General features: G+C 62.8%; 101 protein-coding genes and 1 tRNA gene (1 of these 102 cut by a window edge). 50 read left to right on the forward strand and 52 right to left on the reverse strand.

All coding sequences use genetic code 11. The features are described from left to right. Both GWL_RS13235 and GWL_RS13240 read right to left on the reverse strand, forming a co-directional pair. Positions 1-174, reverse strand: partial view of a tripartite tricarboxylate transporter TctB family protein gene (locus GWL_RS13235; protein ID WP_008330966.1) — the start only. Its footprint begins 360 nt before the window's first position; only the first 174 of its 534 coding nucleotides appear in the window; the start codon lies at positions 172-174; its stop codon lies off the left edge, out of view. A gap of 98 nt (positions 175-272) precedes the next feature. Beyond that, a complete protein-coding gene (locus GWL_RS13240) occupies positions 273-1,256 on the reverse strand; it encodes a tripartite tricarboxylate transporter substrate binding protein (protein ID WP_008330968.1) in 984 nt (327 codons plus the stop codon). A gap of 677 nt (positions 1,257-1,933) precedes the next feature. Here GWL_RS13240 and GWL_RS13245 point away from each other — a divergent pair. The 7 genes from GWL_RS13245 to GWL_RS13275 all read left to right on the forward strand — a co-directional run bounded on the left by GWL_RS13245 (position 1,934) and on the right by GWL_RS13275 (position 9,990). Continuing rightward, positions 1,934-2,152 carry a hypothetical protein gene (locus GWL_RS13245; RefSeq protein WP_157174243.1) on the forward strand — a complete coding sequence of 73 codons (219 nt, stop codon included), beginning with the start codon at positions 1,934-1,936 and terminating at the stop codon, positions 2,150-2,152. Positions 2,153-2,294: 142 nt separating this feature from the next. After that, positions 2,295-4,034 carry an IlvD/Edd family dehydratase gene (locus GWL_RS13250; RefSeq protein ID WP_034351156.1) on the forward strand — a complete coding sequence of 580 codons (1,740 nt, stop codon included), beginning with the start codon at positions 2,295-2,297 and terminating at the stop codon, positions 4,032-4,034. Between the two features lie 273 nt (positions 4,035-4,307). Then, positions 4,308-5,267, forward strand: a complete 960-nt coding sequence (locus GWL_RS13255) for a C-terminal binding protein (protein ID WP_008330973.1) — start codon at positions 4,308-4,310, stop codon at positions 5,265-5,267. A 213-nt stretch (positions 5,268-5,480) separates the two neighbouring features. Then, on the forward strand, positions 5,481-6,566 hold the full coding sequence (locus tag GWL_RS13260; protein WP_008330975.1) for an ABC transporter ATP-binding protein: 1,086 nt from the start codon (positions 5,481-5,483) through the stop codon (positions 6,564-6,566). 128 nt (positions 6,567-6,694) lie between these two features. Continuing rightward, the gene (locus tag GWL_RS13265) at positions 6,695-8,026 is read left to right on the forward strand and encodes an ABC transporter substrate-binding protein (protein ID WP_008330977.1); all 1,332 of its coding nucleotides are present in this window, start codon (positions 6,695-6,697) and stop codon (positions 8,024-8,026) included. Positions 8,027-8,209: 183 nt separating this feature from the next. Beyond that, positions 8,210-9,109 (forward strand): carbohydrate ABC transporter permease, encoded by a 900-nt coding sequence (locus GWL_RS13270; protein WP_008330979.1) that lies wholly within the window; start codon positions 8,210-8,212, stop codon positions 9,107-9,109. After that, positions 9,109-9,990, forward strand: coding sequence for a carbohydrate ABC transporter permease (locus GWL_RS13275; protein WP_008330981.1), 882 nt, complete (start codon positions 9,109-9,111; stop codon positions 9,988-9,990). Before GWL_RS13270 ends, GWL_RS13275 begins: the two co-directional genes overlap by 1 nt. Positions 9,991-10,193: 203 nt before the next feature. On the opposite strand, the gene GWL_RS13280 is transcribed toward GWL_RS13275, so the two are convergent. The 4 genes from GWL_RS13280 to GWL_RS13295 form a co-directional block, all read right to left on the reverse strand. Continuing rightward, a complete protein-coding gene (locus GWL_RS13280; protein ID WP_008330982.1) occupies positions 10,194-11,516 on the reverse strand; it encodes a cytochrome c in 1,323 nt (440 codons plus the stop codon). Between the two features lie 11 nt (positions 11,517-11,527). Next, positions 11,528-13,309 (reverse strand): GMC family oxidoreductase, encoded by a 1,782-nt coding sequence (locus tag GWL_RS13285; RefSeq protein ID WP_034350806.1) that lies wholly within the window; start codon positions 13,307-13,309, stop codon positions 11,528-11,530. A 2-nt stretch (positions 13,310-13,311) separates the two neighbouring features. Then, entirely contained in the window at positions 13,312-14,034 is a 723-nt protein-coding gene (locus GWL_RS13290) for a gluconate 2-dehydrogenase subunit 3 family protein (RefSeq protein WP_008330986.1), read from the reverse strand. A gap of 199 nt (positions 14,035-14,233) precedes the next feature. Continuing rightward, positions 14,234-15,001 carry a dienelactone hydrolase family protein gene (locus GWL_RS13295; protein ID WP_008330987.1) on the reverse strand — a complete coding sequence of 256 codons (768 nt, stop codon included), beginning with the start codon at positions 14,999-15,001 and terminating at the stop codon, positions 14,234-14,236. Between the two features lie 350 nt (positions 15,002-15,351). Here GWL_RS13295 and GWL_RS13300 point away from each other — a divergent pair, with 350 nt between their 5' ends. Next, complete coding sequence (locus tag GWL_RS13300) at positions 15,352-16,473, forward strand: YjgN family protein (protein WP_008330988.1); 1,122 nt, start codon at positions 15,352-15,354, stop codon at positions 16,471-16,473. Positions 16,474-16,476: 3 nt separating this feature from the next. After that, positions 16,477-17,466: a M48 family metallopeptidase gene (locus GWL_RS13305; RefSeq protein WP_008330990.1), complete on the forward strand. Its 990-nt coding sequence runs from the start codon at positions 16,477-16,479 to the stop codon at positions 17,464-17,466. A gap of 53 nt (positions 17,467-17,519) precedes the next feature. Here the strand turns inward: GWL_RS13305 and GWL_RS13310 are convergent, their stop codons facing one another. The 3 genes from GWL_RS13310 to GWL_RS13315 form a co-directional block, all read right to left on the reverse strand. After that, positions 17,520-18,749 carry an HD-GYP domain-containing protein gene (locus tag GWL_RS13310; protein ID WP_034351158.1) on the reverse strand — a complete coding sequence of 410 codons (1,230 nt, stop codon included), beginning with the start codon at positions 18,747-18,749 and terminating at the stop codon, positions 17,520-17,522. A 258-nt stretch (positions 18,750-19,007) separates the two neighbouring features. Next, positions 19,008-19,157, reverse strand: coding sequence for a hypothetical protein (locus GWL_RS23660; protein ID WP_008330992.1), 150 nt, complete (start codon positions 19,155-19,157; stop codon positions 19,008-19,010). A gap of 207 nt (positions 19,158-19,364) precedes the next feature. After that, entirely contained in the window at positions 19,365-20,228 is an 864-nt protein-coding gene (locus GWL_RS13315; protein ID WP_008330993.1) for a LysR family transcriptional regulator, read from the reverse strand. A 114-nt stretch (positions 20,229-20,342) separates the two neighbouring features. On the opposite strand from GWL_RS13315, the gene bla reads away from it, so the two are divergent. After that, entirely contained in the window at positions 20,343-21,242 is a 900-nt protein-coding gene (gene bla, locus GWL_RS13320) for a class A beta-lactamase (protein ID WP_008330994.1), read from the forward strand. Between the two features lie 15 nt (positions 21,243-21,257). On the opposite strand, the gene GWL_RS13325 is transcribed toward bla, so the two are convergent. Beyond that, the gene (locus tag GWL_RS13325) at positions 21,258-22,001 is read right to left on the reverse strand and encodes a fumarylacetoacetate hydrolase family protein (RefSeq protein WP_008330995.1); all 744 of its coding nucleotides are present in this window, start codon (positions 21,999-22,001) and stop codon (positions 21,258-21,260) included. Between the two features lie 129 nt (positions 22,002-22,130). Between GWL_RS13325 and GWL_RS13330 the strand changes: the two genes are divergently transcribed. Next, a complete protein-coding gene (locus tag GWL_RS13330; RefSeq protein ID WP_008330996.1) occupies positions 22,131-22,574 on the forward strand; it encodes a MerR family transcriptional regulator in 444 nt (147 codons plus the stop codon). Further along, a complete protein-coding gene (locus GWL_RS13335; protein WP_008330997.1) occupies positions 22,571-23,602 on the forward strand; it encodes an aldo/keto reductase in 1,032 nt (343 codons plus the stop codon). The genes GWL_RS13330 and GWL_RS13335 overlap by 4 nt, the downstream gene beginning before the upstream one ends. A 31-nt stretch (positions 23,603-23,633) precedes the next feature. On the opposite strand, the gene GWL_RS13340 is transcribed toward GWL_RS13335, so the two are convergent. Beyond that, positions 23,634-24,272, reverse strand: a complete 639-nt coding sequence (locus GWL_RS13340) for a carbonic anhydrase (RefSeq protein WP_008330998.1) — start codon at positions 24,270-24,272, stop codon at positions 23,634-23,636. 290 nt (positions 24,273-24,562) lie between these two features. Here GWL_RS13340 and GWL_RS13345 point away from each other — a divergent pair, with 290 nt between their 5' ends. From GWL_RS13345 to GWL_RS13355, 3 genes are read left to right on the forward strand one after another with little or no spacing between them, the layout of a single operon-like run. Continuing rightward, positions 24,563-25,231, forward strand: a complete 669-nt coding sequence (locus GWL_RS13345; RefSeq protein ID WP_008331000.1) for a CsgG/HfaB family protein — start codon at positions 24,563-24,565, stop codon at positions 25,229-25,231. Between the two features lie 29 nt (positions 25,232-25,260). Beyond that, complete coding sequence (locus GWL_RS13350) at positions 25,261-25,632, forward strand: DUF4810 domain-containing protein (protein ID WP_008331002.1); 372 nt, start codon at positions 25,261-25,263, stop codon at positions 25,630-25,632. Next, positions 25,629-26,294: a DUF799 domain-containing protein gene (locus tag GWL_RS13355; protein WP_034350810.1), complete on the forward strand. Its 666-nt coding sequence runs from the start codon at positions 25,629-25,631 to the stop codon at positions 26,292-26,294. The genes GWL_RS13350 and GWL_RS13355 overlap by 4 nt, the downstream gene beginning before the upstream one ends. Before the next feature lie 102 nt (positions 26,295-26,396). On the opposite strand, the gene GWL_RS13360 is transcribed toward GWL_RS13355, so the two are convergent. From GWL_RS13360 to GWL_RS13375, 4 genes are all read right to left on the reverse strand, one after another. After that, positions 26,397-27,728, reverse strand: coding sequence for a sigma-54 dependent transcriptional regulator (locus GWL_RS13360; protein ID WP_008331006.1), 1,332 nt, complete (start codon positions 27,726-27,728; stop codon positions 26,397-26,399). Beyond that, the gene (locus GWL_RS13365; RefSeq protein WP_008331008.1) at positions 27,721-29,541 is read right to left on the reverse strand and encodes an ATP-binding protein; all 1,821 of its coding nucleotides are present in this window, start codon (positions 29,539-29,541) and stop codon (positions 27,721-27,723) included. The genes GWL_RS13360 and GWL_RS13365 overlap by 8 nt, the downstream gene beginning before the upstream one ends. A gap of 107 nt (positions 29,542-29,648) precedes the next feature. Further along, the gene (locus tag GWL_RS13370; RefSeq protein WP_008331010.1) at positions 29,649-31,031 is read right to left on the reverse strand and encodes an MFS family transporter; all 1,383 of its coding nucleotides are present in this window, start codon (positions 31,029-31,031) and stop codon (positions 29,649-29,651) included. Positions 31,032-31,479: 448 nt separating this feature from the next. Then, positions 31,480-33,792, reverse strand: a complete 2,313-nt coding sequence (locus tag GWL_RS13375; protein WP_034350812.1) for an NADP-dependent malic enzyme — start codon at positions 33,790-33,792, stop codon at positions 31,480-31,482. Positions 33,793-34,194: 402 nt separating this feature from the next. On the opposite strand from GWL_RS13375, the gene thiL reads away from it, so the two are divergent. The 3 genes from thiL to GWL_RS13390 all read left to right on the forward strand — a co-directional run bounded on the left by thiL (position 34,195) and on the right by GWL_RS13390 (position 36,333). After that, complete coding sequence (gene thiL, locus GWL_RS13380) at positions 34,195-35,160, forward strand: thiamine-phosphate kinase (RefSeq protein ID WP_008331025.1); 966 nt, start codon at positions 34,195-34,197, stop codon at positions 35,158-35,160. Next, entirely contained in the window at positions 35,157-35,699 is a 543-nt protein-coding gene (locus tag GWL_RS13385) for a phosphatidylglycerophosphatase A (RefSeq protein WP_034350814.1), read from the forward strand. Before thiL ends, GWL_RS13385 begins: the two co-directional genes overlap by 4 nt. A 151-nt stretch (positions 35,700-35,850) precedes the next feature. After that, a complete protein-coding gene (locus GWL_RS13390; protein ID WP_008331030.1) occupies positions 35,851-36,333 on the forward strand; it encodes a CinA family protein in 483 nt (160 codons plus the stop codon). Positions 36,334-36,406: 73 nt separating this feature from the next. Here GWL_RS13390 and pyrF read toward each other — a convergent pair whose 3' ends face one another. Continuing rightward, positions 36,407-37,225 (reverse strand): orotidine-5'-phosphate decarboxylase, encoded by an 819-nt coding sequence (gene pyrF / locus GWL_RS13395; RefSeq protein WP_008331031.1) that lies wholly within the window; start codon positions 37,223-37,225, stop codon positions 36,407-36,409. Between the two features lie 163 nt (positions 37,226-37,388). Here pyrF and GWL_RS13400 point away from each other — a divergent pair, with 163 nt between their 5' ends. From GWL_RS13400 to GWL_RS13410, 3 genes are read left to right on the forward strand one after another with little or no spacing between them, the layout of a single operon-like run. Further along, on the forward strand, positions 37,389-37,982 hold the full coding sequence (locus tag GWL_RS13400; RefSeq protein WP_008331032.1) for a LemA family protein: 594 nt from the start codon (positions 37,389-37,391) through the stop codon (positions 37,980-37,982). Positions 37,983-38,003: 21 nt separating this feature from the next. After that, positions 38,004-38,891: a YgcG family protein gene (locus tag GWL_RS13405; protein ID WP_192811577.1), complete on the forward strand. Its 888-nt coding sequence runs from the start codon at positions 38,004-38,006 to the stop codon at positions 38,889-38,891. Between the two features lies 1 nt (position 38,892). After that, positions 38,893-39,426, forward strand: coding sequence for a TPM domain-containing protein (locus GWL_RS13410; protein ID WP_008331034.1), 534 nt, complete (start codon positions 38,893-38,895; stop codon positions 39,424-39,426). Positions 39,427-39,543: 117 nt separating this feature from the next. Here the strand turns inward: GWL_RS13410 and dacB are convergent, their stop codons facing one another. Next, entirely contained in the window at positions 39,544-40,998 is a 1,455-nt protein-coding gene (gene dacB / locus GWL_RS13415; RefSeq protein ID WP_008331035.1) for a D-alanyl-D-alanine carboxypeptidase/D-alanyl-D-alanine-endopeptidase, read from the reverse strand. 337 nt (positions 40,999-41,335) lie between these two features. After that, positions 41,336-41,518 carry a hypothetical protein gene (locus GWL_RS13420; RefSeq protein ID WP_008331036.1) on the reverse strand — a complete coding sequence of 61 codons (183 nt, stop codon included), beginning with the start codon at positions 41,516-41,518 and terminating at the stop codon, positions 41,336-41,338. Between the two features lie 885 nt (positions 41,519-42,403). On the opposite strand from GWL_RS13420, the gene mgtA reads away from it, so the two are divergent. Further along, positions 42,404-45,166 carry a magnesium-translocating P-type ATPase gene (gene mgtA, locus GWL_RS13425; protein WP_008331038.1) on the forward strand — a complete coding sequence of 921 codons (2,763 nt, stop codon included), beginning with the start codon at positions 42,404-42,406 and terminating at the stop codon, positions 45,164-45,166. 74 nt (positions 45,167-45,240) lie between these two features. On the opposite strand, the gene GWL_RS13430 is transcribed toward mgtA, so the two are convergent. Further along, positions 45,241-46,134: a LysR family transcriptional regulator gene (locus GWL_RS13430; RefSeq protein WP_034351163.1), complete on the reverse strand. Its 894-nt coding sequence runs from the start codon at positions 46,132-46,134 to the stop codon at positions 45,241-45,243. Positions 46,135-46,242: 108 nt separating this feature from the next. On the opposite strand from GWL_RS13430, the gene GWL_RS13435 reads away from it, so the two are divergent. Further along, positions 46,243-47,193: an SDR family oxidoreductase gene (locus GWL_RS13435; RefSeq protein ID WP_008331040.1), complete on the forward strand. Its 951-nt coding sequence runs from the start codon at positions 46,243-46,245 to the stop codon at positions 47,191-47,193. Between the two features lie 228 nt (positions 47,194-47,421). Here the strand turns inward: GWL_RS13435 and GWL_RS13440 are convergent, their stop codons facing one another. The 12 genes from GWL_RS13440 to GWL_RS13495 form a co-directional block, all read right to left on the reverse strand. Continuing rightward, positions 47,422-48,408 carry a malate dehydrogenase gene (locus tag GWL_RS13440; protein WP_034351166.1) on the reverse strand — a complete coding sequence of 329 codons (987 nt, stop codon included), beginning with the start codon at positions 48,406-48,408 and terminating at the stop codon, positions 47,422-47,424. A 372-nt stretch (positions 48,409-48,780) separates the two neighbouring features. After that, entirely contained in the window at positions 48,781-49,281 is a 501-nt protein-coding gene (locus tag GWL_RS13445; protein ID WP_034351168.1) for a cupin domain-containing protein, read from the reverse strand. A gap of 38 nt (positions 49,282-49,319) precedes the next feature. After that, the gene (locus GWL_RS13450; protein ID WP_008331043.1) at positions 49,320-49,877 is read right to left on the reverse strand and encodes a TetR/AcrR family transcriptional regulator; all 558 of its coding nucleotides are present in this window, start codon (positions 49,875-49,877) and stop codon (positions 49,320-49,322) included. A gap of 9 nt (positions 49,878-49,886) precedes the next feature. Continuing rightward, positions 49,887-50,357 carry a nuclear transport factor 2 family protein gene (locus GWL_RS13455; RefSeq protein WP_008331044.1) on the reverse strand — a complete coding sequence of 157 codons (471 nt, stop codon included), beginning with the start codon at positions 50,355-50,357 and terminating at the stop codon, positions 49,887-49,889. Positions 50,358-50,603: 246 nt separating this feature from the next. After that, positions 50,604-51,722 carry a HAMP domain-containing sensor histidine kinase gene (locus GWL_RS13460; protein WP_008331048.1) on the reverse strand — a complete coding sequence of 373 codons (1,119 nt, stop codon included), beginning with the start codon at positions 51,720-51,722 and terminating at the stop codon, positions 50,604-50,606. Continuing rightward, entirely contained in the window at positions 51,719-52,354 is a 636-nt protein-coding gene (locus tag GWL_RS13465; RefSeq protein WP_008331050.1) for a chemotaxis protein CheB, read from the reverse strand. The genes GWL_RS13460 and GWL_RS13465 overlap by 4 nt, the downstream gene beginning before the upstream one ends. Then, a complete protein-coding gene (locus GWL_RS13470; RefSeq protein ID WP_008331052.1) occupies positions 52,351-53,202 on the reverse strand; it encodes a protein-glutamate O-methyltransferase CheR in 852 nt (283 codons plus the stop codon). The genes GWL_RS13465 and GWL_RS13470 overlap by 4 nt, the downstream gene beginning before the upstream one ends. Next, positions 53,187-56,675, reverse strand: a complete 3,489-nt coding sequence (locus GWL_RS13475; protein WP_034350819.1) for a response regulator — start codon at positions 56,673-56,675, stop codon at positions 53,187-53,189. Before GWL_RS13475 ends, GWL_RS13470 begins: the two co-directional genes overlap by 16 nt. Positions 56,676-56,907: 232 nt before the next feature. After that, the gene (locus GWL_RS13480) at positions 56,908-57,567 is read right to left on the reverse strand and encodes a DUF1345 domain-containing protein (protein ID WP_008331058.1); all 660 of its coding nucleotides are present in this window, start codon (positions 57,565-57,567) and stop codon (positions 56,908-56,910) included. Positions 57,568-57,678: 111 nt separating this feature from the next. Further along, positions 57,679-57,897, reverse strand: a complete 219-nt coding sequence (locus GWL_RS13485) for a hypothetical protein (RefSeq protein WP_008331060.1) — start codon at positions 57,895-57,897, stop codon at positions 57,679-57,681. A gap of 106 nt (positions 57,898-58,003) precedes the next feature. After that, positions 58,004-59,425, reverse strand: a complete 1,422-nt coding sequence (locus tag GWL_RS13490; RefSeq protein WP_008331062.1) for a sensor histidine kinase — start codon at positions 59,423-59,425, stop codon at positions 58,004-58,006. 16 nt (positions 59,426-59,441) lie between these two features. Continuing rightward, entirely contained in the window at positions 59,442-60,104 is a 663-nt protein-coding gene (locus tag GWL_RS13495; RefSeq protein WP_008331064.1) for a response regulator transcription factor, read from the reverse strand. Positions 60,105-60,461: 357 nt separating this feature from the next. Here GWL_RS13495 and GWL_RS13500 point away from each other — a divergent pair, with 357 nt between their 5' ends. Both GWL_RS13500 and GWL_RS13505 read left to right on the forward strand, forming a co-directional pair. After that, positions 60,462-62,690 carry a TonB-dependent siderophore receptor gene (locus GWL_RS13500; protein ID WP_192811580.1) on the forward strand — a complete coding sequence of 743 codons (2,229 nt, stop codon included), beginning with the start codon at positions 60,462-60,464 and terminating at the stop codon, positions 62,688-62,690. A gap of 16 nt (positions 62,691-62,706) precedes the next feature. Further along, positions 62,707-63,393 carry a Fe2+-dependent dioxygenase gene (locus GWL_RS13505; RefSeq protein WP_008331069.1) on the forward strand — a complete coding sequence of 229 codons (687 nt, stop codon included), beginning with the start codon at positions 62,707-62,709 and terminating at the stop codon, positions 63,391-63,393. A gap of 33 nt (positions 63,394-63,426) precedes the next feature. Here GWL_RS13505 and GWL_RS13510 read toward each other — a convergent pair whose 3' ends face one another. The 5 genes from GWL_RS13510 to GWL_RS13530 all read right to left on the reverse strand — a co-directional run bounded on the left by GWL_RS13510 (position 63,427) and on the right by GWL_RS13530 (position 68,968). Next, positions 63,427-64,842: a DHA2 family efflux MFS transporter permease subunit gene (locus GWL_RS13510; RefSeq protein WP_157174244.1), complete on the reverse strand. Its 1,416-nt coding sequence runs from the start codon at positions 64,840-64,842 to the stop codon at positions 63,427-63,429. A gap of 112 nt (positions 64,843-64,954) precedes the next feature. Then, positions 64,955-65,809 (reverse strand): ABC transporter permease, encoded by an 855-nt coding sequence (locus GWL_RS13515; RefSeq protein ID WP_008331071.1) that lies wholly within the window; start codon positions 65,807-65,809, stop codon positions 64,955-64,957. A gap of 58 nt (positions 65,810-65,867) precedes the next feature. After that, positions 65,868-66,695, reverse strand: coding sequence for an ABC transporter ATP-binding protein (locus GWL_RS13520; RefSeq protein ID WP_008331072.1), 828 nt, complete (start codon positions 66,693-66,695; stop codon positions 65,868-65,870). A 137-nt stretch (positions 66,696-66,832) separates the two neighbouring features. Then, positions 66,833-67,846, reverse strand: coding sequence for an ABC transporter substrate-binding protein (locus GWL_RS13525; RefSeq protein WP_008331073.1), 1,014 nt, complete (start codon positions 67,844-67,846; stop codon positions 66,833-66,835). 66 nt (positions 67,847-67,912) lie between these two features. Beyond that, entirely contained in the window at positions 67,913-68,968 is a 1,056-nt protein-coding gene (locus GWL_RS13530) for an ABC transporter substrate-binding protein (RefSeq protein WP_008331074.1), read from the reverse strand. Between the two features lie 167 nt (positions 68,969-69,135). Between GWL_RS13530 and GWL_RS13535 the strand changes: the two genes are divergently transcribed. From GWL_RS13535 to GWL_RS13595, 13 genes are all read left to right on the forward strand, one after another. Beyond that, positions 69,136-69,807, forward strand: coding sequence for a response regulator (locus GWL_RS13535; RefSeq protein WP_008331081.1), 672 nt, complete (start codon positions 69,136-69,138; stop codon positions 69,805-69,807). Continuing rightward, positions 69,800-71,179 carry a sensor histidine kinase gene (locus tag GWL_RS13540; protein ID WP_008331083.1) on the forward strand — a complete coding sequence of 460 codons (1,380 nt, stop codon included), beginning with the start codon at positions 69,800-69,802 and terminating at the stop codon, positions 71,177-71,179. The genes GWL_RS13535 and GWL_RS13540 overlap by 8 nt, the downstream gene beginning before the upstream one ends. 201 nt (positions 71,180-71,380) lie before the next feature. Beyond that, positions 71,381-72,652, forward strand: a complete 1,272-nt coding sequence (locus GWL_RS13545; RefSeq protein ID WP_008331084.1) for a sugar ABC transporter substrate-binding protein — start codon at positions 71,381-71,383, stop codon at positions 72,650-72,652. A 77-nt stretch (positions 72,653-72,729) separates the two neighbouring features. Next, complete coding sequence (locus GWL_RS13550; protein ID WP_008331085.1) at positions 72,730-73,608, forward strand: carbohydrate ABC transporter permease; 879 nt, start codon at positions 72,730-72,732, stop codon at positions 73,606-73,608. Beyond that, positions 73,596-74,408, forward strand: coding sequence for a carbohydrate ABC transporter permease (locus GWL_RS13555; protein ID WP_008331086.1), 813 nt, complete (start codon positions 73,596-73,598; stop codon positions 74,406-74,408). Before GWL_RS13550 ends, GWL_RS13555 begins: the two co-directional genes overlap by 13 nt. 9 nt (positions 74,409-74,417) lie before the next feature. Next, entirely contained in the window at positions 74,418-75,455 is a 1,038-nt protein-coding gene (locus GWL_RS13560; RefSeq protein WP_008331087.1) for an NAD(P)-dependent alcohol dehydrogenase, read from the forward strand. Between the two features lie 2 nt (positions 75,456-75,457). Next, a complete protein-coding gene (locus GWL_RS13565) occupies positions 75,458-76,678 on the forward strand; it encodes an ABC transporter ATP-binding protein (protein ID WP_008331088.1) in 1,221 nt (406 codons plus the stop codon). Next, positions 76,614-77,495 carry an AraC family transcriptional regulator gene (locus tag GWL_RS13570; RefSeq protein ID WP_034350823.1) on the forward strand — a complete coding sequence of 294 codons (882 nt, stop codon included), beginning with the start codon at positions 76,614-76,616 and terminating at the stop codon, positions 77,493-77,495. The genes GWL_RS13565 and GWL_RS13570 overlap by 65 nt, the downstream gene beginning before the upstream one ends. Before the next feature lie 32 nt (positions 77,496-77,527). After that, a complete protein-coding gene (xylB, locus tag GWL_RS13575; protein WP_008331091.1) occupies positions 77,528-79,009 on the forward strand; it encodes a xylulokinase in 1,482 nt (493 codons plus the stop codon). Positions 79,010-79,188: 179 nt separating this feature from the next. Continuing rightward, positions 79,189-79,524, forward strand: coding sequence for a hypothetical protein (locus GWL_RS23665; RefSeq protein ID WP_008331093.1), 336 nt, complete (start codon positions 79,189-79,191; stop codon positions 79,522-79,524). A gap of 29 nt (positions 79,525-79,553) precedes the next feature. After that, the gene (locus GWL_RS13585; protein WP_157174245.1) at positions 79,554-80,408 is read left to right on the forward strand and encodes a hypothetical protein; all 855 of its coding nucleotides are present in this window, start codon (positions 79,554-79,556) and stop codon (positions 80,406-80,408) included. A gap of 2 nt (positions 80,409-80,410) precedes the next feature. Next, on the forward strand, positions 80,411-81,490 hold the full coding sequence (locus tag GWL_RS13590; RefSeq protein ID WP_008331095.1) for a DUF6708 domain-containing protein: 1,080 nt from the start codon (positions 80,411-80,413) through the stop codon (positions 81,488-81,490). 11 nt (positions 81,491-81,501) lie between these two features. Beyond that, the gene (locus GWL_RS13595) at positions 81,502-81,765 is read left to right on the forward strand and encodes a PAAR domain-containing protein (RefSeq protein ID WP_008331097.1); all 264 of its coding nucleotides are present in this window, start codon (positions 81,502-81,504) and stop codon (positions 81,763-81,765) included. A gap of 31 nt (positions 81,766-81,796) precedes the next feature. Here GWL_RS13595 and GWL_RS13600 read toward each other — a convergent pair whose 3' ends face one another. The 5 genes from GWL_RS13600 to GWL_RS13620 all read right to left on the reverse strand — a co-directional run bounded on the left by GWL_RS13600 (position 81,797) and on the right by GWL_RS13620 (position 85,684). After that, on the reverse strand, positions 81,797-83,206 hold the full coding sequence (locus tag GWL_RS13600; RefSeq protein WP_008331100.1) for a DUF2130 domain-containing protein: 1,410 nt from the start codon (positions 83,204-83,206) through the stop codon (positions 81,797-81,799). 141 nt (positions 83,207-83,347) lie between these two features. Further along, positions 83,348-83,422 (reverse strand) — tRNA-Val (locus tag GWL_RS13605). Between the two features lie 147 nt (positions 83,423-83,569). Next, a complete protein-coding gene (dnaQ, locus tag GWL_RS13610) occupies positions 83,570-84,304 on the reverse strand; it encodes a DNA polymerase III subunit epsilon (protein ID WP_008331101.1) in 735 nt (244 codons plus the stop codon). A 61-nt stretch (positions 84,305-84,365) separates the two neighbouring features. Further along, entirely contained in the window at positions 84,366-84,800 is a 435-nt protein-coding gene (rnhA, locus tag GWL_RS13615) for a ribonuclease HI (RefSeq protein ID WP_034350828.1), read from the reverse strand. An 89-nt stretch (positions 84,801-84,889) separates the two neighbouring features. After that, positions 84,890-85,684 (reverse strand): class I SAM-dependent methyltransferase, encoded by a 795-nt coding sequence (locus tag GWL_RS13620; protein WP_008331105.1) that lies wholly within the window; start codon positions 85,682-85,684, stop codon positions 84,890-84,892. 62 nt (positions 85,685-85,746) lie between these two features. Here GWL_RS13620 and gloB point away from each other — a divergent pair, with 62 nt between their 5' ends. Both gloB and GWL_RS13630 read left to right on the forward strand, forming a co-directional pair. Further along, positions 85,747-86,541: a hydroxyacylglutathione hydrolase gene (gloB, locus tag GWL_RS13625; protein ID WP_008331106.1), complete on the forward strand. Its 795-nt coding sequence runs from the start codon at positions 85,747-85,749 to the stop codon at positions 86,539-86,541. A gap of 340 nt (positions 86,542-86,881) precedes the next feature. Next, positions 86,882-88,408, forward strand: a complete 1,527-nt coding sequence (locus tag GWL_RS13630; protein ID WP_008331107.1) for a transglycosylase SLT domain-containing protein — start codon at positions 86,882-86,884, stop codon at positions 88,406-88,408. Between the two features lie 150 nt (positions 88,409-88,558). Here the strand turns inward: GWL_RS13630 and GWL_RS13635 are convergent, their stop codons facing one another. From GWL_RS13635 to GWL_RS13650, 4 genes are all read right to left on the reverse strand, one after another. Continuing rightward, on the reverse strand, positions 88,559-90,148 hold the full coding sequence (locus GWL_RS13635) for an ABC transporter ATP-binding protein (protein ID WP_008331108.1): 1,590 nt from the start codon (positions 90,146-90,148) through the stop codon (positions 88,559-88,561). Continuing rightward, complete coding sequence (locus GWL_RS13640; RefSeq protein WP_008331109.1) at positions 90,145-91,191, reverse strand: ABC transporter permease; 1,047 nt, start codon at positions 91,189-91,191, stop codon at positions 90,145-90,147. The genes GWL_RS13635 and GWL_RS13640 overlap by 4 nt, the downstream gene beginning before the upstream one ends. Continuing rightward, positions 91,188-92,258: a microcin C ABC transporter permease YejB gene (locus tag GWL_RS13645; protein WP_034351175.1), complete on the reverse strand. Its 1,071-nt coding sequence runs from the start codon at positions 92,256-92,258 to the stop codon at positions 91,188-91,190. Before GWL_RS13645 ends, GWL_RS13640 begins: the two co-directional genes overlap by 4 nt. Positions 92,259-92,328: 70 nt before the next feature. After that, positions 92,329-94,155, reverse strand: coding sequence for an extracellular solute-binding protein (locus GWL_RS13650; RefSeq protein WP_008331111.1), 1,827 nt, complete (start codon positions 94,153-94,155; stop codon positions 92,329-92,331). A gap of 372 nt (positions 94,156-94,527) precedes the next feature. Here GWL_RS13650 and fabI point away from each other — a divergent pair, with 372 nt between their 5' ends. Both fabI and GWL_RS13660 read left to right on the forward strand, forming a co-directional pair. Beyond that, entirely contained in the window at positions 94,528-95,310 is a 783-nt protein-coding gene (gene fabI, locus GWL_RS13655) for an enoyl-ACP reductase FabI (protein ID WP_008331118.1), read from the forward strand. Between the two features lie 389 nt (positions 95,311-95,699). Beyond that, positions 95,700-97,226: a DEAD/DEAH box helicase gene (locus GWL_RS13660; RefSeq protein WP_008331120.1), complete on the forward strand. Its 1,527-nt coding sequence runs from the start codon at positions 95,700-95,702 to the stop codon at positions 97,224-97,226. A gap of 78 nt (positions 97,227-97,304) precedes the next feature. Here GWL_RS13660 and GWL_RS13665 read toward each other — a convergent pair whose 3' ends face one another. The 4 genes from GWL_RS13665 to GWL_RS13680 are packed head-to-tail and all read right to left on the reverse strand — an operon-like array spanning position 97,305 to position 100,964. Continuing rightward, positions 97,305-97,943, reverse strand: a complete 639-nt coding sequence (locus GWL_RS13665) for a membrane integrity-associated transporter subunit PqiC (RefSeq protein ID WP_034350830.1) — start codon at positions 97,941-97,943, stop codon at positions 97,305-97,307. Further along, positions 97,940-99,568, reverse strand: a complete 1,629-nt coding sequence (locus GWL_RS13670) for an intermembrane transport protein PqiB (RefSeq protein WP_008331135.1) — start codon at positions 99,566-99,568, stop codon at positions 97,940-97,942. Before GWL_RS13670 ends, GWL_RS13665 begins: the two co-directional genes overlap by 4 nt. After that, positions 99,565-100,326, reverse strand: a complete 762-nt coding sequence (locus GWL_RS13675) for a paraquat-inducible protein A (protein WP_008331136.1) — start codon at positions 100,324-100,326, stop codon at positions 99,565-99,567. The genes GWL_RS13670 and GWL_RS13675 overlap by 4 nt, the downstream gene beginning before the upstream one ends. Further along, a complete protein-coding gene (locus GWL_RS13680; protein ID WP_008331138.1) occupies positions 100,323-100,964 on the reverse strand; it encodes a paraquat-inducible protein A in 642 nt (213 codons plus the stop codon). The genes GWL_RS13675 and GWL_RS13680 overlap by 4 nt, the downstream gene beginning before the upstream one ends. A 535-nt stretch (positions 100,965-101,499) precedes the next feature. Here GWL_RS13680 and GWL_RS24040 point away from each other — a divergent pair. From GWL_RS24040 to GWL_RS13690, 3 genes are all read left to right on the forward strand, one after another. Then, entirely contained in the window at positions 101,500-101,631 is a 132-nt protein-coding gene (locus GWL_RS24040; RefSeq protein WP_008331140.1) for a hypothetical protein, read from the forward strand. Positions 101,632-101,755: 124 nt separating this feature from the next. Further along, positions 101,756-103,459 (forward strand): 2-isopropylmalate synthase, encoded by a 1,704-nt coding sequence (gene leuA, locus GWL_RS13685; protein ID WP_008331142.1) that lies wholly within the window; start codon positions 101,756-101,758, stop codon positions 103,457-103,459. Positions 103,460-103,776: 317 nt separating this feature from the next. Further along, on the forward strand, positions 103,777-105,522 hold the full coding sequence (locus tag GWL_RS13690) for a methyl-accepting chemotaxis protein (protein WP_008331144.1): 1,746 nt from the start codon (positions 103,777-103,779) through the stop codon (positions 105,520-105,522). Positions 105,523-105,594: 72 nt separating this feature from the next. On the opposite strand, the gene egtB is transcribed toward GWL_RS13690, so the two are convergent. Together egtB and egtD are read right to left on the reverse strand one after the other, a co-directional pair. Then, the gene (egtB, locus tag GWL_RS13695) at positions 105,595-106,947 is read right to left on the reverse strand and encodes an ergothioneine biosynthesis protein EgtB (RefSeq protein WP_008331146.1); all 1,353 of its coding nucleotides are present in this window, start codon (positions 106,945-106,947) and stop codon (positions 105,595-105,597) included. A 45-nt stretch (positions 106,948-106,992) separates the two neighbouring features. Continuing rightward, positions 106,993-107,967, reverse strand: a complete 975-nt coding sequence (egtD, locus tag GWL_RS13700) for an L-histidine N(alpha)-methyltransferase (RefSeq protein WP_008331148.1) — start codon at positions 107,965-107,967, stop codon at positions 106,993-106,995. Positions 107,968-108,281: 314 nt separating this feature from the next. On the opposite strand from egtD, the gene GWL_RS13705 reads away from it, so the two are divergent. Together GWL_RS13705 and GWL_RS13710 are read left to right on the forward strand one after the other, a co-directional pair. After that, complete coding sequence (locus GWL_RS13705; protein ID WP_008331150.1) at positions 108,282-110,123, forward strand: ABC transporter transmembrane domain-containing protein; 1,842 nt, start codon at positions 108,282-108,284, stop codon at positions 110,121-110,123. A gap of 96 nt (positions 110,124-110,219) precedes the next feature. Further along, entirely contained in the window at positions 110,220-111,359 is a 1,140-nt protein-coding gene (locus GWL_RS13710; protein ID WP_008331152.1) for an NADH:flavin oxidoreductase/NADH oxidase, read from the forward strand. A gap of 67 nt (positions 111,360-111,426) precedes the next feature. Here GWL_RS13710 and GWL_RS13715 read toward each other — a convergent pair whose 3' ends face one another. Next, positions 111,427-112,068: a DedA family protein gene (locus tag GWL_RS13715; RefSeq protein ID WP_008331155.1), complete on the reverse strand. Its 642-nt coding sequence runs from the start codon at positions 112,066-112,068 to the stop codon at positions 111,427-111,429. Positions 112,069-112,441: 373 nt separating this feature from the next. Between GWL_RS13715 and GWL_RS13720 the strand changes: the two genes are divergently transcribed. The 3 genes from GWL_RS13720 (at position 112,442) to GWL_RS13730 (ending at position 115,335) form a co-directional block, all read left to right on the forward strand. Further along, on the forward strand, positions 112,442-113,227 hold the full coding sequence (locus tag GWL_RS13720; protein ID WP_008331156.1) for an SDR family oxidoreductase: 786 nt from the start codon (positions 112,442-112,444) through the stop codon (positions 113,225-113,227). Between the two features lie 41 nt (positions 113,228-113,268). After that, positions 113,269-114,201: a 3-keto-5-aminohexanoate cleavage protein gene (locus tag GWL_RS13725; RefSeq protein ID WP_008331158.1), complete on the forward strand. Its 933-nt coding sequence runs from the start codon at positions 113,269-113,271 to the stop codon at positions 114,199-114,201. A gap of 162 nt (positions 114,202-114,363) precedes the next feature. Further along, positions 114,364-115,335 carry a thymidylate synthase gene (locus GWL_RS13730; RefSeq protein WP_008331160.1) on the forward strand — a complete coding sequence of 324 codons (972 nt, stop codon included), beginning with the start codon at positions 114,364-114,366 and terminating at the stop codon, positions 115,333-115,335. The last annotated feature ends 8 nt before the right edge of the window (positions 115,336-115,343 follow it).

Below are 115,343 nucleotides of genomic sequence, written 5' to 3' on the forward strand. Positions count from 1 at the left end.
CAGTCCACGCAGCACCAGCAACACGGCGCAGATCATCAGGCCACCGGCCAGCGCCTGCGGAAAGACATTGGGCCCGATGTCCTGACCCATGGCGGGCAGGCGGGCAGAAGCGATCCAGAGCACGACCGCAAAGAAGGCGATCAGCAGCCCGGACAAGGCATCATTGATTTTCATGGAACGATCCCGAAGCGGAGAGCAGAGAGCAAAGAGCACGATGGGGCAACGCCAGACGGGCACCCCGGCCGCCAGGCCGCGGACCCGCCCCTGGCCGCTTACCTGGCCATGCCCAGGGTCTTGAGGATGGCGCCCATGTCCTCGTCGCTCTTGTCCATGAACTTGCCGAACTCGGCCGAATCGGCATACTGCGTTCCGAAACCGCGACCGCTCATGAAGTCCTTGTACTCCTTGCTGTCGTAGATCTTCTTGAGGCTGGCCGAGAGCCGGCTCTGGACATCGGCGGGCAGACCCTTGGGCCCGACGATGCCGCGCCAGGCGCCATTGGTCCAGGTGCTGCCCGTGAGGCTCTTCAAGGTCGGCACCTTGGGATAGAGCGCCGCCGGTTCATTGGACATGATCACCAGTGGTGTGGCCTTGCCGGCATCGATGAGCGAACGCGCCTCCGGCAGCGAGGCCGCGACGATATCCACACCACCGGCCGCCAGATCCACCATGGCCGGGGCAGCCCCGTTGGAGGGCACGAAGCGCACGGCATTGGGTGCCACCTTGAGGTCATTCAACATGCCCGCCAGCCCCAGGTGCCAGATGCCGCCCTGGCCGGTACCGGAGGCCTTGAGCTTGCCGGGATTGGCTTTGATGGCCTTGAACAGTTCGTCAAAGGTCTTGTAGGGCGAATCATGGCTCACGGTCAGCGCGGCCGGGTCGAAGTTCATCAGCGCCAGCGGCGTGAAGTCGCGCGGCGTCAGCTTGGTCAGGCCCTGATGGTGCATCATCGAGATTTCCACCGTGGCGATACCGATGGTGTAGCCATCCGGCGTGGCACTGGCGATGGCCTGGTGACCCACTGCACCGTTACCGCCGGTGCGGTTGACCACATTGACCGGCTGGCCGAGATCTTTTTCGAGCAGCGCGCCGATGATGCGCGCCGTGGCGTCGGTGCCGCCGCCCGCGCCCCAGGGCACGATCAGCGTGACCGGACGTTCCGGCCAGGCGGCAAAGGCGGCCGGGGCGGCCAGCATGGTGCAGGCCGCACTGGCGGCCAGGATGGTCTTGAACAGGGTTCTGCGGGTCAACTGCATGGTCTCCTCCGTTGTCGTGTGCGGCTCATCGCGCGCAATTGGGGTGCGGCCATCGCTTTGGCAAAGGACTTGCGTGACCGCCTCGTTGACCTGCGGGAGCGCCGGAGTGATCGGCCATGAGAAAAGAAATTTCCCCGATGGTCTCCTGTGTTGTCTCTGTAGCGCAGGTCTCGTGCCGTGCTGCTTTTTCTTGTAATCCGGACCAGGCCGGTTGAGCTGCATGGTATTGCTGCTGGCCACGACCGCTGCATGGGATGAGTCGCGCAGAGGTCATGTGGTCTGACCAGCGGAGGCTAGAATTTCACATCACTCCGGCAGTGTCAAGGATGAATCGAATGGATCAAAAAAATTCATCCTTGGTGCCATGCAACATTAATAGCCCGTCGCAAACCCTTACCAGCTCTGGCTTTCAGGCTGGCAGTGTGTTTTACTGCATGTTGCAGCGGCGACGCAAAAAGCCAGCCGCACAATGCTGACAAAAAGCTTTCTCGCGATCTGGTATTACCACTTGACCAAACAAATCCGGCTGCAATAGACTCGCAGCCAATTACACAAGTCACGTCGCATCAGCGTGCCATGCCACCGTCGGGGACGGGGCAGGCCGCAGGGCAGAACGGACGGCACAGACCCAGCCGCCATGGCACCTGCCGGCGGCTCCAGGCAACGGAGACATCCCATTGGCTTATCCAGGCACAGCATCGCATGTGAACCGCAGGACGCCGGCCGGCTGGGCGCAGGCGCGCTGCGCCGCCACCGCCTCCAGCGTGCGTGCGCGCCGTGCCTTGCATCGCTGCTCTGCGTTCGGGTCCCTGCTGGCCTTCCTGCTGATTGATTTTTCCCGCTATTTCTTTGACCAGGGCGACAGTCATCCCGTCGCCGCGCGCGCTCTCGCCTGAGTTTGACAAAGACCAGGTTCGCGCAGGCAGCAAGCATTGAACGGCACTGCTGGCCACATCCGGCCGGCAGCCCATGGATCGCATGAAGCAGGGCAAGGAACGCAGTGCGCGCTTGCGCACGCACCTTGCCAGGGAAACGACAATGACCGACGACACCAAGAAAAAACCCACCCGCCGCAGCCAGGCCTGGTTTGGCCGCCAGGACCGCGATGGGTTCATCTACCGCTCCTGGGTGAAGAACCGCGGCATCCCGCACGACCAGTTCGATGGCCGTCCGGTGATCGGCATCTGCAATACCTATTCCGAACTGACCCCCTGCAATTCGCACTTCCGCGCCTTGGCCGAACAGGTCAAGATCGGCATCTGGGAAGCCGGTGGCTTCCCGCTGGAATTCCCCGTGATGTCGCTGGGCGAGACCCTGCTGCGGCCCACCGCCATGCTCTATCGCAACCTGGCCAGCATGGATGTGGAAGAGTCAATCCGCGCCAATCCACTCGATGGCGTGGTGCTGTTGATGGGCTGCGACAAGACCACGCCGGCCCTGCTGATGGGCGCGGCTTCAGTGGATGTGCCGACCATCGGCGTGTCGGGCGGCCCCATGCTCTCAGGCAAATACCGTGGCCGTGAACTGGGTTCCGGCACGGGCGTGTGGCAGATGTCGGAAGACGTGCGCGCCGGCAAGATGACGCAGGAAGAATTCTTTGAAGCCGAGAGCTGCATGCACCGCTCGCACGGTCACTGCATGACCATGGGCACCGCCTCCACCATGGCCAGCATGGTCGAGGCACTGGGCGTGGGCCTGCCGCACAATGCTGCCATTCCCGCCGTGGATGCGCGCCGCAACGTGCTGGCCCGCAACGCCGGTCGCCGCATCGTGCAGATGGTGGAAGAAGACCTGGTGCTCTCCAAGATCCTCACCCGCCAGGCGTTCGAGAACGCCATTCGCGTCAACGCCGCCATCGGTGGTTCCACCAATGCAGTGATCCACCTGCTGGCCATTGCCGGTCGCATCGGCATCCAGCTCGATCTGAAGGATTGGGACGACATCGGCCAGCAACTGCCCTGCCTGCTGGACCTGCAGCCCTCGGGCAAATTCCTGATGGAAGATTTCTACTATGCGGGCGGCCTGCCGGCCGTGATCCGCCAGCTCGAAAGCGTGATCGACAAGACCGCCCTGACCGCCAACGGCAAGACCCTGTGGGAGAACTGCCAGGATGCGCCGAACTGGAATCCGGAAGTCATCCGCAGCTTCGACCAGCCCTTCAAGGAAGCAGCCGGCATCGCCATCCTCAAGGGCAACCTGGCCCCGGACGGTGCCGTCATCAAGCCATCGGCCGCCACCCCTGCCCTGCTCAAGCATCGCGGCCGTGCCGTGGTGTTCGAGAACAGCGACGACCTGCACAAGCGCATCGATGACGAGAACCTGGACGTCGATGAAACCTGTGTGCTGGTGCTCAAGAATTGCGGTCCCAAGGGTTACCCCGGCATGGCCGAAGCAGGCAACATGCCGCTGCCGCCCAAGATTCTGCGCAAGGGCATCACGGACATGGTGCGCGTCTCGGATGCCCGCATGAGCGGTACCGCCTATGGCACCGTGGTGCTGCACGTCTCGCCGGAAGCGGCCGCCGGCGGGCCGCTGACGCTGGTGCAGAACGGCGACTTCATCGAACTCGATGTGGAGGCGCGCAAGCTGCACCTGGATGTGTCGGACGAAGAACTGGCGCGCCGCCGTGCGCAGTGGAGCAAGCCCGAGCTGCCGCCGCAGATGCAGCGCGGCTGGGTCAAGCTCTACGTGGATCACGTGCAGCAGGCCAACCAGGGCGCGGACCTTGATTTCCTGGTCGGCAAGAGCGGACCTTACGTGCCCAAGGACAATCACTGAACGGATCTGCCCTCGCCGCTGTGAGCGGCGGCAGGGGCAGTCAGATTTTGCAAACAAACCGGTTGCACCGAATTCCACCTGCAGCAACAAGCATCAAAGCATCAAAGCAGCAGCATTAAGCAAAAGTTAAGGGTCATTCAAACAGCATTAAAGTCATCTTAATACCAGCATCCGTCGTACCCCGGGATCACGGTACAGCCACAACAAGCGGCGGCCGTGTTCCAGGAAGTAGTTGCATCAGGTGGACCAAGACAACCATCACGGAGACGAGCAATGAAAGTACTGATTACGGACTACGATTTTCCCGACGTCGACCTGGAGCTTGCGCTCTACAAGGAAGCCGGTGTGGAAGTCGTAACCGCGCAATGCCGCACCGAAGAGGAGGTGATCGCCGCCTCCGCAGGATGCCAGGGCCTGCTGGTGCAATACGCACCGGTGAACGCCAAGGTCTTTGCAGCCCGGCCTGAAATCCGCATCGCCAGCCGCTATGGCGCCGGCTTCGACACCATCAACACGGCCGACGCCGCCGCGCACGGCGTGTGGGTCGCCAACTCGCCCGATTATGGCGTGGGCGAAGTGGCCACCCATGCGCTGGCCATGGCCCTGGACCTGATCCGCAACATTACCGTCTACGACCGAGCCGTGAAGGCCGGTGAATGGCACTACACCACGGCCGGCATCATCCCGCGCGCCTCCGACCTGACCATCGGCATCATCGGTCTGGGCCGCATCGGCAAGCGCATGGCACACATCTCGCGCAATCTGTTCAAGCGCGTCATTGCCTACGATCCCTACATCATCGATGGCGATTTCCCCGCCTACGTGGAACGCGTGAGCCGCGAGGAACTGTTCCGCCAAGCGCATGTGGTGTCGCTGCATACGCCCTTGAACGACGAGACGCGCAACATGATCGATGCCTCGCTGCTGGGCCTGCTGCAACCGCAGAGCTATCTGGTCAACTCCGCGCGCGGTGGCCTGGTCAAGATCGACGACCTGCTGGCGGCGCTGGAGAATGGCAAGCTCAAGGGTGCGGCGCTGGATGTGTTGCCGGTTGAGCCGCCCGAGACGGCTTCGGCTATCGTCCAGCATCCACGTGTGCTATTGTCGCCGCACGCGGCCTTCTTCTCGGATGTCGCAGCACGCGAACTGCGGCGCAAGGCGGCCCAGAACCTGATCGACTGGGACCGCAACGGACGGCCCTCCTACGTGGTCGTCCAGGGCAAGAACCAATAAGACCAAACAATGACCCCGGCAACGGGGCGCCAACGCAGCACCGCGCCGGCCGCCAGCCGGCGCTGCATCACCGTAGATGACAGAAGAAGGAAGACCACCAGGATCTTCCGTACGTCCCTCCACAGGACGTGCCTGAACAAAGTGCGCTGTGAACGGCTCCGCCTGGAACCGGTTCCGCAGCGTCGATACGAGGATAGACACGAGGAGCATTTGATGGCATCAGTACAGATCCGCGCAGTCAAGAAGCAGTTCGGCAGCACCCAGATCATCCGGGGCGTCGACATCGATATCGCCGATGGCGAATTCACCGTCCTGGTCGGTCCTTCCGGCTGCGGCAAGTCCACGCTGCTGCGCATGCTGGCGGGGCTGGAAGAAATCACCGGCGGCGAGATCCTCATCGGCGGCACCGTGGTCAACAACGTCCAGCCCAAGGACCGTGACATCGCCATGGTGTTCCAGAACTATGCGCTCTACCCGCACATGACGGTGCGCGACAACATGGCCTTCTCGCTCACGCTGGCCAAGAAGGACAAGTCCTTCGTGGAAGAACGCGTCAAGAAGGCCGCCGACATCCTCGGTCTGAACCAGCTGCTGGATCGCTACCCGCGCCAGCTCTCGGGCGGCCAGCGCCAGCGCGTGGCGATGGGACGCGCCATCGTGCGTGATCCGCAGGTGTTCCTCTTCGACGAACCGCTCTCCAACCTCGATGCCAAGCTGCGCGTACAGATGCGCACCGAGATCAAGGAACTGCACCAGCGCTTGAAGACCACCTCCATCTACGTCACCCACGACCAGATCGAAGCCATGACCATGGCCGATCAGATCGTGGTCATGCGCGATGGCCTGGTGGAACAGCGCGGCCGTCCGCTGGATCTGTACGATCATCCGGCCAACTTGTTCGTGGCCGGCTTCATCGGCTCGCCGGCGATGAACTTCATTCCCGCCACCCTGCGCCGCAACGGCGCGGCTGCCGAAGTCGAATTCGCCGACGGCACCCGCCTGCCGGCACCCTATGGCAGCGCCTTGCAGGGCAATGACGGCCAGAAGGTCACCTACGGCGTGCGTCCCGAGCACCTCTCCATCGGTCCTGCCGGAGCAGGTATCGCCACCAAGGTCATCGTGGTGGAGCCGACCGGTGCCGATACCGAAGTGTTCTCGCGCTTCGGCGAGAGCAGCCTCACGTCGATCTTCCGCGAGCGCCATGATTTCGGCGCCGGCGATGTGGTTCACCTGGTCCCCGACCACAGCCGTACGCACCTGTTCGATACCGAATCGGGCAAGTCGCTGGCGGCGCGCTGATCGGGCGTACCGTCATTGCAGTAACCCAGGCAACACCAGTAGCGCAGCATCACAAGAAAAAGAGTCCATCCGCAAGAACGTTGTTCGAGAGCGGTCCAATTCGACTTTCAACCGAAGGAGTAGGAGACATGAGCAAGCTGACACGACGCGAATTCCTGGTCACCAGTGCTGCCGCCGCAGCCGCATCCGGCATGGGCGCCAATGCCTTTGCCGCAGGCGCCGGTGCGGCCGGTGCCGACAGCATCAAGTACCCCATCGAACAGGGCGCAACCCTGCGCATCCTGCGCTGGAAACGTTTCGTCCAGGGCGATGAAGACCTGTGGAACGCCAACGTCAAGAAATTTACCGAGCTGACCGGCATCCCGGTACGCACCGACAGCGAAGGCTGGGAAGACGTGCGTCCGAAAGCGGCCGTGGCGGCCAACGTGGGCAGCGGTCCGGACATCGTGCTGGGCTGGTTCGACGATCCGCAACAATATCCGACCAAGCTCATCGACATGACCGATCTGGCTGATTCGCTGGGCAAGCGTTATGGCGGCTGGTACGACGTCTGCCGCAAGTACGGCACCAAGGATGGCAAGTGGATCGCCCTGCCGCTGGGCGTGATCGGCAATGCCCTGGTCTACCGCGAAAGCCAGATCAAGGCCGCCGGCTTCGACACCATGCCCAAGGACACGGCCGGCTTCCTCAAGCTGTGCCAGGCCTTGAAGGCCAAGGACACGCCGGTCGGCTTCGCCCTGGGCAAGGCCGTCGGTGACGCCAACAACTGGGCGCACTGGCTGCTGTGGTCGCACGGCGGAAAGCTGGTCGACAAGAGCGGCAAGGTCGCCATCAATTCGCCGGAGACCCGCGCCGCGCTGGAATACGCCAAGCAGCTGTATGCCACCTTCGTACCCGGCACCCTGTCGTGGCAGGACCCCTCCAACAACAAGGCTTACCTGGATGGCCAGATCAGCATGACCGCCAACGGCATCTCGGTGTACTACGCCGCCAAGAACTCGGCCGAGCCCAAGATGCAGGAGATCGCCAAGGATACCCAGCATGCGCACTTCCCCATCGGCCCGGCAGGCAAGCCCACCGAGCTGATGCAGATCACGCAGATGATGGTATTCAAGCACACCAAGTATCCCAATGCGGCCAAGGCCTTCGTGCAGTTCATGTTCGAGCCGGACCAGTACAACCCGTGGATGAAGGCTTCCATCGGCTACGTCAGCCAGTCGCTGAAGGCCTACGAGAAGAACCCGGTCTGGACCGACGACCCCAAGGCCACGGTCTACCGCGACTCTGCCTCGCTGATGCTGGACCATGGTCACGAAGGCCCGCTGGGCCAGGCCTCGGCGGCCTGCATGGCGGACTACGTGGTGGTGGACATGGTGGCCGAGGCGGCCTCGGGCGCCAAGACCGTGCAGCAAGCCATCGACCGCGCGGCCGAACGCGCCAAGCGCTACTACAAGGCTTGATACCATCGGCCTGAAGGGCAGCGACGCAGCCGCACCGGGTTCCCTCGGGACAGCGGGCAAAGGGGCAGGTTGTCAGGGCCTGCCGGCCCGATGCGGCATCGCTGGCGCATCGCCAGGCGTGGCTGCGCATCACTACAGTACTGGCCGCGGACTCGTTCTGCGGCCCTTTCATCGAGGCACATCATGCTATCCCGATTCCTGAACAACCGTAACGTCCTGGGCATGCTGTTCATGGCCCCGGCCGTGATCCTGCTGGTGGTGTTCCTGACCTACCCGCTGGGCCTGGGCATCTGGCTGGGCTTCACCGATACCAAGATCGGCGGCGAAGGCAGCTTCATCGGCCTGGACAACTTCACCTATCTGGCCGGCGATTCGCTGGCGCAGCTGTCGCTGTTCAATACCGTGTTCTACACGGTCAGCGCCAGCATCCTGAAATTTGCACTCGGCCTGTGGCTGGCCATCCTGCTCAACAAGAACGTACCGCTGAAGACCTTCTTCCGCGCCATCGTGCTGCTGCCCTGGATCGTGCCAACCGCGCTGTCGGCGCTGGCCTTCTGGTGGCTGTATGACGCGCAGTTTTCCGTCATCAGCTGGGCCTTGCACAAGATGGGGCTGATCGATCACTACATCGACTTCCTGGGCGACCCGTGGAATGCGCGCTGGTCGACGGTCTTCGCCAACGTCTGGCGCGGCATCCCCTTCGTGGCCATTTCGCTGCTGGCGGGCCTGCAGACGATCTCGCCCTCGCTGTATGAGGCCGCAGCCATCGACGGTGCCACGCCATGGCAGCAGTTCCGCCACGTGACGCTGCCGCTGTTGACGCCGATCATCGCGGTGGTGATGACCTTCTCGGTGCTGTTCACCTTCACCGACTTCCAGCTGATCTATGTGCTCACCCGTGGTGGTCCGTTGAACGCCACCCACCTGATGGCCACGCTCTCGTTCCAGCGCGCCATTCCGGGCGGTGCCCTGGGCGAAGGCGCGGCGCTGGCAACCTACATGATTCCCTTCCTGCTGGCAGCGATCATGTTCTCGTATTTCGGCCTGCAACGTCGCGGCTGGCAACAAGGAGGTGACAAATAATGGCCAAGAAAAAAGACGACCAGCAGGAAACCCAGGGCATGGATTTCCTGCAATCGACGCCGCGCAAGTGGGTGACGATCTACATTCCGCTACTGATCTTCCTGTTCGTGCTGCTGTTCCCGTTCTACTGGATGGTGATCACCGCCTTCAAGCCGGATAATGAATTGCTCTCGCAGACCGGCAACCCGTTCTGGGTGGTTGCCCCGACGCTGGCGCACTTCAAGAAGCTGCTGTTCGAAACCCAGTATCCGGCCTGGCTGTTGAACACGGTGATCGTCTCGGTGGTATCGACCTTCGCCTCGCTGGCGGCCAGCGTCTTTGCCGCCTATGCGATCGAACGACTGCGCTTCCAGGGTTCCAAGCAGGTCGGTCTGGGCATTTTCCTGGCCTACCTGATCCCGCCATCGATCCTGTTCATTCCGCTGGCGGCGATCGTGTTCAAGCTGGGGCTGTTCGACACGCGCTGGGCGCTGATCCTGACCTATCCGACCTTCCTGATCCCGTTCTGCACCTGGCTGCTGATGGGTTACTTCCGCTCGATTCCCTATGAGCTGGAAGAGTGTGCACTGATCGATGGTGCCACCCGCTGGGAGATCCTGGTCAAGATCATCCTGCCCCTGGCGGTGCCGGGCCTGATCTCGGCAGGCATCTTTGCCTTCACGCTGTCATGGAATGAATTCATCTATGCGCTGACCTTCATTTCTTCTTCCGAGGTCAAGACGGTACCGGTGGGGATCGTCACCGAGCTGGTGGATGGCGACGTCTATCACTGGGGAGCGCTGATGGCCGGTGCGCTGCTGGGTTCGCTACCGGTGGCGGTGGTGTATTCGTTCTTTGTGGAGTATTACGTATCGGGCATGACGGGGGCGGTGAAGGAGTAACTTGGAAAATGCTAATACCGTTGAGCCTATCGCCCCACGGTATTAGCTACCATTCTGTTGAATTGCATATCCGGTAGGCAGCCGACTCAATTACGAAATAAAAAGAGCCCAAATCGATGAAGATTTGGGCTCCTTTTTTGTAATTGACCTTCAACTAAACTCTCGAAGAGCTATTCAAAAAGCCTGGCGACATATTCAAAGGCTTAACGCGTGGTCACTGCTGCATTCGCCTCCACCGTCTTCTTCTCCGGCAGTTGCTTGCGCACCTTGGCGACCTCGGAGGCACTCACCGATCCGGCCTGGTTACCCCAGCTGCTGCGGATGAAGGTGACCACGTCGGCCACTTCCTGATCCGACAGGCGACTGCCGAAGGCCGGCATGGCGAATTGCGTCGGGGCCTTGTGGGTCCAGGGCATTTCGGCGCCTTCCAGCACGATGCGGATCAGCGAAGCCGGGTTCTCGGCATTGACCGTGGGTGACAAGGCCAGGCTCGGGAAGGTTTCGTCATAGCCCTTGCCGCTGCTGCGGTGGCAGGCCGCGCAGTTGTTCAGGAACGCCATCGCCCCGGGGCTCTGGTCGCTGCCGCGGCGCAGGGCCTGGTGGGTCTTGTCGTCATAGGCCAGCGCAGCCGTACTGTCCTTCACCGGCTTCAAGGACTTCAGGTACTTGGCCATGGCCGAGAGATCTTCCTCGGTCATGTACTGGGTACTGTTGGCGACCACGTCGGCCATGCCGCCAAAAGCAGCGGAATGGCTGTTGCGGCCGGTCTTGAGGAAGGCCACGATATCGGCCTCGCTCCAGTTGCCCAGACCATCACGGGCATCCCCGCGCAGGTTGTTGGCCAGGTAGCCATCGACGACACCACCGGAGAGGAACTGGCTGCTGTCATTGGACAGCGCCTTCTCCTGCATGCCCACGCCACGCGGGGTATGGCAGGCGCCACAGTGTCCCAGGCCCTCGACCAGGTATTGGCCACGGACCAGGGGACTATTGTCCTCGGGACCATCGACCGCTACGGCCGGTGCAAAGACCTTGCGCCACACCGACAGCGGCCAGCGCATCGACAACGGCCAGGTGATGTCCACACCGCGATTGGGTGCGGGATCGGCCTGCACACCCTTCATGAAATAGGCATACAGTGCCTTCACGTCAGCCGGCTTGACCTTGGCGTAGGAGGGATACGGCATGGCCGGATAGAGCGACGCACCATCCTTGCGGATGCCGTGACGCAGGGCTTGGTCGAAATCCTCTTCGCTGTAGTTGCCGATACCGTGTTCCTTGTCCGGCGTGATGTTGGAGGAATACACCGTGCCGATGGGCGTGGCAATGGGCAAGCCGCCCGCAAAAGGCTTGCCGCCCTTGGCGGTGTGGCAGGCCACGCAGTCCCCGGCCTTGGCCAGGTACTCGCCGCGCTGCACCAGCTGCTGATCAGCCGAGGGCGCTGCCGGATTGATTTGCGCCGCTGCGGACAACGCGGACAGCGACATGACTGCCGCGCAGGCGGCGATGAAATAATGCTTGATCATGGTCGTCATCCTTATGCCTGCACCAGCGGGCCGGGGTTTTTCAGATACTGCTCACGAATGGCCCTGGCGGAGTGATACGCCAGCGCCGTGACCAGCCCGGTCGGGTTGTAACCCATGTTCTGCGGGAAGGCACAGGCCCCGTAGACGAACACGTTGGGCACGTCCCAGCTTTGCAGATACTTGTTGACCACGCTGTTCTTGGGCGTCGTTCCCATGATCGCGCCGCCGGTCAGGTGAGTCGACTGATAGACCCGGGTATCCCAGGACGAACCGGTCTTGCGTACGGCCTTGATGACCTTTTCCGGATTCATGGCCTGGCCGACCTTCTCCATCTGGCCTGCGATGTAGGTCAGCATCTTGCCTTCGTTTTCCTTCCAGTTCAGGGTCAGGCGCAGCAGCGGCTGGCCGTTGGCATCCTTGTAGGTCGGATCCAGCGACAGGTAGCAGTCGCGATAAGCCATCACCGAACCGGACATGCCGATGGTGAGCGTGCGCTGATAGCTGTCCTGCACGCTGGCCTTCCATTCCGAACCCCAGCTGGGGACCTTCTCGCCGGGCATGGTGCCGGCCTGCTTGATGGGCCGACCACCGGTGCGCACGTGACGGATCGAGGCGCCGCCGATGAAGCCCAGCGGACCGTGATCGAACTGGTCGCCGTTGAGGTCGTCCATGCCCACGCCACCGGCACCGGTGCCGATGAAGGGATTGAACTGGGTCCCCTTGGGCATGACCACGTTGATGCCCCCGTTGTACTGGTAGGCGAAGTTCTTGCCGACCACGCCTTCACCAGTGACCGGGTCATACGGCTTGCCAATGCCCGAGAGCAGCAGCAGGCGCACGTTGTGGGTCTGGAACGCGGTCAGCAGCACCAGATCGGCCGGCTGCTCGACCTCGCGGCCCTGGGCATCGATGTAGGTGACGCCGGTGGCGCGCTTGCCGGAGGCATCCAGGTTGACCTTGATGACCTGCGCCTTGGTACGCACTTCGAAGTTCTTGCGCTTCAACAGCACCGGCAGGATGGTGGTCTGTGGCGAAGCCTTCGAATACATGTAGCAACCGTAGTTCTCGCAGAAGCCGCAGTAGTTGCAGGGGCCGATGCGTACGCCGTACGGATTGGTGAAGGGCTGCGAGGCATTGGCCGCCGGCGCGGGATAGGGGTGGTAGCCGACATCGCGCATGGCCTTCTCCACCAGCGAAGCAGCGTACTGGTATTGCAGCGGCGGGGTCGGGAATTCATCGCTGCGCTCGGCTTCCAGCGGATTGCCACCGGGCACGATCTTCCCCTTCAGATTGCCGGCCTTGCCGGAGACGGCCATGACCTTTTCCGAGAAATCGTAGAACGGCTCCAGTTCCTTGTAGGTCACGCCATGGTCCTGGATGGTCATGTCCTCGGGGATGAATTTCTTGCCGTACTTCTGCTCGTAGTGGGAGCGCATTTCCAGTTCTTCAGGCAGGTTGCGGTACATCATGCCGTTCCAGTGGAAACCGGCACCGCCCACGCCATCACCCAAGAGGAAGGAGCCATGCTGACGATACGGCACCGCCACATCGGAGAGCGCATGGCGGATCGTCACGGTCTCGCGCGAGAGGTCCTGGAACAACGCGCCACGCACCGAGTATTTCAGTTCATCGACCGCCTTCGGATACGGCGTGTCGGTGTTGGTGTCACGCATGTCGCCACGCTCCAGCGCCAGCACGTTCAGGCCGGCTTCGGTGAGCTCCATGCCCATGATGGAGCCGGTCCAGCCCAGGCCCACCATCACTACATCCACTTTGTCTTTTTTGATAGCCATGATCAGCCCTTCTCTCCCAGAATCGACACGGGGCCGTATGGATACTTGACGTTGTATTGGTCCACCCAGTCGGCGTAATCGGCACGCGCACCGGGGAAGCCGACCATCTTCCAGCCGCCCATCTTCTGGTTGCCGCCGTACATCGGGTCGGCGAAATAACCTTCCTTGGTATTGCCCAGCATGAAGCTGAAGAAGGTCTTGGCCGGCACCGTATCGAAGCTGATCTTGCCGCCTTCCATCATCTTGAGTACTTCCAGCTGCTTGGCCTTGTCGAGTTCGGCGAAGACCTTGCCGTGGTTCTTGCTGCACCAGTCATTGCAGGCGGCAATGCCCTGGCGATAGATGTCGCGCGGTACCAGCGAGAGCTGGTAGCCCAGTTCAGGCGCGCTGTCCGGGTGAAAAGGACCCTGCATGTACCACAGCTTGCCGGCGCCATAGGGCGTTTCCATCTGGCGGTCGATGAACTCGGGCACGCCGGTCTCCAGTGCACCGGCACCGTACTGGTCCGAGGGGATGAGATGATCGACGGCGGCGTTGAGGAAGGCCCATTCGGGCGCGGTGAAGTAGCTGGGAGTGTAGGCGCGGGCCTTGCCCGGCTCGCTGCTGTCGGCCATTGCCGGTTGGCTGACTGCTGCGGTGGTGGCGCCGCCTAGCGTGGTCGCGGCTGGGACGATGGCCAACACCTGGCGCAGGAAGCGCCGCCTGGGCTCTTTATCTTGTGACATGAGTATCCTTTGGACGTGGGATTTGACGAGGGTATGCGGGACGCTGGCAACACGCCATGCAAGGATGAAGCTCCCCTGCGTGCCGAATGGACGCGTTCTCTTCTTGTTATGGTGTAGCCCCTGTGCGGTGTCGTCGGGCGCAGCCGCACAGGGTGAGACTCAGACCGGCAGGACTCCGCCCTGCGGTGCCTGATTTACATCAGGCCAGCACTTCGCCGAAGAAATCCTGCAAGGCAACAGCGGCGCGCTCGGCGGTCTGGCGGTGGTAGAAGAAGCCGGGATGGTTGGCATCCGGATCGGTGAAGGAATGGCCTGCCTGACCATAGTTGACCAGTTGCCAGTCGATCTTCAGGGCGCTCATCTCGTCGATGAAGCCATTGACCTGATCGCGTGGCACCGACGGATCCTGCACGCCGTGCAGCACCAGTACTGCGCCCTTGATCTTGCTCTCGGCCGGGGCCGGGGTATCGAGCGCACCATGCAGCGAGACCGTGCCGCGCAGCTCAGCGCCATCACGCGCCAGCTCCAGCGCCGCCGTGCCACCGAAACAGAAACCGCAGGCGCCCAGCCTGGACGCATCGAGCTTGACGAAGGACTGCTCGCGCAAGACCTTGAGCGCGCCGTGCATGCGCTTGCGCAGTTCGGCGCGATCCTTCTTGAGCGGGATGATGGCCGCCAGAGCTTCGTCCGGATTGCCCGGACGCAGGGTCTTGCCGAACACATCGGCCACCAGGATGGCATGGCCCGCACCGATGGTGGTGGCGGCGATTTCCAGCGCCTGCTGGCGCAGCCCGAAGTAATTGGGAACGCTCAGCACACCGGAGACCGGGGCTTGCGCCTTGTTGTAGAGGAGCACGCTTTCGTAATCGATGCCATCGGCGCTGTGGGCGATGGTCTCGATGCCGAGGTCGGTGACAGGAATGCCGAGCTTCTCGGCGATGGCGGCGGTGTTCCAGGACGTGGACATGGATGGAGGCTCCTTTGGTTGGCAAACGTCGCCGGGCGTGGAGACCAGGCGACGCTCAGGAAACTTTTGTTTGGCGCGAATGCGGACAATCATTGCTGCGAGGCCGCGCTGTTGACGCCGCCGCCATGCCCTTGCCTTGACCGCATGTGGGCAGCAATGTTCGCACAAACAGTGCATTTCTGCAGAAGGCCAGACCAATGAGGCTCGAAAAAATGCGAGGTGCGCCCCTACAAAATCCATACAAGTCACATGGAGATGCCCGCCAACTTGACTTTTACTTGCGAGCAATGGATTCTTGCCCGACCCCATCGGCAGACCTCTTCCATACAACGACCAACACAAGAGTTTCCATGAACGACCATTCCGATTTGCCTGACGCCACCGTCCCTCCTCCGTCTGCATCCAATGAGCCGGGCACCTTTGCCACCGCCCTGCGCGATTCTGCCGATCACCGTGCACCACAGGCATTTTCCTTCAGCGGGCGCGGTTCCGAATATTTCCGTATCTGGATCGTCAACCTGCTGCTGTCCGTGGTGACGCTGGGCATCTATTCCGCCTGGGCCAAGGTGCGCCGACTGCGCTATTTCTACGACAACACTTCGGTGGCCGGGGCCAGCTTCGACTATCACGGCAATCCCGTGGCCATCCTCAAGGGACGCATCCTGGCCGTGGTACTGCTGGTGGCTTACCAGCTCGCCGGCTACATCAACATCCTGCTTGGCCTGATCGCCGCGCTGATCCTCATGTTGGCCAGCCCCTGGCTGATCTGGCGCAGCCTGCAATTCAAGCTCTACAACACCAGCTATCGCGGCATCCGCTTCGGTTTTCGCGGCAGCTTCGGCGGTGCCTTCAAGAACTTCCTGTTGTGGCCGATGATCGGCGTCTTCAGCGTGGGCCTGCTCATGCCGATGGCGGCACAGCGCTTCAAGCGCTTCCAGCACAATGAGACGCGCTTCGGCTCCACCCACTTCTCCTTCCATGGTTCGGTCGGCGCGTTCTACCTGGCCTACCTGGCCGGCATCGGTGGCTGGATCGCCGGCTCGGCGCTCATCGTCATCAGCTTTGGCGGCATGGCCTTGTTCCGAGCGATCGAGTCGGGCGCAGGTTCGATCCTGGCCTTCGCGCTCATGCTGCTGGCCCTCTACGTCTGGTCCTTCCTGATCATTCCGCTGTGGCTGACGCTGCTGCAGAACCTGGTCTGGAACAATACCCGCCTGGGTGAACATCGCTTCCAGAGCCGCATGCGCTGGGGCCGCACGGCCTTCATCCTGCTGACCAACGTGCTGGGCATCGCCGTGACGCTGGGCCTGTTCACGCCCTTCGCGCAGGTACGCATGATGCGCTATCGCATCGAGTCGCTTACCTTGCTGCCGGCAGGCAGCCTGGACGACTTCATCGCTTCCAGCGAATCGCCCGGCTCGGCGACCGGCGAGGGCCTGGGCGATCTGCTCGACTTCGACCTGTCGATGTAAGCCATGACAGTCTCGGCTTCCTATTACGATGGCAAGACCTCGAGACGCTACCTGGTCACGCTCACCGTCAGCGGCGGCGTGGCCCAGGTACGCGGGGAGGTGGAGCGGGATTGCCCGATTGCCGGGTTGCACGTTTCCGAGCGCCTGAACCGCGCGGCGCGCAAGGTCAGCTTCCCCGATGGCGCCTATCTGGAGATCATCGATGGCGCGGCCTTCAGCGCCTTGCTGCGCGGGATCGGCCAGCGCGATTCACTGGTAGTGCGGCTGCAGCAGAGCTGGTTCCACGCACTGACGGCCTGCGCGGTCCTGGTGGCGGTGGTGGTCCTGAGCTACCTCTATCTGCTGCCGCTGGCGGCCCAGGGCATCACCGCCATGCTGCCGGTGTCGGTGGATCGCCAGGTCGGACAGGACACGCTGGACTTCCTCGATACGAGGGTGCTGTCACCCAGCCAGCTCGATGCGCATCGTGCGCGGGCCATCACGGCGCGCTTTCGCGCCATGACGACGCCGCTGCCGGATGCCCCCGATTACGAGATCGTGTTTCGCAAGAGCCGCATCGGGCCCAATGCCTTCGCCCTGCCCTCCGGGCAGATCGTGGTCACTGACGAGATCGTGCAGTTGCTGGACGATGATGATGCCCTCATGGGGGTATTGGCCCACGAACTGGGCCATGTGCACCGCCGCCACCTGATGCGGCGACTGATCCAGAGTTCGGCCATTGCCGCCATGGCCACCGCTCTGTTTGGCGATGTCTCGGCGGTGCTGGCCAACATCCCCACGGTGTTGCTGGATCTGAAGTATTCGCGCGACATCGAACGCGAGGCCGATGATTACGCCATTGCCATGTTCAAGGCCAATGGCCTGCCGTGTCAGAAGCTGGCGCTGGTGTTCGAGAAGCTGGGAGAGATGGACAAGGATGGCCCGGCCGCGCGTTATCTCTCCAGCCATCCGGCCAATGAGGAACGCATCGCACATATCCTCGGCTCGCGCTGAGGACCAAGGCCTGTTCCCATGAAATCTACGAGTAGATTCAACGTGACCAGGCCCTAAGGCCTGGCCTCTCCCGGGCTCTCGCCGCCCTCCACCAGTGCCTTGAGTGAGTCCAGCACCAGCCCGTTGCTGCGGATCCAGTCCTGCCCGCTGCGCTCACTGATGGCATCCTCCTGGTCCGGTGCGGACAGGTCGATGATCTCGCTCTCCAGGGCCTCGATCGACACGGCCGTTGCAAACGCCTTGACCACAGGCCGGGTGAGATCCTTCTGGTTCTGGCGAATGACCAGCGCAGTACGGCCAGAGCGCAGCTTGACGATGGACCCGACGGGATAGATGCCCAGCGTCTTGACGAAGGTCAGGAAGATGGGACGATCGAAGTGCCCCTGCCAGGTCGCCATGCGGGCCAGTGACTCGGCCGGATCCCAGGCGGACTTGTAGGTGCGATCGGAGGTGACGGCGTCGTACACGTCGCACACGGCGGCCATGCGCGAATACAGGCCGATCTGGTTGCCCTGCTGGCGCCCCGGGTAACCGGTGCCATCGACCTTTTCGTGATGATGCAGGCACACGTCGAGGACATAGTCCGGTACGCCGGCGAAGCCGCTCAGGTATTCATAACCCAGCGTGGGGTGGCGCTGGATGATACGAAATTCCTGGTCGGTCAGTTTGCCCGGCTTGTTCAGTACCTCCAGCGGAATAAAGGCCTTGCCTACGTCATGCAGGTAGCCGGACAGTCCGGCTTCCTTGCAGGCCGTGCTGTCCATGCCCAGGGTGCGCGCCAGCGCCACCATCATGGTACAGACGGCGATGGAGTGCAGGTAGGTGTATTCATCGGCGCGCTTGAGGCGGATGATGCTGAGCAGGGCGTTCGAATTGCGCGTGACCGAGGCGGCGATTTCCTCCACCAGGTCCTGGCATTTCTCGACATCCAGGGTCTTGCCCAGACGGGCCTGCCGGAACATCTGCCGGGTCGATTCCTTGGCACTCTCGTAGAGCCGCAAGGCTTCGTTGAGTTCATTGCGATACTCCTCCTCCGCAGTGACCGGCGCAGGTGGCACAACGGCCACGTCCTCGATGGGCTGGTGAGCAATGACATCGCGCCCCAGTGACAGATCGATCCAGCAGAATTCGAAGCCGGCACTGCGCGCCCGGCTTACGTCGGCTGCGTGCTCGATCTTGAACTTGCTGCGCCAGAAGGGATGCTCGATCCATGAGCCATCGAAGCCGGCGAAATACATCCCCACGGCCAAGTCGTTGATGCTGATTTTTTTGAGTTGTGCCATCTGCATTTGAGAAAAGGTGCATTGCCGCGATGCTGCCTCGGGCTGTTGCGCGACTGTATTACATCTTCAGCGGCTTGATTAGCAGGAATTTTCTGACGACACTTATTAAAGAAAACACCTAATCTCAAACGATGCCGCGACGGCACAGGGTGTCGGCTGCCACGGCAACAGGCAAGGGATGGCCCGACAGAAAAACAAAAACCCGGGGCGCTGGCGCGGCCCGGGTTGGCAGATGAAGCTGGCGCAGTGAGTGCGAACTCAGTGGCGCTGCTCGTCCTGCGACATGCTCGACAAACCCGAATAGAGGCTGCAGCAATGCGGCGCACCACGGTGCGATCCGGTGTCGAGCTCGCTGGAGTCGTTGAGAAAATCAACCAGCTTGCGATAGAGTTGTGCGAAGTAACGCATGACTTACCCCCTTTCACTAATGACTGATGGCAGGTCCCGAAGGTTTTTCCGCCAGTGCCGGTCTGTCCATGGTCCTGATTCATACGGCCGGCACGAACCGTATAAATTGTTTATATTATTTATTCTATGTGCATGACGGCCGGACGTCCATCAGGATTTCTCTGACATCGCTGTGGTTGTTGCGCGTAGTCATCACTTCAGCATCACCTACATGCCCTCCGCATGTGTCTGCAACCATCCCCGGAAAGCCGCCATGGCAGCGGTTTGCGGCCGTGACTTCAGGCGCGTGAGCCAGTAGGCACCCAATACGATGCGCTGCCCGAAGGGACAGAGCAGGCGCCCCTGCCGCAGTTCGCGCTCGAACATCAGTACCGGCAGCAAGGCCACTCCCGCCTCTTGCGCAGCGGCCTCGGCCAGCGCCAGCGAGGAATCAAATACGAAGCCGCGCAAGGGCGGGCAAGGCACACCGGCTGCCGCAAACCAGCGGCGCCACTCATCGCTGCGATAGGAGCGCAGCAAGGTCTCGGCCGCCAGGTCGGAGGGCGCGCGCAAGCGCGCGGCGATCTCGGGGGCACACATCGGGGCCAGCGGCGCTTCGAACAAACGTTCAGCCTCGGTGCCGTGCCACGCACCATCGCCAAAACGGATCGCGTAATCGAGCCCCTCCCCGGCCAGGTCCACACGATTGTTGTTGGTGAGCAGGCGCAGATCCACGAAGGGATGCTGCTGCTGGAATTCACGCAGGCGCGGCATCAGCCAGCCCACGGCGAAAGTACCCACCACACCGACGGTGAGGACCTCGCGGCGGCGGCCATCTTCGAACTGGGCCAGCACGTCGGCAATGCGCCCGAAGGATTGCGCCACCACCGGTAGCAGCGCCAGCCCCTCATCGGTCAACGCCAATCCGCGCGGCAGACGACGAAACAGCGCCACGCCCAGACGCTGTTCCAGGTTCTTGACCTGCATGCTCACGGCGGTCTGGGTCACGCTCAATTCCTCGGCGGCGCGGGTGAAGGAGAGGTGGCGGGCCGAGACTTCGAAGGCACGCAGCGCATTGAGGGGCAGGTACATGGGATTTCCTGGCATCAGTTTTTCTTGGGCTTGCACCCAATTATCGTGAATTGTGAGCGCCACGACTACTGCCTATGATGCAGCCCTGTTGCCATCATTCATCGAGGAGAATCCATGTCTGGACGACGCCACTTCCTGTCCGTTGCCGCCCTGACCACGGCCGGCCTGATCAGCCGCAGCTGGGCGGCCGCACCACAAGTTGCAAGTAAAACTGTGGACTCATCCACACTCACCGATACCCTGTCGCGGCTGGAAGCCGACATCGGCGGCCGCCTGGGCGTTTCGCTGGTGGATACTGCCGGTGCTCGCCACTGGGGCTATCGTGCCGATGAGCGCTTCCCCATGTGCAGTACCTTCAAGTTCCTTGCGGCAGCCGCCGTGTTGCACCGCGTGGATCAGGGCAAGGAGCAGTTGAGCCGGCGCATCGTTTATCACCAGAAAGACCTGGTCCCCTACTCGCCCACGACGGGCAAGCACACCGGCGGCGCCGGCCTGTCGATGGCGCAGTTGTGCGAAGCGGCCATGACCCTCTCGGACAATACCGCCGCCAACCTCATGCTGGCCAGCATGAACGGTCCGGCCGGCCTGACGCGATTCGTGCGCACGTTGGGCGATGATCTCACCCGGCTGGATCGCAATGAACCCACGCTCAACGAAGCCGTCCCTGGCGACCCTCGCGATACCACGACCCCGGCCGCGATGACCGCCGACCTGCGCCGGCTGCTGCTGGACGATGCGCTTGCTCCGGCCTCGCGCCAGCAGCTCACGCAGTGGCTGGTGGCCAACCGGACCGGCGACCAGCGTGTGCGCGCCGGCCTGCCGGCGGGCTGGAAGGTCGGCGACAAGACCGGTACCGGGCGCCTGGGCACGGCCAACGATGTGGGGGTGGTGTGGACCGACAAGGGCGCACCGCTGCTGTTTGCCGTCTACCTGACCGAAAACGCCGCCACCGATGCGCGGCGCGATGCGGTGCATGCGGAAGTGGGTCGCCTGATCGGCCAACTCATGCGCTGAGAAACGGCCAGCCCTTCAAGCGGCGAAGCTCAACGAGACCGCGCCGATGCCCTCGAGCGCCGCCGCCACCAGCCGCCCTCCCCGCGCCAGCTGCAGGCCGGTGCAGGAGCCGGTGGTGATGATCTGCCCGCCACGCCAGGGCTGGCCACGGCGCGCGCAATGCAGCGCCAGCCAGCCCAGCATGGTCCACAGCTCGGCCGGATTGCCGCCGGTGGTACGGATGATTTCCTGGCCGTCGATGTGCAGGCCGGCCACGATCTGGCGCAACGAAAGCGTGGCAGGCAGCGGCTGGGCGGCACCGATGATGAGTGCACCGTGGCTTTGCAGGTCGGCCATGCCGGCCCAGGGATTGGTACAGGGCGGATGTCCCAGGCGCGTCTCCACCACTTCGATGGCCGGCAGGATGGCATCGAAGACGGTGCGCAGCTCGGCTTCATCCGGCTCTTGCTCGCCGGGATCGTAATCGCGCCCGACCCGCAGGGCCAACTCCACTTCCAGCCCGCGCATGCGCCATTGCGGCCCGCGCAGTTCGCTTCCCGATGCCACGATGCCCGAAGCCGGCAGCGCTGCACAGCCGGGCAGGCTGCCATCGCCCTTGCTGCCGACCTTCCAGCCGCCCACCGGCCCCAGGCGCAGCAATTGCGCGTCCTGCACGGCATAGGCGGTCTCGGCATCACCCACGGCCAGGCGGCGCCAGTCCAGGGCCAGGCCACTGTGGCGGGCGTCGAGCAGAAGTTGGGTGGCGGCAGCGATGTGCATGCGGAAAAGCTCCGGAACAGAAGGGAAGGCAGCGCGCATTGTACTGGCTGCCAGCGCACTCCGACCAGGATGCCGATAATGGCGGGAGCGCTTGACTTGGAGCGCACTCCAACTTCTAGACTGGCTGCCATGACAACTTCTCTCACCATTGCCCAGGCGTCCGAGGCCACTGGCCTGTCGGTGCATACCCTGCGCTACTACGAACGCATCGGCCTGCTCGACCCGGTGGAGCGGCGCGACAACCGCCATCGCCGCTACACCCAGGAAGACCTGAACTGGATCGCCTTCTTGAAAAAGCTCAAGGCCACCGGCCTGCCGGTACGCGCCATGCTGCGCTATGCCGAGCTACGCCGCATCGGCAATACGGTGGAAAGTGTCAGCCAGCGCCGTGCCATGCTGCAGGCGCATACGCTGTGCGTACAAGATACCCTGGCCGAATTGCAGGAGAACCTGGCGGTCCTGCAGCACAAGCTGGCCCTGTATGACGAACTGGAGCAGCAAGTACGCGCTGCACTGCCCGCCTCTGCTGGCGACAAGGCCGCCGCTCCCCAACCCGAAAGGATGACACCATGACGCAACCCCACACCTCGCACCTGCCAGCGCAATCACCCGTCGGCACCCGCCGCCTGGGCAGCAACGGCCCGCTGGTCTCGGCCATCGGCCTGGGCTGCATGGGCATGAGCGATTTCTATGCGCAGCGCGACGACGCCGAATCCCTGGCCACCCTCGACCGCGCCCTCGAACTGGGCATCAACCTGCTCGACACGGCCGACATGTATGGCCCCTACACCAACGAAGAACTGATCGGCCGCGCCCTCCAAGGCCGCCGCGACAAGTTCTTCATCGCCACCAAGTTCGGCATCCGGCGCGATCCGGCCCATCCATCTGCACGCGGCGTGGATGGCAGCCCGGCCTATATCCGCCAGGCCGTGGAGGGCAGCCTCAAGCGCCTGGGCATCGAGACCATCGACCTCTACTACCAGCATCGCATCGATCCGAACACGCCCATCGAGACCACCATGGGTGCGCTGGCGGACCTGGTGCAGGCCGGCAAGATCCGCTACATCGGCTTGTCCGAAGCCTCCTCGGCCACTCTGGAGCGCGCCCACCGGGTACACCCGGTGACGGCCCTGCAGAGCGAATATTCCTTGTGGACGCGCGATCCTGAAACGGATGTGCTGGCCACCTGCCGCGCGCTGGGCATCGGCTTCGTGGCCTACAGTCCGCTGGGACGGGGCTTCCTGACCGGTGCGTTGCAGCGCTTCGAGGATCTGGCCGAGGATGATTTCCGCCGCACCAATCCGCGCTTCCAGGGCGAGAATTTCGCCCGCAACCTGCGGCTGGTGGCACAAGTGAAGGAAATGGCAACGCAGCACGGCTGCACACCGAGCCAGCTGGCACTGGCCTGGGTGATGGCGCAGGACCCGCACGTCGTGCCCATTCCCGGCACCAAGCGCCGCCGCTATCTGGAAGAAAACGCGGGCGCGTTTTCGGTGAAGCTTTCTTCCGAAGATCTGCAGGCGCTGGAGGCGGTCTTCCCGCGCGGCGCGGCCGCCGGCGAGCGTTACACCGCAGCCAGCATGCAGATGCTCAACCTCTGAGGGCTGAGGCGAGCGCCGCCCGCCGCCAGTCTCAGTGGTCGCTGCTGGCCGCCGGATGCAGAGCCAGCGGCACGAAGGTATTGGTGGCGGTATCGTGCGCCAGGATGGAGCCGGTCTCGATGTCGTAGACCCAGCCATGCAGTCCCAGCCGGCCCTGTGCCAGCGCCACCGCCACCGAAGGATGGGTGCGGATGTTGTTGAGCTGGGCGATCACGTTCTCGCGCACCATGCCATCGATGCGATCCTTCTCGGTCTCGTGGTGACGCGATTCATTGATCATCCGCGCGGCATCGGTATGGTGCAGCCAGTTGCGTACCGCCGGCATGTGGTCCAGGCAGGCACAGGTGGCCACCGCCGTCATGGCGCCACAATCGGAGTGACCGCAGATGACGATGTCCGACACCTTCAGCTGTGCCACCGCATACTCCACGGTCGCACTGACGCCGCCCGGCTCGGGGCCGAAGGAGGGCACGATGTTGCCGGCATTGCGGATGACGAACAGGTCGCCCGGTTCGCGCTGGGTCACCAGTTCGGGCACCATGCGGCTGTCCGAGCAGGAGATGAACAGCGCCTTGGGGGTCTGCCCGGTCGCCAGGCTCTTGAACAACTCTTTACGGGAAGGAAAGACATCCTGCTGGAAACGCAGGAAGCCATTGATGATGTCGCGCATGAGGGAATGGCCTTGATTCTCGATGAAGATGGACGCCCGGCGTCCGCGTGAGCCGGATCATATCATCGGCGCTTGCAGCGGCCGCGACGCACAATGATGAACGTCATCAGGAATAACGCCGTCTTGTTAAATTTGATCAAGATATCGCCAAATTACTACAGATTTTGCTCCTGTCCGCTGATAAAATTGCCGGCTCGAAACTCGCCAGTGTGCAAGGCACGGGCGCTTTCGAGGTGTTTGAAGGGCAGTTGGGCTGCCCTTGTCGATATCAACAATTCGGGGAAACAACTATGTTCAGCAGGTATGTCACGACCGTGGCGGCAGTCGCCATGGCAACGGCGCTCGGGGGTTGCGCCACAGAGAATTCACGCAGTCTGCCGGTGGCCCAGGTGGCCAGCGCCAAGCAGGTGTACCAGGGGGCGCGCAGCCCGATCGCCGTCGGCAAGTTCGATAACCGCTCCAGCTATCTGCGCGGCATCTTCTCGGATGGCGTGGACCGTCTGGGCGGACAGGCCAAAACCATCCTGATCACCCATCTGCAGCAGAGCAACCGCTTCTCCGTGATGGACCGCGACAACATGGGCGAACTGGCCCAGGAAGCCAAGCTGAACAAGCAGACCCAGTCCCTCAAGGGCGCCAACTACGTGGTCACCGGTGATGTCACCGAGTTCGGCCGCAAGGAAACCGGCGATCGCCAGCTGTTTGGCATCCTCGGTCGTGGCAAGTCACAGGTGGCCTATGCCAAGGTCAACCTCAACATCGTGGACGTGAACACCTCGCAGGTGGTGTACTCGTCGCAGGGCGCAGGCGAATACAGCCTGGACAACCGCGAGATCATCGGCTTCGGCGGCACCGCCAGCTATGACTCCACGCTCAATGGCAAGGTACTCGACCTGGCCATCCGCGAAGCGGTGCAGAACCTGGTCACCGGCATCGATTCCGGCGCATGGAAGCCCTGACTCCCCAACACGAACGCAAGAGACCGACCATGATGAACAAGAAGCTCGCTGCCGGGTTCGCCCTCGGCCTGGCGCTGGCCCTCTCCGGCTGTGCCAAACACCAGCAGAAGTCCCTCTACGGCTGGGGCAATTATCAGGACCAGCTGTACGAACACTTCAAGACGGAAGGCAACGGCAATGAAGCCGAGATCGCCGCGCTGGAAGAAAACCTGCAGAAGATGCGCGCCAACAACGAGGCCGTGCCGCCGGGCTACCACGCCCACCTGGGCATGCTGTATGCCTCCATCGGCAAGGAAGACCAACTGGTCCAGGAACTGCAGACCGAAAAGGCGCTGTTCCCGGAATCGGCACCGTATATGGACTTCCTGATGCGCAACTACAAGAAGGGACTGAGCAAATGATGATCAACAAATTCAAGGCACTGGGCGCCCTGCTGCTGGTCCTGCTGGCCTCGGGCTGCGCCACCCACAAACAGCAACCGTATGACTACGCCGAGTTCAAGGCGGCGCGTCCGGCCTCGATCCTGGTGCTGCCACCGATGAACAGCTCTTCCGAAGTCATCGCTCCCTACGGCATGCTCGCGCAGGCCACGCTACCCCTGGCGGAATCGGGTTACTACGTGATCCCGGTCTCCCTGGCGGCGGAGACCTTCAAGCAGAACGGCCTGGCCAACGCCGCCGACATCCACGAGGTGCCGGTCAAGAAGCTGCATGACATCTTCGGTGCCGACGCTGCGCTGTACATCAACATCACCGACTACGGCACCTCCTACAAGGTGGTGCAGAGCGATACGGTGGTGGCCGCCGATGCCAAGCTGGTCGACCTGCGTTCGGGCAAGACGCTGTGGCAGGGTTCGGCCAGCGCCTCCAGCGCGGAGCAGCGCCAGAACCAGAACAATGGCCTGTTGGGCATGCTGATCTCGGCCGTGGTCAACCAGATCATCAGCACCACCACCGATGCCAGCTACAAGATGGCCAGCGTCACCAGCAACCGCCTGCTGCGCGCGGGCAGCACCAACGGACTGTTGTATGGTCCGCGTTCACCGCAGTACCAGAAGGACTGAGTCCAAAGCCCCTCGCAGCGCTTGCGCAAGCAAGTCCTGCAGAGGGCAATGACGCCGCAGCGCAGCATCACCGCAGCGGCGTTTTTTACGTACGTAGCAGTCTCAAGCGGACGCCAGCTGATATTTGCGGATCTTGTCGTAAAGCGTCTTCTTCGGGATGCCCAGCCGCTCGGCGGCCTGCGCGACACTGCCCTCGCTCTCCCTGAGCGCCGTGGCGATCATCCCGGCCTCGAATTGCTCCACCTGTTCCGGCAGGGACAGCGTCAAGGATGCCGAGCCCCCCACGGCAGCGATCTGTTCCACTCCCAATACCCAGCGGTCGGCAAAGTTGCGCAGTTCGCGCACATTGCCCGGCCATTCGCGCTGCTGCCATTGCTGCATCTGCGCCGCCGTCCAGGCCGGTATCTCTCGCCGGTAGCGCATCGCGGCCGCCTGGCAGAAATGCGCCAGCAACAGCGGGATATCACTGCCACGCTGGTTCAAGGCCGGCAGGTCGATGGAAACCACGCCGATACGGTAATACAGGTCTTCACGGAACTGTCCCTCGGCGGAGAGCTTGAGCAGATCGACCTTGCTGGCCGCCACCACCCGGCAATCAATGGCCACGGACTCGTTGCCGCCCAAGCGTTCCAGGCGCCGCTCCTGCAGCACGCGCAAGAGCTTGACCTGCAACGCCAGCGGCATGCTCTCGATTTCATCGAGGAAGAGCGTGCCGCCATGCGCATATTCCAGCTTGCCGATGCGGCGCTTCTGGGCACCGGTGAAGGCCCCGGCCTCATGACCGAAGATCTCGCTCTCGAACACCGTTTCCGGCAAGGCCCCGCAGTTCAGCGCCACGAAGGGGCCCTTGCGGGCACTGGCGGCATGCAGCTGGCGCGCCACCACTTCCTTGCCGCTGCCGGTCTGGCCATTGATGAGCACATCCACATCGGCCGGACCGAGGCTGCGGATGAGCGTACGCACCCGCTCGATGGCAGGTGACTGGCCCACCAGCGGCGGCAGCTCCGGGTCGTGCGCCCAGGCCTCGCGCAGGCGGCGGTTTTCCAGGACCAGACTGCGCTTCTCCTGGGCGCGCAGGGCGATCTCGAGCAGACTGTCCGAACCGAAGGGCTTCTCCACGAAGTCATAGGCCCCGGCACGCATGGCCTCCACCGCCATGCTGACATCGCCATGACCGGTCACGACGATCACCGGCAGGTCCGGATCGATCTGCATGATATGGGCCAGCACCTGCAAGCCGGACCAGCCAGGCAGGCGTACATCGGTCACCAGCACGCCCGGGAAATCGCGGGTCAGCAGCGGCAGGGCCTCTTCGGCGCTGGCGCAGGCGCTCACCGTAAAGCCCTCCAGCTCCAGTGCCTGGGCCGTGGCACGGCGCACCGCCTGTTCATCTTCGATCAGCAGGGCGCTGGGGGCAGCGGCGTGTTTATCCATCAGATCCATTCTCCGTCTTCAGCAGGGGCAGGCGCACCACGAATTCCGCGCCGCCTTGTTCATGATTATGCGCACTCAGTTGACCGTTCATGGCCTGCACGATGGAGGACGAAATCGCCAGTCCCAAGCCCAGCCCCTTGCTCGACGACTTGGTCGTGAAGAAGGGCTCGAACAGATGCGGCACGACCTCGTCGGCAATGCCCGCGCCGGAATCGCGAATGCGCAGCACTGCCTGCTGGCGTGCCGTATCGACCTCCAGTATCACGCAGACACACTTGCGGGGCGCCTCCTCGACCGCATCGAGGGCATTGCGCAAGAGATTGACGATGACCTGCTCGGTGCGCACTGCGTCTCCGGTCACCTGCACGGTCAGCGGCATGTCGATGCGGGTTTCCACTTCCTGCTTCTGGAAGTCGCTGGAAAGCAGCCGTACCGAGGTCTCCACGGCCTGGCGCAGGTCGACCACCGCCACGGCCTGGCCGCTCTTGCGCGCAAACCCCTTCAACTGGCCGATGATCTTGCCCATGCTGGCACTGGCATGGCTGATGTGTTCCAGGTTCTCGGCCACCTGGGCGGTCTGGCCCCGCGCCAGGAATTTCACCGAGTTGTCGGCAAAGGCACGGATGGCCGCCAAAGGCTGGTTCAGTTCATGCGTCATGCCCGCCGCCATCTGGCCCAGCATGGCCAGCTTGCCGGCCTGCACCAGCTCGTCCTGGGTAGTGCGCAACAGGCTCTCGGTCTGCTGCAGCTTGGCGTACTTGGCCGCGATGGCCTGGTTGGCCGCGGTCAGTTCCCCGGTACGCTGGGCGATCTTCTGGTCCAGTTCCTCGGCAGCACGGCGCAGGGCGTTGCGCGAGGCCAGTCGTTCCTGCAAGCGGCGCCGGTGCTGGTACCAGGCCAAGAGCGAGATGGCCAGCGCCAGCATCAACAGTGCCGCCGCCATGGTCGACTGCATCGCGGACCGCTGCATGCGTGCCTTTGACGGAAACAACATCAACTTCCATCCCAGCCGCCCCACCGGGCGCGACACGTGCATGCCGAATCCGCGCTGCAAGGCCGGCGGCAGCGTCGTCACGGGCGTGATGGGCAGGTCTGCATACTGGTGGGTGCCCTCCAGCTCGCGCTGTACCGGCGCGCTCAGGGCTTGCAGGCTGTGATACTTCCATTCAGGACGATTGCTCAGAAACACCACACCACCGGCATCAGTGAGCGTGATCGGATCATTGCTGCTGCGCCAGGTATGCTCGAACTCCGCCAGGTCCACCTTGACCACCATCACCCCAATGGGCAGGTCGCCCTCGGCCTGGTCCTGGCGCCGATAGACGGGCTGGGCGATGAAGTAGCCCGGCTCGCTGGAAATGTTGCCGATACCATAGAAGCGCCCTGCCCGCCCCTGGATGGCTTCGCGGAAGTAGGGGCGGAAACCGAAGTCGCGCCCGACATAACTGAATTCCTCATCCCAGTTGCTGGAGGCCAGCGTCACGCCGTGACGGTTGAGCATGAAGATATTGACCGCACGCGACTGTTGCTGGATGGTCTTGAAGGCACGATTGAGGCGGTCCACCGAGAACGCATCCTCGGGATGCTGCAAGACCTGGCGCACATCGGACTGGAAGCCCAGCGCAAAGGGCAAGGCTTCATATTTCTGCAGGATCGACTCCAGATCCAGCGCGGCGATCTGCAACTGCGCGGCGGCCAGGGCCTGCTGGTCGCTCTCGGCCCGGCCCAGCGCCACGCGATAGGTCAACCCGCAGACCAGCAGGGTGGCCGCCAGGAACAGGGTCAGGATCAGCAGGTTTCGTCGTGCGCGCATGAAGAGAACGGAAGAAAACAGCGCGGCGCCCCGCAGGGCGCCGCGTTGAAGGCATCATCATAACGCGCCGCGCGCCACCGCAGGCAGTGGCGCAACGGCGGGCACGATCAGGCCGGCTTGTGCAGCTTGCCGGCAGCGGCAGCGGCGTCGCCGTGCTCGTCGTCCGGGTTCATGGAGACATCGCCCTTGAGGTGACCGTCACGTTGCGGATCCGGCATGCGCAGGCTGATGATCAGCGCCACCAGGCACAGTGCACTGACGTACCAGTAGAAGGCCGATTCCACCCCCGCCGACTTCAGCGACAGCGCCACGAATTCGGCCGAACCGCCGAAGATGGCGTTACCGACCGCATACGACAGGCCCACACCCAGCGCACGCACTTCAGGCGGGAACATCTCGGCCTTGATCAGGCCGCTGATGGAGGTATAGAAGCTGACGATGGTCAGCGCCAGGATGGCCAGCGCCATGGCCACGCCGGGGCTGCTGACGTCTTTCAGGAAGTGCAGGATGGGGAAGGTACCGATCATGCCGAAGAAGGCGAAGCACAGCATGGAGTTGCGGCGGCCGATCTTGTCGGAGAGGGCACCGAAGATCGGTTGCAGGATCATGTAGACGAACAGCGCGCCGGTCATGACACCATTGGCCATCTTCGGGTCCATGCCGGCGGTGTTGACCAGATACTTCTGCATGTAGGTGGTGAAGGTGTAGAACATCAGCGAGCCGCCGGCGGTGAAGCCCACCACGTTCAGGAAGGCGCGCTTGTGCTGCAGCAAGCCCTTGAGGGTACCGGCTTCCTTCTTCTTGCGGGCACCGGCCGAAGAGGTCTCGGCCAGCGAGCTGCGCAGATACATCGCCACCAGCGCACCGACCGCGCCCAGCACGAAGGGAATGCGCCAGCCCCAGGCCATCAGCTCGGCCTTGGTCAGCCACTGCTGCATGGCGAACAGCACCAGCACGGCCAGCAGCTGGCCACCGATGAGCGTCACGTACTGGAAGGAGGCGAAAAAGCCACGGCGGCCATTGGGCGCCACTTCACTCATGTAGGTCGCCGAGGTGCCATATTCACCGCCCACCGACAGGCCCTGGAACAGGCGCGCCAAGAGCAGCAGCGCCGGCGCCCAGGCACCGATGGTGGCATAGGTCGGCAGGACGGCCACGGCCAGCGAGCCGCCGCACATCATCAGCACCGAGATCAGCATGGAGGTCTTGCGGCCATGCTTGTCGGCGATGCGACCGAACAGCCAGCCGCCGATGGGACGCATCAGGAAACCGGCCGCGAACACGCCGGCGGTATTGAGCAACTGGGTGGTCGGATCGCCCTTGGGGAAGAAGGCCGGTGCGAAATAGATCGCACAGAAGGAATAGACGTAGAAGTCGAACCATTCCACCAGGTTGCCGGAAGAGGCGCCGAGGATGGCGAAGATGCGCTTGCGGTATTCAGCAGCGCTCAAGGGCGTGGTTTGCGCATGGCTTTGCGGGGTGACACTCATGGATATCTCCTGTGATGGCCACAGTCCGGTCCGGCGGACAGGACCTGCGGCGGGTCATCTTGCTTTGATGGAACCGGAACAAGGCATAACGCAGAGGCCAGCAGGACCAGGCGCGTGAAGACGATGCAGAGAGCGCATCAGGTGTCTGTCTCCGTGTTTGCTTTTTTGTTTTGAGCTTCATATTGCAGGCTTCGTGCCAGCATGAAAAACACGGCAAAAAAATCGCAAGCCATTGATTTCAAAAGATTTTATTTAATCCAACCCAAACAGCAACGCAAACCCGGTGCGGATTCCCGGAATGCTGCTGCGCGACATGTGCGGAAATCCATCCAAACCATCGACTGGTGCCACGCTCGCCCGGGCGCAATGAAAAGCGGCGCATGTCTTTCGACATGCGCCGCTTTCACGGTCTTGCTGAGCCGGCTTGAGCCGTGGACTGACGCTGCGATCAGCGCTCCGACAGGGCATCCATGACGCACAGGGCGGTCATGTTGATGATGCGGCGCACCGTCGCCGACGCGGTCAGGATGTGGACCGGCTTGGCGCAACCCAGCAGGATGGGGCCAATGGCCACGCCGTTGCCCGATGCCGTCTTGAGCAGGTTGTAGGCGATGTTGGCGGCGTCGATGTTGGGCATGACCAGCAGGTTGGCGTCGCCCTTCAGGGGCGAGTCCGGAATCACGGCGTTGAGCAGCTTGGAATCGAGCGCGGTATCGCCGTGCATTTCGCCATCGACTTCCAGGTCCGGCGCGATTTCGCGCAGGATGGCCAGAGCATCGCGCATCTTGCGGGCCGATTCGCTGTTGCTGGAACCGAAGTTCGAATGCGACAGCAGCGCCGCACGCGGATGCAGGCCGAAGCGACGCATTTCCTCGGCGGCCAGCATGGTGATTTCGGCCAGCTCGCGGGCGTTGGGGTTCTCGTTGACGTGGGTATCGACCATCACCAGCTGGCGATTGGGCAGGATCACCGCATTCATCGCCGCATAGACGTTGACGCCTTCACGCTTGCCCAGCACCTGATCGATGTAGTGCAGGTGCAGTTGGGTGGTGCCGTAGGTACCGCAGATGAGACCGTCGGCATCGCCCTTGTGAATGGCCATGGAACCGATCAGGGTGTGACGGCGGCGCATTTCCAGCTTGGCGTATTGCTCGGTGACGCCCTTGCGGCGCGACATTTCCAGGAAGGTCTGCCAGTAGTCGCGGTAGCGGTTGTCGAAATTGGGGTTGATGACCTCGAAGTCGGTACCGGCACGCAGGCGCAGGCCGAACTTCTTGATGCGCTGTTCCAGCACTTCCGGACGGCCCACCAGGATGGGCTTGGCCAGGTTTTCATCGACGATCACCTGCACCGCGCGCAGCACGCGCTCTTCTTCGCCTTCGGCGTAGACGATGCGCTTCTTGGCCTCGGCGGCCTTCTTGGCGACCTGGAAGATCGGACGCATGAAGGTACCGCTGTGGTAGACGAACTGTTCCAGCTTTTCGATGTAGGCGTCCATGTCCTGAATCGGACGGGCGGCCACGCCCGAGCTCTCGGCGGCACGGGCCACAGCCGGCGCGATCTTGATCATCAGGCGCGGGTCGAAAGGCTTGGGAATGATGTATTCCGGGCCGAAGGACAGGTTGGCGATGCCATAGGTCGAGGCCACGATATCGGACTGCTCGGCCTGGGCCAGCTCGGCGATGGCGTGGACGGTGGCGATCTCCATCTCGCGGGTGATGGTGGTGGCGCCGGAGTCAAGCGCACCACGGAAGATGTAGGGGAAGCACAGCACGTTGTTGACCTGGTTCGGATAATCCGAACGGCCGGTAGCGATGATGGCGTCGTCACGCACGGCCATCACTTCTTCGGGCAGGATTTCCGGGGTCGGGTTGGCCAGGGCCAGCACCAGCGGACGGGCGGCCATCTGCTTGACCATCTCCGGCTTCAACACGCCGGCGGCGGACAGGCCCAGGAAGATGTCGGCATCCGGAATCACTTCGGCCAGGGTGCGGGCGTCGGTTTCACGGGCGAAACGTTCCTTGTCCGGGTCCATCAGTTCCTTGCGGCCCTTGTAGACCACGCCGGCCAGGTCGGTGACGAAGATGTTCTCGATCGGGAAGCCGAGGTCGACGATCAGGTCCAGGCAGGCCAGCGCGGCCGCACCGGCGCCGGAGACCACCAGCTTGACGTCCTTGATGTCCTTGCCAACGACCTTCAGGCCGTTGAGGATGGCGGCGCCGACGATGATGGCGGTGCCGTGCTGGTCATCGTGGAAGACCGGGATCTTCATCTTCTCGCGCAGCTTGCGCTCGATGTAGAAGCATTCAGGGGCCTTGATGTCTTCCAGGTTGATGCCGCCAAAAGTCGGCTCCAGGGCCGCGATCACGTCGATCAGCTTGTCCGGGTCGGTTTCGTTGATTTCGATGTCGAAGACGTCGATGCCGGCGAACTTCTTGAACAGCACGCCCTTGCCTTCCATCACCGGCTTGGACGCCAGCGCCCCGATGTTGCCCAGGCCCAGCACGGCGGTACCGTTGGTGATGACGGCCACCAGATTGCCACGCGCGGTGTAGCGGAAGGCGTTGAGCGGGTCGGCGACGATTTCTTCGCAGGCCGCAGCCACGCCCGGAGAATACGCGAGGGAGAGATCACGCTGGTTGGTCAGCAGCTTGGTGGGCGTGACCGCGATCTTGCCCGGGGTCGGAAACTCGTGGTAATCGAGCGCTGCCTGACGAAGTTGCTGACGCACTTCTTCTTTCTTACTGATCATCGAATCCATACTCTGTATTCTCTAGTTGACTTGCGAAGGGGGTCGATTCTAGCAGAGGTCGGCCCTCAATCATAGGCCGACCGCCCCATGCTGCCCCGCGCAAAGCCTTTTCCGGACTGGCTTTGCGGCAGGTCGACCGAAACCCGTGATGACCGCGAACATGGTCTTTCCGGGGCCAGATGACGACCGTTTGTCGCCTGATGTGCGCAGTTGCACGCAGCTTGATTTGCTGCACGAGAGGCTGCCACCGCCCCTGTCTGTCTGGTATTGGGGAAAACCCCTAGGCTTTGCGGCGCTGCGCGCTGACGCAACTGCAGCAAGACGCGAGGCCAAGTTGCGCTGCATCGCAACATCCCCTGTCGCGCCGATATTGTGCGACTGAAGCCGTGACGGATTGGTTACAATCGCGCCATGCTTTCCGAATTCGAACTCATTGCGCGCTATTTCAGCCGCCCACCCGCCCCCGACAGCCGCACGGCGCTCGGCGTGGGGGACGACTGCGCGCTGATGACACCGGCGCCGGGGATGCAGCTGGCCATTTCCAGCGACATGCTGGTAGAGGGCCGCCACTTCTTCCCCGATGCCGATCCCTTGCTGCTGGGCCACAAGTGCCTGGCCGTCAATCTGTCCGACCTGGCCGCCATGGGCGCGCAGCCGATCGCCTTCACGCTGGCCCTGGCCTTGCCGCAAGCGCGCGCCGAATGGCTGGCACCGTTCTCGCGGGGCATGCTGGCGCTGGCCGATGAACATGGCTGCGAGCTCATCGGCGGCGACACCACCAAGGGGCCGCTGACCATCAGCATCACCGTCTTCGGGGAAGTCCCGCCGCAACAGGCGCTGCGTCGCGACGCCGCGCGCGCGGGCGATGACATCTGGGTCTCCGGCACGCTGGGCGATGCCCGGCTGGCCCTGGCCGGATACCGCCAGGAATTGGACATCAACAGCGAGGCGCTGCAGCAGGCCGCCCCACGCATGCACGCACCAAGCCCGCGGGTGGCGCTGGGCCTGGCCTTGCGTGGCATTGCCCACGCCGCCATCGATATTTCCGATGGGCTGGCTGGCGACCTCGGCCACATCCTCGACCGTTCGCACGTAGGCGCCACGCTGGATGTGGATGCTCTGCCGCCCGGACCGGCCCTGCAACAGCGCGACCTGCATCTGCGCCGCCGCTTCTGCCTGTCGGGTGGCGACGATTATGAACTCTGCTTCACTGCCCCGGTGCGCCAGCGCGAGGCCGTTCTCCATGCCGCCCAGTCGGTCGGCACCGCCGTCACCCGCATCGGCCACATCGATGCGCAGGCCGGTCTGCGCCTGCTGGACGCGGCCGGTGAGCCGCTGCAAGACACACCGGATTCCTTCGATCATTTCCGTTCATGAACCAAGCTTCTTCGCCCTTCCCGCCGCCTCCGGCGTCACCGCGCAAACGCAAGGCGACTCCCCACTTCATGCTGGCCCATCCGGCGCACTGGATCGCGCAGGGCTTCGGCAGCGGCCTCTCACCCATCATGCCGGGTACCGCCGGTACCCTCTTCGCGTGGCTGTCGTATGCGGTACTGTCGACGCGCTGGCCGCATGTCTTCACGGCGGCAAACTGGCTGGCGATCATTGCGGCCGGTTTCATCATCGGCATCTGGGCATGCCATCGCACCGGCCAGGCACTGAACTCGCCTGATGACGGCAGCATGGTGTGGGATGAGATCATCGCCTTCTGGCTGGTCATGGTGCTGGTCATGCCGGCCAATTTGAAGACGCAGTTTGCGGCCTTCCTGGTGTTCCGCTTCTTCGACATGGTCAAGCCGCCGCCGATCGCCTGGTTCGACCGCCGCTTCAAGGGCGGCTTCGGCGTGATGTGGGATGACATCGTGGCAGCCTTCTATACGCTGCTGGTGTTTGCGTTCTGGCGCACTTATTGGTGAGGGAATTGGTAACGGGAAGTGAACAATCAGACCTTGTCTGATACAACACTTCCTGACATCGGAGTATGCTAGTTCGCGCACGTCGTTGATCAACCGACCGCAGTGCGCCCGCCACCCGGCGCAGACTGCGGCACAGCCGAGGATGACACTCATGGACAGTACCCTGGACCTGGCCACCCGCGTAGGCCACACCCTCAAAGCCCGTGGCCTGCTCCTGGCCACTGCCGAATCCTGTACCGGCGGCGGCATTGCCCACGCCATCACCGAAATCGCCGGATCCTCGGAATGGTTCGATTGCGGTTTCGTCACCTATTCGAATGCTTCCAAGAATGAGTTGCTGGACATCTCCGAAGCCCTGATCGCCCAGCATGGTGCGGTCAGCGAGGAAATCGCCGGTGCCATGGCCGAAGGGGCCGTGGCCAACAGCAGCTCGGATGTAGCCGTCTCCACCACCGGCATCGCCGGCCCGGGTGGCGCCGTGCCCGGCAAACCGGTCGGCACCGTCTGCTTCGGCTGGCGAGTAGGCGACAAGACCTATACCGAGCGCCTGGTCTTCAAGGGCGACCGCCAGCAGGTGCGGGCGCAGACCGTGGAACATTCGCTCAAGGGCTTGCTGAAGCTTCTGGCAGACTGAAGCAGCGCACATGAAGAAAAAGGCGGCGCTCCCCTGGGAACGCCGCCTTTTTCTTCACATCTGCTTGCGTGAATCAGCGGAATCGATTGATGGCGTCACGCGTCTCGATGGCCACGCGGCGGGCCGCAGCGGCGAAATCCTCGTCGGCTTGCGGCTTGGCGTAGAGGATGGCACGTGAAGAATTGATCATCATGCCCGTTCCCGAGGCCGTCTTCCCGGATTTCACCGTGGCTTCGACATCGCCCCCCTGGGCACCCACGCCGGGCACCAGCAGCGGCATGTCGCCGATGATGGCGCGCACCTGGGCCAGTTCATGCGGGAAGGTGGCACCGACCACCAGGCCGCACTGGCCATTGGTATTCCACTTCTCGGCCACCAGGCGCGCCACGTGCTGATAGAGCGGCTTGCCATCGACTTCCAGGAATTGCAGGTCGGAACCGCCGGCGTTGGAGGTACGGCACAGCACGATGACGCCGCGATCCTTCCATTCCAGATAGGGCGAGACCGAGTCCCAGCCCATGTAGGGGCTGACCGTGACGACGTCGGCGTCATAGCGTTCGAAGGCTTCGCGGGCATATTGCTCGGCGGTGGCACCGATGTCGCCGCGCTTGGCGTCCAGCACCAGGGGAATCTCCGGGTAGTTGCTGCGCAGGTAGGCGCAGATGCGTTCGAGCTGCTCTTCCGCGCCCAGGGCGGCAAAATAGGCGATCTGGGGCTTGAAGGCGCAGGCGGCTTCGGCGGTGGCATCGATGATGGCGCGGCAGAATTCGAAGATGGCATCCGGCTTGCCCTGCAGCTCGGCGGGGAATTTCTTCAGGTCGGGGTCCAGGCCGACGCACAGCAGGGAATTGCGCGAAGTCCACGCAGCGTTGAGTTTCTCGATGAATGTCACGGTGATGCCTTTAACTGAAAGATGCGCTATTGTAGCGCGCCGGCCTGTCCCGATCTCGATTTTTGACTGATGTTCAGGGGTTTTCGCTGAACATCGGGCACTTCGTGCGGGTTCCATGGTCTCATGCGCTCCCTTTGCTTCACTTTGCTACGAGGAAAACAACATGAAAAAACTCTTCGCCTGGCTGGCCATTGCCATCACCGCCCTCACCCTCTCCGGCTGCGGCTACAACGAATTCCAGGCCAAGGACGAGGCCACCAAGGCCGCCTGGGGCGAAGTGGTGAACCAATACCAGCGCCGCGCCGACCTGATCCCCAACCTGGTCAACACCGTCAAGGGCTATGCCTCGCACGAGAAGGACACGCTGGAAGCCGTCACCCGCGCCCGCGCAGCGGCCACCAGCTTCCAGATCACCCCGGAGGTGCTCAACGATCCCAAGGCGTTTGCCCGGTTCCAGGAAGTGCAGGGACAACTGTCCTCGGCCCTGTCGCGCCTGATGGCGGTCTCCGAGAACTACCCGCAGTTGAAGGCCGACACCAGCTTCCGCGACCTGCAATCCCAGCTCGAAGGCACCGAGAACCGCATCACCGTGGCCCGTCAGCGCTATATCGCCGCTGTGAAGGATTACAACATCCTGGCGCGCAGTTTCCCCACCAACATCACGGCCAAGCTGTTCAGCTATGAAGTAAAACCCTCGTTCACGGTAGAAAACGAAAAAGCCATCTCGACCGCGCCCACGGTCAACTTTGGCAAGTAAGCCGGGGAGCCGCGATTGGCCATGCGCAAGCTGCTTCTGACCTGGCTGTTGACCGCGCTGCTGGTGTGGATCGCGCCAGCCGGCCCGGCCCGCGCCGATGACGGGCTGGTGCCGGTACCGCCGTTGTCGGCCCGCGTGATCGACCAGGTCCACCTGCTGCAACCGCAGCAGCGCCAGGCCCTGGAAGGCGTGCTGGCCGACATCGAACAGCGCACCGGCAGCCAGATCGGCGTGCTGCTGATGTCCTCCACCGCGCCCGAAGCCATCGAGCAATACAGCATCCGCGTGGCCGATGCGTGGAAACTGGGCCGCAAGGGCATTGACGATGGCGTGATCCTGATCGTCGCCAAGGACAATCCCAAGTCCCTGCGCCGTCTGCGCATCGAAGCCGGACGCGGGGTGCAGGGCAGCCTCACCGATGCACAATCCAAACGCATTCTGCAAGACGTGATCGCCCCGCACTTCCGCCAGAACGATTTCTACGGTGGACTGGCGGCCGGCGTGACGGCCATCACCACCCTGCTGGAACAGGAACAGCTGCCCCCCGTCAAGCATCGGAGCAGCACGGCACAGGTACAGATCGACAATGGCACAAGCTGGATCACGCTGCTGGTGATCGGGCTGTTTCTGGTGGTGTTCTTCTCGGTACTGCTCAAGTCGCGCCGCAGCAGCCGCAACGTTCTGAACAACAATGACTGGGGACACGGCGGCAGCACCACGGCTGGCGTCATCATCGGCAGCCTGCTCGATGAGGCCTTGCGCCAGGCCAGTTCCGGACGGGGCGGTTCGCGTTCGGGCGGGGGTGGATTCGGTGGCGGCTTCGGTGGCGGCTTCGGCGGCTCGTCGGGCGGGGGATTCTCCGGTGGCGGCGGCACATTCGATGGCGGTGGTGCCTCGGGAGACTGGTGACATGGCGCACAACAACGCATCCCCTTCCCTGCCGGCGCGCCTGCTGCGTCATCTGCGCATGACGCGGGCGGCAGCGCGGCGCATCTTCCCCTCGTCCACGCTCAAGGCGATCCAGGCCAGCATCGGGGAAGGTGAACGGCGCCATCGCGCGCAAGTGCGCTTGATCGTCGAAGCCTCACTATCGCTGGGCGCGGTGCGGCGTGGTGAAAGCGCCCGGCAGCGCGCACACGAATTGTTTTCGCATTACCGCATCTGGGATACCGAAGAGAACTGCGGGGTGCTGGTCTACCTCAATCTGGCCGACCGCAAAGTCGAGATCGTGGCCGATCGCGGCATCAATGCGCGCATCACGCGCGAGCAGTGGCAGCAGGTGTGCAGGCAGATGACCTCAGGCTATGCCCAGGGCGACTACGAGGCCAGTACCTTGCAGGCGCTGGCCACCTTGCACGCCCTGCTGGAATCGGTCCTGCCGCGCGGGGACGACGGCAGCGGAAAAGCGACCAACGAGCTATCCGACAAACCTCTGCTGCTGTAGCGCCGCCTTCAGGACCGGTCGCTGGCAGCCAACTTCCTATGGCTTTCTTCGGCAAAATGGTCCTGGCGGCGGTGATGGCGGGGCGGCAGCTGCGACTGACTCCGCCCGCCTCCCGGTTCAACCGTTCTCGTACACCCACTGCAACAAGGCATCCTGCGCCTGCTGCCCGTTCGGCGCTGCAGCGTGATTGATCAGGAACACCACCACATAGGTCTTGCCCGAGGCTGCCTGCACGTAGCCTGCGATCGATCTCACGTCATTGAGCGTGCCGGTCTTGATGTGCGCCTGTCCGGCGACACCTTGCTCCTTCAGGCGACGGCGCATGGTGCCGTCGTAACCCACCAGCGGCAATGAAGAGACGAACTCCGGCATCAGCGGCGAGCGATACGCCTGCACCAGCACACTGGCCAGCAGCGCCGGGGTCACGCGATCCACGCGCGACAGACCGGCACCATTCTCGATGACCAGCCCGGCGGTATCGATGCCCTTGTCGCCCAGCCAGCCGCGCACCGCACGCGCGCCATTGGCGGTATCCCCTGGCTGGCCGCTCATCTCCGCGCCCAGCGTCAGCAGCACCTGACGCGCCATCACGTTGTTGCTGTACTTGTTGATGTCGCGGATGACTTCCGGCAGCGGCGGCGACTGCGCCTCCACCATCAGCCGTGCCGATGGCGTGACCTGGCCGTTGACCACACGCCCGGCAAAACTGCCGCCCAGGTCGGCCCACATCTGGACAAAACTCGCACCGACATATTGCACATTGCTCATGCGATAGGGATGGACATACCACACCCGCGGCCCGCAGTCGGCACTGTAGGTGCCGGCAAAATTGACCGCACTGGCGTCGTTGTTCATCTTGAGCTTGCCCTGCCAGTCGCCGCAGGGCTCCTGCGACAGGCGCGGCGGCGTGATGGTGACCCCGGCCATGGGCGGGTCCATGCTCACATTGACCAGGCCGCTGGCAGCGTCCGGTTCGAAACGCAGGGCCTGGGTACGATAGTTCAGCAACAACGCATCGGGACCGGCATTGTAGGGCTTCTGCGGGTCACCATCGAACTGCGCCGGATCATAGCTGGACTCGGCAAAATAGCTGCGATCCAACACCAGGTTGCCGCGAATGTCCTTGATGCCGCGCGCGCGCAACTGGCGCAGGAACAGCCAGAAGTTTTCCAGCACCAGCTTGGGATCGCCCCCGCCCTTGAGGATCAGGTCGCCATTGAGCACGCCCCCGGCAAGCGTGCCATCGATGTAGGCCTGGGTCTTCCAGGTGAAGGTAGGGCCGAGGATTTCGAGTGCGGCATCGGTAGTCACCAGCTTCATCACCGAGGCCGGATTGAAGGGCTGCCCCGTATTGTTGGCCGCCAGCATGCGCTTGCCGGTCTCGGCATCGACCACGACCACGCCGGTACTGTTCTGCGCAATGCGCGCCACGCGCAGCGCGCCCACCACCGCTGGCGGCAAGCCCTGCGCCAGCGCAGCGCTGCCTGCGGCGCAGGCCACGGCGAAGACGGCACGAGTCAGGAAACGGGAAGCAGCAAACCGGGATGGGGTGAAGCAGGACGAAAGCAACATGGATGAACACGAAGATGAGAAGCGAAACAGGAGCAGGCATTATAGGGTAAGCATGCCGACACGGCGGGCCGTGAGCAGGACCGTCTGGCCATCGACAGCGAAATCGGGAAAAGATCAGGAAGGGACCGGCAAACATTCATCCATCCGGCCGATGGACGCAAAAAAGGCCGATGTTTTCGGGGCCGCCACGAGACCACTGTGAAAACATCGACCTAGGGAAATCAAGGCGGGGCGATCAGCATGACGAAATGATAGGCGTGCTTTCCTCGGAAAAATGCCTGCGCCGATGCCCCGGCCACTGCCGCAACGCGCGGCAAAGCGGGCCGCAGAAAGCCCGCTAAATTAGCACTGGCAGTGCTTCCAGTACTAAGAGGGCGAGCAGTGCGCCGAACACCGCACCCACTGCTCTCAAACTGGTTCGAACCACGCGGGACGCCACCGGCACCTCGCCGCATAGCAACAATCCGGCCAACGCCATGGGGATGAAGAACAAAAGATTGTTCATGATGAGGTTGGGCATGATGCGTCTCCTGGTCGAGTTTATTGGTTTGGCGCGGCTTGCTGCGCGTACTCTGTTCGGGCTTGCCTCGTTTCGAGTATAGGCCGACCACCATGGAAGACAAGGCTCACCGGGCGAGAATCGGTGCTGCACAGCAGCGTCCAGGACAGCGAATTACAGTAGCCCGATCTGTATAGTGAAGCAGAAAGCTACCCTTCCCGCTTGTTGCAGATGCACAAATATTCCGCAACCGGGCTGAATTTGCCTTGACCCTGTTTTCAGCGCGGGCGTAGAATTCGCCCGTTCTCATTTTCTGGAGTCCCTCTCATGGGCACTTGTTCGGGTGACAGTTGTTGCCGGTTAATTCCGGGTTAAGCCTAGGCAAGGATTTCAGCAGGACGTTTCCTGTCGTCATCTTGCACCAGGCAGATGACGGCATTTCATGTCGGCAGCGCACGGCCTTTTCAGGCTGATTTTGAGCAGCGCCGTCGGCAACGATATTCCCTCACAACGACAGATCGACGATCGACCGCCGCAGACACGGCGTCAGGACGCAGGCTGCATCGCGACCGCCCTGCCGGCTTTTTGAGCCGGCAGCCGGATCGCCTGATGCCGTCCGCATCGTGACGCACCGCCTTTCGCATGGCCAGCCGCCATGCGGCTGCACGTCTGTTTGCGCCATCAGGCGCCGATGACAGGGGCTCCGCTCAACCAGGCGGAGGCTGCAATGCGACAGACATATCCATCATGAACACGCGAAGACCCAGCGCGCCGCAGCCGCTCGCCCGTTCTGACGGGGGCCGGAGACGGCGCTGACCCCGATGCCGGTCTGCCTTTGCCGCAGCACCGACGCGATGCACACCGCTTCGTCCCCGGGACGAGGCCCAACAAGAAAAGAAGCACGCCATGAATCTGAACCTGCTGAAAGAAACCTTTGTCAGCTTCATCCGCGCACGCGGTATGGATCGTCACTTCCGCCGCCTGGGCATGGACATGTTCCGCAGCGCCCCGGTGACAAAGGAAGTCCCGCAAACCCTGGCCCAGCAGTTGAGCGAGGCCTCCCGTACCGAAGCCCGGGCCCTGCTGCAGCGCCTGCACACACGCCTGGATGGACTGACCGAATCGGAAGCCGATGCCATCCGCGAACACAGCGGCCCCAACGAAGTCGAGCACGAGAAGCCGCTCACCTGGTATGTCCACCTGTGGCACTGCTACAAGAATCCGTTCAACCTGCTCTTGACCCTGCTGGCCGGCGTTTCCTTCTACACCGAGGACATGAAGGCCGCCATCGTCATCGGCACCATGGTGGTGGTCTCCACACTGCTGCGCTTCGTGCAGGAAGCGCGTTCCAATACCGCTGCCGACAAGCTCAAGGCCATGGTCAGCAATACCGCCACCGTAATGCGCCACGACCAGGTCGAAGAGATCGCCGCCGAAGCCCAGCGCTACTTCGACGTGACTCTGCATCCCAAGGGTGCGCGCCGCGTCGAAGTGCCTATTCACAAGCTGGTGCCAGGCGACATCGTGCTGCTCTCGGCGGGCGACATGATCCCGGCCGACCTGCGCCTCTTGGCCGCCAAGGACCTGTTCGTGAGCCAGGCCGCGATGACCGGCGAATCGCTGCCGGTAGAAAAATTCGTCACCCCGAGCAATCTCGACACCAGCAGCCCGCTGGAGCTGGACAACCTCTGCTTCATGGGCACCAACGTGGTCAGCGGCTCGGCCACGGGCGTGGTGCTGACCACCGGCAAGCGCACCTACTTCGGCGCGCTGGCCGAACGCGTCACCGCCACCGACCGCACGCCGACGGCTTTCCAGGCGGGCGTCAACAAGGTCAGCTGGCTGCTGATCCGCTTCATGCTGGTGATGACGCCGGTGGTGTTCTTCATCAACGGTTTCACCAAGGGTGACTGGGTGGAGGCCTTCCTCTTCGGTCTCTCGGTGGCCGTGGGCCTCACGCCCGAGATGCTGCCCATGATCGTGACCTCGACCCTGGCCAAGGGCGCGGTGGCCTTGTCGCGCAAGAAGGTGATCGTCAAGCGGCTGGACGCCATCCAGAACTTTGGCGCCATGGACGTGCTGTGCACCGACAAGACCGGCACGCTCACGCAGGACAAGATTTTCCTGGAACGTCATACCGATATTCACGGCGAGCCCGATGATGAAGTGTTGCAATATGCCTATCTGAACAGTTATTACCAGACCGGCCTGAAGAACCTGTTGGACGTGGCCGTGCTGGAGCATGCCGAGCTGCAACGTGAAATGTCCATCGCCTCGGCCTATCGCAAGGTCGACGAAATTCCTTTCGACTTCCAGCGCCGCCGCATGTCGGTGGTGGTGTCCGAGCGCGAGGATCACCATGAGCTGATCTGCAAGGGGGCGGTGGAAGAGATCGTCTCGGTCTGCTCGCGCGCTCGCGTCAATGGTGAAGTGGTACCGCTGACCCCGGCGCTGCTGGAAGAAATCCGCGACACCACCGGCAGCCTGAACGCCGAAGGTCTGCGCGTGGTCGGGGTAGCCGCCAAGGACCTGCCGCCGACCAAGGAGGTCTACAGCCTGGCCGACGAATCGGATCTGGTACTGATCGGTTACATCGCCTTCCTCGATCCGCCCAAGGAATCGACTGCGCCCGCTCTGGCCGCACTGCGTACGCACGGCGTGAAGGTAAAGATCCTGACCGGTGACAATGAGCTGGTCACTGCCAAGATCTGCCGCGAGGTCGGGCTGGAGGTCAAGGGCATGCTGCTGGGTTCGTATGTGGAAAAGATGAGCGATGCCGAACTTTCCGAAGCGGTGGAGACGGTGACGGTTTTTGCCAAGCTCTCACCTGCCCACAAGGAGCGCATCGTGCGCGCGCTGCATGATCGTGGTCATGTGGTCGGTTTCATGGGGGACGGCATCAACGACGCCCCTGCCCTGCGCGCCGCCGACATCGGCATCTCGGTCGATACGGCCGTGGATATCGCCAAGGAAGCTGCCGACCTGATCCTGCTGGAGAAGAGCCTGATGGTGCTGGAAGAAGGCGTGCTGGAAGGCCGCAAGACCTTCGCCAACATGCTGAAATACATCAAGATGACGGCCAGCTCCAACTTCGGCAATGTCTTCTCGGTCCTGATCGCCAGCGCCTTCCTGCCTTTCCTGCCGATGCTGCCCTTGCATCTGCTGGTGCAGAACCTGCTGTATGACGTCTCGCAGATCTCGATTCCCTTCGACAACGTCGACAAGGAATTCCTGGAAAAGCCGCAGCGCTGGGATGCCGGTGACATTGGCCGTTTCATGGTCTTCTTCGGCCCGATCAGCTCGATCTTCGACATCACGACCTTTGCGCTGATGTGGTTTGTCTTCGGTGCCAGCTCGCCGGAACATCAAACCCTGTTCCAGTCCGGCTGGTTCATCGAAGGGCTGCTGTCGCAGACGCTGATCGTGCACATGATCCGCACCCGCCGCATCCCCTTCTTCCAGAGCCGCGCCTCGTGGCCGCTGATGGGGATGACGCTGGTCATCATGGCCATCGGCATTGCGATCCCGATGACGCCGCTGGCGCATTACTTCAAACTGGAGGCGCTGCCGCTGTCTTACTTCCCGTGGCTGGTGGCCATCCTGGTCGCTTATGCGGTGCTGATCCAGGGGATGAAGGGGTGGTATGCCAAGCGGTATGGGTGGCAGTGACATGTGCCCTGGCTTTTGAGATGAAAATGCCTGCTCTTCGGAGCAGGCATTTTTTTGACCAAGGCAGGCGCGCATCAGCCTCGGATATAGGCCCCCAATCCCGCCACCAACGCAGCAAAAGTCACGGCACAACGCGGACTGGCGCGCAGATCCTCGTGCATGGCGATCCAGGTTTCCATCTTGACCGAGAATTTCCTGGGCAGCAGATGTACCAGCGCCTCTTCCCTGGCCGCCACGCCCACCTGGCAAATCCCGATACCGAAGCCCGCACGAATGGCGGCCAGTTGCGCCAGATCACTATCGGCCCGAAACGCCAGGCCGGTGCGCGAGAGCCAGGGGAATTGTTCCAGCACCTTGCGCACGTAGGCATTCTCCTGGTCGAAACCAATGAGCGCATGGCCGGCCAGCGCGGCGATTGACTGCGGGACTCCGTGCGCCGCCAGGTAACGCTGGTGCGCATGCAATCCGACTTCGATGTTGCCCAGCCGCTTGGCCACCAGCGCATCCTGGGCCGGCTTGAACATGCGCACGGCAATATCGGCCTCGCGCTGCAACAGGTCATCGGCCCGGTTCGACATTACCAGCTCGATGCACAGGCCCGGATGACGATGCTTGAGTTCGGCCAGGATGGGTGGCAGCACCTCCACGCTGACGACCTCGCTGGCAGTGAGCCTGACGGTACCTCGCACTTCCCTGCCGTGACTACTGGCGACCCGGCGCAGCGCGGCAGAGGTGGCCGCGATGCCGGCCGCATAGGGCTTCAGTTCCAGCGCCGCATCCGTAGGTGAAAAACCATCAAAGGAACGCACGAACAGCTTGAGCCCCAGTGCCGCTTCCAGTTGCTCGATGTGGCGCCCCACGGTGGGCTGCGTCAGGCCCATCTCGCGTCCGGCCGCCGAGAGCGATCCCGTTTCCAGGACCTTGAGGAAACTGCGGTACCACTCCCAGTTGGGTTCGATGTCGGCCACGGTATTCATTTATGTATAGCTGCCAGGCTAATTTATGCAATTTTCATTTATACCTCAATTTTGCATACTGGGGATGTTCACACTCACGCCCTCACCCAGGAGAACCCCATGTCCAGGATTGCCCTCTTCGGCGCCGCCGGTGCCATCGGCCGAAGCATCGCCTCTGCCATCAGTGCCCAAGGGCAGCCTTACCGCGTGGTCGGGCGCAATGAAACCAGCTTGCGCAAGGCCTTCGGCGCCGATCCCCTGGCCGAGATCATCACCTGGGATCCCGATTCCCCGGCCTCGGTCGAAGCGGCGGCGCACGGCATCGATACGCTGATCTACCTGGTGGGCGTGCACTACACGCAGTTCGAACTGCATCCGGAACTGATGCGCAAGACCCTGGCCGGTGCCATCCGCGCGGGCGTCAAGCAGATCCTCCTCATCGGTACGGTGTACCCCTACGGTCTGCCGCAGTCCTCGCCGATACGCGAAGACCATCCGCGCAAACCGCATACCTTCAAGGGCCGCATGCGCAAGGCGCAGGAAGACCTGCTGATGCAGGCGCACGAGGAAGGCCACCTCCGTGCAGCCGTATTGCGCCTGCCGGATTTCTACGGCCCTGGCGTCGAAGCCAGTTTCCTGCATGGCGCGATCAAGGCCGCAGCCCAGGGCGGCACAGCCGACCTGATCGGGCCGCTGGACCGTCCGCACGAGTTCGTCTTCGTGCCCGATGTCGGGCCGGTAGTGGCCAGGCTGGTCAGCACGCCTGCCGCCTTCGGCAAGGTGTGGCACCTGGCCGGTGCCGGCGTGACGACACAGAAGGCCCTGGTTGCGGAAATGGAACGCCAGACCGGACGCAAGCTGAAAAAACGCGTGGCAGGCAAGACCATGCTGCGGCTCATCGGACTCTTCCATCCGATGATGCGCGAGCTGGTGGAGATGCACTATCTGCAGACGCAGCCAGTGATCATGGATGATACGGCGCTACAGCAATTGATCGGGCCGATCAGGAAGACGCCTTATGGTGAGGGGATAAGGATGGCGCTGCAAGCCCAGGGCGGGAGGCGCTCCTGAGCGGGCGACAAGGCCGCACGACTTGATCGCTGGCTGAGCTTGAGCGCGCACCGACGCCATCGCGGGACGCCCCCCTTGGATGCCGATAGCGAACGTCTCAAGCATGGCCTGCTTGCGCGACCATCAGCCACCATTCTCACCTTGCCGTGCGTCAGCAAGTCGGCGGCTTGCGAATCGCACGGCATCAAGGCGTTTTTTGGTGACCGGAAGCGGGAAGGACAGAACAGTTCAGCTCTGCAGCAGGTGGCGGATGGCGTCACGCTCTTCCAGCAACTCATTGACGGCACCCTGCAGGCGTTCGCTCGCGAATGTATCGATGGACAGACCATTGACGCGTTCGATACGGCCGTCCTCGCAACGGACGGGCACGCCAAAAAAGATCCCTTCCGGAATCCCGTAATCGCCATTTGAGGGCAGGCTCATCGATACCCAACGCCCCTGGCTGCCGCACACCCAATCGCGCATGTGATCCACCGCAGCACTGGCGGCCGATGCCGCCGATGACTTGCCGCGCGCCTCGATGACCGCACTGCCACGCTGCGCCACCTGGGGGATGAAGATCTCGCGGTTCCATTGCTCGTCCTGGATTCTCAGCGGTGCCGGCTCTCCTCGGACCAACGCGAAACGGTAATCGGCATACATGGTGGGCGAATGATTACCCCACACTACCACCTGCTCCAGGCTGTCCACCGGCTCACCCAAGCGCTTGGCCAGCATGGCGCGGGCGCGGTTATGGTCCAGCCGCATCATCGCGCTGAAACAGGACGGGTCGAGATTGGGCGCGGCGCTCATCGCGATGAGGGCGTTCGTATTGGCCGGGTTGCCCACCACGAGCACCTTCACCGTGCGGCTGGCAACTGCATTGAGTGCACGCCCCTGACGCACGAAGACGTCGGCATTGGCGGCCAGCAGGTCTCGTCGCTCCATGCCCTTCTGACGCGGCTGCGCGCCCACCAGAATCGCATAGTCAACCTGAGCGAAGGCCTGCTCGGCATCGTCGGTACAGACTACGTCGCGCAGCAGCGGAAAGGCGCAGTCCTGCAGTTCCATTTCCACGCCGCGCAGCGCGGCCTGAGCCGCCGGGACATCCAGCAGCCGCAAGCTGACGGGTTGGTCGTGGCCGAGCATGTCGCCGTTGGCGATGCGAAAGACCAGGGAATATCCGATTTGACCGGCGGCGCCAGTGACGGCGATGTGCTTGATAGGTTTCATGATGGGACCCGTTGAATGTGGATGGACTTGCGGTGCGACCTCTCGTGGGCCACACCGTGAGGCCACTCTACGCAAAGAGAACAAAGCTGTAAAACAACTTAATTTTGTTATATCGATCAATAAATCAGGTAGATCAATTTTGCAGTGCCTCTTGACGGCGCCCGCGCATCACCACGTTGGGCTATGTGCATAACCCGCCGGCACCGGTCTGGGTTATCTGATTTTTATATGGCTTTATCCACTGGCACGTCTATTCCCGATCAGGAGCTCCGAATGCAAAAACGCCCGCGATATGCAGGCGCTTTCTTGGAAAGACGAGTTCCGCTTCCGGCCGTCAGCCGACTTCCGTGGCACTTCTGTCGATGAACACCATAGTCACTTCCGCGCCAACCGTTCAATCAGTTCTTTGTGCTGCGACCAGTCTTCCAGCAGCTGATCTGCCTGCGCGATTTCAAACGCATCAAATTCGAAGCCCGGCGCCACCGTGCACCCGACCAGGCTATAGCCCTCCCGAACCGTGCACTCGGCCGCAAACCAGGCGCCTGCCGGGACCAGCGCCTGGAAATGGGCGCCCTCATGCTCCAGCGCATTGCCCAGGCACAAGGTCTGAAGCTCCCCCTGCGGCAGCAGGACATGGACGTGCAGGGGGTCGCCTTCATAGAAGTGCCACATCTCTTCCGAATCGATACGGTGCCAGGTTGACCGGTCCCCGCCAGCAAGCAGGTAATAGATGGCGGTCGCCGCCGAGCGGCCAGCACCGCCCGATGCGCGCGCTACACGCTCCGGGCTGCGATGGCTCTCCCGAAAGAAACCGCCCTCCGGATGGGGTTCAAGATTGAGGTGTGAAATCAATTCTTCGAGGCGATGTCGGGACATGTTCTGGGTGATGGACGGGTTGAAGGGGGATATCAATATCAGCTTAAAAGCCGTTTCTCAAAGCGCTTCAATGTCTCCGCAAACACATCGGTACTGTCCAGCGCGCGCGCCAGCACCAGTGCCCCCTGTATTCCCCCCACGACCTCTTCGGCCAGCGCACGGGCTTCCTTGGGCTTGCGCCCGGTGCGCACCAGCGCCGAGGCCAGCGCCTCGATCCAGGCGGCAAAGTAATCACGCACCATCACCGCAAAGCGGTCGCGCTCATTGCCCAGCGCGAACACGCCCACCAGGCAAACCCGTTGCCCCGACAGGAAGTAGCGACTCACATCGCCGAACATGGCCTTGATCCCCGCAACCGCATCTTCGCTCTCGTTCAACGGATCAAACACATGCCGCCTGAACCACGCATCCACATGGCTCAGCACGGCTTCGGCCATTTCCTCTTTGCCACCAGGGAAAAAGTGATAGATGCTGCCCTTGCCCAGCCTGGTCCCTTCGCTGATGCGCGCCAGGCTCGCCCCCTCGAAACCGTAGGTGCGAAACACTTCCGCCAGCAAGGGGATCACATCGTCCTTTTCCGCAATGACTCTAGCCATTCATTTTCCTCAGATACCGAAATCGCTCAGCCCGGGATGATCGGCCGGGCGTGGGCCGCTATTGTCCCACAGGAATTTGCGTTCTTCCGGCTTGATCGGATGCTCATTGATGCAGGCGTGACGATGGTGCATCAGGCCGTTCTCGTCGAATTCCCAGTTCTCATTGCCGTAGGCGCGATACCACTGGCCGGAGTCGTCATGGTACTCGTAGGCGAAACGCACCGCGATACGCGCACCGTCAAAGGCCCACAGCTCCTTGACCAGTCGGTAATCCAGCTCGCGCGTCCATTTGCGCTTGAGCAAGGCGGTGATCGCTTCGCGGCCCTGGGCGAACTCGGCACGATTGCGCCACCAGCTGTCTTCGGTATAGGCAAGCGCGACCTTTTCGGCATCGCGGGTGTTCCAGCCGTTCTCGGCGAGACGAACTTTTTCGATGGCGGTTTCACGGGTGAACGGCGGAAGCGGCGGACGGATCGACATGGTTATTCTCCTTTAATGTACCGATCAACACACTATGTACTGTTCGGTACAGCCAATATAGACCGATCAACTTTGATTGGCAAGCATTTTTGCCGCGCCATGTCGCATTGGCGACACCCGCTTCGTGAGACCATCAACCTGGAGACTGCTGCAAACGCGCAGGAGCGCCAGCACCAATGAAAAAGGCCCGCTTGGTGGAGCAGGCCTTCATCTCATGCAGTGGCGATCAACGGGGTTGAGCGTTCGTCAGCGCCTTGGCAACCTCACCGTCACCATGGTCTGCACCTGATCGTCCGAGGTCATGGTGATACTCCCCCCATGCGCCTTGACGATCTGCTGTGCGATGAACAACCCGAGCCCGAGTCCTTCCTTGCGGCCGACCTCGCGCTCGCCGCCACGGAAGGGGTCGAAAATCACCGGCAGCAAGGCCGCCGGAATCACGCCCCGATTGGCGATGGTCATCACCACTTCCCGCTCGCTGCGGCCATCGATACCGATGCAGATCGGGCTGCCCGGCGCACCGTGCTGCAAGGCATTGCCCAGCAGATTGGCCGCCACCTGGCCGAGGCGGTCGCCGTCCCAATAGCCGTTGTCATCGCCTTCGATGCGGCGCTCCACGACGCTACCCGGATAGGTGGTCTGGTACTCCTGCACCACCCGTTCGGTGATCTCGCCCAGGCAGGCACTGGCACGTACCAGCGGGATGCCGCCGGCCAGTCGCGCACGGGCCAGGTCAAGCATGTTCTCGATCAGCTTGGCCATGCGCTTGCCGCCATTGAGGATTTGCTGCGAGGCCTTCTGCGCCACCTCATCCTTGTAGGTCCGCTGCAAGAGCGTTGCGGCCATCACCACCGCACTCAAGGGATTGCGCAGATCGTGACCGAGGATGGCCACGAACATCTCATTCATGCGCAGGGTCTCGGTGCGCTCCTTCAACTCCAGCGCCAGCAACTGCTTCTGGCGATACAGCTGGAAGAACACCTCGGCCTTGTTGCGCAGGATGTGTGGTTCGATGGGCTTGTAGAGAAAATCCACCGCGCCGCTCTCATACCCTTTGAACAGGCGACGCTCGTCCCGCACACCGGCCGTGACGAAGATCAGCGGGACGTTGCGGGTACGCTCGCTGCCACGAATCAGCTCGGCCAACTCGAAACCGTCCATGTCCGGCATCTGCACGTCCAGGAAAGCCAGCGCCACCTCATGCTGCAACAGCAGTTCGAGCGCTTCCAGGCCCGAACGCGCCAGCAGCAGTTCCACATCGTCCCGCTGCAGCAGGGCGGAGAGGGCCAACAAGTTTTCTTCGAGATCATCGACCAGCAGGAATTTCACCCGCGGCAGGTCTCTCTCTTTATGCTTTTCTGTCACCTGCTTTCCTTTTTCTGGTCATTCCCCGTTACGCCCAGCGAGCGCAACAAATCGGCGATCTGCGAGAGCGTGAGCACATGATCGATCTGTCCCAATGCCAATGCCTGTGCCGGCATGTAAGGCACCTGTGCCTGTTGCGGACTTTGTACCACGGTAACGCCGCCGGCGCGCGCAATGGCCTGCAATCCGGCCGCACCATCGTGATTGCCACCGGTCAGCACGATGCCCAGCAGGCGCTCACGATAGACATCGGCGGCCGATTCGAAGAGCACATCGATGGCCGGACGCGAATAGTTCACCAGCTCATCGTTGGACATGGCCAGTATCGGACCTTCGTCGCCGCGATCGACCAGCAAATGATAATCCGGTGGGGCAAAGTAGATCATGCCGGGCTGTACCGGCTCCTTGTCCTGCGCCTCCACCACCGGCTGGCGGCAGCGGTCGGCGAAGATGGTGGCCAGCAGACTGGGGCGCTCGCGCGGAATATGCAGCACCACCATGGTCGCCACACGCGCACCACGCTGCAGCGCCGGCAGGATTTCCGACAAGGCTTCCACCCCACCGGCAGACGCACCGATGACGATCGCATCAATGGCACGCCCCCCCAGGGCCGGCAGCGGGACGGAGCTCACAGGTCCCCCTTTTTCTGGAAGATGCGATCTTCCCGCACCACTTCATCGAAGGCAGGACCGTGCGTCGAGAACCGCATCGACTCCTTTGAACCCAGTCCCAGGAAGCCCTTGCGCACCAGCGACTCGCGGAACAGGCCGAGCGCACGTTCCTGCAGATGGCGATTGAAATAGATCAGCACGTTGCGGCAGGACACCAGGTGCATTTCGGCAAAGACGCTGTCGGTGGCCAGGCTGTGATCGGAAAAGACCACGTTCTTGCGCAGTGATTTGTCGAAAACCACGGCCCCGTAGGCGGCCGTATAGTAATCCGAAAGCGAGGTCCTGGCTCCGGATTTCTGGTGATTGCTGGTGAAACCGGGGATACGGTCGAGCTCGTAGACGCCCGCCTCGGCCTTCTTGAGGGCGGCCTGGTTGATATCGGTAGCATAGATGATGCTGCGTTCCAGCAGCCCTTCCTCGCGCAGCAGGATCGCCAGCGAATAGACTTCCTCGCCGCTGCTGCAACCAGCCACCCAGATCTTGAGCGAAGGATAGGTGCGCAGCAATGGAATCACCTTCTCACGCAGCGCAAGAAAATAGCTGGGGTCGCGGAACATCTCGCTGACCTGTACCGTCAGGTAATCCATGAGCGCCGGGAACACGGTCGCATCATGCAGTACCTTGTCCTGCAACTGCGACAGCGTCTCGCAGCCGAAACGGATCATGGCCGTGGCCAGTCGGCGCTTCAACGACGCGCCAGCATAGCCGCGAAAATCGCAGTGATACTTGAGGTAGATGGCATCGAGCAACAACTGCATCTCGATATCGAAATGCTGGTTGGCCAGCGCCTGGTTTATTTCGGCATCCATACACGTACCAGGGACAGCAGTTTTTCCACATCCAAAGGCTTGGCGATGTAATCGTTGGCGCCGGCGGCCAGGCATTTCTCCTGGTCATCCTTCATGGCCTTGGCCGTCAGGGCGATGATGGGCAGGCGCTTCCAGACGGCCTGCTTGCGGATCTCGCGCATGGCGGTCAGGCCATCCATCTCCGGCATCATGATATCCATCAGGACCAGGTCGATCGGCGCACCGGGCTGTTCCTGGCTGCGTTGCAGGGCCTCCAGGGCTTCGCGGCCGTTGCGGGCGATGTCGACCTTCATGCCCTTGGGTTCCAGCACCGAGGATAGCGCAAAGATGTTGCGTACATCGTCCTCCACCACCAGGATGCGGCGGCCTTCGAAGACCGTCTCGCGGTCGCGCGCCACCTTCAGCATGCGCTGGCTCTCCGCCGGCAGCGTGGTTTCCACCTGGTGCAGGAACAGCGTCACTTCATCGAGCAGGCGTTCCGGCGAGCGCGCATCCTTGATGATGATGGAGCGCGAGAAGCGGCGCAGGTGCTGTTCTTCCTCGGCCGACAGCGAGCGTCCGGTATAGACGATCACTGGCGGGAAGGCCACGTGTTCCTGCTCGGCCATCCGCTCCAGCAGCTGGTAACCGGACAGGTCGGGCAGGTTCAGGTCCATCACCATGCAGTCGAAGGTGGTCTCGCGCAGGCGGGCCAGCGCATCGGCGGCGGTCCGCACACCCACCAGGTTGATGTTCTCCCCGGCCAGCAGCTGGCGGATGCTGTCGAGCTGGCGCGCATCGTCTTCCACTACCAGCACGTGGCGCAGGCCCTGCAGGAACTTGGCTTCCAGCTTGCGAATGGCACCCACCAGTTCCTCTCGCTGCACCGGCTTCAAGGCATAACCGATGGCGCCGCGCTCCAGCGCCTCGTGCGAATAATCGGCCACCGACACCACGTGCACCGGAATGTGGCGGGTCTTGGGATTGCGCTTGATCTGGTCCAGCACGCCCAGGCCGGAGAAGTCCGGCAGGTTCATGTCCATGAGGATGGCGCTGGGACGATACATCTCGGCGGCCGCCACGCCTTCGTTGGCCGAATGCGTGACCACGCACTGGAAGCCCATCTCGTGCGACAGGTCGCGCAGGATCATGGCGAAGGCGGCATCATCCTCGATCACCAGGATCAGGCGCGAGGACGATTCGATGCGATGACGGTCGTCGTCGATGGTGATGTCCTGCAGTTTCACCGGCGCACCCGGCACTACCTGCGGGCTGGGGATACGGACGTCCGGCGCGGTGGCCACCTGCGCGGCCTGCAGGGTCGCAGCCGCCGCCGAAGGTGCGGCAACGACCGCCGGCGTACGCACCACGGCCTGCTCGCCACTGTAGACCTGCGGCAACGAGAGCGTGAAGATACTGCCCTCGCCCACCCGGCTCTGCACCTGGATGTCGCCGCCCAGCAGATGCGCCAGGTCGCGCGAGATCGACAGGCCCAGACCGGTACCGCCGTACTTGCGATGAGTGCTGCCATCGGCCTGGCGGAAGGCTTCGAAAATGAACTGGTGCTGGTCGGCACCGATGCCGATGCCGGTGTCGCGCACGGCGAAGGCGATGCGGCCACCTGCATCCGGATAGATGCGCAGGCTGACCTCGCCCTTCTCGGTGAACTTGATGGCGTTGGAGAGCAGGTTCTTCAAGATCTGGCCCAGGCGCTGCATGTCCGTTTCCATGCGCGGCGGCACGCCCGGATCGACCTCGACCTTGAAGCCCAGGCCCTTCTGCTGCGCCGTCATGGCGAAGCTGGCCTTGAGTTCCTCGGCCATCTTGCTGACCACGAAGGATTCGGAAACGATATCGAGCTTGCCCGCTTCCATCTTCGACAGATCGAGGATGTCATTGATCAGGGCCAGCAGGTCATTGCCCGCCGAGGAAATGGTTTGCGCGAAGCGCACCTGCTCCTCGGAGAGGTTGCCCTGCTTGTTGTCGGCCAGCAGCTTGGCCAGGATCAGGGTGGAGTTCAGCGGTGTGCGCAGCTCGTGGCTCATGTTGGCCAGGAACTCGCTCTTGTACTGGTTGGCGCGCTCAAGCTCGGTGGCCTTTTCCACCAGCACCACCTGGGTCTTGGCCAGGTCATCCTTCTGGATTTCCAGCAGCTGGGTCTGTTCTTCCAGCTGGGCATTGGTTTCTTCCAGCTCGGCCTGCTGGGTTTCCAGGCGCAGTTGCGAGGCCTTCAGGGCCTGGCCCTGTTCTTCCAGCTCTTCGTTGTTGACGCGCAGCTCTTCCTGCTGGGCCTGCAATTCCTCGGACTGGCGCTGGGTCTCTTCAAGCAGTTCTTCCAGGCGGGTACGATCCTTGGAGGAGCGCACGGCAATGGCGATCTGGTCCGACAGCCGCGCCAGCAGCTCTTCTTCCTCGGAGCGCAACTGGCGCAGGAAGCCCAGTTCGAACACTGCCTGCACCATGCCATCGGCCGAGGCCGGCACGATCATCAGTTCGCGTGGCGCATGGCGTCCCACGGAAGAAGCCACGGTGAGGTATTGCTCCGGCACCTCCTTGACGTGCATGACGCGGTTGAGCTTGGCAGCCTGGCCCAGCAGACCCTGGCCATCGCGCAGGTGCGGCGGCTGTTCGCTCTCCTCTTCTGCCAGCGCATAGGCAGCGAAGCGCCGGAACTCGCCGTGCTCGGTACGCAGATAGATCGCACCGACCTGTGCATTCAGGTAGGCGGTCAGGAAGGCCAGGGTATTATCCCCCAGCGCGTCCAGGCGTTGTTCGCCCTGCAGTCGTTCGGCCAGGCCCATCTGTCCGGCACGGATCCATGCCTGCTTTTCGCGGGCGCGATAATCGCGCGAGGTGGTCACGGCCGCGGCCATGATCAGGACCAGCAGCAAGCCCGAACCACCCCACGCCACGGCGGTGGAGAACACCACGGCATCGCGCCAGTCGGCCTGGCGGCTGGCCAGCAGGTCACGCTCCTGTTCTTCCATGTCGTGCGTGAGTACGCGCACGCGGTCCATGAACATCTTGCCGCGATCGGATTGCACTACCGCCAGTGCGCCGACGGTATCGCCGTTGCGGCGGCGGCTGACGGTCTCGGCCAGCTCTTCGAGCTTGTCGGCGACCACGCGCTCGATCTGCGAGAGCCGCTGCAACTGATCCGGATTGTCGGAGAGCAGCCCGCGCAGCTTGGCAATCTCGCCGGGCAGCGCGGCGCGTGCCTGGTTGTAGGGACTCAGATAGGACTCGGTGCCGGTGAGCAGGAAGCCGCGCTGGCTGGTCTCGGCATCCTTGAGGGTGGAGACCAGCATCTGCAATTGCTCGCGCACCTTCATGGTGTGCGAGACGGCGCTGGCAGCCTCGCCCCGGCTGACCGAGGCCTCCCAGGTGAACAGGGCAATCAGTACCACCGCCAGGATGGCGACGGCAAACCCGATCAGCGGCCCCAGGGGCAGCGGTGGTCCGGAAAAGGCGCCCTTGCCCTGGCGCCTCAACATGGCAATACGTTCTTCAGCTTGGCTGGAATAAACCCGCACGGTGCGCTCCGTTGTTCGAATCGTTGGTCGAGCTGCGGGGGTTCTATGTGTGGCTGTGTCCCCCTCCCCTTGGCCTTGCCACCGGGAAAGCCGCCGATTATACGGGCCGCTTCCGGTTTGCGCAGAGCGCCGGTAGGACAAAGTGCCGGCAGTTCAGTTCCACGGCACGGTCATCCTGACATGGGCATTCGTTTCAGCTGCCGGCCAGGCCGGCGGCGATATTGATGGACAAACCGATGATGGCGGCATTGAAGACAAAGCAGATCAGCGAATGCGCCAGCACCGATTTGCGCAGCGCGCGCGAGGCCACGGCCACGTCCGAGGTCTGCACCGCCACACTGATGGTGAAGGCGAAATACAGGAAATCCCAGTAGCCGGGATTGCGTATGCCATCGGGAAAACGCAACGGCAGGGCTTGCGCATCGTCGTCCTCGGCATAGAAAAGGCGCGCGTAATGCAGCGTGAAAATGGTCCCGATCAGAGACCAGGAGCCGAAGACGGTAGAGGCCGTGAAGGCATAGCGCAACAACCGTCCACGCTCGTCGTGATGACTGCTGCCGCCGAGCTCCAGCAGGATGGCCAGAAGACTGGCAATGGCAGCCACGCAGACCATCACCAGCACCACATGGGCGCTCTCATCCTCGGTCTCGGCCAGACGCCTGACGGCCCCGGCATCGGCCCGCAACATCATCAGCCACAGGCTCAGCAGATAGAACCAGACGCCGACATTCCAGCCGATGAGGCTGCGGCCTGTCCAGTTGCCGGCAGGAGCAAGGAGGGCGGCGGCAATCCCCACGCCGATGCCGATGAGCAAGCGCGGGTGGACCTGGAGGATGTGGCGGGCGACAGACATTGTTCTTCTTGGTAGGGTGAGCCTTCTGGAGCGACGCCTGCATCCTCAGGCTGCGGCGTCACGCAGGGGCAGGTTAGCATGGCCTGTGCGCTCCCGCCAGCGGCGCGCGGCTCAGAATTCATGCTCCTTCAAGGCGCGCCTGGCGCGTTCGCGGGCGCTGGCCAGGGCTTCTTCCTCGGTCGGGAAAATGCCCACGGGAATGTATGTTTCGGCAATCTCGGGCTCACGCGAGAGACGCACGAAGACTTGGGCCTCGAAGCCTTCATCGGGTTTTTCCACCGCATCGTAGCGGGCGATATGGGTGCCACTTTGCAAGACCTTGTCCGTCATGCTGCCTCCTGTGTCGTTCACGATGAAGCCCGTTTGACACAGCCGCAGGCATGAGGTTCTGTGCAAGCATGATGTCCTGCGGCAAGTACGGCCATCGCCGGCGACGTCAGGCCGCCAGAGGAAAGCGCACGGTGAAGATGGTGCCCTGCCCCTGCTCCTTGCAATCGACCGTGATGACGCCGCCATGGTCATGCGCGATCTCGCGCACGATGGCCAGACCCAGGCCGCTGCCGGCGATCTTGTCATTGGCGCGATAGTAGCGGTCGAAGATCAGCTCGCGGTGCTCGGGAGCAATGCCGGGACCGGAATCTTCCACCGTCAATACGGTGGCGCCCGCTTCTTCCAGGCAGCGCACCGTCACCGTCCCGTGTTGGGGAGAGTAGCGCACGGCATTGTCGATGAGGTTGTCGATCAGGTCGGCGAGCAGGAAACGGTCGCCGCGCAGACGCGCCGGTTGCAGATCGAAGCCGAGGTCGATCTGCTTCTTGTCGGCCTCCTCGATGAAGTGCTGCACCGATTCTTCCACCAGCTTGTGCAGCGACAGTTCTTCCAGCTTGCGGCTTTCGAACAGGCCCGGTTCGGAGCGGGCCAGTGCCAGCAGTTGCCGGCTCTGACGGATCATGCGTTCCACCGAGGAATTCATCATCGCCAGCGAGCGGGCGGTATCGGGCTGGTCCTGGTGCTTGTCGTGCAGCAGCTCCAGTTGCAGCTTCAGGCCGGTCAGGGGCGTACGCAACTGATGGGCGACATCGGCCATGAAGTTCTGCTGCGCCTGTTCGCCCTTGCTGATACGGGCCATGAGTTCATTCATCGCCACGATCAGCGGCTGCAGTTCCACCGGCGCGCCGAGTCCGTCGATGGCCCCCAGCTTGCCGTGGCCGCGCTGCTCCAGGTTGCGCTGCAGGCTCTTCAAGGGACGCAGACCACGCCGCACGGCGATCAGCACCACCGACAGCGAACCGAAGGTCAGCGCGCCATCCAGCAGCAGGAAGGACAGCAGGATGGTGTAATGGGCGCGGTCGCGCTTGCGCAGGGTCTCGGCCACGGCCACCGAGATCACGCCATTCTTGACCCGCACCTGCATGGCCGAAATACGGACCGGCTCACCGCGCATCTGGCCGTCATAGTTGAAGGGACGATCGTAGATCTCGCTTTCCGGCAATTGCGGGAATCCCTTGTCGCCGACCAGGATCTCGCCCTCGGTATTGCGCACGGCAAAGAAGGTGGTGTCGGAGTGATTGCTGCGCAGGATCTGTTCGGCCTGCTGGGTCAGCTCGGCCGTGGTGCGTTCCTGGCGATGGCGCACTTGCGCATACAGGCCCCAGGTGGAATCCATCAGGTTCTGGTCGAAGGCATGCTGGGCCGGCAGCCAGGCCAGCCAGTAGGTCAGGCCGGCCCCCACCAGGTTCAGCAGCAGCAAGGGCGCGATCAGCCACCTGAGCAGGTCGCGCCGGATGCTGAGGTGAGGGTTCCCGGAAGGACGCGGGGCCGCAGCAGTGCTGTCCGCCTGCTGGTCGATGACCGTCATGGTGCGGCGTACCGGTTCAGTTCTCGCTCTTTTCGAGCATGTAGCCGAAGCCGCGAATGGTGCGGATGACCACGCCCGAATCAGCGATCTTCAGGCGGATGCGCGAGACATAGACCTCCACCGCATTGATGGTGAAGTCCTCGCCCCAGGGCAGGACGGCATCGATGATCTGCTGCTTGGAAACCACGCGCGAGGCGTGCTGCATCAGGTATTCCAGCACCGTCCATTCGCGCAGCGACAGTTCGATCTTGCGACCATCGATATCGGCGCGCTTGGTGGCATTGTCCAGCGACAGACCACCCACGGTCAGTTGCGCCGGTTGCGGCGCGCTGCGGCGGATCAGCGCCTTGATGCGGGCCACCAGCTCGGGCGTGGCGAAGGGCTTGACCAGATAGTCATCGGCCCCCAGTTCCAGGCCATGCACGCGGTCGGGAATGGTATCGCGGGCAGTCAGCAGCAGCACGGGCGTGTTGTTGCCGTTGGCGCGCATGCGGCGCAGGACCTCGAAACCATCGATGCCGGGCAGGCCGATGTCGAGCACCAGCACGGCCGCGTTGAAACGCTGCGACAGCGCATCGTTGCCGTTGTTGACGGTATGCACGGTGAAACCATGCGAGTTGAGTACCCGCGACAGACCGTCGGTGAGTACCGGGTCGTCTTCGACCAGCAAAACATTCATAGGGGGACTTCTGTTGAGAAAAACGGCGCAAAACATCTGCGTAACGCTGCATCGTATTGCAGCCCAGGCCATGCTGCAAATGAGGCGTTCGCCCAGGCGGGGGGCGGCATGCGCAGAGTGTTTCTTTTTTGTCACACTCAGTTCGGCGTCAGCTTGTTGACAGCACTTTGTCAGGCTTGACCCTTAATCTTGCCAGCCATGCGAATGAGAATCCCAATCATTAGCATGTAAAAAACACTGGTCACCAGCCAGCCAAACGTCCCTCCTTGTCGAAGGACGGAGTAGCCAGCCATGCGAGGCGGTCCTGCGCGAGCGGACCGCCTCATCATTTCCTACTCCACTAGCGACAAGAACAACATGAACCGTCTCACGCCGATGGCCGCCGCATTGGTCGCCCTCTTTGCCGTCCCTCTCGCCGCCCACGCGCAGCAGGCCACTCCCGACAGCGCCACCACCACCGCGCCGGCCGACAGCCAGCTCGCCCCCGTCACGGTGGAAGGCCGTCGGGATGACTTCGCCAGCACCGGCACCGCCCTCACCAAACTGCCCGCCGACCTGCACGACGTGGCGCAATCGGTGACCGTGGTCAACAAGGCGCAGATGCAGTCGCAAGGCGTGAGTTCGCTGGCCGATGCGCTGCGCAACGTGTCCGGCATCACCCTGGGCGGGGCCGAAGGCGGTCAGATCGGCAACAACATCAACCTCAACGGCTTCTCGGCGCGCACCGACATCTATCTCGATGGCTTCCGCGACCGTGGCCAGTACTACCGCGACACCTTCGCCATCGAGGAAGTGGAAGTCCTCATGGGCCCTTCCTCGATGCTCTTCGGGCGTGGCTCCACCGGCGGCATCATCAACCAGGTCAGCAAGAAGGCCAATCTGAAGGCCGCCACCGAAATCTCCGGTTCGGTCAGCACCAATGGTCTGGTGCGCAGCACGGTCGATGTGAACCGTCCGCTCTCGGACACCTCGGCCCTGCGCATCGAAGCCATGGCCCAGAACGGCGCGGCCAGCACGCGCAACCAGACCGACGTGCAGGACTTCGGCCTGGCCGGCTCTTATGTCTGGGGCATCGGTACCCCCACCGAGATCACCCTGTCGGCCCTGTTGCAACACAACCAGGACCAGCCCGATTACGGCCTGCCGGCACTGAACGGCCATCCCGTCAACGTCGACCGCAATACCGCCTATGGCCTGGACAGTGACCGCACCATCCAGGACGTGGCTTCGTTCAATGCAGGCATCAAGCACCGAATCGCCCCGGACGTCACGCTGCGCAATCAGACCCAGTTCAACTACGTGCACACCGATGCGGTGGAAACCGCGCCCAATACCATCGGCACGATCTCTTCCAGCGGCTTCACGGCGCTCACCAATGCCAGCAGCAGCCTGCCGCTGTCCAGCCTCTACGTGCGCGGTCAGAGCCATGACCGTGTGATCACCGACTATTCCATCTTCAACCAGACCGAACTGGCGGCCAAGTTCGCCACCGGCAGCGTCAAGCACGATGCCATCGTCGGTGTGGAAGTCGGCCACGACGGCTACGACAACCAGGCCTCTTACCGCAACGGCAGCTGCAATGGCCGCTCGCTCAATGCCTCCGGTGCCACCACCGGCTACCTGGATTGCGTGAGCGTGGTCAATCCGTCCTACAGCGCTGCCGGCAGCAGCGTAGCCGATACCGCCGGCAACCATGCCGGTGGCAGCGCCAACACCATCGCCGCCTATGTGGGCGACACCATCGCGCTGGTGCCGCAATGGAAGCTGGTGGGCGGCCTGCGCTATGACCGCTATGTGGCCAGCATCACCAATTCGATCAACTCGGGCAATACCACCGGTTCCACCGCACTGGGCTATGCCCAGCAGAGCGTGAACTTCCTGAGCGTACGTTCGGGCGCAATCTGGCAGCCCAGTGTCGCGCAGTCCTATTACGTTTCCTACGGCACCTCATTCAATCCTTCGCTGGAGCAGTTGACCGGTACCGCAGGCCAGCAGAACCTGGATCCGGAAAAGAACCGTTCCTATGAAGTCGGTGGCAAGTGGGATGTCGCAGAAGGCCTGGCGCTGACTGCCGCCGGCTTCCAGATCACCAAGGAAAACGCCCGCAGCCAGGTGGCTACCGGCGTCTACGCACTGGCCGGTACGGTCCGCGTCAACGGTGCGCGCGCCGGTGCCACCGGTCGCATCACACGCGACTGGCAGATCGCCGCCAACTACACCTACCTGGATGCCAAGGTCATCGGCGGTGCCGTGGCCGACACGTCGGTAGGCAAGATCCCGGTCAACACGCCCAAGCACACCCTGACCACCTGGACCACCTACGACCTGGCCCCGCACTGGCAGGTCGGTGGCGGCGCGACCTATATGTCGCAGCGCTATGCCAACGCTACCAACACCGTGCAGGTCGGCGGCTACACCCGTTACGACGCGATGCTGGCCTACACCACCAAGGCCTACGACATCCGCCTGAACCTCTACAACCTGAGCAACAAGATGTATTACGATGCGCTGATCCAGTCCGACGGCGGCCGTTCGGTCCCGGGTTCGGGCCGTACCGCCCTGCTGTCACTGACCTATCGCATGTAAGAAAGAAGACGCGCCCATGCTCATCACCATCCCTCAGCTGCTGGACCCGCAAGCCCTGCAGCACGTACGCAACTTGCTGGACCAGGCGGGCCAAGCCTGGGTGGATGGGCGCGTCACGGCGGGCTACCAGGGTGCGCCGGTGAAGTTCAACCAGCAGATCGACGAGCATTCGGAGGTCGCCCTGCAATGCCAGCGCATCATCGTCTCTGCGCTGGAGCGGCATCCGCGCTTCATCAGCGCGGCACTGCCCAACCTGATCTACCCGCCCATGTTCAATCGCTATGGCGAGGGCATGCACTTTGGTGCCCACGTCGACGGCAGCGTGCGCATTCATCCGCATACGGGACGCAAGCTGCGCACCGACGTTTCGGCCACGCTGTTCCTGGCCGACCCGGCTGACTACGATGGCGGTGAATTGCAGATCGACGACAGCTACGGCATGCACAGCGTCAAGCTGGCCGCCGGCGACATGGTGCTCTATCCGGCCACCAGCCTGCATACCGTGACACCGATCACGCGCGGCGTACGCATGGGCTGTTTCTTCTGGATTCAAAGCCTGGTGCGCGACGATGGCCAGCGCCAGATGCTGTTCGACATGGACAACGCCATCCAGCGCCTGAACCAGACCGATGCCGATGCGCTCGCACGGCGCACCCTGGTGGGCTGCTACCACAACCTGCTGCGACAATGGAGCGAGACCTGATCGCTCCTGCGCCGGCCCAATGATTGATATCGTTTATCGGAAGTAGCGCGGATCCATCTTGCGGAACACCCAGGCCGAGATCAGGGTGATCGCGCCCACGATCACGAAGGTAATCTGGAAGCTGGCGTTGGTCGCCATGCCCGCCTCGTTCTTGAACAGATTGACCATGGTGCTGCCGATGGTCACTCCCAGCCCGATGGCCAGCATCTGCACCATCGAGAACAGACTGTTGCCGCTACCCGCATCTTCCTTGCGCAGCCCCTTCAAGGTCACACTGTTCATGGCCGCGAACTGCATCGAGTTGGAGGCGCCGAAGACGGCCAGTTGCACGATCGACGCCGCCAGCGGCCAGCCGGGCGTGATCAGCGCGAAGGAGACGATGGACAGGCCGACGATGGCCGTATTGACCAGCAGGAAGCGGTCATAGCCGAAACGCTTGACCAGCGGGGCGATCCACGGCTTGGCGATGGTGCCGGCGATGGCCGCCGGCAGCAGCAGCATGCCCGCATGCAGCGGCGAATAGCCCAGCCGCACCTGCAAGAGCAGGGGCAGCAGGAAGGGTACCGCCGAAGAACCGATGCGACACACCAGGTTGCCGGCCAGTCCGATGCTGAAATTGGGCTCACCAAACAGACCGAGCCGGAACAGTGGACGCGGATGAACGGACGCATGGCGCCAGTAGACCAGTACAGTCAGCGCTGCCAGACCGAACAGTCCGATGCTCCAGCCAGTACGGTTGTGATCGAAAGGCACGTCCAGCGCCAGCGAGAAGGCCACCATGCAGGCGGACAGCAAGACGCACCCGATCAGGTCGAAGCGAAGTGGACCGGCAAGCTTGTCATCGGGGAGAAAGTACAGTACGGCCCCCATCCCCAGTACACCTACAGGCAAGTTGATCAGAAAGATCCAGTGCCAGGACAGGCTTTCCACCAGCCAGCCGCCCAGTACAGGGCCGACCACCGGCCCAAGCTGCCCGGCAATCGAGATCGAGGCCAGCGCGGCGATATACTGCGCGCCCGGCACGGCCCGCAACACGGCCAGGCGTCCGACCGGCAGCAACATCGATCCCCCCAGCCCCTGCACCACACGCGCGGCCAGCAGCAATGGCAGCGTCGACGCCACCGCGCACAGCACCGAGCCCAGCGCGAACAGCAGGATCGCCGCAAAATACACGCGGCGCGTGCCGAAACGGTCGGCCAGCCAGCCGGAGGCCGGCGTGAGCGAGGCCATGGTCAGCGTATAGGCCACCACGACCGGGTGCATGTTCAGGACCGGTTCGCCCAGGCTGCGCGCCATGGCGGGCAAGGCGGTGTTGACGATGGTGGTGTCCAGCGTCTGCATGAAGAAGCCCGACGCGACGATCCACAGCAAGGCACGCTGGGTCACGGGATCGTTGAGAGAGGCGGGGGCGGGCGTGTCGCGAAGACGCGGCGGCAAGTTGGCGGACATGGCGAAGTCGAAGTGGGAATGCGCTGGCGAAAATACGGCGGGGACACGTCGCTCGCAAGCATCCGTGTCCCCGCGTACTACCGCCACATTCTACGCCTTGAGCGCCTTCTCATCAGAAGGCCTGCGGACGCCACTTCAGCAGGCGTCGTTCCAGCGCATGCAGCAGCCAGTCCGCCGCCAGGGCCACCACCGCCAGCACGATCATGGCCGCGAACACGCCGCTGGCATTGAAGGCGCCCTGGGCGGTGGAGATCAGCAGGCCGATACCCTGTTTGGAACCGAGGAACTCGCCCACCACGGCCCCCACCAGTGCAAAGCCGAAGCTCACGTGCAGGCTGGCCAGGATCCACGACAGCGCCGAGGGAACCACTACCGCCATGGTCACCTGGCGGCGCGAGGCACCGAGGATCTGGGCGTTGGCGATCATGTAGCGGTCAGCCTCGCGTACGCCCTGGAAGGCATTGGCGAACACCACGAAGAACACCATCACCACCGCCAGCGCCACCTTGGAGGCCATGCCCAGGCCGAAGGCGATGACGAAGATCGAACCCAGCACCACGCGCGGAATCGAATTGGCGATCTGGATGTAGAGGCTGAAGACATCCGAGAGCAGCTTGTTGCGCCCAAGGACGATGCCGGCGATGACCCCGGCCACCGAGCCGATCAGGAAGCCCAGCACGGTCTCTTCCAGCGTCACCAGGACCTGGGTCCAGAGCGAACCCTGGGAAGTCCCTTCCACCATCCAATCGTAGATCTGCGCCACGATCAGCGAGGGCTGGGAAAAGAAGAACGGATCGATCCAGCCGATACGCGCGCAGACTTCCCAGCCGCCCAGGACGATCACCAGGATGGCGATGCGCAGGCCGATCACCAGTTGGTGACGCGCGCGGATCTTGCGTTGCGCCTCCGCTTCGACGGCGGCGATGTCCATCATCGGGGCGTTGTGGCTTGCTTGTGCTTGTGTCATGGGATTCCCCTGTATTTCAGAATTGAATAGGCGATGTACGTACGCGCGTCCAGCCGCATCACGCGATGTGGACTTCCTCGCGCAGATCGGCCCAGATACGGCGCGAGATATCGATGAAGCGCTGCTCGTAACGCACCTCCTCCATCACGCGCGGACGCGGCAGGTCGATGGGGTAGACGCTCTTCAAGGTGGCCGGACGTGCGGTGAGTACATAGACCTTGTCGGCCAAGGCGATGGCTTCCTCCAGGTCGTGGGTGACGAACACCACCGAGCCCGAATGGGCCGACCACAGGCGCAGCAGTTCATCCTGCATCAGGGTGCGGGTCTGCATGTCGAGCGCCGAGAAGGGTTCATCCATCAGCAAGATCTCGGGGCTGTTGATGAAGGTCTGGGCCAGCGCCACGCGCTTGCGCATGCCGCCGGAGAGCTGGTGCGGATAGTGGTCGCCGAACTTGTCCAGGCCCACGCGGCGGATCCATTCGTCGGCCAGGGCATGCGCCTGTTCCTTGGACTGGCCACGGAACATCGGACCGGCGGCGACGTTGTCGCGCACGCTGCGCCAGGGGAAGACGGCGTCGTTCTGGAACACGAAACCGATGCGCGGATCGATGCCGTTGACCGGCTGCCCCATCACCCGCACCTCGCCCACGGTGGGCTTGAGCAGGCCGGTGATGAGCGAGAGCGTGGTCGACTTGCCGCAACCGGTCGGGCCGACCACGGCGACGAATTCACCGCGCGCCACGCTCATGGAGAAATCACGCAGCGCCACGGTGGCCTTGCCATCGGCGGTAATGAAGCGGCAGCTCACGTTGCGCAGTTCGATGGCCGGCGTTGCCTGGGCGGCCTGGCCGGCGGGGGTGAAGGCCTGCTGGTTGATGGCGTTCATCGTGGGGCTCTTTCGTAGCTGAAGGTTGAGTGCCGCCCTGACGCGCGCACGCGCATCATGGCGTAAATCATTGACGGGATGGATCGAATGCAGGGAAGGACTGGCCAATGCTCACTGCTCACTGGCCAGTTCCGGCCTCATTTCATGGTGCTGACGAATTCATCCGTGTAGGTCTTGGACAAGTCCACATGCTTGCCCTTGACGTTGGGGTTGAAACCCGACAGCACAGCCAGTACGGTTTCGGGGCCGCCCTTGGGCATCTTGCCGTCCTGCGAATACATCGGCAGCGAATTGCTCAGCGCCTGGACATACAGCGGCTTGTTGTTGCCGTAATAGTCCTTGGGCATCTTGTCGGCGATCTGCTCGGCGGTGTGGGTATTGATGAATTTGAGCGTCTTGACGAAGGCGTGTGCCAGCTTCTGGGCCTCGTCCTTGTGGCTGTTGAGCCAGCTACGCTGCACGTAGACGCTGGAGGCCGGATACAGTCCGCCCAGCGCCTTGACGGTACCCTCCACGGTACGCATGTCGATGAGCACCTTGGCGTCGCCCGTCTTGAGCAACTGCGATGCGGTCGGTTCGGTGGTCATGCCGGCATCGATGCGGCCCTGCTTCATGGCGGCGATGAAGGTATTGTCGGCGCCCACCGGCAATACCGAGAACTGCTTGGAGGTGATGCCCTCGCGGGAGGCCAGGTATTGCGTCAGGAAGTTGGTGGACGAACCCAGTCCGGTCACGCCCAGGGTCTTGCCCTTGGCATCGGCCATGCTCTGGAAGTGCGGCGCGGCCTTGGTCGAGACCAGTTCCACTTCACCCGGCACCTGGCCCAGGATGGTGATGGCGGTGACTTCCTTGCCCTTGGTCTGCAGGTCGATGGAGTGATCATAGAAACCGACCACCGCCTGAACGGCCCCGGCCAGCAGCTCATTCTCGGCATCGACCCCGGCCGGCTGCGACTGCAGCTCCACGTCCAGGCCCTCTTCCTTGAAATAGCCCAGCTGTTCGGCCAGCTTGGCCGGCAGGTAGACCATCTTGTTGATGCCGCCCACCATGATGGTGATTTTGGCGGCAGCCGACGCCTGGATCGGCATGGCGGCCAGCACGGTGCCGGCAACGGCCAGCGACAACAGGCCACGACGGAAATTTTTGTTCATGTCAGCTCCTCGAAATGGATCCAGCAGCCCGCGAATTCTACGGGGTCTTCATATAGACGGCGCAATTCACTGTGCCGCGTCGACAAACTCGTTGGTATAGGTCTTGGCAAGGTCGATGTTCTTGCCCTTGATGTTGGGATTGAAGCCGGCCATCACCTTGAGCACCTGCTCGGGGCCGCCGGCGGGCATCTTGCCATCAGGCGAATACATCGGCAGCGAGGCCTTGAGCGCCTGCACGTAGATGGCCTTGTTGCCGCCGTAGTAATCCTTGGGCATCTTCTCGGCGATGTCTTCGGCGGAATGGGTCTGGATGTACTTGAGCGTCTTGACGAAGGCGCGCGCCAGCTTCTGCGCCTCGGCCTTGTGGCTGTTCATCCAGGAACGGTGCACATAGACGCTGGAGGCCGGATAGAGTCCGCCCAGCGCGGCCTTGGTGCCCTCCACGGTGCTCATGTCGACCAGCACCTTGGCCGCACCCGAGGCCAGCAGGATGGAGGTGGTCGGTTCAGTGGTCCAGGCCACATCCACGCGCTTCTGCTTCATGGCGGCGATCAGGGTATTGCCGGCACCGACGGGCAGCATCGAGTAGTCGCCCGACTTCAGTCCGGCGCGGGCGGCCAGGTATTGCGCCAGGAAACTGGAGGACGAACCCAGCCCGGTCACGCCCAGGGTCCGCCCCTTGAGATCGGCCATGCTGTGGACACTGTCAGCCAGGTCGGCGCGCACCATCTCCATGCCGCCCGGTACCCGCAGCAGCTGGGTGATGGAGGTCACTTCCTTGCCTTTGCTCTGCAGGTCGATGGAGTGGTCATAGAAACCCACCACCGCCTGCACGGCCCCGGCCAGCAGTTCATTCTCGGCATCGACCCCGGCCGGCTGCGACTGCAGTTCCACGTCCAGGCCTTCGTCCTTGAAGTAGCCCAGGCTTTCGGCCAGCTTGGGCGGCAGGTAAATGAGCTTGTTGATGCCGCCCACCATGATGATGATCTTGTCGGCCGCATGGGCCTGCGGGGCGATCAGACCGAGCGTGCAGGCGGCCATGGCGCCGATGGTCAAGGCGCGCAGGCTGCGGCGCAATGGGGCCGCGAGCGAACGCGGAAACACAGGGGTGTCGTGACGCATTATGATTGTCTCCATATTTTTTGGGGTGGGATGGTCTGTCGCCATCTTCACTTCTTGTAGACTTGCGGGCCTATTCTAAGAAGCCGAAACCTTCATCCAGCTTTCCAAATTTCGGCTTTTTGCTTTGCAGTGCAACAAAAAGAACGTCAAGAACAAGAGACCAACGCATGAAATTGCTCCTCATCGAAGACAATCCCCAGCTTGCCCACTGGCTGGAGCAGATCCTCAAGGAACACAAGTTCAAGGTCGATATCGCCGCCGATGGCGAGATCGCCGACCAGGTGCTGCGCGACGAGAATTACGATGTCGTGCTGCTGGACCTGATGCTGCCCAAGCTGCACGGCAAGAACGTGCTGCGCCGCCTGCGCGAGCGCCACAACGGTGTGCCGGTGATGATCCTGACGGCCAGCGGCTCCATCGATGAAAAGGTCGAGTGCCTGGGCGCCGGCGCCGATGACTACCTGGTCAAACCCTTCGAGATCCGCGAGCTGGTGGCCCGCATCAAGGTGCTGGTGCGCCGCCAGACACCCGACAAGGCCGCCGAGATTCATTGCGGCGACCTGGTCTATGACAGCAACACGCGCCAGTTCGCCATCGCCGGTGCCACCCTGGCGCTACCGGCACGGGAGCATGACGTACTGGAAGTACTGATGTTGAAGCAGGGCAAGACCGTATCGAAAACGGCGCTGATGAAGGGTGTCTTCAGTCTTTCCGAAGAGCCCAGCGCGGACGCCATCGAAATCTACATTTCGCGCCTGCGCAAGAAACTGGAACACTCCAGCGCGGCCATCATGACCCTGCGCGGCCTGGGCTATCTGTTGAAGCAGAAAGATGATTGACAGCCTGCGCCTGCGCCTGCTGTGGTGGCTGCTGATCCCGATGGCGGTCTACGTGGGCTTGTCCACCAGCGATGCCTATGACAACGCCGTCTCCAGCGCCACCCTGGTGCAGGACCGCGCGCTGCTGGCGTCGGCCCGCATGATGGCGGGCCAGGTGGGCTGGAATGATGGCGCCCCGGTGGTTTCAATACCGCCTGCCGCACTGGAACTGTTTGCCTCGCCGGCCCAGGATGCGGTGTATTACCAGGTGCGCATGGATGATGACACGCTCCTGGCCGGTCGCCCGGATTTCCCCGTCCGGCCTGACTTTGCGGCGCTCTATCCGGTCTATGCCACGACCACCTTCGAAGGCAAGCCGCTGCGCGTGGTCAGCTACATCCGCGCGCTGTTCGACGAAGGCACGCTGCGCATGGTGGCCGTGTCGGTGGGCCAGACCATGCAGGGACGCCAGGAAATGATCGCCGACCAGTGGCATGCCTCGCTGCGTCGTCAGATCGTGCTGCTGTTGCTGGCCATCAGCCTGGTGGTGCTGGGCCTGACGATGGAACTGCGCCCCCTGCTGGCGCTCAAGGATGAACTGACCACGCGCGAGCCGGACTCACTCACGCCGCTGCGTGCCGGCGCTCTGCAGCAGGAATTGCGGCCCATCGTGGAAGCCATCAACCAGTACATCTTCCGCCTCAATGCCCAGGTGACGGTGCAGAAGCGCTTCGTGGCCGATGCCGCGCATCAGTTGCGCACGCCCCTGGCGGTGATCGATTCACAGATCCAGTTCGCCCGCCAGCTGGACGATCCGGCGCGGGTCAAGGAAGTGCTGGCCGCGCTGCAGGACAGCAGCCGCAGCATGACCGACCTGACCAACAAACTCTTGCTGCTCTCGCAGGCCGAAGCCTCCAACAGCATCGCCTTCCCGCGCGCGCCGGTGGACCTGATGGCGGTGGCGGCCATGGTGCTGGAAGAACTGGCCGGGCTGGCCCTGAAGAAGGGCATCGATCTCGGGCTGGAGAGCACGCTGGAAAGTGCCATGGTCAACGGCAACGAGGCGCAATTGATGGGCCTGTTCATGAACCTGATCGACAATGCCCTGCGCTATACGCCGCCGGGCGGCAAGGTCACGGTGGGGCTGGCACACAGGCGTGGCCAGGTCGTCATCACCGTCACCGACAATGGCCCCGGCATTGCGGCCGAGGTGCGCGAACGCGTCTTCGAACGCTTCTATCGCAATGCCGCGCCGGACCAGCCGGGCTCCGGACTGGGACTGGCCATCGTGCGCGAGATCGTGCAGGCTTCGCAGGGATCGATCCGGCTCGACGCGCCGGCCGGCGGGAGCGGGCTGGTGGCGACCGTGAGCCTGCCGGCATTGGAAAGCTGACGCCTCGGCGCGCAGCAATACAAAAGCGCGCAGCGCCCAATACAAACGATCAAAAAGTATCAGCCCGCGGCACGCTTTTGGCGTGGAGCGGCGCGCCCTGCCCTCGTACTCTTGCTCCTGCCCTCAAGGCAAATGGGGCTGCGCAGTGTCCTCCGCTGCACCGGCACCCGCCTGAACGATAAAAAAACCAGGAGACAAACCGTGAACAAGATCCGCTTGGGCGCCGCGTGCGCCGTCCTTGGCGCTGCCCTGCCCTTGGTGGCATCGGCGCAGTCCTGCAATGTCCCCGTGCTGAAGGTGCTGGCGCAGAAGAGCCTGGGCCTGACCGTGATGGAAAAATCGCTGGCCGATTACCAGAAGCGCACCGGCACCCGCATCGAGATCAGCTACTTCGGCGAGAACGACCGGCGCGCCAAGTCGCGCCTGGATGCCTCCACCAAGGCCGGTTCCTACCAGGTGTATTACGTCGACGAAGCCAACGTGGCCGAGTTTGCCTCGGCGGGCTGGATCGTGCCGCTGTTGAAGTATTTCCCCAAGGACGCCGACTATCAGGACTTCCTGCCCGGTCGCCGCGCCGTGGCCAGTTACAAGGACGTGGCGTATTTCGCACCGCTGATCGGGGGCTCGGACTTTCTCTTCTATCGTCGCGACCTGCTGGAAAAAGCCGGGCTGCCAGTGCCACGCACGCTGGACGAACTGGTGGCCGACATCAAGAAACTGCATTCTCCCCCGAACGTCTATGGCTGGGTGGCACGCGGCCAGCGCGGCTCGGGGATGAACGTCTGGCGCTGGGCGCCCTTCATGCTGGCGCAGGGTGGCCAGTGGACCGACAAGAACAACCAGCCGGCCTTCAACTCGCCCGCTGCGGTCAAGGCCACGCAACTCTATGCCGAACTGTTCAAGTACGCGCCCCCGGGCGCGGCTACCTATGACTGGAGCAATGCGCTGGAAGCCTTCCGCTCCGGCAAGGTGGCCTTCATGATCGAGTCCACGCCCTTCGCCGACTGGATGGAGGACAGCAGCAAATCCAGCGTGGCCGACAAGGTCGGCTATGCGCGTCCGCCCGCACCGCTGCCTTCGGCCGCCTACGGCCACGGGCTGGCCATTTCCGCCGTCGGCGCCAAGGATGAGTGCACCCGCCAGGCGGCGGGCAAATTCATCGCCTTTGCTACCGGCAAGGAACAGGAACAGGCCCGTCTGCGCGAAAAGGTCTTCAGCGACTACAACCGCACCAGCACCATCCAGAGCGATTACTTCCAAAAGCACGTCAAGCCGCAAATCCTCGCCGGCCTGAAGGACACCACGCCGGTCTCCAGGCTGACCATCTGGCCCAGCCCGCAATGGCCGGACATCGGCGACAACCTCGGCGTGACGCTGGAAGAAATCTTCACCGGTACCCGCAAGGATATTCCGCGTGCCCTGGACGAAGCCGCGCAGTATGCGCAGGACGCGATGGAACACGCGCGTAAATAATTTACTTCATTCAATCGCGTTACACGCTGCAGCCGCCCTGCTCCCTTGCCGGACCAGGGCGGATTCCGGAGTCCTGCATGTTCAATCGTGGAAAGACCTCGCTGCCCTACCTGTTCCTCGGCCCCTCACTGTTGGTGATGCTGGTGCTGGGGCTGGTGCCGACGGTGGCGGCGATCAACCTGGCGCTGAAAAATCGCGTGCTGCGCTATCCCGACAGTGACTATGTCTGGCTGCGCAACATCGAGCGGCTGATGTCGGACCGGCGCTTCCTCAACGCCATCGAAGTCTCGGCCATCTGGGAAGTGGTCACCGTACTGGGTGCGGTGGCGCTCGGCATCCTCATCGCCATCTACCTGTTCGAAAACGTCCATGGCAAATGGCGCCAGGCCATGTGCGTGCTGCTGATCACGCCGGTGCTGCTGCCACGCGTGTCGGCCGCCTTCATCTGGAAGTTCATGTATTCGCCGCTGACCGGCATCCTGGGCTGGCTGCTGGGGCTGGTGGGCATCCATGACACGGCCTTCCTGTCGGACCCGGTGCTGGCGCTCTATGCGGTGGCCGCCGTGGATATCTGGCAGTGGGGACTGTTCTTCGCCGTGATCGTATTGAAGCTGCTGGAAACCTTGCCTCCCGAACCGCTGGAAGCGGCCCGACTCGATCATGCGCGCACCTGGCAGGTGTATGCCTATATCGCCCTGCCGATGTTGAAGGCCCCGCTCATCAGCCTGGTCTTCATCAAGATGGTGGAATCGCTGCGTTCCTTCGACCTGATTTACGTGATGACCAAGGGTGGACCGGGCGTGGCCACCGAGACGCTGGACATGTATGCCTATGCACAAGGCATCGGACTCTCGGGCAAGGTCTCCTATGCCTCCACCATGGCGGTGCTGATGATGGTGGCGACCACACTGATCTTTACCCTGATCTGGAAACGGGTGAGCCAATGGGAAGACTGATCACACGCTGCGCCATCTGGGGCGTGGGCATCCTGCTGGTGCTGGTGGCGGTGTTTCCGCTGTTGTGGGCGCTGCTCAATTCCTTGAAGACCTTGCTGGACATCGTCACACCGACGCCGCGCTTCATCTTCACACCCACGCTGGAAAACTATCGCCAGGTCATCGGCAGCCCGGAAGTGCTGGTGGGCCTGAGCAACAGCATCGTCATCGTCGGCAGCGCCGTGCTGCTGGGTACGCTCATGGGCGTACCGGCGGCCTACGTGATTGCGCGCTACCACGTGCCGGGCAAGCGCGACATCCAGTTCTTCCTGCTCTCGCTGCGCTTTCTGCCGCCGGGGGCGGTGGCCATTCCGCTCATTGCGATCTGGGTCGATCTGGGACTGTATGACACGCGTTTCTCGATGATCGTGACCTACCTCCTGACCACGCTCTCGACCATCACCTGGCTCTCGATTCCGGTATTCCAGCGCATGCCGCGCGAGATTGAAGAAGCCGCCACCCTCGATGGCTACGGCCCCTACGCGGTGTTCTGGAAGATCGCCCTGCCCAACTGCGCCGGCACCTTGCTGGGCGGGATCATCTTCAGCTTCGTGCTGGTCTGGAACGAACTGATGATCGCCCTGGCGCTGACCTCCTCCAACAGCGCCACCCTGCCGGTGGTGGCCTCGGCCTTTACCTCCATGGGGCAGGAAGTGCCGTGGGGCGTGATCAACGCTTCCACCGTCTTGCTGGCGCTGCCGCCCCTGATCTTTGTCGGCGTATTGAGCCGGCTGTTGAATTCCATCCTCACCGGAAAATAAGGAGACCCCATGCAAGCCCTCGTACTCGAAGCCACGCGCGAACTGGCTCTGCGCGACATCGACCTGCCCCAGGAGCTCGGCCCGCAGGATGTGCGCATCCGCATCCATACCGTCGGCATCTGTGGCAGCGACCTGCACTACTACACCCATGGTCGCATCGGCCCCTTCAAGGTGGACGCGCCCATGGTACTGGGACACGAAGCCTCGGGCACCATCACCGAGGTCGGCAGCGAAGTCAGCCAGCTCAAGGTCGGCGACCGTGTCTGCATGGAGCCGGGCATCCCGCGCCTGGATTCGCCGGCCACCCTGCGCGGCCTGTACAACCTCGATCCCGCCGTGCGCTTCTGGGCCACCCCGCCCATCCACGGCTGCCTCACCGGCAGCGTGGTGCATCCGGCGGCGTTCACCTACCGGCTGCCGGACAATGTCAGCTTTGCCGAAGGTGCCATCGTCGAACCCTTGTCCATCGGCCTGCAAGCCGCTACCAAGGCACGCATGAAACCGGGCGACACCGCCGTGGTGATCGGTGCCGGCACAATCGGCGCCATGACCGCGCTGGCCGCCCTGGCCGGGGGCGCGGCGCGCGTGATCCTGGCCGATGTGGTGGCGCAGAAGCTGGCGCATTTCGCGCACAATCCGGCCGTCATCACGGTGGATGTGACACGGCAGGCGCTGAGCGATGTGGTACGGCAAGTTACCGAGGGCTGGGGTGCCGATGTGGTCTTCGAAGCCTCGGGCCATGCCGGGGTCTACCAGACCCTGCTGGACCTGGTCTGCCCGGGCGGCTGCGCGGTACTGGTCGGCATGCCGCCGGAACCGGTGGCGCTGGATGTGGTGAGCATGCAGACCAAGGAAGTACGACTGGAATCAGTGTTCCGCTATGCCAACATCTTCCCGCGCGCACTGGCCCTGCTGAGCTCGGGAATGATCGATGTGAAGCCTTTCATTTCACGCAGCTTCCCCTTCTCGCAGGGGATTGAGGCTTTCGAGGAAGCCGCGCGCGCTCATCCGCAGGATGTGAAGATCCAGATCGAAATGGAAGGCTGACCATGGCTGACATCCACTGCCAGGGCCTCTCCAAGCATTACGCCGGCGGCCCGCCGGTGCTGCATCCGCTGGACTTGCGTATCGGCGACGGTCAATTCGTGGTCCTGCTCGGCCCCTCCGGCTGCGGCAAATCCACCATGCTGCGCATGATCGCGGGGCTGGAAGAAATCAGCGGCGGCACACTCTCCATCGGTGGCCAGGTGGTCAACGACCTGCCCGCGCGGGAGCGCAACGTGGCCATGGTGTTCCAGAACTATGCGCTCTATCCGCACATGAACGTCTATGACAATATCGCCTTTGGCCTGCGGCGCTTGAAGCGCCCGGCGGATGAAATCGATCGCCGCGTACGCGAGGTGGCTGCCATGCTCAATCTCGAGACCCTGCTCGACCGCAAGCCGCGAGCCATGTCCGGCGGACAGCAGCAGCGTGCCGCGATTGCGCGCGCCATCATCAAGACGCCCTCGGTGTTCCTCTTCGATGAGCCGCTCTCCAATCTCGATGCCAAACTGCGCGCCCAGTTGCGCGGCGACATCAAGCGCCTGCACCAGCGCCTGCGCACCACCACCGTCTACGTCACCCATGACCAGCTCGAAGCGATGACCCTGGCCGATCGCGTCATCCTCATGCACGGCGGCCGCATCGTGCAGGCAGGCTCACCGGCCGAGCTGTACCGTTATCCACGTACGCTCTTTGCGGCGGGCTTCATCGGCACGCCCGCCATGAACTTCCTCGATGGCGTGGTCGAACGGGACGACGCCGTGCTGGCCGTACGCTGTGAAGAGCGGCGCTGGATTCTTCAGGATGAAAGGTTTTCACGCCTCACGCCGGGAATGACGGTAAAGTTGGCGGTACGTCCTGACTACGTCCGCATTGCCGACGAGCGGGAAGCCATCCGCAGCCTGAACTGCCCGGTCAGTGTGGAACTGGTGGAGATCCTGGGGGCCGATGCGCTCCTGACCACCCGCTTCGGTCAACAGACGCTGACCGCCCTGGTGAGCGCGCAGCACCTGCCGCAGGCAGGCGAGCGCCTGCACCTGGCCTTCGATGAGCAGGCGCTGCATGTGTTCGATGTACAAAGCGGAGAGAACCTGTCGCTGCCCGCAGCCGCCTGCGCGGCCAGCGGGCATGATGACGGCCCGCATGGCAAGGAGACCAAGCATGAGTCCGGATCTGGAGCTGGTGCATACACGCCAGGACGAATCGTTCAGGGCCTGGGTGCATGACTACCCGCACACGGTGGCCAAGTGGCATTTCCATCCCGAATACGAAGTCCACATCATCACCGCCTCCAGCGGCAAGTTCTTCGTGGGCGACTTCATCGGCGACTTCGCCCCCGGCAACCTGGTGCTGACTGGCCCCAACCTGCCGCACAACTGGGTCAGCAATCTCGGTGCGGGCCAGCAGGTGGCCGCGCGCGACCTGGTACTGCAATTCTCGCGCTCCTTCGCCGACCGCATGCTGGGTGCCATCCCGGAGCTCTCGCCCTTGCAGGATCTGCTGGAGGGGGCGGCGCGCGGCTTGCAGTTTCCTGATGCCCTGGGCAGGTCGATCATCCCGCTGATGCGGGACCTGGCACAGGCCAATGGCGCGCGCCGTGTAGTGCTGATGATGAGCGTGCTGGAACAACTGGCCTCCTGCCGCGAACGCAGACCACTGGCCGGACCGGGCTACGATCTGGATGCCCAGCGCCACATGTCCTCCACCATCAACCAGGTGCTCTCCTGCATCCGCCAGAACCTGGGCGGCAATCTGCGCGAGAGCGACGTGGCCGAACTGGCCGGCATGAGCGTGAGCAGCTTTACCCGCTTCTTCAAGCGTCATACGGGCTGCACCTTCATCCAGTACCAGAATGGCCTGCGTCTGAACGAAGCCTGCGAACTGCTCATGTGCACCGCACTGAGCGTGACCGAGGTGTGCTACCGGGTCGGATTCAACAATCTCTCCAATTTCAACCGCCAGTTCCTGGCCCACAAGGGCATGCCGCCCTCGCGCTTTCGTGCGCTGCACCGGCTCAACGACGACGTCCGGGCAGTTGCGTAAAGCCCATCCACGTGTACGCAAAGGAAAACGATTTGAGCTATCTCGGCATCGACCTCGGCACTTCCGAAGTCAAGCTCGTCCTCACCGACGACGCCTCCCAAGTCATCGCCACCAGCAGCGCCCGGCTGCGCGTGGACAATCCGCATCCGCTGTGGTCCGAGCAGGCTCCGCAGGCGTGGTGGAATGCCACCCTGGACGCCATCGCCGCACTGCGCAGCCAGGCTCCGCAGGACTTCCGGGCACTGCGCGGCATTGGCATCTCCGGCCAGATGCACGGGGCCACGCTGCTGGACCGCAACGGCAACGTACTGCGTCCGGCCATCCTGTGGAACGACATGCGCGCGCATGCCGAATGCGTGGAGCTGGAAGCCCTGGTACCCGACGCGCCGACGATCACGGGCAACCGAGCCATGCCGGGATTGACGGCACCCAAACTGTTGTGGCTGTCGAAATACGAAGCTGCGGTGTACCGCGCCATCGACAAGGTCCTGCTGCCCAAGGATTACCTGGGCTGGAAGCTGACGGGTGAATTCGTCTCCGAGATGTCGGACGCGGCCGGAACGCTGTGGCTGGATGTCGCCCGACGTGACTGGTCCGATCGCATGCTGGCCGCCACCGGGCTGGATCGCAGCCACATGCCGCGCCTGGTCGAAGGCAGTGACGTGGCCGGGCATCTGCGTGAAGAGTTGCGGCGCGAGTGGGGTCTGAGCGGCCCGGTCGTGGTGGCCGGTGGTGCCGGGGACAACGCCGCCAGCGCGGTGGGCATCGGCGTGATCGAGGCGGGCGATGCCTTCCTGTCACTGGGCAGTTCGGGCGTCCTGTTTGCCGCCACGGCGCGACATGCGCCCAATCCACAGCAGGGTGTGCATGCGTTCTGCCACTGCCTGCCGGGGCAATGGCACCAGATGAGCGTGATCCTGTCGGCGGCGGCCAGCCTGCATTGGCTCGCAGGCGTGACCGGGCAGCCCGTGGCCACGCTGGTGGCGGGCGCGGCGCAACTGACGGCGATACAGCAGGCGCAGGCGCCGCTGTTCCTGCCCTATCTGAACGGCGAGCGTACGCCGCACAATGATGCGACGGCCAAGGGCGTGCTGTTCGGCATGACACCGGCGCATGACAGTGCACACCTGGCCTATGCGGTGATGGAAGGGGTGGCCTTTGCGATGGCCGATGGCTATGCGGCTTTGCAGGCGGCAGGTACGCTTCTCAAGAGTGCAGCCCTGGTCGGCGGCGGGTCGCGCAGTGCGTTCTGGGGGGAATTGTGTGCGACGGCCTTGGGCATTGCACTGCGGCGACATGCGGGGGCGGAGGTGGGGGCGGCCATGGGCGCGGCCAGGTTGGCGAGGTTGGCCGATACCGGTGAAGAGGCGGGCCGCGTGTGCGTGGCGCCCGAGGTACTGGAGTGGTACCGGCCCGACTCGGCAAGGCAGGCACAACTTCAGCGCAGGCTGACACAATACCGGCGTCTCTATCGCGGTCTTGCAGACGAATTCATCGCCTTCTCGCAGTCCTGATGTTGGCTGATGGCTGAGCTCCCATCTACTCCGCGACAAAAATAAAACCACAGCATTTATCGAAGAAATTCAACAGACTTCATGCAGGTCCTCGGGCAACATCTGCGCTTCCCGATGCGGCCTGCTGAGGTCTTCCGCGCCTTCTTCGGGACATTCATTTTTCCCGCAGAAGGACACGCATGCACGCCAGTACCACCCGCTGGGACAAGCTCACCCGGCAGCGCCAGCACCATCGCATCCTGCAACTCTCTTTCGTCAATGACGACGCTCCCGACGCCGAACTGCTGATCAATCGGCTTGAGGCCAGCGAGGCGCTCAGCCGCGATTACGCTTACACGCTGGAACTGCTGAGCAACGATGCCGGCGAGCTGGTGCAGGCCTATTGTGTCGATATCTCCCACACCGCAGCCGACCCGGCCGGCAATTTCTGGATAGGCTGGTCCAATGTGCAGTGGACCAAGACCCTGATCAAGAAAGTCAGTGAAGCGGGTTGGCGCAGGTTCATCTTCAGTTGATGTCAGGGGTTGCCATCAAGGTCAGCAACATGAGCAGTGTCGATGTGGCGAGATGGGCAATCGCACAAGCGAAAGAGCAAGGCATCAAACTGGAGACGGCGCGACAGCAGACCCGAACCGATGCACGCAAGGAAGCCGGCAGAGCAGTCAAGCAAGCCAAGGTGCAGAAGCACTTCGTCTATGAACTGGATATCGCCAGACTGGAGAAGGAGGGACGCATCGTGCCGGGGACCACCAAGGGGATTGGACTTCCGGGTGTCGCGATGACGCAGAAGTGGCTTGGCTCCGGATCGCCTCGAGACTTCAGGCTCGGTGTTGCGACCATGATCGTGCAGATGGTGGCGCTGAATTTTGCGATGAAGGATCTGGCGGGCAATGATCAGTTCAATCAGGTCGAGACGCGATTCAAAGCGACGCTGGCAGTCGTCAGTCTAGCGGCGACTATTGTAGAAACAGTAGCGATTAGCGTTGAGAAATCGGTGGAGCATCCATTGGGTGCGTTTATTCGAAAGCAGTGGGCAGCGAGTTACGGACGTGCTGCCAAGATCGTCTTCCATGCTCGGGGGACCGGATTAATCGCAGGGCTTTTTGCAGCGGGATGGGATCTCGTCGTCAATGCACCTAAAGCATTTAAGGAAGAAAACTACGGCTTAACTTTGCTTTATATCTTGAGCGGAGCGTTAGGAGTACGAATCTCGTTCGCCGTCTTCTTTCCCCTATCCTGGCCGATCCTTCTCCTGTCTATCGCCATTGGAGTTGCAGTTTCGGTTGCGAATACGAGCGCTTTAAAGACGTGGATATCGCGCTGCGAATTTTCCAAGGGCGAGAAGTATACGTCCTTCGAGGAGCAAGTAAACGGACATTACGACGCTGTAGGAGGATAAGAATGGACGAACGATCATTTCCTTGCAAAGTAGGTCGTCCTATTCCGGAATGGGATTTTCGGCATCGCTTACCCATCGATACCGCAGTCAGCTCTGACTGCAAAGATACCGCAGCCATCTTTAGAATTAACTCGACGTACATGGATGTCACGGATCAACCGTATCAATATCGGCAGTGGCAAGCTGGAGGAGTATTCATTGTCACCTTTTTTTCAGCACTACTAATGGCAACCTTAATAAAAATTATCTTAATTCCGGTATCGACGATCGGTGTAGGAGTGGTTGCCGTCTACTGCACTTTAATCGGATCAATGATCGGTATGGCATATATGGCGTTCAACTATGGTCGCGACGAATATTTCGCACTAAACCGACGACCAATCCGATTCAATCACAAAGAGAAAAAAATTTACGCCATCCGCCATCGCAGCTTCTTTGGCAACCCAGGCCAAGGTGATATCACATGGGAAGTTCCATGGGATGAAAACGCCATCTTCTGTATCCACCGAGGCGTGGTCCATCAAAGGAACGTCTACCATATTCGATACTACGAAGTTGATCAAAACAACAACGTCACCCGCGCCTTCGCGATAGGCAGAGAATGGGAGGAGGACGAGAGTCTGGAGGATCTGCTCTCACAGTGGAACTACTGGTGCTGGTACATGAATCACGGCCCAGCGGAATTACCCAAACCCCTGCTCTTCTTCAAAGAAAAGGAAAACATATTGGAGAGTTTTCTGTTCTGTCTGTATGGATTTGGAATGCGTGCGAGCGCGGCCTATCGCATCTCCATGATGCCATTCGTCTTGCTGATGACCAGCCACCGCCTGATGGCACTCTGGACCTGCCGCGATCCAATCTGGCCTGACGCGGTAGCCAAGGTCAGCGTCATTGAGCCTGACGATCCATTCGATCAACCGTCCGGGAACACTCCCGTGGGTTGGGCAGAAACTGTCCACGCTATTGATCGTGGCGAATATCCCGATGGCGATAAACGAGAAATGAAAAACTGGTCTGGCGAAAAGAATCCTGCTCTTAACGCTCTACTTTGGGCGAAAGACATCCCTCCCCCAACAAGATAATGAAAGCGCCCATGAAAGACCATCAAGGCCGAGCCGTGATCCGCCTCGGCGACAAAACCTCCCACGGCGGCGAAGTCATTTCCGCCTGCGACTCGCTCAAAGCCATGGGCAAAGCCGTCGCGCTCGAAGCAGACATGACATTCTGCCCCAAGTGCAAGGGCCAGTTCGCCATCCAGCCCGGTGGCGGCGGCAGCACCCGCAAGCATCATGGCAAGCAGGTGGCCTATCACGGAGATACCACCGCCTGCGGTGCCACCCTGATCGCTTCACTGTAAAAAACTGAAGCTGTCACCAGCAACCAGACCATCATTGCCCGTCGTCAGACTGCTCCTTCTTGAGCTCCGCAAACTTGGCCGCCATGGTTGGATTGCCCCGCGTCAATCGCTTGATGGTCACATCCTGCGCCTTGTCATTGGCCAGACGCAGGTTGCGGTCAGTACCGAGCAGGGCTTCCTTGGTCTTCTGCAAGTGGTCGATGGATTTGTCGATCTCATCGATGGCCGTCTGGAAGCGGCGCGAGGCCAGGTCGTAGTTCTTGGCGAAGGCCGCCTTGAAGGTGTCCAGCTCGGATTCGAAGTTGGTGATGTCGATGTTCTGCGCCTTCACCAGCGCCAGCTCGGTCTTGTATTTCAGCGAGTTGAGCGCAGCATTGCGCAGCAACGTGATGATGGGAATGAAGAACTGCGGACGTACCACGTACATCTTCGGATAGCGGTGGAAGACATCCACGATCCCGGTGTTGTACAGCTCGCTCTCCGGCTCCAGCATCGAAACCAGGACGGCGTATTCGCAGCCCTTCTCCTGACGGTCCTTGTCCAGTTCCTTGAGGAAGTCTTCATTGCGATTCTTGGTGGCGGTGTGATCGTTCTCATTCTTCATCTCGAACATGATGGAGACAATCTCGGTGCCGGCTTCATCCGTATCACGGAAGATGTAGTCACCCTTGCTGCCGCTGCGCGCATCGTTGTCCTTCTCGAAATACGCGCGCGGGAAGGCGGTGGCGCGGATACGGTTGAACTCGGTTTCGCAATGCTGCTCCAGCGTCTCGCCGACCATCTTGGTCGATAGCCGCGCCTTCATGTCGCGCAGGCGCTCGATCATGTCTTCGCGGTCCTTGAGCTGGGTCTCGTATTTGTCCTTGAGTGATTTCTCGGCCAGCTGTTTTTCCAGCTCGGCGCGCATCAGGTTGTTCCTGAGTTCGTCGCGCTCCTTCTCCACCACGCCGACGGCCTCGTTCACGGCCAGCTTCTGGGTCAGCGCGATGGAATCCATCTTCGCTTTCAATGCCTGGATCTCGGCATCCTTCTCACTGACGGTCTGCTGCAATTGCCGGGCGAGGCGAGCCTCGGCCAATTGCTGGTCGGCGAGCTTTTCTTTTCTGGCCTGTTCGAGTTCATTGGCCAGCTTGTCGCGCTCGCGCTCGACATTGGCCATGGCTTCGGCCACGGCCATCTTCTGCGCCATTTCACCGGCTTCCAGTCTTGCCTTCAATTCCTGGATCTCGGCATCGCGCGCTGCCGCGGCCTTCTGCAATTGCGCCTCGGCCTTGGCGCTCGCCAGCGCGATGGCGTTGCGCTTGTCCTGCTCGGCCAGCTCCAGGCGCTCGTGCAATTGCTGCTCGAAGGCACTGTCGCGCACTTGCGAGAGGATGTCGGCATAGCCGGCCTCATCGATCTTGAAGGCTTTGCCGCAGTGGGGGCAGATGATGTCGTGCATGGATGCTCGGGTCCTGTTCTTGTCAGATGACCGCTAGCTTAACGGATCGCGCCCGCGGAGCAGAGAGAGAAAACGAGGAAAGAAAATCGGCAGGAAAGGCAGGAATGCAAAAAGCCCGCACAAGGCGGGCTTTTCTGAATTTGGTGGAAAGTGCAAGGTTTGAACTTGCGACCCCTGCAGTGTGAATGCAGTGCTCTACCACTGAGCTAACCTTCCGTACCTGACTGGTTTGTTGCTGCAGAACCAATCGAGAAGCGAGATTATGCCAACGTTTTTCGACCTGTGCAAGTGCTTCGTAAATAATTCTTCATTTTTTATCGAAAGCGCTGCCGGATGACGACAAAGACCTGACCAACATCAGCCTCACGCCGCTTCAGCGGCCGCCTCCGGTGGCGGCGGTTCGAAGCGCCACACACAGCTGCCGCGCGCTTCCTTGTCAAGCTGGTTGAGCACGTCTTCATGCAGGCCCAGTTCTTCCTCGCTGGCCGTCACCACGATCACTTCGGCCAGCGGCGCCAGCTCCAGCTTGCCCTCGCCTTCACTGACCTCTTCCTCGGCACCCAGATCCATGGTCAGCGAGTTCTGCCCGCGCGTCATCGACAGATACACTTCGGCCAGCAACTCCGCATCCAGCAGCGCACCGTGCAGCACGCGATGGGCGTTGGAGATGCCGTAGCGGTCGCACAGCGCATCAAGCGAATTGCGGCGGCCCGGGTGCAGTTCCTTGGCCATCTGCAAGGAGTCCACCACATCGGCCACGTGCTCCTTGAACGGCGGCAGGCCCAGCAAGGCCAGCTCCGCATCCAGGAAGCCGACGTCGAAGGGCGCATTGTGGATGATGATCTGCGCACCACGCACATAGTCCAGGAACTCGGCGGCAATCTGCTTGAAGGTCGGCTTGTCGGCCAGGAACTCGGTGGTCAGGCCGTGCACGGCCAGCGCGCCTTCTTCGGAGTCGCGCTCGGGATTGATGTAGAAGTGAAGATTCTTGCCCGAAAGCTGGCGATTGAGCACCTCCACACAGCCGATTTCCAGGATGCGGTTGCCGTTGCGCGGCGAAAGGCCCGTGGTTTCGGTATCGAGGATGATCTGACGCATGCTTGCTCCTGCTGATGTTGATGCTGCTAAAACACTGATATGAAAGAAAAAACCGCCCCGCTCAGCCTATGCTGTCCACGCCGCGATTGGCCAGCTGGTCGGCGCGCTCGTTGCCGGCGTGGCCATTGTGCCCGCGCACCCAGCGCCACTCGACCTGGTGCTGCTGCTGGGCGGCGTCCAGCGCCTGCCACAGGTCGGCATTCTTGACCGGCTCCTTGCTGGCGGTCTTCCAGCCGCGCGCCTTCCAGCCGTGGATCCACTCGCTGATGCCCTTCTGCACATACTGGCTGTCGGTATGCACCACCACTTCGCAGGGACGCTTCAAGGCATTGAGCGCCTGGATCACCGCCATCAGCTCCATGCGGTTGTTGGTGGTGTTGGGCTCGCCACCGAAGATTTCCTTCTCCTTGCCACCGGCCACCAGCAAGGCGCCCCAGCCGCCACGGCCAGGATTGCCCTTGCAGGCACCATCGGAATAGATCTCTACTTTATCCATACTCTTCACTTCAATCGGTTTGCCCATGCACATTGGCGCATGATAAGCGGGCCGCGATGATACCTGATCTCGCTGCAAGGCCCGTAGATTCAGTCGGTCTTGTGGATGCGATTGGTCACCGGCACGCCACGCGGGGCCTTCAGCTTCTGGCGTTGCAACGCCGGGCCGATCAGGCGCATGCCCGGCACCCGCTTGATGGCCTGGACGATGTAGACCGCGCCGAAATACGGCCACCAGCGGTCGCCGGCCTTTTCCATGAAGCCGAAGCGGTCCAGCCATTGCGCGGTCTCGCAGGGCGGGGCGTAGCAGCCGAAGTGGCCGCGATTGACCTCCATGTTCAGCAACTTGAGCCAGTCCTTCAGGCGCGGCAGGCGGATGAATTCACCATCCTGCGGCAGGAAATGCGCACCGGTCAGGCGGCCGGCGGCCTGGCGCATGCCCCACAGGCTGCTGGGATTGAAGCCGCAGATGATGACCTGCCCTTCCGGAATCAAGACCCGCTCCACCTCGCGCAGTACCTGATGCGGCTCGGCGGCAAACTCCAGCACGTGCGGCAGCACCACCAGGTCCAGGCTCTGCGTGGCGAAAGGCAGTTCGCCGAAGTCCGGCGTCACCACCTGCGGGATTTCCAGCTCGGACTGCCCTTCCACCGGCATGCGCTTGTCGGCCAGCCAGCGATAGGGCATGCGGTTGGCCTGCAGCGCGTGGATCTGGGGTGAACCGATCTGCACGGCGTTGAAGCCGAAGATGTCCGCCGTCAGCGCATTGAGATGGCGCTGCTCCCACTGGCGCAGATAGTCGCCGATAGGCGTCTGCAACCAGGCGGCCAGGTCTATAATTTCGGCGTTGTTCGCAGTCACTGCAGTGTCAGCCTTGTCAGCCATCTCTTCTTTCGCGCCTCATGACCCAGCCAGCCCAGCCAGCTCAAGCAGATCAGAAAACTTCATTGGACGTCCTGGCCGTACCGGCGTTCGACGACAATTACCTGTGGATCATCCATGACGGCCGCCATGCCGCCGTGGTCGACCCCGGCGACGCGGTCCCCGTCCTGGCCGCATTGCAGGCCGAGGGCCTGACATTGGCCGCTATTCTACTGACTCATCACCATGCTGACCATGTCGGCGGTGTGCTTGAGCTGGCGCGCAGTGCCGTCAGCGACGCCTTCCCGAACATCCCCGTCTATGGCCCGGCGCGCGAGCATTCCCGCATCAAGGGCATGACGATCCCGCTGCACGGGAATGACGAAGTGAAGATTGCTTCCCTGGGCCTGTCGCTGCAGGTCATCGACGTACCCGGCCACACGCTCGGTCACATTGCCTATTACGCGGCAGATCAAGGCCTGCTGTTCTGTGGCGATACCCTTTTTGCAGGAGGATGCGGGCGCCTCTTCGAAGGCACGGCAGCACAGATGGTCCAATCACTGACCAGGCTCGCCAGCCTGCCCGGCGATACACAAGTGTATTGCGCCCATGAGTACACCCTCTCCAATCTGAAGTTCGCTGCCGAGGTCGAGCCCGGCAATGAAGCGCTGACCGCACGGATCCTGCGCGAGCGTGCCAGACGCGAACGCGGGGAGGCGACCGTACCGACCAGCATCGCCCTGGAGCGCGCTACCAACCCCTTCCTGCGCACCGGCGAAAAGGAAATCCTCGAATCGCTGCAAAAGGCAGGTCGTTTGACGCAGTTGGACGACGTTAGCAGCTTCGCGGCCCTGCGCGAATGGAAAAATACCTACAGATAAGGGGATATTGACAGACGTTCAGGAGCAAATTCCTGCCAAATCAAGGACTTGGCTTTGTAACAGAGGCCAATTTTTGCTTGACTGCCGAAAAGGGTCTTTCGTACACTCCTTCAATTCCCCAAAATGGGCACCAGCGTTTTTACGAAGTTTTACGAACGCTGTCCACTCTGCACCACGCCGGGGAGACTCGCAGCTTCCGACCTTGCATTACCGTCAACCTGCACGCGCCCGTGATCGGACTGATCCGGACTCCGCCGGCAGGAGGTGTCGAGCTTCATCACAGCTCTGCAACGGAAGCGCCGCACGCAAACTTTTGCCTCTGGTACAGGATATCGCCCACATGCAGCGTACTTTGAAACAACTCGCCATTGCCGCCCTGTTCTGCGCTGGTACCCCGCTGCTCTCCCACGCCAACGATATCTCGATCTACCCCGCCCCCTTCAATGCGATCAATCCCGAACTGGCCGGCAATGCCCTGCCGGGGATGAACGACATCGACATCTGGACGCGCATTCGCAAGGGCTTCGGGATTCCCGATCTGGACAATGCCTTGGTGGAGAGCCAGACCCAGTGGTACAGCTCCCGTCCCGACTACATCCAGCGCACCACGGTGCGCGCCTCGCGCTATCTGTTCCACGTCGTGCAGGAGCTGGAAAAGCGCGGCATGCCCACCGAACTGGCGCTGCTGCCTTTCATCGAATCGGCCTTCAATCCGGAGGCACTGTCCACCGCCAAGGCAGCGGGCATGTGGCAGTTCATTCCCTCCACCGGGCGTGACTACAACCTCAAGCAGAACATGTTTACCGACGAGCGCCGCGACGTGCTGGCCTCCACCGATGCCGCGCTGACCTATCTGCAGAAGCTCTATGGCATGTTCGGCGACTGGCAACTGGCGCTGGCGGCCTACAACTGGGGCGAGGGCTCGGTGCAGCGCGCAGTCAACCGCAATCTCGCCGCCGGCCTGCCGATCGACTTCAATACGCTGTCGGCGCAGATGCCCGCCGAGACCCGCAACTACGTACCCAAGCTGCAGGCAGTCAAGAACATCATCGCCAATCCGGCCGCCTACGATATCGCTCTGCCCAAGGTGGACAACCAGCCCTACTTCGTCACCATCGGCAAGACCCGCAATATCGACGTGAAGGTCGCCGCGCAACTGGCTGAACTGTCGGTCGACGAGTTCAAGGCGCTGAACCCGCAGTTCAACCGCCCCGTCATCATCGGTGGCGACGATACCAAGATCCTGCTGCCGGAAAGCAATGCCGAGAAGTTCAAGGCCAACATGTCCAAGTGGACCCAGGCCTTCTCAACCTGGACGGCGCACACCGTCTCCAGCGCGCGCGAACGCATCGAGACCATCGCCAGCAAGTTCGGCACCACTCCCGAAGTCATCCGCAGCGTCAACCAGATCCCGCCGCGCATGGTCTTGAAAGCGGGCTCCACGATTCTGGTGCCCAAGAACGAAGAGACTGCCTCCCTCGATACCGACCTGACCCCGGAAATCGCCGACAACGCCCGCCTGGCCATCGCTCCTGACGTTCCGGAAACCCGCCGCATCTATGTGAAGGCCGGCAAGCGCGACACCCTGGGCGGCATCGCCAGCCGCTACCACGTGAGCGTGGCGCAGATCAAGCAATGGAACGGCTTGAAGCACGATACCCTGGCAGCCGGCCAGAGCCTGCAACTGCACGTGGCCAACGTCGCCGTCCATGCGGCCCCGCGACGCGTTGCCTCCCATCGCGCCGCCCCGGCGCGACGTCAGGTCGCCTCGGCCAAGGCACCGGTGCGCAAGGCAGCCCCGCCGGCCCGCAAGGTGGCCGGAAAGCCGCTGACCCTGGCCTCCGGCAACGGCGCCCGCAAGCAATAATCCGGAGGAAACCGGAGGAGACCCGGGCGGCTCGACCGCCCACTACAAGAAGACGCGCCCCAAGCACGGAAGAAGAAAAACATTGCAGTCTGCATGGACCCGAAGCCCCGGAGCTGATCCGGACTTCGGGTTTTCTTTTTGGCGAGACCTTCAGCGCGCGGCTTCGGCGTAGGTGGCGGCGGCCACCAGGCGGCGCGTGTAGTCCTGCTGCGGATGCTGCAGTACCTGCTCGGCAGGGCCGCTTTCGACCACCTTGCCATCCTTCATGACGATGATCTGATGCGCCATGGCCTGGACCACGGCCAGGTCATGGGTGATGAAGAGATAAGCCAGCCCGTGCCGGCGCTGCAGGTCTGCCAGCAGTTGCAGCACCTGCTGCTGCACGGTCACGTCCAGGGCCGAGGTCGGCTCGTCCAGCAACAGCAGTTCCGGCTGCAGCACCAGCGCGCGGGCGATGGCGATACGCTGGCGCTGGCCGCCGGAGAATTCATGCGGATAGCGCTCCAGGGCGGCTGTCGTCAAACCGACCTCTTCCAGCGCGCCGACGATGGCCTGGCGCTGCTGCGCGGGGGTCTTCTCGGGATGGTGCAGGGCCAGGCCTTCGCCGACGATCTGCTCCACCGTGCGACGCGGTGAAAGCGAGGCGAAGGGATCCTGGAACACCACCTGCAGGCGCGAGCGCAAAGGCCGCAGCGCACGGCTGCTGCGCTCGGAAATGGGCTCGCCGTCGAAGCGGATACTGCCACTCACGCTGGCCGCCGACAGCCGCAACAAGGCCATGCCCAGCGTGGACTTGCCGGAGCCGGATTCACCGACGATGCCGATGGTCTCGCCACGACGCAGTTGCAGGTCGATGCCGTCGACAGCATGGAAGGCGCGTTTGGCGAACCAGCCCTGCTTGATGTGATAGGTGCAGCGCAGTTGCTCAGCCTGTAGCACAACAGGGGCCTCGGCCGGCACCTCTGCCGCATTGCGCTGCGGACGGCTCTGCAACAGCTTGCGCGTATAAGGCTGCTGCGGATTGGCGAAGAGCTCGGCGACGCTGGCGCTTTCGACCAGCTTGCCCTTTTCCATCACGCCGACGCGGTCGGCGAAGTGGCGTACCAGGTTCAGGTCGTGCGAAATGATGAGCACGGCCATGTTCTCTTCCCGCTGCAACTGGTTCAGCAAGGCCAGGATCTGTACCTGGATGGTCACATCCAGGGCCGTGGTCGGCTCATCGGCAATGAGGAGCCTGGGCTTGCAGGCCAATGCCATGGCAATCATGGCGCGCTGGCGCTGGCCGCCCGAGAGTTCATGCGGATACGACAGCGCACGCCGCGCCGGTTCGGCAATGCCGGTCTTCTCCAGCAACGCCACGGCGCGTCTGGCCGCATCGCGCGCATGGAGACCCTCGTGCAGCATCAACACCTCGGCGATCTGGTTGCCGATGGTAAAAAGCGGGTTCAGGGCCGTCATCGGCTCCTGGAAGATCATCGCCACATCCTTGCCGCGCACCTGCTGCATCTGGCGCTCGTTCTTCTTCAGCACATCCTGGCCGTCGAGCAGGATACTGCCTTCGTAGCGGGCATCCTGATTGAGCTGCATGACCGCCAGCGACGACACGGTCTTGCCCGAGCCCGATTCCCCCACCAGGGCAAACTTCTCGCCAGGGGACATCGCAAAGCTCACGCGGTCCACCACCACGGTGTCGCCAAAGCGGACCGTCAGATTCTTCACTTCCAGCAGCGGGGCGCTCATGCCTTCCTCCGTACGTCCAGGGCGTTGCGCAGGCCGTTGCCGATATTGGTCAGCAGCAGCAGGGTCACGGTCAGCACCACGAAGGTGGAGACCGCGATCCACCAGGCATCCAGGTTGTTCTTGCCTTGCGCCAGCAGTTCACCCAGGCTGGGGGTGGAGGGCGGCACGCCCAGGCCGAGAAAGTCCAGACTGGTCAGCGCCAGGATGGCGGCGCTCATGCGGAAAGGGAGGAAGGTCACCACCGTCGTCATGCTGTTGGGCAGCACGTGGCGCCAGATGATGAGGCGGTTGGGCAAGCCCATGGCGCGCGCGGCCTGCACGTATTCCAGGTTGCGATTGCGCAGGAAATCGGCGCGCACGTAATCGGACAGGCTCATCCAGCCGAACAGCGACAGCAATACCAGCAGCAGACCCAGGCTGGGCTGGAAGATGGAGGAGAAGATGATCAGCAGGTACAGCTCCGGCATCGATCCCCATATCTCCAGCAGGCGCTGGGTGATGAGGTCGGTGCGTCCGGCAAAGTAACCCTGCAGCGCACCGGCGGCCACGCCCAGCACCACCCCGATGAACGTGAGCGCCATGCCGAACAGCACCGACACGCGGAAGCCATAGAGCAGACGCGCGAACACGTCGCGACCGCGGTCGTCGGTGCCCAGCCAGTTCTCGGCCGATGGGGCCGCCGGGTTGGGTTCCTTGGCGAAGTAGTTCAGGGTGTTGTAGCCATAGCGGTTCAGCGGATAGATGACCCAGTTGCCGTCCTTGCGGAATTGCTGCTCGATGAAGGGATCGAGGTAGTCGGCGGGCGAGTCGAAGTCGCCGCCAAAATGCCTGTCTGAATAATCTTTCAGTATCGGGAACATCAGCCTGCCCTGGTAGCTGGCCACCAGCGGCTTGTCGTTGGAGATCAGTTCGGCGCCCAGGCTCAGTATGAAGAGAAGGGAAAAAATCACCAGGCTCCAGTAGCCGGTGCGGTCCGCGCGAAAACGCAGCCAGATGCGACGGCTGGGCGAGAGGGAGGGGGTGGCGGGCGTAGTCATGCTCATTGCGCCAGGCTTTCGAATTGGACGCGCGGGTCAGCCCACACATAGCAGAGATCGCCCACCAGCTTGACCACCAGGCCGATGAGCGTGAACAGATAGAGCGTGCCCATGACCACCGGATAGTCACGCCGGATCGCCGATTCATAGGCCAGGAGCCCCATGCCGTCCAGCGAGAACAGCGTTTCGATCAGCAGGCTGCCGGCGAAGAAAGAGGCGATGAAGGCCGAGGGAAAACCGGTTACCAACGGAATGAGTGCATTGCGAAACACGTGCTTGTACAGCACCTTGCGCTCTGACAAGCCCTTGGCGCGGGCGGTCAGCACGTATTGCTTGCGGATCTCTTCGAGGAAGGTGTTGCGGGTCAGCATGGTGATGACGGCGAAGGCGCCGATGACCGAGGCCGTTACCGGCAAGGTGATGTGCCACAGGTAATCGGTGATCTTGCCCATGAAGGAGAGGCTGGCCCAGTTGTCCGAGGTCAGGCCGCGCAGCGGGAACCACTGCACGAAGCTGCCGCCGGCAAACAGCACCAGCAGGAACACCCCCAGCACGAAACCGGGAATGGAATAGCCGACCAGCACCAGTCCGGTGGTGGCGGTATCGAAACGGCTGCCCTCGCGCACCGCCTTGGCGATGCCCAGCGGCACCGAGATCAGGTAGCTCAGCAAGAAGGTCCACAGCCCGATGCTGATGGAGACCGGAAGCTTGGATTTGACCAGGGTCCAGACATCGCCGTGGTGGTAGAAGCTCTTGCCGAGGTCGAAGGTCAGGAAACCCTTGAGCATGATCCAGAAACGCTCGACCGGCGGCTTGTCGAAACCGTAGAGCTGCTTGATCTCGGCGATGCGCTGCTCGTCGATGCCCTGCCGTCCGCGATAGGCCGAGGCACCGCTGGCGGCGCCGCCACCGGAGGCTTCACCGCCACCGCCGCGCCCTTTCATCTCCAGCATGGCCTGTTCCACCGGACCGCCGGGGACGAACTGGATCACCGCGAAGGTGATGGCCACCACACCGAAGAGCGTGGGAATCATCAACAGCACCCGCTTCAAAATATAGGACCAGATATTCATGCCTGCCACCATCCTCGTTCCTGCCCGCCGCACCGGGTGCGGGCCTTGGTCTTTTCATTCATTTTTTGCCTCACCGCGCCTTTTCCTCCCACCAGGTGCTGATCACATAGGGATCGGCCTGGTAGTAGAGCGGCGCCACCGCCGGGATACCGAAACGGTTGCGGTAGGCGATGCGATGCGTGGAGGAATACCAGTGCGGCACCACGATGTACTTGTGCAGCAACACACGGTCGAGCGCGCGGGCAGCCGCAGTCAATCTGGCGCGGGTATCGGCGGCCACCACGGTCTGCACCAGCTGGTCCACCACCGGGTCCTTGAGCCCCCAGGCATTGTTGGAACCCTTTTCGTCAGCGGCCCTGGAGCTGAACATGTCGAACAGTTCGTTGCCGGGGCTGCTGGTATCGGGAAAGCGCACGCTGGTCATGTCGAAATCGAAGTCTTCCATGCGCTTGGCCACCAGCGCATAGTCGGCACTGCGTTGGACCACGTCGATGCCCAGCGTACGCAGGTTGCGGGCGAATACGCTGATGACGCGCGACATCGAACTCTGGTCATCGAGGATCTCGAAGGACAGCGGCACGCCCTGGGCATTGCGTACCGCGCCATCGCGATAGACCCAGCCGGCCTGGGCCAGCAGCGCGCGGGCCTGGCGCAGGTTGGCGCGCAAGGAAGACGGCGGGTCGGTCGAGGGCGGAACCGGCGCCGGTCCGAAGACCGCAGGATCAAGCTTGAAGCCCTTGGCCTGCAAGGACTTCAGCAGGGCCAGCTCATCGCCTTGCGGCTCCCCCGTGGCGGCCAGCTGGCTGTTGTTGAAGAACGAGTAGATACGCTTGTACTGGCCGTAAAACAGCTGACGGTTCATCCATTCATAATCCAGCGCCAGCCCGATGGCCTGGCGCACGCGTACATCCTTGAACTGGTCGCGCCGCAGGTTCATCACGAAGCCCTGCATGCCGGCGCCGTTGGAATGCCTGAATTCCTTCTTGATGATGCGACCATCGCGGAACTGCGGGCCGGTATAGCTGCGCGCCCAGTTCTTGGCGCTGTATTCCACGACCACGTCAAATTCGCCGGCCTTGAAGGCTTCCAGCCGCGCCAGGTCATCCTTGTAGAAGCGGTAGACGATGCGCTCGAAGTTGAACATGCCGCGTCGGGCCGCGACGTCCTTGCCCCAGTAATCCGGGTTGCGTTTGTAGATGATGCTGCGACCGGTATCGTAGCTCTCGATCAGATAGGGGCCGGTGCTGATGGGCGGGGTCAGCTGGATCTGGTCGAAGGGCGTGCCCTGTGCCCATTTCCTTGAGAACACCGGTACGCTGGAGACGATCAGCGGCAACTCGTGGTTCTTGCTGGCGAAGTCAAAGCGCACGGTGGCGGCATCGACCACCACGCAGCCCTTGACATCGGCGAAGACCGACTTGTACTGGGGCGCGCCCTTGGCGATGAGGGTGTCGAAGGAGTATTTCACATCCTCGGCAGTGACCTTGTCGCCATTGTTGAAACGCGCCTTGGGGTTCAAGTGGAAGGTCATCGACATGCGGTCCGGGGCCAGCTTCATGTCGTCGGCCAGCAGGCCATAGACGGTGGCGACTTCGTCGGAAGAGGACACGGCCAGGCTCTCGAACATCAGCTGGTCCAGGCCAGCGGCGGCCACGCCCTTCATCGACATGGGATTGAACTTGTCGAAACTGGTGCGACGGTCCGGATTGGCCAGGTACAAGGTGCCGCGCCGGGGCGCATCCGGATTGACGTAGTCGAAATGAGTAAAGCCGGGCCCGTACTTGGGCGTGTCATACAGTGAAAAGGCAGGCTCGGCGAATGCCAGGGTGCCATGGGCCACGGCGGCGGCCAGCAGGCAGGAGAGAAAAATCTTGGCTGTCTTCAGGGGCGGGACCATGCGGTTGTCTGTCTGCACTCTCGTGGGCTGTGATGTCTCGGGGGCAAGCAAGTCCCGCGCCTGATGGGCTCCGGCCGAATGCCTGCAGCCTGGGGGACGGGATCAGGAAACGATTTCCGTGTCGGGGCATTGTAAAGAGAGCGGCGATTACAGGGAAGCAATTAAAGCAACTTGACGAATGCTGCTTGGCTTGCCGCGTCATGCCCTGGCGGTGCCGCAAAGGTTGCCGCGCCTGCCGCAAGCCCCTACAATCCGGGTCTGTCCCATCCCGGCCGCCGCCGCTGCGCGGCGCCGCTATCATTTACCGGCCGCGCCACGCCTGCTTCTGCCCCGCAGAAACACGCAATACGCGGCGGACCCTACGGAGTCAACATGGCATTTCTGCAAGGCAAAAAAATCCTGATCACCGGCTTGCTGTCCAACCGTTCCATCGCCTACGGCATCGCCCAGGCGTGCAAGCGCGAAGGTGCTGAACTGGCCTTCACCTATGTGGGTGAGCGCTTCAAGGACCGCATCACCAAGTTCGCCGAGGAATTCGACAGCAAGCTGATTTTCGACTGCGACGTCGGCAGCGATGAGCAGATCAATGCCCTGTTCGCCGACCTGGGCAAGTCCTGGAGCCAGCTCGACGGCCTGGTGCACGCCATCGGCTTCGCCCCCTCCGAAGCGATTGCCGGCGACTTCCTGGAAGGTTTCTCGCGTGAAGGTTTCAAGATCGCCCACGACATCTCCGCCTACAGCTTCCCGGCCATGGCCAAGGCTGCCATGCCGCTGCTGTCCTCCAACGCCGCCCTGCTGACCCTGACCTACCTGGGTTCGGAGCGTGTGGTACCCAACTACAACACCATGGGCCTGGCCAAGGCCTCGCTGGAAGCCTCGGTGCGCTACCTGGCCGAATCGCTGGGCCCCAAGGGCGTGCGCGTCAATGGCGTCTCGGCCGGCCCCATCAAGACCCTGGCTGCCAGCGGCATCAAGGGCTTCGGCAAGATCCTCGGGGCGGTTGCCGCTACCGCCCCGCTGCGCCGCAACGTCACCATCGAAGATGTCGGCAATGCCTCGGCCTTCCTGCTCTCCGACCTGGCCTCGGGCATCACCGGCGAAATCACCTATGTGGATGGTGGCTTCTCCCGCGTCGTGGGTGGAATGGCAGAATAATCAAGCACCGCCCACAATAAAGAGACAGTTTCTCGAAATAGCTTCGTGCCAATTTCGATGTTTTAGGGTATGATTCGCCTTGTGCATTGCAATAACCAATGCACAGGCGAATCGGACGTGAAATCTGTTCTGCAGTGTTTCCAGCCGTATTTGTCCAAGCAGCTTCGCAAGCCTTACCTGTCATTACGACAAGTTCCCAGTAAAAGCCCCCCGCCCCTGGCATCCCTTGATGATGCCGTCCCGGCGCAAAGCTTTTGTGCCGAAATTTCTTTGTATTTTTCATAGTCATTTCGTCGGTTGGCGTTGCTTTTTTTCGTTCAGGCACTCGATGCCCGGCGCGCTTGCGTGCGCCCTTCTCGTGCCTGTCGTTCACATTCACGAAAGAGATTATGACTTTTGAAGCACTTGGCCTGAACCCTTCGATCATCAAAGCCCTGACCGAAGCAGGCTACACCTCCCCCACTCCGGTCCAGGAAAAGGCCATCCCCGCCGCCATCAGCGGCCAGGATCTGCTGGTGTCCTCGCAGACCGGTTCGGGCAAGACCGCCGCCTTCATGCTGCCTTCGCTGCACCAGCTGGCAGACCTGCCGCAGGCGCCGCAAGCCGCCCGTACTCCCAACCAGGAACGCCAGGCCAGCCGTGCCCGTGGCGAGCGTCCGCGTTACCAGCCGGCGCAGCCGAAGATGCTGGTGCTGACCCCGACCCGTGAACTGGCCCTGCAAGTGACCACCGCCACTGACAAGTACGGCGCCTACATGCGCCGCGTGCGCGTGGTGTCGATCCTGGGCGGCATGCCTTATCCGAAGCAGATGCAACTGCTGTCGCGCAACCCGGAAATCCTGGTAGCGACCCCGGGCCGCCTGATCGACCACATGGAGTCCGGCAAGATCGACTTCTCGCAGTTGCAGATCCTGGTGCTGGACGAAGCCGACCGCATGCTGGACATGGGCTTCATCGACGACATCGAAAAGATCGTCGCTGCCACCCCGGCCACCCGCCAGACCATGCTGTTCTCGGCCACGCTGGACGGCGTGGTGGGCAACATGGCCAAGCGCATCACCAACAACCCGCTGACCATCCAGATCGCCAGCTCGTCGACCCGCCATGAAAACATCATGCAGCGCGTGCACTTCGTGGATGACCTGTCGCACAAGAACCGCCTGCTGGACCACCTGCTGCGCGACACCAGCATCGACCAGGCCGTGATCTTCACCGCCACCAAGCGTGACGCCGACACCATCGCCGACCGCCTGAACATCGCCGGTTTCGCTGCTGCCGCACTGCATGGCGACATGCACCAGGGCGCCCGCAACCGTACCCTGAACAGCCTGCGCCGCGGCCAGGTGCGCATGCTGGTGGCCACCGACGTGGCTGCCCGCGGCATCGACGTGCCGGGCATCACCCACGTGTTCAATTACGACCTGCCCAAGTTCGCTGAAGACTACGTGCACCGCATCGGCCGTACCGGCCGCGCTGGCCGCAATGGCGTGGCGATCTCGCTGGTCAATCACGCTGAAGGCATGCAGGTCAAGCGCATCGAGCGCTTCACCAAGCAGACCATTCCGGTCGACGTGGTTGAAGGTTTCGAGCCGAAGAAGTCGGCTGCACCGCGCAGCCCGCGCAAGCCGGGTGGCTGGCGTCCGGGTGATGGCCGCAGCAACAGCGGCCCGCGCTTCGGCGCCGGCAACCGCGAAGGCGGTGGTCATCGCGAGGGCGGTTTCGGTGGCAACCGTGAAGGTGGTTTTGGCGGCAATCGTGAAGGCGGCTTCGGTGGCAACCGCGAAGGCCGCAGCTTCGGCGGCGCCAAGCCGGCCGGCAACGGCCCGCGTCGCGAAGGTGGCGGCGGTGGTGGCTACAAGGGCAATGGCGGCGGCTTCCGCGCCGACGGCCCGCGCCGCTCCTACGGCGATCGCTGATCGCTGCAAGCTGTCCTGATGTTGAAAAGCCGCTTCCTTGGAAGCGGCTTTTTCTTTGGTGCGACAAAATGCGCCAGCTCAAGCTGAGCACTGTCCTCCCCGCCCCGCCTGCAAAGCGCGAACATCATCGGCAATGGCCTGCACCGCCTTCCCGACTGCCCTCTGCGTGGCAGCGACGAGATCGGCATTGGCAGCGCCTGCCACCCGCTCCACCACCGTCAGGCGGCACGCCGCGCTGCGACGGTCATCCGAGCGCGTGATGGTCCAGCCGAAGCTGGCCTGGACCTGGCCGTTGCGGGCTGCGTCGAAATCGCGCAATTCCACATTGATGCGATAGCTGGCCTGGTCCGCCGGTCGGCCGCCGCGCGAGACGTCGATGGCTCCCAGCCTTGCCGCCACGCCCGCAGACAGCGCATCGCGCAACTCATTGTTGAAGGGCGAGGACCAGCGGTCCTGTTCCAATACCTCCACCCGTGTAGCATCGCTGCGCACCACCAGTTGCGGACGCGCCAGGCGGTCGGGCACGGACACCGGCATGACTTCGATGAAGGTCTGCGGCCCCTGGCTGGTCGTACGTACGGACGCGCCGCCATCGGCCGGGGCCGCCAGCGTGTAGAAGCGCGTCGGCGGTGAACTGCCGCAGGCGGCCAGCAGGGAAGCGGCCAGTACGGTCGCCACCAGGGTCTTGAGGGAGAACGAAGTCTTGTCTTGCATCATGGCTCCTGTTTGCCCCGGATCAGCGCTTCCGGATGCTGTTGCAGGTAATCGGTGAGGATACGGATCGAGGCCGCAGCCTTGGACAGTTCCTGCATGGTCTGGCGGATGTCCGACTGCAGCGGTGCATCATCGGAGAGCGTGCGCTCGGCGGCATTCAAGGTCTTGCGGGCATCCTTCATGGTCGCCTGCATCTCCGGCGCGATGTCGTTGTTGATGTGTGCGGCCGTCTGCTCGGCCGTAGTCAAGGTCTTGTTCAAGGTCTTCAGAGTCGTCTGCAGATCGCGACCGATCTCGTCGAACGGTACCTTGGAGAGCTTGCCCGCAATGTCGGAGAGCTGCTTCTGCAGTTCGTCCAGGCTGCCCGGGATGGTCGGCAGCTCCAGCGGCACCTTGTCCGGATCGATCTGCGCCGGCTTGGCCTTGGGGAAGAAATCGATCGCCACATACAGCTGACCGGTCAGCAAGTTGCCATTGCGCAGCTGCGCACGCATGCCGCGCTTGACCAGCATGCGCAACAACTGCGCGTTGGAACGGCGCTGCTCGCCGGTCTCTTCGTGGAAGCGGCGGCCCAAACGATCCGGATAGATCTGCACCAGCACCGGCATGCGGAATTCACCGCGCGCCTTGTCGTACTCCACGCCGATGCTCTTGACCTCGCCCAGCACCACGCCACGGAAGTCCACCGCCGCACCCGGCTGCAGGCCGCGCAGGGACTGGTCGAAATACAGCAGGGCCGTTTGCGGCGCGCCATCCGGCTCCTTCATGGCAGTGCTTTCATCTTCCACCAGCGCATACTCGGTGCCCTCCTTGGCCGGTGGGCTCACGTGCTGTTCATCGCGCTCGCGGAAGGCGATGCCACCCAGCACCACCGTGGAGAGCGCCTGGGTGTGCAGCTTGAAGCCGCTGGCGTTGAGTTCCATGTCGAAGCCGCTGGCATGCCAGAAGCGCGAAGCCTGGGTGACAAACTTGTCGTAGGGCGCATTGACGAAGATGCGCAGGGTCACCCCCCGACCATCGCTGTCGAGGTCATAGGCGACTACCTGACCGACCTTGATGCGCCGATAGAAGATGGGCGAGCCGATATCCAGCGAACCCAGGTCATCGGTATGCAGCACGAACTGCCGTCCCGAGGCATCGCGCGTGACGATGGGGGGCTGCTCCAGGCCGACGAAGTCTTTCTTGGTCTCTTCCGAGACACCGGCATCGGCGCCGATGTAGGCCCCCGAAAGCAAGGTGCCCAGGCCCGAGATGCCCGAGGCGGCAATGCGCGGACGCACCACCCAGAAACGCGTGTCCTCGGCATTGAAACCGGAAGCGTCCTGGTTGAGCTGGATGCCCACCAGCACGTGCGAACGATCGGCGGCCAGCTTCAGGCTCTGCACCTGGCCGATCTCGACATCCTTGTACTTCACCCTGGTCTTGCCGGCCTCCAACCCTTCTGCGGAACGGAAGCTGACCGTGACCATGGGGCCGCGCTCGACCAGGATCTTGGCCACCAGCGTCAGGCCGACGATGGCCGCAACGATGGGAATGAGCCACACCAGCGAGGGCAGCCAGTTGCGCTGGCGTGCGCGGCGCGGTTGCAGCAGCGCCGGCTTGTCATCGGAATGATCGGGTGGAGTCATGCGGTTTCCTGTGGCTTGTTGACGTTGTCATGGGGAGAAGCAGTATCGGGGAGCGGCTGGCCAGGTGCAGGGAAGGCTTGATCGGTCTCGCGCTCGTCCCAGATGAGGCGCGGGTCAAAGGCCAGCGAGGCCAGCATGGTCAGCACCACCACTGCGCCGAAGGCGGCGATGCCGATACCGGCGTGGATATTGGCAAAGCCGTGGATCTTGACCAGCCCGGTCAGGACCGAGACCACGAAAACATCCAGCATGGACCAGCGTCCGATGGCCTCGACCACGCGATACAGCCTGGCGCGTTGCAGACGGCGCCAGCGACTGCGGCGACGGGCCGAGAAAACCAGGATGCCCAGCGCCACCAGCTTGAACAGCGGCACCAGGAAACTGGCCACGAACACCACCAGCGCAAGGCCCCATTCGCCGGATGTCCAGAAATAGATGACGCCGGAGAGAATGGTGTCGCGCTGTTCATCGAACAGGGTACGGGTCACCATCACCGGCATCATGTTGGCCGGGATGTACATGATGCAGGCCGCAATCAGGAGCGCCCAGGTACGGGTGAGGCTATCGATCTTGCGTACGTGCAGCCGCGCATGGCACACGCCGCAAGCTTGATGGGGCTGGGCCCCTTCCCACACGGTGCCGCAGTGATGGCAGCCGATCACGCCCAGCGCAGCGGCATCCTGCACGGGCAGGTCTTCATCCGGCTCTTGAGTGAGGTCGGGCGCATGCGATGTCACCTGGCGGGTGAAGAAGCTCATGCACCGACCTCCTTGTCACCGTATTGCCCGGCTTGCTGCTGCTCCCACACGTGCCAGAGGTAGCGTGGATTGAAAGACACCACGACCGTCAGCAGCACCGTCAGTCCACCGAAGGACCACAAGGCCGGACCGGGGATGACCTCGGCCATGTTGGACAGCTTGATCAGCGCCACCAGCACGCCCAGCATGAACACCTCGATCATGCCCCAGGGCCGTGCCACCTGCATGAGCCGCAGCAGCAGCACGAAGCCGGGCGGACGTGACTGGCGTCCCCCCGGCAGCAATAGGTAGAGCAACACCCCCAGCTGGATCAGCGGGAACAGCAAGGTCGTGGCCAGCACCAGCAGGGCCACCTCCGACATGCCGTCACGGGTCAACGCCACCACCGCACCGATCAGCGTGGTCTGGCTGGAGAGCCCCTGCAGCTCGATGGTCACGATGGGAAAGGCATTGGCGATCACGAACAGGATCAGCGCAGCAATGGTCAGCGGCAGCAGGTGCTGCAGGCGGCGACCGGTATCACGCTCCAGTTCGGCGCCACAACGCAGGCAGCGGGCGACCTCGCGCTCGCCCAGCGTCATGCGCTGGTAGACGGCGTCGCATTCTTCGCAAACGATGAGGTCGGTACGTTTCTGCATGGATGTTGGCGGTTATTGACTATCCCTCCGGGGTGGCGGAGGCGTCGGCATTCTGTTGTTTGTTCTTCGTGGCAGGCGACGCAGAGACCGGTGCCGGCGCAACAAGTCAACCCTGGTTGGCAAAAGGACTACTGCAGCGCTCGGTTTGGAGCATTTTCACCCGGCGGCGTTCCATCCTCACAAGGAATTGATATGGCAGCAATGCAGATAAATGACCAACCGGTTATTAACAAGACGATTCTAGCAACGAATTTATTGGAATGTGCCTTTCTTTTACGTGTGTCAACCGTGTGTAAAAAAGATAGCCCTTGACAAGCGGATGCCCAATCTTCTACATTGCTCGGATGAACTCCGCAGCAACCACCTCCATCCGCCACAACAGCGCCAGCAGCCTGCTAGCGTTGCTATCGGTGTCGCTACTACTAGCCTCGCGCTAAAATCCGTTTTCCTGTCGTATCCGCTGACTTCACGCGATCCGGCAAACCCACAAAATCCAGCAGGTCCGGCAGTACAACCAGGCAGTGACGCGCGTTCCATGATGAAAGCCGACGTCGCCGCCCACCAGGCCAAGCATATGTATTCGATGATCCGCACAATCTGCAACCAGCGCGCGCAACTGCCCCAGGCAGGCGCCCCGCTGCGGGAGATGCCGCCTCTGGCTCTATGAAGGGTTGCCTGGCCACGCGCTCGTGGCAGCCAGGCAACCCGATCGGCCACATCTGACGCACTGAAGCATTCACGTATCCAAGCACTGAAGCATTCCACGCCATCCGGAAACCAAGAGGTCCATCATGATGTTAAGCAACCCCGCCGCCAAATACCGTCCCTTCCCTGCCATCGACCTGCCCGACCGCACCTGGCCCGGCAAGGTCATCGACACTCCGCCGATCTGGATGAGCACCGATCTGCGCGATGGCAACCAGGCCCTGATCGAACCGATGAACGCCGAGCGCAAGCTGCGCTTCTTCGAACTGCTGTTGAAGACTGGCCTCAAGGAAATCGAAGTCGGCTTCCCCTCCGCCTCGCAGACCGATTTCGATTTCGTGCGCAAGCTCATCGTCGAGAACCGCATCCCCGATGACGTCACCATCATCGTGCTGACCCAGTCGCGCGAAGAACTGATCCGCCGCACCGTCGAATCGCTGGAAGGCGCCAAGAAGGCCATCGTCCACCTGTACAACTCGGTGGCGCCGGCCTTCCGCAAGATCGTCTTCAACATGTCGCGCGAGGAGATCAAGAACATCGCCGTCACCGGCACCCGCCTGGTCAAGGAACTGACCGATGCGCGCCCGGGCACCGAATGGCGTTTCGAGTATTCGCCGGAATCCTTCAGCACCACCGAGCTGGATTTCTCCAAGGACATCTGCGATGCCGTCTGCGAAACCTGGGGTGCCACGCCGCAGCGCAAGATCATCCTGAACCTGCCCTCCACCGTCGAGTGCGCCACCCCCAACGTCTACGCCGACCAGATCGAATGGATGTGCCGCAACCTGAAGCACCGCGACAGCGCCATCATCTCGGTGCACCCGCACAATGATCGCGGCACCGCCGTGGCCTCGGCCGAGCTGGCCGTGATGGCCGGCGCCGACCGCGTCGAGGGCTGCCTGTTCGGCAACGGCGAGCGCACCGGCAACGTCGACCTGGTCACGCTGGCATTGAACCTGTACACCCAGGGCGTGAACCCGGGCCTGGACTTCTCCGATATCGACGTGGTGCGGCAGGTGGTGGAAGAATGCAACCAGATCCCCGTTCACCCGCGCCACCCGTATGTCGGCGATCTGGTCTTCACGGCCTTCTCCGGCTCGCATCAGGACGCGATCAAGAAGGGCTTCGCCAAGCAGCAGCCCGACGCCATCTGGGAAGTACCCTATCTGCCGATCGACCCGGCCGACCTGGGCCGCAGCTACGATGCCGTCATCCGCGTCAACAGCCAGTCCGGCAAGGGCGGGATGGCCTACCTGCTGGAACAGGAATATGGCCTGGCCCTGCCGCGCCGCCTGCAGATCGAATTCTCGCGCGCCATCCAGCGCGAGGCCGATGCCACCGGCAAGGAAATCGCCGCCTCCGATATCCACGCCATCTTCCAGCGTGAATACCTGGAGCGCGTAGAGCCCTATGTCTACCGTGCGCACCGCATGTCCGAAGACAGCTCCAAGGCCGAATCCATCAACATCGAAGTTGACATCGTACGCAATGGTCAGCCGGTCACCGTGCGCGGCAGCGGCAATGGTCCCATCGATGCCTTCGTGCATGCGCTGGGCCTGGACATCAAGTTGATGGACTTCCATGAACACGCCATCGGTGCCGGCGCCGACGCCAAGGCTGCCAGCTATATCGAGCTGCGCCTGAACGAAGCCCCGACCGGATTCGGTGTGGGCATCGACGCCAACATCGTGACTGCCTCCTTCAAGGCCGTGCTGTCTGCCGTGAACCGCCAGATTGCCATCAGCGAGAGCGCCAACCAGGCTGGCTCCGCACAGGCCAAGGCTGCCTGAAACGGAATCCGGCCGGCGATCCCGGCCGCTTTCTGAACGCGACGCCGCCCTACCGGGCGGCGTTGTTGCATCCCCCTCCCCCGCCCTCTTGCCGTCTGACGCCGTTGCACGGCCGCCACGTTGATGCGCGGCAATCTGCGCTGATCCTCGTTTTCCCTGACGCCGGACAAGTTCGCAGAATTTACGTGTGCCAAACGTTCTCAATGTACGTAACTGGCTTATTATTGCTTCCTGGTCGTCATACCAGTTAAAAGTCACATGCCACGTGTGACATCTCTCATCAGCAAGCCGCATCCACATTTTTCGGGGGGAAAATCATGCGCTTCAACAATCTCAGCATTTCCATACGACTCACACTCGCGTTCTCGGTACTGATCCTGGTGATCGCCGCCATCGTCACGCTGGGCCTGGCCCGCTTGAGCAACATCAACCAGGCGCTGGACCTGGTGGTCAATGACCGCTACAAGAAGATCGACATCATCAACAACATTTCCGGCAGGGTCGACGATGTCGCCATTTCACTGCGCAACCAGCTGCTCATGAGCGATCCGGCGCAGATTGCCAATGAGCAAAAGAATATCGAGCGCCTGTCCGCAGAGAACACCAAGCTCTACGATGAACTGGGCAGCCTGATCGTCAATGCGGAGGCCCGCGCCAAGTTCGAAAAGGTCACGCAAACGCGCAAGAGCTACGCCGCCCTGCGCAAGGAGATCGACCGTCTCTACAACAGTGGCGAGAAGGATGCCGCCATCAAGCTCATGCTGGAGCAGATGATGCCGCTGCAGAAAGTCTATTTCGGCCATCTCGATGCGCTCTCGGACATGCAGCAGAAACTGATGGATCAGTCGGTTGCCGATGCCGAAGCCATCTACAGCTCCACCCGTACCATCATGCTGGTCTCCGGCCTCCTCTCGGCGCTGTTCGCCGCCTTCATCGCCTGGACCATCTCGCGCAGCATCACCCGTCCGCTCAGCCGTGCCGTGGAAGTGGCCGAGACCGTGGCGGCGGGGGATCTGACCGCCGTCATCGCCGCCCACTCCAACGATGAAACCGGCCGACTGCTGCAGGCGCTGGCGGCCATGAACCAGAAGCTCAAGGCCATCGTGCAGGAGGTGCGGCGCGGTACCGACTCCATGGTCACCGCCTCGACCCAGATCGCCAGCGGCAACCTGGACCTGTCCTCGCGCACCGAGGAGCAGGCCAGCGCCCTGGAAGAAACCGCCTCCTCGCTGGAACAGCTGACCTCCAGCGTCAAACAGAATGCCGACCACACCCGCAAGTCCAGCGAGCTGGCCGGCAACGCCACGCAAGTGGCCAACCAGGGCGGCCAGACCGTCAAGCAGGTGGTGCAGACCATGGGCGCCATCAATGATTCCTCGCGCAAGATCGTGGACATCATCTCGGTCATCGACGGCATCGCCTTCCAGACCAACATCCTGGCGCTGAATGCCGCCGTGGAGGCAGCACGCGCAGGGGAACAGGGCCGCGGCTTCGCGGTGGTGGCGTCGGAAGTGCGCGGCCTGGCCCAGCGTTCGGCCACCGCCGCCAAGGAAATCAAGGAACTCATCAATGATTCCGTCGGCCAGGTCACGGCCGGCACTGAACTGGTGGCACAGGCCGGCAGCACCATGGATGAGGTGGTCCACAGCATCGAGCAGGTCAGCCACATCGTCGGGGAAATCTCGGCCGCCACGCGCGAGCAGAGCGATGGCATCGAGCAGGTCAACCAGGCCATCATGCAGATGGACAACACTACCCAGCAGAATGCCGCGCTGGTGGAGGAAGCCGCCGCCGCCGCGCAGGCCTTGCAGGATCAGGCGCAGCGACTGCTGGAACTGGTGAGCGTGTTCCGTCTCGATGACCTGGGCACGGCACCCGCACCGGCTCCCGTGGTGCGCGCCGCACCGTTGCGCACGGCGACACCGGCATCGACGACGGCCCTGCCGGGCAAGCCTGCCGCCACCAAGCCGCCCGCAGTCCGCGCCGCGGCTGCCGCGCCGGCACCACGCGCGCTTCCGGCCACCACCAAGGAAGGCAAATCGGAAGAGTGGGAAACCTTCTGAGAGGTCAAAGTCGGTACCGCCACCAGGGCCGGCTGCGGCCCTGGTGGCGGCTTGAAGACGCAAGCAAGGCCATCAGCCCTGGCGGGCCAGGCGTATGCCGCTGACCTGCCAGCGTGCGCTGGCCGGGAAGAAATTGCGATAGGTCAACCGTGCATGGTTCAGCGGCGTGGCCGAAGATGACCCACGCAGCACGTACTGGTTGACCATGAATTTGCCATTGTATTCACCTACCGCACCCGGTGCGGCGGTGAAGCCGGGGTAAGGCCCATAGCTGCTGCTGGTCCACTGCCAGGCCACGCCAAAAAATTCACGTCCGCGCCCATGCAGCCGCGCGGCTGCATGTTCCCACTCGGCCTCGGTCAACAGACGGGCCTGAGCCCAGCGGGCATAGGCATCGGCCTCGTAATACGAGAGATGCACGGCAGCCCGATGCGGCTGCAAGGGCTGTACGCCATACTCGGTGAATTCGCGCCACTGGCCGTCGGCGCCGCGGCGCCAGTACAGGGGATGCGACAAGCCAGCCTGCCGCTTCCATTCCCATCCCTCGGACAACCACAGTGCGGCATCGTCATAACCGCCCGCCTCAACGAAGGCCAGGTATTCGGCATTGTTCACCAGCCGCGAAGCGCACTGGTAGGGCTCGACGAACTGGCGATGGCGCGGCGTCTCGTTGTCGAAGCAAAAGCCGCCACCGGCATGACCGATCTCGACGATACCGGCCTCGATGCGATGCCAGCGCAGCGCCAGCTCGGCCGGGTCGTCCAGCTGCAGGTTCATCGGCAGGGGTTGATAGGCCGGTTGCAGCGGGTTCATCGACAGCAGGAACTTGATGTCGGTGAGCATCAGCTCCTGATGCTGCTGCTCGTGCTGCATACCCAATTCCAGCAGCGCAAGGAAACCCGACAGTTGCGGATGCGCGCTGCCCGCTTCGCCGGGTTCCGACTCCAGGGCATCGATGAGCAGCAGCATGCGTGCATCGACCTGCTCGCGATAGGCCAGCACCTCCTCCAGCGCGGGCCGCGTGAGCAACCCGCGCTGCGGACGCGGAAACTTCTCGCCCACGCCCTCGTAGTAGGAATTGAAGAGCACGCGGAACTGCGGATGGAAGGGCGTAAAGCCGCTCTGGAAACGCTCCAGCAGGAAGGTTTCGAAGAACCAGGTGGTGTGGGCCAGGTGCCACTTGACGGGGCTGGCATCCGGCATGGCCTGCACGCAGCAATCCTCGGCCGAGAGCGGTTCGGCGATGAGCAGGGACTGCCGGCGCAGGCGCCGGTAACGGTCGCCCAGGCGCTCGCGCGGGCGTTGATGGAGGTGCTGGACGGCAGCGTCGATGACGGCATCGATGGTGGCAGCGGTGGCGGCAGTGACGACGGCCTGGTCGTCTTCGCCTTGCGTGGTGGTGTCCTGGGTAATGACGGAAGGCATCCGGTCTCCTGCAAGAATCATTGAATCAATATGGGCCAGCGCCACCTAGCGCGCCTGCGCATGGCAGACCGCGAACCAGCGCCGCTGGTCAAACCACAGGCGGCAATTGCCGAATCCGGCTTCTTCCAGCAGGTCCAGGATGTCCTGCTCGGTGAACTTGTGGCTGTATTCAGTATGGATGCGCTCGCCCTGATGGAAGGTGCGGCGTCCGCCCGGCCAGCGCACGATCAGGTCGCGCCGCGCTTCGAGGTGCATTTCGATGCGCTGCTGGCGGCCGTTGTAGAAGGCCACGTGGCGCCAGTCGCGGGGGCTGAAGTCAGCCCCGATCAAGCCGTTCACATGGTTGAGCAGGTTCAGGTTGAATGCCGCTGTCACACCGATGGCATCGTCATAGGCCGCTTCCAGCACGCGCGCATCCTTGACCAGATCCAGCCCGATGAGAATGCCGCCATCGCTGGCACCGGGCGGCAAGGCCGCACGCACCCGGCGCAGGAAGTCCAGCGCCTGGCGTGGATCGAAGTTGCCCAGCGAGGAACCGGGATAGAAGAACAGGCGGCGTTGCTGTCGCACCGTTTCCGGCAGTGCCAGCGTGGCGGAGAAATCCATCGCCAGCGGCAACATGGGCAGTTGCGGGAAGCGCTCCTGCAAGCCGGCCACCGACTGGTGCAGGAAATCGGTGGAGATATCCACCGGCACATATTGTTGCGGCTGCAAGGCCTCGAACAGCGCGGCGGCCTTGGCGCAATTGCCGGCGCCCAAGTCGATCAAGGTACAGCCCTGGCCGATGGCCTGCGCCATGGTCTGCTGATGGGCGGCGAAGATGGCGGCTTCGGTACGGGTGGGGTAATACTCGGGCAGAGCACAGATGGCTTCGAAGAGCTTGCTGCCCAGCGCATCATAGAAATATTTGGGTGAGATGGCCGCCTCGGCGGCGGTGAGCCCGGCCAGCAGTTCATCATGTGATGTGCGCTCTGCTGGCGCGGCCTCCCGGCGGGAGGGGATCAGTGCGGGTTGGGCCAAGCGAATCTCCTTGCCTGTCATGGGGTTGGGATGATGCGGATGCCTGCTGCTGCGCTGCGCCGGTCGAGCTGATCGCGCTCGAATCCGCATACTGTAGCAGGGCAAGGCAGGCAAGCAATGGCTGACGAACAACATCGCGTTGTGAGACAAGCTGCGCGATGTCTGCACGGACTGTCTATACTTATGCCTCTTCCGATTAAGGCAAGCCCGGTTGGTTCAACGCAACCCGCAGTTTTTCCCGGCGTTGACCGGCGACTCTGGCCGTGCGGCAACATGCACGCAACGATTGGCCCGGCAGCCTCAACAGCTCATCCATGTCCATGTCCTCCACGACTCCTTCCCGCATCGACTCCCCTGCCACCGACGCCACGCCAGCCTCGGATTCTCCCACCGCCCGCAAATCCGCGCTGGCCGCACTGCGCGGACTGCTCCCCTTTCTCGCGCCCTACCAGAAGCAGTTCCTGCTGGCCGGCCTGGCGCTGCTGGTGGCGGCCGCAGCCACACTGGCCGTACCCTATGCCTTCAAGCAGATGATCGACCTCGGCTTTGGCGCGGCCGGCAGCAAGAGCGCCAGCCACATCAACCTGTACTTCCTGGCCCTGTTCGGCGTGGCCTGCGTGCTGGGGGTGGCCACGGCGGCACGGTTCTACATGGTGTCCTGGCTGGGCGAGCGGGTCACCGCCGACCTGCGCAGCGCGGTCTATGCCCACGTGGTGACGCAGAGTCCCGAATTCTTCGAAACCACCAAGAGCGGCGAAGTCCTCTCGCGCCTGACCACCGATACCACGCTCATCCAGGCCCTGGTCGGCACCAGCATTTCGATGGCCCTGCGCAATGCCCTGCTGTTCCTGGGCGGCATGAGCATGCTCTTCATCACCAGCGCCAGGCTGACCTCCATCATCATCGTCATGCTGGCGGCCGTGGTGCTGCCCATCGTCTTCTACGGGCGCCGCGTGCGCAAGCTCTCGCGCGCCTCGCAAGACCGCGTGGCCGATGCCGCCGCCATGGCCGGTGAAATCCTCAACTCCATGCCGACCGTGCAAGCCTTCACGCATGAAGAGATCGAGGCGCGCCGCTTCGGCGATTCCGTCGAGCGTGCCTTCCAGACAGCGATGGACCGCATCCGCGCCCGCTCGCTGCTCACCGTCGTAGCCATCCTGCTGGTCTTCGGTGCCATCGTCTTCGTGCTGTGGCTGGGCGCGCACGCGGTCATGCAGGGCCGCATGACCGGCGGCGAGCTGGGCCAGTTCATTCTGTACGCATCCCTGGTGGCCGGTTCGCTGGGCGCCCTCTCGGAAGTGATGGGCGACACCCAGCGCGCCGCCGGCGCCACCGAACGCCTGCTCGACCTGCTGGCGGCGCAGTCGCCGGTACAGTCCGTACTGCTGCCGGAACAACTGCCGCCACGCACCGCCAACGGCGCGGCCCTGAAGATCGAAGACCTGGACTTCCACTATCCCTCGCGCCCCGGCAGCGCATCACTGTCCGGCTTCTCGCTGGATGTGCGTGCGGGAGAGACGGTGGCCGTGGTCGGTCCCTCAGGGGCCGGCAAGACCACGCTGTTCCAGTTGCTGCTGCGTTTCTACGATCCGCAGCACGGCAGTATCCGGCTGGAGGGCGTGGACATCCGCTACCTGACCCTCCATGACCTGCGCAAGGCGATCGGCATCGTGCCGCAGGACACCGTGATCTTCTCGGCCAATGCCATGGAAAACATCCGCTTCGGTCGCCCCGATGCCAGCGATGCAGAAGTGATCGCGGCCGCCCGCATGGCCGCTGCGCATGAATTCATCGAACGCCTGCCGGAGGGCTATCAGTGCTTCCTGGGCGAGCGCGGCGTGCGCCTTTCCGGTGGCCAGCGCCAGCGCATCGCCATCGCCCGCGCGCTGCTGAAGAACCCGCCGCTGCTGTTGCTGGACGAAGCCACCAGCGCCCTGGATGCCGAATCCGAGCGCCTGGTGCAAAGCGCCCTGGAAGCGGCCATGGTCGGCCGCACCACGCTGGTCATCGCGCACCGCCTGGCCACCGTGCAGCGCGCCGACCGCATCATCGTGCTGGAACACGGTCGCATCGTCGAGACCGGCACCCATGCCGAACTGGTGGCCCGCGATGGCCTCTATGCCAGCCTGGCGGCATTGCAGTTCGAGACGCAATAAGGCATACGGCGGGGGCCGCCGACGCAATTTGAAGAAATCCCCTAGACTGCGCATCTCGGCATCTTCCCGATGCCATGACATGACAGGAGTTCTTGCATGAGCAGTCTATTGTTTTCGCCGCTGACCCTGCGCGGGGTCACCTTGCCCAACCGCATCGCCGTCTCTCCGATGTGCCAGTATTCGGCCGAGGACGGCTTCGTCAACGACTGGCACCTGGTGCACCTGGGCAGCCGTGCCGTGGGCGGGGCCGGCCTGGTCATCATGGAGGCCACGGCGGTGGTTCCGGAAGGCCGCATCACCAGCGCCGATCTCGGTATCTGGAAGGATGAGCACGTCGCGCCCCTGCGCCGCATCACCCGCTTCATCGAACAGCAGGGTGCCGTGCCCGGCATCCAGCTGGCGCATGCGGGCCGCAAGGCCAGTGCCCTGCGTCCCTGGGATGGCCCGGCGGCCAGTGTGCCGGTGTCCAAGGGAGGCTGGCTGCCGCAGGCGCCCTCGGCCCTGGCCTTCGATACCACTTATACCGAACCGCATGCCATGAGTACGGCGGAAATTGCCGCACTGGTGCAAGCCTTCGCCGAGGCCGCCCGTCGCGCCCTGGCCGCCGGTTTCAAGGTAATCGAACTGCATGGCGCGCACGGCTACCTGGGCCATCAGTTCCTCTCGCCCCTGAGCAATCACCGCACCGACCAGTACGGCGGCAGCTTCGAGAACCGCATCCGCTTCCTGCTGGAAACGGTGCAGGCGACCCGCGCCGTCTGGCCCGCCGAACTGCCCCTGCTGGTGCGCCTGTCGGCCACCGACTGGACCGAGGGCGGCTGGGGCGCCGACGATACAGTGGCCCTCTCGGCCCGCCTGCGGGAAATGGGGGTGGACCTGGTGGATGTGTCCACGGGCGGCAACCTGCCCTCGGCAGCCATTCCGGTCGGCCCCGGTTACCAGACCGGCTTTGCGGCGCGCGTGAAAAACCAGACCGGCATCGCCACCGGCACGGTCGGCATGATTACCGACGCCTTCCAGGCCGAGCACGTGCTGCGGACCGGCCAGGCCGACCTGGTGCTGCTGGCGCGCGAACTGCTGCGCGATCCCTACTGGCCGCTGCATGCCGCTCAGCAATTGCGCGAAGACGTGGCCTGGCCGCCGCAATACGTGCGGGCGGCGTCCAGCAAGACACCGTTGCGGCCGGATGTGCAATACGGCGGCAAACAGGACCAGGGCCTGACAAGCAGCGCCTGAAAGAAAAACTGCCGTTCAGCCTTCAGGCTGAACGGCAGTTTTTTGCTGGCTTCGCGTCGAGAGGCGATCAGCCCGGACGACGCCGTTGGCGCAAGTACTCGATGATCCCCGGCAGGATGGACAGGATCACGATGGCCACGATCAACAGGCTCAGGTTCTTCTTGACGATGGGCAGGTTGCCGAAGAAGTAGCCGGCATAGCCGAAGCTGGCCACCCAGGCGATGCCACCGATGACGTTGTAGAGGAAGAAGCGCTGGTAGGTCATCGCGCCCACGCCCGCCACGAAGGGTGCGAAGGTGCGCACGATGGGGGCGAAGCGGGCGATGATGATGGCCTTGCCGCCGTGCTTCTCGAAGAAGGCATGGGTCTTGTCCAGGTATTCCTTCTTGAAGATGCGCGAGTTGGGCTTGTCGAACACCTTGATACCCAGCATCTTGCCAATCTGGTAGTTGGTGCTGTCGCCCAGGATGGCGGCCACGATCAGGGTCAGCAGCATCAGGTGAATGTCATAGGCGCCGGTAGCGGCCAGGGCGCCGGTGACGAAGAGCAGCGAGTCGCCGGGCAGGATGGGCGTGACCACCAGACCGGTTTCGCAAAAGATGATCAGGAACAGGATCAGGAATAACCAGGGACCATAGGAAACGGCCAGTTCGGCCAGGTGACGGTCGATGTGGAGGATGAAATCGACCAGGAACAGAAGGATATCCATAAGCCTGTAGAGAGAGGGGAAGTGGCAGAAAGTGGGCATTGTACCAACAGCCCCGCCCCTCTCCGCGAATTTTGATGCAGTGCCGCAGCCACCCTTCCCGCCCCTCCTCCCCTCGCGCATTGATGAAAGTTTTTCCCTGTCGCGCAATCTGTTCATGCTCCACCCCAGCCATGGCCCAGGCCGCTGTGCCAGAGCCCGCTACCCGTGGGCTGTGGCGGCCGGATCGGGCGGTTTCACGGGAAGTCCCGGGTCAGAATGCTGCCGTTGACGCTCCTGCGCGGCTCCACTACAGTCGTTCGCACCGGCCTTTCCCCACTACGACAAGACCAGCCCACGCTGGCATCGGGGCCGGATCCCCCCAGGAGACCAAACCATGGATCTGAACCTGCAGGACCATCACGTCATCGTCACCGCCGGTGCCCAGGGCATCGGCCTCGCAATTACTGAAACGTTCATCAAAGCAGGCGCGCAAGTGCACGTCTGCGATATCGATGAGGCTTTCCTGGCCGATGCACGTGCCCGACTGGCAGGCGCGGCGGTGAGTTTCAGCCGTACCGACGTGGCCAGTCCGGCGCAGGTCGATGCCATGTTCGCCGACCTGGCCACGCGCTGGGACGGAAGACTGGACGTCCTGGTCAACAATGCCGGCATTGCCGGTCCCACGCTGCCGGTGGAAGACATCGATGCGGCGCAATGGGACCAGACCATCGCCATCAACCTGACCGGCCCCTTCCTCTGCACCCGGCGCGCCGTACCCATGCTGAAGAAAAACGGCGGCGGCGCCATCATCAATATTTCCTCGGTGGCCGGTCGGCTGGGCTTTGCCTTGCGCACGCCCTATTCGGCATCCAAGTATGGCGTCATCGGCCTGACCGAGACCTGGGCCATCGAACTGGGCCCGTCCAACATCCGTGTCAACGCCGTCTTGCCGGGCATCGTCGAAGGGCCGCGACAGGAGCGCATCGTGGCCGCCAAGGCGGCGGCCTATGGCATCGAACATGAAGAAATGCGCACACGCTTGCTTTCCAAGGTCTCGCTGCGGCGCATGGTCAGCGCCCAGGACATCGCCAACCAGATCCTTTTCCTCTGCTCGCCCGCCGGTGCTGCCATCAGCGGCCAGAGCCTGTCGGTGTGCGGCAACGTCGAAACGCTGGCCTAGCGCCCTTCCCCTTTTCTTTGTCCTCTCCAGGAGCACGTCCCATGGCCCAGCCTCGCAAAGTCATCATCACCTGCGCCGTCACCGGCGCCATCCATACGCCTTCGATGTCGCCCTACCTGCCGGTCACGCCCGAGCAGATCCGCGATGAAGCCCTGGCTGCCGCCGAGGCGGGCGCGGCCATCGTGCACCTGCATGCGCGCGACCCGCACAATGGCAAGCCGACCCAGGATCCGGAGGCCTTCCGCAAATTTCTGCCGCAGATCAAGGCCGCCTCCAACGTGGTCATCAACCTCACCACCGGCGGCGCGCCGACCATGGGGGTGGAAGAACGGCTGCAACCGGCGCTGCAACTGAAACCGGAAGTGGCTTCCCTGAACATGGGCTCGATGAACTTCGGCCTGTATGAAATGCTGAACCGCTTCAAGGATTTCAAGTACGACTGGGAACAACCCTACCTGGCCGGCTCGGACGACCGCATCTTCCGCAATACCTTCAAGGACATCGCCTACATCCTCGAGTCCTGCAGCGCCAACCAGACCCGCTTCGAGATCGAGTGCTATGACATCGGCCACCTCTACACGGCCGCGCACTTCATCGACCGTGGCCTGATCAAGCCGCCCTTCCTGATCCAGTCGGTATTCGGCCTGCGCGGCGGTATCGGCAACGATGTCGAAGATGTCATGCACATGAAGCGCACCGCCGACCGTCTCTTCGGCGATGCCTATTTCTGGTCGGTGCTGGGGGCCGGACGCGGCCAGATTCCGATTGCCACCATGGCCGCCGCCATGGGCGGACACACCCGCGTGGGGCTGGAAGATTCCCTGTGGGATGGCCCCGGCCAGCTGGCCAAAAGCAATGCCGATCAAGTGCGTCGTATCCGTACCGTGATCGAGGCGCTGTCCTTGCAGGTGGCCACGCCGGACGAAGCGCGTGACATGCTGCAACTCAAGGGCGGGCAGAACGTCGGATTCTGAAACAGGCCCGGCCTTGCGGGGAGCACCGGGACGGAGCAGCGTCTCCGGTGTTTTTCTTCATCTTGCTGCAATGACAAGCTGGTCCGGCATCGGGTGTTCGGGCGGTCGATACGCTACAATCCTTCATCTTTTGGCCACCCGGCCAGCCTCCCGAGCATTGCAATGAAACAATACCAAGACCTCATCCAGGACGTGCTAGAGAACGGCTCCTGGCAAGACAACCGCACCGGCATCCGCACCTTGAGCATTCCCGGCGCCATGATGCGCTTCGACCTGCAGAAGGGTTTTCCGGCGGTGACCACCAAACGCCTGGCCTTCAAGTCGGTGGTGGGCGAACTGTGCGGCTTCCTGCGCGCCACCCGCAGCGCGGCCGATTTTCGTGCTCTCGGCTGCAAGGTCTGGGACCAGAACGCCAACGAAAACGCTGACTGGCTGGCCAATCCCTTCCGTACCGGCACCGATGATCTGGGTCCGGTGTATGGCGTGCAATGGCGAGAATGGCCGGCCTACAAGCTGATCGACGCCGCGCACACCGCGCAGATCGACGCGGCCCGCGCCAAGGGCTTTGCCATCGTCTCCTCGCTGCAGGACAAGGGCGTGGAAAAAGTCCTGCTCTACAAGGCCGTGGACCAGCTGCGCGAATGCCTGGACACCATCGTCAAGAATCCCGGCAGCCGCCGCATCCTTTTCCACGGCTGGAACTGCGCGGTGCTCGATGAAATCGCCCTGCCCGCCTGCCATCTGCTGTATCAGTTCCTGCCCAACCAGAGCACCGGCGAAATCTCGCTCTGCCTGTACGTGCGCAGCAACGACATCGGCCTGGGCACGCCCTTCAACCTGGCCGAGGGGGCGGCGCTGCTGCACCTGGTGGCACGCCTGACCGGCTACCGGCCGCGCTGGTTCAGCTACTTCGTGGGCGATGCGCACATCTACGAAAACCATATCGACATGGTCAAGGAGCAGTTGACGCGCGAGCCCTACCCGCTGCCGCAACTGGCCATCGCCGAGCGCGTGCCGGAATTCGCCAGGACCCGCGAGTACGCCCCGCAATGGCTGGAACGGGTCGAGCCAAGCGACTTCTCGCTGCTCAACTACCAGCACCACGCCCCGCTGACCGCGCCCATGGCGGTCTGATCCACTTC

The sequence above is a fragment of the Herbaspirillum sp. GW103 genome (assembly GCF_000261365.1).
Lineage (GTDB): Bacteria > Pseudomonadota > Gammaproteobacteria > Burkholderiales > Burkholderiaceae_D > Herbaspirillum.

Bases quoted from the DNA above. Each gene is read 5' to 3' on its own strand.
- GWL_RS13360 (WP_008331006.1), bottom strand. From the start codon at position 27,728: ATGGATAAACACGCCGCTGCCCCCAGCGCCCTGCTGATCGAAGATGAA.
- GWL_RS13705 (WP_008331150.1), top strand. From the start codon at position 108,282: ATGTCCATGTCCTCCACGACTCCTTCCCGCATCGACTCCCCTGCCACC.
- GWL_RS13590 (WP_008331095.1), top strand. From the start codon at position 80,411: ATGGACGAACGATCATTTCCTTGCAAAGTAGGTCGTCCTATTCCGGAA.
- GWL_RS13495 (WP_008331064.1), bottom strand. From the start codon at position 60,104: ATGAATGTTTTGCTGGTCGAAGACGACCCGGTACTCACCGACGGTCTG.
- GWL_RS13375 (WP_034350812.1), bottom strand. From the start codon at position 33,792: ATGGATTCGATGATCAGTAAGAAAGAAGAAGTGCGTCAGCAACTTCGT.
- GWL_RS13675 (WP_008331136.1), bottom strand. From the start codon at position 100,326: ATGAGCTTCTTCACCCGCCAGGTGACATCGCATGCGCCCGACCTCACT.
- GWL_RS13345 (WP_008331000.1), top strand. From the start codon at position 24,563: ATGTTCAGCAGGTATGTCACGACCGTGGCGGCAGTCGCCATGGCAACG.
- rnhA (WP_034350828.1), bottom strand. From the start codon at position 84,800: ATGGATAAAGTAGAGATCTATTCCGATGGTGCCTGCAAGGGCAATCCT.
- GWL_RS24040 (WP_008331140.1), top strand. From the start codon at position 101,500: ATGATGAAAGCCGACGTCGCCGCCCACCAGGCCAAGCATATGTATTCG.
- GWL_RS13550 (WP_008331085.1), top strand. From the start codon at position 72,730: ATGTTCAATCGTGGAAAGACCTCGCTGCCCTACCTGTTCCTCGGCCCC.
- GWL_RS13710 (WP_008331152.1), top strand. From the start codon at position 110,220: ATGAGCAGTCTATTGTTTTCGCCGCTGACCCTGCGCGGGGTCACCTTG.
- GWL_RS13240 (WP_008330968.1), bottom strand. From the start codon at position 1,256: ATGCAGTTGACCCGCAGAACCCTGTTCAAGACCATCCTGGCCGCCAGT.
- GWL_RS13725 (WP_008331158.1), top strand. From the start codon at position 113,269: ATGGCCCAGCCTCGCAAAGTCATCATCACCTGCGCCGTCACCGGCGCC.
- GWL_RS13485 (WP_008331060.1), bottom strand. From the start codon at position 57,897: ATGACGGACAAGGTCTTGCAAAGTGGCACCCATATCGCCCGCTACGAT.
- GWL_RS13330 (WP_008330996.1), top strand. From the start codon at position 22,131: ATGACAACTTCTCTCACCATTGCCCAGGCGTCCGAGGCCACTGGCCTG.
- GWL_RS13335 (WP_008330997.1), top strand. From the start codon at position 22,571: ATGACGCAACCCCACACCTCGCACCTGCCAGCGCAATCACCCGTCGGC.
- GWL_RS13355 (WP_034350810.1), top strand. From the start codon at position 25,629: ATGATGATCAACAAATTCAAGGCACTGGGCGCCCTGCTGCTGGTCCTG.
- GWL_RS13650 (WP_008331111.1), bottom strand. From the start codon at position 94,155: ATGGTCCCGCCCCTGAAGACAGCCAAGATTTTTCTCTCCTGCCTGCTG.
- bla (WP_008330994.1), top strand. From the start codon at position 20,343: ATGTCTGGACGACGCCACTTCCTGTCCGTTGCCGCCCTGACCACGGCC.
- GWL_RS13295 (WP_008330987.1), bottom strand. From the start codon at position 15,001: ATGTCCACGTCCTGGAACACCGCCGCCATCGCCGAGAAGCTCGGCATT.
- GWL_RS13510 (WP_157174244.1), bottom strand. From the start codon at position 64,842: ATGTCCGCCAACTTGCCGCCGCGTCTTCGCGACACGCCCGCCCCCGCC.
- GWL_RS13410 (WP_008331034.1), top strand. From the start codon at position 38,893: ATGGCGCACAACAACGCATCCCCTTCCCTGCCGGCGCGCCTGCTGCGT.
- GWL_RS13600 (WP_008331100.1), bottom strand. From the start codon at position 83,206: ATGCACGACATCATCTGCCCCCACTGCGGCAAAGCCTTCAAGATCGAT.
- GWL_RS13730 (WP_008331160.1), top strand. From the start codon at position 114,364: ATGAAACAATACCAAGACCTCATCCAGGACGTGCTAGAGAACGGCTCC.
- leuA (WP_008331142.1), top strand. From the start codon at position 101,756: ATGATGTTAAGCAACCCCGCCGCCAAATACCGTCCCTTCCCTGCCATC.
- GWL_RS13285 (WP_034350806.1), bottom strand. From the start codon at position 13,309: ATGGCTATCAAAAAAGACAAAGTGGATGTAGTGATGGTGGGCCTGGGC.
- GWL_RS13420 (WP_008331036.1), bottom strand. From the start codon at position 41,518: ATGCCCAACCTCATCATGAACAATCTTTTGTTCTTCATCCCCATGGCG.
- GWL_RS13280 (WP_008330982.1), bottom strand. From the start codon at position 11,516: ATGATCAAGCATTATTTCATCGCCGCCTGCGCGGCAGTCATGTCGCTG.
- GWL_RS13630 (WP_008331107.1), top strand. From the start codon at position 86,882: ATGCAGCGTACTTTGAAACAACTCGCCATTGCCGCCCTGTTCTGCGCT.
- GWL_RS13470 (WP_008331052.1), bottom strand. From the start codon at position 53,202: ATGGATGCCGAAATAAACCAGGCGCTGGCCAACCAGCATTTCGATATC.
- GWL_RS13570 (WP_034350823.1), top strand. From the start codon at position 76,614: ATGAGTCCGGATCTGGAGCTGGTGCATACACGCCAGGACGAATCGTTC.
- GWL_RS13670 (WP_008331135.1), bottom strand. From the start codon at position 99,568: ATGACTCCACCCGATCATTCCGATGACAAGCCGGCGCTGCTGCAACCG.
- GWL_RS13455 (WP_008331044.1), bottom strand. From the start codon at position 50,357: ATGTCGATCCGTCCGCCGCTTCCGCCGTTCACCCGTGAAACCGCCATC.
- GWL_RS13365 (WP_008331008.1), bottom strand. From the start codon at position 29,541: ATGCGCGCACGACGAAACCTGCTGATCCTGACCCTGTTCCTGGCGGCC.
- GWL_RS13680 (WP_008331138.1), bottom strand. From the start codon at position 100,964: ATGCAGAAACGTACCGACCTCATCGTTTGCGAAGAATGCGACGCCGTC.
- GWL_RS13325 (WP_008330995.1), bottom strand. From the start codon at position 22,001: ATGCACATCGCTGCCGCCACCCAACTTCTGCTCGACGCCCGCCACAGT.
- GWL_RS13565 (WP_008331088.1), top strand. From the start codon at position 75,458: ATGGCTGACATCCACTGCCAGGGCCTCTCCAAGCATTACGCCGGCGGC.
- GWL_RS13480 (WP_008331058.1), bottom strand. From the start codon at position 57,567: ATGTCTGTCGCCCGCCACATCCTCCAGGTCCACCCGCGCTTGCTCATC.
- GWL_RS13645 (WP_034351175.1), bottom strand. From the start codon at position 92,258: ATGAATATCTGGTCCTATATTTTGAAGCGGGTGCTGTTGATGATTCCC.
- GWL_RS13640 (WP_008331109.1), bottom strand. From the start codon at position 91,191: ATGAGCATGACTACGCCCGCCACCCCCTCCCTCTCGCCCAGCCGTCGC.
- fabI (WP_008331118.1), top strand. From the start codon at position 94,528: ATGGCATTTCTGCAAGGCAAAAAAATCCTGATCACCGGCTTGCTGTCC.
- GWL_RS13250 (WP_034351156.1), top strand. From the start codon at position 2,295: ATGACCGACGACACCAAGAAAAAACCCACCCGCCGCAGCCAGGCCTGG.
- GWL_RS13450 (WP_008331043.1), bottom strand. From the start codon at position 49,877: ATGGCTAGAGTCATTGCGGAAAAGGACGATGTGATCCCCTTGCTGGCG.
- GWL_RS13315 (WP_008330993.1), bottom strand. From the start codon at position 20,228: ATGTACCTGCCCCTCAATGCGCTGCGTGCCTTCGAAGTCTCGGCCCGC.
- GWL_RS13525 (WP_008331073.1), bottom strand. From the start codon at position 67,846: ATGAACAAAAATTTCCGTCGTGGCCTGTTGTCGCTGGCCGTTGCCGGC.
- GWL_RS13255 (WP_008330973.1), top strand. From the start codon at position 4,308: ATGAAAGTACTGATTACGGACTACGATTTTCCCGACGTCGACCTGGAG.
- GWL_RS13435 (WP_008331040.1), top strand. From the start codon at position 46,243: ATGTCCAGGATTGCCCTCTTCGGCGCCGCCGGTGCCATCGGCCGAAGC.
- GWL_RS13475 (WP_034350819.1), bottom strand. From the start codon at position 56,675: ATGTTGAGGCGCCAGGGCAAGGGCGCCTTTTCCGGACCACCGCTGCCC.
- GWL_RS13310 (WP_034351158.1), bottom strand. From the start codon at position 18,749: ATGGCACAACTCAAAAAAATCAGCATCAACGACTTGGCCGTGGGGATG.
- GWL_RS13515 (WP_008331071.1), bottom strand. From the start codon at position 65,809: ATGACACAAGCACAAGCAAGCCACAACGCCCCGATGATGGACATCGCC.
- GWL_RS13275 (WP_008330981.1), top strand. From the start codon at position 9,109: ATGGCCAAGAAAAAAGACGACCAGCAGGAAACCCAGGGCATGGATTTC.
- GWL_RS13530 (WP_008331074.1), bottom strand. From the start codon at position 68,968: ATGCGTCACGACACCCCTGTGTTTCCGCGTTCGCTCGCGGCCCCATTG.
- GWL_RS13500 (WP_192811580.1), top strand. From the start codon at position 60,462: ATGAACCGTCTCACGCCGATGGCCGCCGCATTGGTCGCCCTCTTTGCC.
- GWL_RS13505 (WP_008331069.1), top strand. From the start codon at position 62,707: ATGCTCATCACCATCCCTCAGCTGCTGGACCCGCAAGCCCTGCAGCAC.
- GWL_RS13720 (WP_008331156.1), top strand. From the start codon at position 112,442: ATGGATCTGAACCTGCAGGACCATCACGTCATCGTCACCGCCGGTGCC.
- GWL_RS13540 (WP_008331083.1), top strand. From the start codon at position 69,800: ATGATTGACAGCCTGCGCCTGCGCCTGCTGTGGTGGCTGCTGATCCCG.
- GWL_RS13300 (WP_008330988.1), top strand. From the start codon at position 15,352: ATGAACGACCATTCCGATTTGCCTGACGCCACCGTCCCTCCTCCGTCT.
- GWL_RS13265 (WP_008330977.1), top strand. From the start codon at position 6,695: ATGAGCAAGCTGACACGACGCGAATTCCTGGTCACCAGTGCTGCCGCC.
- GWL_RS13270 (WP_008330979.1), top strand. From the start codon at position 8,210: ATGCTATCCCGATTCCTGAACAACCGTAACGTCCTGGGCATGCTGTTC.
- GWL_RS13595 (WP_008331097.1), top strand. From the start codon at position 81,502: ATGAAAGACCATCAAGGCCGAGCCGTGATCCGCCTCGGCGACAAAACC.
- GWL_RS13385 (WP_034350814.1), top strand. From the start codon at position 35,157: ATGAACCAAGCTTCTTCGCCCTTCCCGCCGCCTCCGGCGTCACCGCGC.
- GWL_RS13370 (WP_008331010.1), bottom strand. From the start codon at position 31,031: ATGAGTGTCACCCCGCAAAGCCATGCGCAAACCACGCCCTTGAGCGCT.
- GWL_RS13665 (WP_034350830.1), bottom strand. From the start codon at position 97,943: ATGATGCAAGACAAGACTTCGTTCTCCCTCAAGACCCTGGTGGCGACC.
- GWL_RS13445 (WP_034351168.1), bottom strand. From the start codon at position 49,281: ATGTCCCGACATCGCCTCGAAGAATTGATTTCACACCTCAATCTTGAA.
- dnaQ (WP_008331101.1), bottom strand. From the start codon at position 84,304: ATGCGTCAGATCATCCTCGATACCGAAACCACGGGCCTTTCGCCGCGC.
- GWL_RS13555 (WP_008331086.1), top strand. From the start codon at position 73,596: ATGGGAAGACTGATCACACGCTGCGCCATCTGGGGCGTGGGCATCCTG.
- GWL_RS13520 (WP_008331072.1), bottom strand. From the start codon at position 66,695: ATGAACGCCATCAACCAGCAGGCCTTCACCCCCGCCGGCCAGGCCGCC.
- thiL (WP_008331025.1), top strand. From the start codon at position 34,195: ATGCTTTCCGAATTCGAACTCATTGCGCGCTATTTCAGCCGCCCACCC.
- GWL_RS13490 (WP_008331062.1), bottom strand. From the start codon at position 59,425: ATGACGGTCATCGACCAGCAGGCGGACAGCACTGCTGCGGCCCCGCGT.
- mgtA (WP_008331038.1), top strand. From the start codon at position 42,404: ATGAATCTGAACCTGCTGAAAGAAACCTTTGTCAGCTTCATCCGCGCA.
- GWL_RS13350 (WP_008331002.1), top strand. From the start codon at position 25,261: ATGATGAACAAGAAGCTCGCTGCCGGGTTCGCCCTCGGCCTGGCGCTG.
- GWL_RS13635 (WP_008331108.1), bottom strand. From the start codon at position 90,148: ATGAGCGCCCCGCTGCTGGAAGTGAAGAATCTGACGGTCCGCTTTGGC.
- GWL_RS23665 (WP_008331093.1), top strand. From the start codon at position 79,189: ATGCACGCCAGTACCACCCGCTGGGACAAGCTCACCCGGCAGCGCCAG.
- GWL_RS13620 (WP_008331105.1), bottom strand. From the start codon at position 85,684: ATGGCTGACAAGGCTGACACTGCAGTGACTGCGAACAACGCCGAAATT.
- GWL_RS13400 (WP_008331032.1), top strand. From the start codon at position 37,389: ATGAAAAAACTCTTCGCCTGGCTGGCCATTGCCATCACCGCCCTCACC.
- GWL_RS13260 (WP_008330975.1), top strand. From the start codon at position 5,481: ATGGCATCAGTACAGATCCGCGCAGTCAAGAAGCAGTTCGGCAGCACC.
- GWL_RS23660 (WP_008330992.1), bottom strand. From the start codon at position 19,157: ATGCGTTACTTCGCACAACTCTATCGCAAGCTGGTTGATTTTCTCAAC.
- GWL_RS13690 (WP_008331144.1), top strand. From the start codon at position 103,777: ATGCGCTTCAACAATCTCAGCATTTCCATACGACTCACACTCGCGTTC.
- egtB (WP_008331146.1), bottom strand. From the start codon at position 106,947: ATGCCTTCCGTCATTACCCAGGACACCACCACGCAAGGCGAAGACGAC.
- GWL_RS13290 (WP_008330986.1), bottom strand. From the start codon at position 14,034: ATGTCACAAGATAAAGAGCCCAGGCGGCGCTTCCTGCGCCAGGTGTTG.
- dacB (WP_008331035.1), bottom strand. From the start codon at position 40,998: ATGTTGCTTTCGTCCTGCTTCACCCCATCCCGGTTTGCTGCTTCCCGT.
- GWL_RS13715 (WP_008331155.1), bottom strand. From the start codon at position 112,068: ATGGATATCCTTCTGTTCCTGGTCGATTTCATCCTCCACATCGACCGT.
- GWL_RS13560 (WP_008331087.1), top strand. From the start codon at position 74,418: ATGCAAGCCCTCGTACTCGAAGCCACGCGCGAACTGGCTCTGCGCGAC.
- GWL_RS13585 (WP_157174245.1), top strand. From the start codon at position 79,554: ATGAGCAGTGTCGATGTGGCGAGATGGGCAATCGCACAAGCGAAAGAG.
- GWL_RS13660 (WP_008331120.1), top strand. From the start codon at position 95,700: ATGACTTTTGAAGCACTTGGCCTGAACCCTTCGATCATCAAAGCCCTG.
- GWL_RS13305 (WP_008330990.1), top strand. From the start codon at position 16,477: ATGACAGTCTCGGCTTCCTATTACGATGGCAAGACCTCGAGACGCTAC.
- GWL_RS13405 (WP_192811577.1), top strand. From the start codon at position 38,004: ATGCGCAAGCTGCTTCTGACCTGGCTGTTGACCGCGCTGCTGGTGTGG.
- GWL_RS13535 (WP_008331081.1), top strand. From the start codon at position 69,136: ATGAAATTGCTCCTCATCGAAGACAATCCCCAGCTTGCCCACTGGCTG.
- GWL_RS13390 (WP_008331030.1), top strand. From the start codon at position 35,851: ATGGACAGTACCCTGGACCTGGCCACCCGCGTAGGCCACACCCTCAAA.
- GWL_RS13340 (WP_008330998.1), bottom strand. From the start codon at position 24,272: ATGCGCGACATCATCAATGGCTTCCTGCGTTTCCAGCAGGATGTCTTT.